Source organism: Paenibacillus sp. FSL L8-0641 (assembly GCF_038006265.1).
Classification (GTDB): Bacteria; Bacillota; Bacilli; order Paenibacillales; family Paenibacillaceae; genus Paenibacillus; species Paenibacillus polymyxa_D.
The window spans coordinates 4,703,640-4,795,000 of the sequence record NZ_JBBOUW010000001.1 but is presented as its reverse complement, the minus strand read 5'-3'; the positions used below and the strand labels follow the sequence as shown (position 1 = coordinate 4,795,000).

The following is a 91,361-nucleotide window of genomic DNA, read 5'->3' as shown; positions in this document are numbered from 1 at the left end:
GGCGACCGATAGTGAAGCAGTACCGTGAGGGAAAGGTGAAAAGCACCCCGGAAGGGGAGTGAAATAGATCCTGAAACCGTGTGCTTACAAGAAGTCAGAGCCCGATCTAGGGGTGATGGCGTGCCTTTTGTAGAATGAACCGGCGAGTTACGTTCCCGTGCAAGGTTAAGGTGAAGAGCTGAAGCCGCAGCGAAAGCGAGTCTGAATAGGGCGATTTGAGTACGTGGACGTAGACCCGAAACCGGGTGATCTACCCCTGTCCAGGGTGAAGGTGCGGTAACACGCACTGGAGGCCCGAACCCACGCATGTTGAAAAATGCGGGGATGAGGTGGGGGTAGCGGAGAAATTCCAATCGAACCCGGAGATAGCTGGTTCTCCCCGAAATAGCTTTAGGGCTAGCCTCGGAAAAAAGAATCGTGGAGGTAGAGCACTGATTGGGTGCGGGGCCCGCAAGGGTTACCAAGCTCAGTCAAACTCCGAATGCCATAGATTTAGTTCCGGGAGTCAGACAGTGAGTGCTAAGATCCATTGTCGAAAGGGAAACAGCCCAGACCATCAGCTAAGGTCCCCAAGTGTGTGTTAAGTGGGAAAGGATGTGGAGTTGCACAGACAACCAGGATGTTGGCTTAGAAGCAGCCACCATTGAAAGAGTGCGTAATAGCTCACTGGTCGAGTGACTCTGCGCCGAAAATGTAACGGGGCTAAACACACCACCGAAGCTATGGCTTGATGCTTGCATCAGGGGTAGGGGAGCGTTGAATGCGGGTTGAAGGTGTACCGTAAGGAGCGCTGGACTGCATTCAAGTGAGAATGCCGGTATGAGTAACGAAAAGATCTGTGAGAATCAGATCCGCCGAAAGCCTAAGGGTTCCTGAGGAAGGTTCGTCCGCTCAGGGTAAGTCGGGACCTAAGGCGAGGCCGATAGGCGTAGTCGAAGGACAACAGGTCGAAATTCCTGTACCACCGTAATCCGCTATGAGCGATGGGGTGACGCAGTAGGGTAGTGACGCGGACGGATGGATGTCCGTCTAAGCAGTGAGGCTGGTGTGTAGGTAAATCCGCACATCGTTAAGGCTGGGCTGTGATGGGGAGCGAAAATTGTAGTAGCGAAGGTCATGATCTCAGACTGCCAAGAAAAGCCTCTAGCCAGGAGAAGGTGCCCGTACCGCAAACCGACACAGGTAGGCGAGAAGAGAATTCTAAGGCGCGCGGAAGAACTCTCGTTAAGGAACTCGGCAAAATGACCCCGTAACTTCGGGAGAAGGGGTGCCTCGGTAGGGTGAATAGCCCGAGGGGGCCGCAGTGAAAAGGCCCAAGCGACTGTTTAGCAAAAACACAGGTCTGTGCGAAGCCGCAAGGCGAAGTATACGGGCTGACGCCTGCCCGGTGCTGGAAGGTTAAGGGGAGTGGTAAGCCTTCGGGCGAAGCTATGAACCGAAGCCCCAGTAAACGGCGGCCGTAACTATAACGGTCCTAAGGTAGCGAAATTCCTTGTCAGGTAAATTCTGACCCGCACGAATGGCGTAACGACTTGGGCGCTGTCTCAACGAGAGATCCGGTGAAATTTTAATACCTGTGAAGATGCAGGTTACCCGCGACAAGACGGAAAGACCCCATGGAGCTTTACTGCAGCTTGATATTGAATTTGGGTACGATCTGTACAGGATAGGTGGGAGCCGTCGAACTTTGAGCGCCAGCTTGAAGGGAGGCATCCTTGGGATACCACCCTGATCGTATCTAGGTTCTAACTTGGTACCGTAAACCGGTGCGAGGACAGTGTCAGGTGGGCAGTTTGACTGGGGCGGTCGCCTCCTAAAGAGTAACGGAGGCGCCCCAAGGTTCCCTCAGAATGGTTGGAAATCATTCGAAGAGTGCAAAGGCAGAAGGGAGCTTGACTGCGAGACCTACAAGTCGAGCAGGGACGAAAGTCGGGCTTAGTGATCCGGTGGTACCGCATGGAAGGGCCATCGCTCAACGGATAAAAGCTACCCTGGGGATAACAGGCTTATCTCCCCCAAGAGTCCACATCGACGGGGAGGTTTGGCACCTCGATGTCGGCTCATCGCATCCTGGGGCTGAAGTAGGTCCCAAGGGTTGGGCTGTTCGCCCATTAAAGCGGTACGCGAGCTGGGTTCAGAACGTCGTGAGACAGTTCGGTCCCTATCTGTCGTGGGCGTAGGAAATTTGAGAGGAGCTGTCCTTAGTACGAGAGGACCGGGATGGACGTACCGCTGGTGTACCAGTTGTTCCGCCAGGAGCACCGCTGGGTAGCTATGTACGGAAGGGATAAGCGCTGAAAGCATCTAAGCGTGAAGCCCCCCTCAAGATGAGATTTCCCAGTATGTAAGACCCCTTGAAGACGACGAGGTAGATAGGTTGGGGGTGGAAGTGCAGTAATGCATGGAGCTGACCAATACTAATCGGTCGAGGGCTTATCCTAAAGATAAAACGCAAATGAGTTTCGGATCCAGTTTTCAGGGTGTAACACCTTGGAAGTATGTACAAGTGACATACGACAAGCGCATGGCTATTCATTCACACGATAAGTAATGAAGCGAATAACCTTACGGAAGAATTTGCATAGCAAATTCATGTTTGGTGGCGATAGCGGAGGGGTTCCACACGTACCCATCCCGAACACGACCGTTAAGCCCTCCAGCGCCGATGGTACTTGGACCGCAGGGTCCTGGGAGAGTAGGACGTCGCCAAGCAGAGCTTTATGCTTAATATTCCCTGATAGCTCAGTTGGTAGAGCACTCGACTGTTAATCGAGTTGTCACAGGTTCGAGTCCTGTTCGGGGAGCCATTTGCTCTCATAGCTCAGCAGGTAGAGTGCATCCATGGTAAGGATGAGGTCACCGGTTCGAACCCGGTTGAGAGCTTGTTATAGGATGGCCCGTTGGTCAAGGGGTTAAGACACCTCCCTTTCACGGAGGTAACAGGGGTTCGAATCCCCTACGGGTCATAGGGTAGTATGGAGGCTTAGCTCAGCTGGGAGAGCATCTGCCTTACAAGCAGAGGGTCGGGGGTTCGATCCCCTCAGCCTCCACCATTTTCATCCTCTTACCTGGATGAATTCTTGGGGAATTGTGAATCATATGCATATTGGGGATTAGCCAAGCGGTAAGGCAACGGACTTTGACTCCGTCATGCATAGGTTCAAATCCTATATCCCCAGCCATTAAGAGCCATTAGCTCAGTTGGTAGAGCACCTGACTTTTAATCAGGGTGTCGAAGGTTCGAGTCCTTCATGGCTCACCATTGTATTACATGCGCGTGTGGCGGAATTGGCAGACGCACTAGACTTAGGATCTAGCGTCTTTGACGTGGGGGTTCAAGTCCCTCCACGCGCATATTGTTTTTGCGGACGTGGCTCAGCGGTAGAGCATCGCCTTGCCAAGGCGAGGGTCGCGGGTTCGATTCCCGTCGTCCGCTCCATATTTGCGCCCTTAGCTCAGCTGGATAGAGCGTTTGACTACGAATCAAAAGGCCGGGAGTTCGAATCTCTCAGGGCGCGCCATATTTAAAAAAGTATAATATCGGGATGTAGCTCAGCTTGGTAGAGCACCTGGTTTGGGACCAGGGGGTCGCATGTTCAAATCGTGTCATCCCGATACTAATTTGCGGGTGTAGTTCAATGGTAGAACTTCAGCCTTCCAAGCTGATAGCGTGGGTTCGATTCCCATCACCCGCTTACCGATTACCTAGAAGCCGAAAGGCTTCTTTTTATTTTGTCCACATTACATTTACTTCTATGTATATAGGCCAATGCAAATATGTCTCCTGTCATGCACAGTTGGGGATGACTTGTGTATATTGTACATAGGCTCTTGTTACTTTTGACACCTAGATCTCGAATTTCCTCCTCTAACGTACCCCTTTCTCCTGCAGTAAGGCTAATTTCGTGATCAAATCCTTTAAATATAGGAATCCTATAGCTATTATGGTGCGAATTTATGGTGATAACTCAACAGTTGCTCTTGGGTTGTGCACATTTCCCTTTATTTATGTGGGTAAAAATCGGAGTGTTAATGAGGAAATACCTTAGAAACACTGAGAAAATGGCTAATTTGTGTATATCTTTGTGGATAGAAGGCTAATGGAGTTGACTTTGTCAACAAATAATAAACATATACACACTACGTTGCATGAATTTGTACCTTTAAAAACACACTCTTTATAAGAGACTGTGCATAATGTTTCACGTATCACTAGTGTATACATTAATTTCTATTTATTAACTTCACATTTATTCATAAGAATCCAATATTTTCTCGAAAGAAGTAATTCAAAAAGATGATTTTTTACTGTAAATTTTGCAGCTTTTCATGCGGTTTTATTGTATGATGTTAAGAAAGTGTCAAATTTCGTGTGTATACGTACCTTTTCTACAACTGTATATGGTGTGGAACAGATCAGATGGGGGGAAAAGCATGACTGAGCTTACGTTAACCGCTAACAAAAACCAATCCAACAATCTGCTGCGGCGGGACGTTCGTTTTCTAGGGAATATTCTTGGTGAGGTATTGGTTCATCAGGGTGGCAACGAACTTTTGGATATCGTGGAGAAAATACGTGAGACAAGTAAATCGTTACGTGCCGGGTATCAGCCGGAGTTGTATGAGAATTTCAAACAAATGGTCAGCGGACTGGATACGGATATTCGTCACCAGGTTATTCGCGCGTTTGCGATTTATTTTCAGTTGGTGAATATCGCTGAGCAAAACCATCGTATTCGTCGTAAGCGGGATTATGAGCATTCGGCTGGTGAAGATGTTCAACCTGGTTCCATTGAAAGTTCCGTTCAGGAGCTTAAACAAGGGGGCTTCTCCGCTGAGGACGTTAGTAACTTGCTGAATGAGCTCTCTTTGGAGCTGGTCATGACCGCACATCCTACAGAAGCGACACGACGAGTAATACTTGATATCCATAAGCGCATTTCCGAGGACGTCATGCTGCTGGATAATCCGATGCTTACCTTGCGTGAGCGGGAACAGGTACGGGAGAATCTGCTAAACGAAGTAATTACGCTGTGGCAGACAGATGAGCTGCGTGATCGCAAGCCAACTGTATTAGATGAAGTAAGAAATGGAATGTATTATTTTCACGAGACCTTGTTTCATGTACTGCCAGATGTATATCAAGAATTGGAACGATGTTTAGACAAATATTATCCCGAACAAAAATGGCACATACCCACTTATCTGAGATTTGGTTCCTGGATCGGTGGAGACCGGGACGGCAATCCGTCTGTGACATCTCATGTGACTTGGGAAACGTTACGTATGCAGCGCAAGTTGGCTTTGAGAGAATATCAGCACACGTTAAAGGAACTCATGGGTTACTTGAGTTTCAGCACCAGCATTGTGCGAGTTTCCGATGCTCTGCTGGCTTCTATTGAAGAAGACCGTACTCACATTACACTTAAAAAGATGGAAGTATGGCATAACGAAAAAGAGCCTTACCGCATTAAACTGGCATATATGATTGCTAAAGTGAACAACATCCTGGATGAAAGCAAACAGGGTACCAATGAGCGTTACAATTCTGCGGAAGAGCTCATTGCAGACCTAAATGTTATTGACCACAGTCTGCGTCATCATTTTGCCGATTATGTGGCAAACACGTATATTCAAAAGATGATTCGCCAGGTAGAGTTGTTTGGATTCCATACAGCTACGCTGGATGTCCGTCAGCATAGTCAGGAACATGAAAATGCGATGACTGAAATTCTTTCTAAAATGAATATTGTGTCGGATTACAGTAAGCTGTCAGAAGAAGAAAAAATTAATCTGCTGGAAAAGCTGCTGAATGAACCTCGTCCGATTACTTCACCTTATTTAAAATATAGCGATAGCACACAGGAATGTCTTGATGTATATCGTACGATTTATTTGGCTCAGGAGGAATTCGGCAAGCAGTCCATTACAAGCTACTTGATCAGTATGACTCAGGGAGCTAGTGACTTACTGGAGGTTATGGTCTTATCCAAAGAGGTAGGCCTGTTCCGCATCGAGAAGGATGGCACTGTTATCTGTACGCTGCAATCTGTCCCTTTGTTCGAAACGATAGATGATCTGCACGCTGCACCTGATATTATGAGAAGATTGATGAACTTGCCTGTATATCGACAATCTGTGGCTGCGATGGACCAGCTTCAGGAGATTATGCTGGGATACTCGGACAGCAATAAAGATGGCGGTGTGGTTACAGCGAACTGGGAACTTCGGGTCGCTATGAACAGCATTACGGAAGTAGTTAATGAGTTTGGCGTAAAAGTGAAGTTTTTCCACGGTCGTGGAGGTGCGCTGGGTCGTGGAGGAATGCCACTTAATCGCAGTATTTTGGCTCAACCTCCTCATACGATTGGAGGCGGAATCAAGATTACGGAGCAAGGTGAAGTACTATCATCCCGATACTCGCTCAGAGGTATCGCGTACCGGAGCTTGGAGCAGGCAACATCGGCGCTGATTACGGCTGTAGCATATCATCGTTCCGGGAAGAAGGAAGTGTTTGAGGAGAGCTGGGAGGAGATTATCGCCCGCATTTCCCAAGTATCACTGGATAAGTATCAGGATTTGATTTTCCGAGATCCAGATTTCTTCAACTTCTTCAAAGAATCTACACCGTTGCCTGAGGTGGGCGAGCTCAACATTGGATCTCGTCCGTCCAAGCGTAAGAACAGCGAACGTTTTGAGGACTTGCGCGCCATTCCATGGGTTTTTGCATGGACACAAAGCCGTTACTTGTTACCTGCATGGTATGCGGCTGGAACAGGTTTGCAAAGCTTCTATCAAAACAATGAGGATAACCTTAAAGTGCTGCAAACGATGTTTAGGGACTCTGCTTTCTTCCGGTCACTTATTGATACACTGCAAATGGCAATCGCTAAAGCGGATTTACTGATTGCAGAAGAGTACGCTGGGATGTCGGATAATGAAGAGGCCCGGCAGCGTATTTTCGGGCAGATTTCAGCGGAGTTTAAGCTGACATCTGAGTTGATTTTGAAAATAACCGGACAATCCGAGATTTTGGACGACGTGCCGGTTATTCAGGAATCTATCCGCTTGCGTAATCCTTATGTCGATCCGTTAAGTTACTTGCAGGTTCAATTGCTAAGTGAGCTACGGGAGTTGCGGGATCAGAACGGTGATGATACGGAGATGCTACGTGAGGTATTGTTGACGATTAACGGAATTGCCGCAGGCTTGAGAAATACGGGCTGATATAGTGCGGTTGTACGAATACAGGCAATCGGGTACTCATGGGGTACCCGATTGTGCTGTTTGTATATTGAAGGCAGGCGTGCTTGCAGTTAGTAACAATACTACAGTTGATTTCCGGATAAAATTAAACTACGATGAATAATCATAAACATATAATAAGTAACCCATCAGCAAGTCTGGGGGAGTATAGAGTGGATAATATGGAAAGCCGCTTGGTAAGGCTGGTACAGAAAGGCGATCAGCGAGCTTTTGCGGAGTTAGTCGAGTTATATAAAGATCGGATTTTTCATCTTTCCTACCGGATGCTAGGTAATCGCCATGAGGCGGAGGATCTGGTGCAGGAAACTTTTTTGCGTGTGTATCGTAATTTGGAAAAATACGATCATGGACAGAAATTCTCAACTTGGATTTATCGAATTGCTACAAATCTGTGCATTGATCGTCTGCGAAGGAGAAAACCTACATACTCACTTGATGCTGAAATGAATGATCAGGAAGGTGTCGATGGGTACGCCATGCTCGCCAGTGAAGAGCTTACCCCTGAGGGGAGCACGCTTCTGTCTGAAACACAGGCCTTGATTCATGACGCCATCGACAGCCTTCCGGATAAATACAGAACGATTATGGTTTTACGGTACTTGCAGGAGCTTTCCTTACAGGAAATCAGCGATGTGCTCAATCTCCCAGTCACCACTATTAAGACAAGAGTACACAGGGGACGGGATTTTCTGCGCAAAAAACTGGAGCACAAGCTATAGATCATGCGCATAGATTCTAGGAAAAGAGTCTGCGTAGATGTTTTTATGAAACATAATGCTCGTTGTAACGTATGTAAGATGAGCAAAGTTTCTAAGCCGGAGCATGTTATGTTGAGAAACACGGAAGAATATTAGAAAGGATTGGCTCATATGGATTGCAAACAAGCCGTCTCTTTTATGCATGACTATCTAGATGGCGACCTGTCTGAGCAGGACAAACATGAGTTGGAACAGCACTTGTTAGACTGCCCGGAATGCCGCATGCGTTTTAAAGAGCTGGAGCGGACGGATGCGATGCTTTACGGTACACGCTATCATCAAGTGCCGTGTGTATCGGATGAGCTGACATTTCGCATTATGAATGCTTTGCCGCCGCATAAAAGACAGACTGCGGTGCCTATGCTGACCTGGGTGAAAAGGCATCCCGCTGTAACAGCCGCCGCCTTCTTCCTTATTGTTATATGCTCAAGCATGGCCAGCTTTTCTGGCACGGACCATCAATTGGTAGTCAAAGGAAGTCATCTGGATCAAGTTGTTATTCAGGGCGATACTGTGATTGTGCCTGAGGGGAAATCCATTGCCGGAGATTTAACAGTGCAAAATGGTGAAGCCCGTGTATACGGTGAAGTGGAAGGAAATGTCACTGTAATTGATGGTTCTTATTATCAAGCGTCCACCGCCCATATTGCAGGACAGGTTAAAAGTATTGATCAAACCTTGGATTGGATTTGGTACAAGGTTACTGATTTATTCGGGGGACCTTCTTCTCCATAAAAGAAGCTTGAAATGGCAAGGACGATATCGAGCGCCTCTTTCCGCTGGAAAAGGCGTTTTTTTGTATATGAAGCTGGCGATTTGTACTGTATTTTACTGATTTTGGCGGTTCTTTTGTCACACAGCTTGCAACGTGAGCCTGATCGTTATAACCTAGATAGAGAGAGCACACTGTGTACATATTACACCCACTCACTACAGAAAATTGCGGGGGCATGCGCATGTTGGATTATTTTGCGGACCTGACTTGGAAAGAGTCCATTAAAGATATTATCGACATTTTGATCGTAACCTATATTATGTATCAGCTTATTTTACTTGTTCGCGGAACGCGTGCAGTTCAATTGTTGAAAGGGATTCTGTTTCTGGTTGTCATTTGGGCGGTTAGCACCTGGTTTGATTTGTATACGCTCAAGTGGTTGATGAATCAGATGTTTACCTTTGGTGTGGTGGCTATCTTTATTATTTTTCAGCCTGAGTTGCGTCGTGCACTGGAGCAATTGGGGCGTGGCAAATTATTTGGGCGTTCGTCTGCGGATGATGAAGAGATTAACAAGTTAATCGGAGAAATGATTAAGGCGCTGAATTATTTATCACGTAGGAAAATAGGAGCTTTGGTCGTATTTGAGCGCGAGACAGGGCTAAACGAATATACGGAGTCTGGTATCAAGACACAGGCCGTAGTCAGTTCTGAACTGCTAATTAACATCTTCATTCCTAATACACCTCTGCATGATGGTGCGGTGATTATTCAAAATAAACAGATTGCTTCTGCGGCCTGTTATTTGCCATTATCGGAAAATCCGTTCATTAGCAAGGAGCTGGGAACCCGTCACCGGGCTGCGATTGGGGTGAGTGAGGTAACGGATGCCGTAACTGTCGTGGTATCGGAGGAAACAGGACAAATTTCTTTGGCCATTAATGGACAGGTCGTGCGCGACATTAAGGAAGAATCCCTAATCTCCAAGCTGTATGAGGAGTTGCGGCCAACACCGTCTTTGAAGGAAAAACGCGGCTCATTCTGGAATCGGAGGGGAGGCCGTGGAAATTCATGATGGACAAATGGATTAACAATAATACGATTTCCAAGATATTGGCGCTTGCGGTTGCTGTCCTGCTGTGGGGAATGGTCCATCTAGATACAGGTACACCTTCATCTACGTTGACCGTTTCTTATAATAATAAAGTGATTGATAATGTAGCCATTCAGGCCAGTGGTCTGGATGATTCAAAATATGTATTGTCAACCATGGATACTGATCATGTTAAGATGGAGGTCAGAGGACAGCGCTCTGTGCTGACTTCTTTTTTCGCGGATAATTATCAGGCAAAGCTCAACTTAAACGGCTTAGGAGCAGGTACTAAAACATTGTCACTTGAACCGGACTTGCCGGATGGAGTGGAGTTGGTATCTATGACTCCTAACCGTGTTACAGTGACGATTGAGGAAAAACAAACGAAATCATTTAATGTATCTATAGTTCCTAAAGGAAATCCAGATGGGGGACTGCAGCTTGGTAAGCCTGTAATTGCTCCTCAAACCGTGAAGGTTACCTTGCCCAAAAGCCAGTTGAGTACCGTCACTGCCGTTCAGGGGGCTGTTAATACGGATGGCATCTCAGAAAAGTTTGAACAGAAGCGTGTAAAACTGAAGGCTTATAATAAAAAGGGACAGGAACTTACGGGAGCGGTTATTGAGCCGTCTACTGTGTCCGTTGAAATTCCGGTAACTCAGCAGGCGAAGTCTGTGCCTGTTAAGATTGTCTATTCCGGAGAGTTGCCAGACGGACTGGTGCTTTCTAAAGTGAATGCAAACGTGAAGGAAGCGGCGGTATATGCATCGCAGGATGTATTGAGCAGCCTTAGCTCTTACGTCACGGCTACATTGGATTTAAGCCAATTTACGGAAGCGGGGACTCGTACAGTTCAAGCTAATTTGGCAGCCCCCTCAGGTTCTGATAAAATCGAGCCAGGGTCCATACAAATTCAGGTGACTGTTGTTCCTTCCAATGAAGTCACAGATACGGAACGGACGCTGTCAGGCATCCCAATCGTTTTACAAGGTGCAGGAGATGGAGCGACTGCGACTGTTACAGCGCCCGCAGGCAAGACGATGGATGTTACTGTGAAGGGCCCGCAGGATCTGGTAAACAATTTAACCAATGATGATATTAGTTTGGTGGCAGATGTAAGTGGCCTCGCGGCTGGTCAACACGAGGTAACTCTGAAAGTAGGCTTGCCTAAATATATTACGCAAGCCGGAAATGCTGGCCAACTAAAGGCAACGATCAACATTGAGAGCCCTTCTACGCCTGCTGTAACGAATCCGAATAGTGAGAATGAATCAAACCCCTCTGGTAGTGGCGAAAAGGGGCAGGAGAGGCCACAGGAGGGGCAAGGCAATCAAAGTGGAAACTCTGACGCTAAGACCGGGGACAACGCAGCTGCGGAGGATAAAACAAATCCTCATAACGGCGCAGATTCTACTGCGAATGGAACCTCGGAGAACAGTCAGCCATAACATGCTTTATCTGTAGTAAATAATCAAGATTTATTAGACAAAAAAAGGGAGTCATTTTACATGGGGAAATATTTTGGTACAGATGGTGTACGAGGCGTTGCTAATCAGGAACTTACAGCCGAACTGGCATATAGCATTGGCCGCTGCGGCGGATATGTTTTAGCAGGTAATGTAGAGAAACCGACAGTTGTTATTGGTATGGATACACGGATATCCGGACTGATGCTGGAATCGGCTCTTGTAGCTGGTTTGCTGTCCATTGGGGCTAATGTGGTTCGTCTAGGTGTTGTTTCGACACCTGGGGTGGCATATCTCACACGTCAATTGAAAGCTGACGCTGGTGTAATGATCTCAGCATCACACAATCCAGTTGAAGACAACGGCATTAAGTTTTTTGGCGGTGACGGTTTTAAATTGACAGACGAAACGGAATTGAAAATTGAAGAGCTCATGGATGCAAAAGAAGACCAACTGCCTCGTCCGATTGGCGGCGGATTGGGAACGGTTGTTGTAGACGAGCATTCTCGTTACGATTATCTGGAGTTCTTGAAAACAACAATTAGCCATTCTTTTGAAGGGTTAAAAATTGTACTGGATTGTGCAAACGGAGCAGCTTATGAGCTGGCGCCGAAGCTTTTTGCAGAACTGGGAGCTGAGGTACACACTATCGGTGCCGAGCCGAACGGTTTGAACATCAATGATCATTGCGGCTCGACTCATCCTGAAAAGCTGAAAGAGGAAGTGCGTCGCTTGAAAGCGGATATTGGTCTGGCCTTTGACGGCGATGCCGACCGTCTGATCGCAATTGATGAGAACGGGGAAGAGGTAGACGGCGACTATATTCTCTGCATTTGCGGAGATGCAATGAACCGCGCTGGAAAACTCAAGGACAGTACTATTGTATCGACAGTGATGAGTAATATCGGTTTTTATAAAGCTACTGAAAAGCTGGCACTCAAGACTGCAAAAACTGCGGTCGGGGACCGTTATGTGATGGAAGAAATGCGTCGGGGTGGATTTAACCTAGGCGGTGAGCAGTCTGGTCATGTTATTTTTCTGGATCACAATACGACAGGCGATGGCATGCTGACTGGGATTCAACTGGTAGATACCTTGAAAGCTTCCGGCAAGAAAATGAGTGAGCTAAAGTCGCTCATGAAACAGTATCCGCAAGTGCTCGTAAATGTGCGTGTGCAGGACAAACGCAATTACGAGGGGAATCCTGCTATTGCAGAAGCAATTGAGCAGGTGGAACAACAATTGGGCGATAATGGGCGTGTACTGGTTCGTGCTTCAGGCACAGAATCGCTCATTCGTGTGATGGCCGAAGGCCCGGATAAAGATGAGCTGGAGCAATTTGTCGGTCAGATCGTAGATGTCGTGAAGAAAGAATTAGTTTAAAATTTTGTAAACGTCGGTTGCCTGTGAAAAAGAAGCAGGCAACGGCGTTTGCGGTTATTTACTAACGATTTATTGCCTTCATGGTGTAATTATGAATAAAGTGTCATTGCCAAATGATACTTAGCTGAATATAATATAGGGATGCTGTGACTCAGATAGAGAAAGCGAGGGTTGTAAGGTAACGTAATACAAGCGCCAGAGCTTGATTTTGTGCGGGGGAACTTGGTGGAGAAGCAACGGATTCAGTTGAAATAAAGTTGCTTGCAGATCTGTTCACGACAAAACAAGCTGACGAGGTGAAGGTGTTCGAAACATTCGGCGGGGACCTTCCGGTGAAGCATCAAGCCGTAAACCGGCAGCGGAAAATGAACAGGCAACTGTTTACACAACGCACCGGTAGATGCCTTTATTATTTTATAACCTAAATTATAAGATTCATTTCATGAATGTGCGGCCATCATCATTGGCGTGCGCGGTTTGGGAATTTCGTTACATTCGTGAAGAGATGCCTGTAAATTCTATAGTTATCATTGACAACTTCATAGATGAATGAACTTTATTCCACAATCTACCGCACACGTTAGTCCTGTGATGAGTCGTCTTGTGAAATGATGATCGGGAGGATAACGAATATGTGTGGCATTGTAGGATATATTGGTAATCAGAATACGCAAGAGGTATTGATTGACGGATTGAAGAAGCTGGAGTATCGCGGTTATGACTCTGCGGGTATTGCCGTGTTTACAGATTCAGGATTGCAAGTAGCCAAGGCTAAAGGTCGTCTGGCGAATCTGGAAGCTAAACTGGATGGTACGCCGTTGGTAGGCCATGCAGGTATCGGGCATACACGTTGGGCAACGCACGGTAAGCCTTCTGATGAAAACTCCCATCCACATTTGGATGAGAGTCAAAAGTTCTCTGTAGTTCACAACGGAATTATTGAGAATTATCTGGAGCTGAAGGAGCAGCTGATCAGCGAAGGTCATACCTTTATTTCCGAAACGGACACCGAAGTTATTTCCCATCTGGTTGCGCGTGAATATAAAGGGGATATCGTTAAAGCAGTACAAAAAGCAATTACCTTTATGCGCGGTGCTTTTGCACTGGGTGTGCTGACAGAGCATGAGCCTAATAAGCTGGTTGCTGTTCGTCAAGCTAGCCCGCTGGTTATTGGTGTGGGAGAAGGCGAGAACTTTATCGGTTCCGACATTCCGGCTATTCTGAAATATACACGCAATGTATTTATTTTGAACGATGGCGAAATGGCTGTTTTGACCAGTGATGCTGTCGAATTAATGACAATCGAAGGCCAATTTATTTCTCGGGAAATGATTCATGTCGAATGGGATGCTGTAACAGCGGAAAAAGGCGGCTATGAGCATTTCATGCTGAAAGAAATTCACGAGCAGCCTAAGGCTTATCGTGACACAATGTTGGGCCGTATCGATAAAGATACTAAAAAAGTTGTTCTTCCTGAACTGAAGCTGACAGAAGAACAAATTAAAAATATCCGCAACATTCAAATTGTTGCGTGTGGTACAGCTTACAATGCAGGTTTGATTGGCCGTACGGTTATTGAAAGTCTGGCTCGTATACCGGTAGAGAATGATGTGGCTTCCGAATATCGTTATCGTTCACCTATCGTAACACCAGAGACATTGGTGATCGTGGTGAGCCAATCCGGTGAAACTGCTGACACGTTGGCAGCACTGCGTGAAGCACAAGCAAACGGCGCTCATGTACTGGCGATTACAAACGTAGTCGGTAGCTCCATCGCTCGTGATGCAGATGATGTGTTGGTTACACTGGCAGGACCGGAAATTGCCGTAGCCTCGACTAAAGCCTATTCTTCGCAGTTGATTGCGTTCTATCTGTTTGGTTTGTATCTCGCTCAAGTGCGTGGCACACAAACGGATGAGCAAGTAGCCCATGTGCTGGCTGCTATGGAATCTCTGCCAGAGCAAGTGGAAGAGATGCTGGGTAAAGCAGATGCGATCAAATCCTATGCTGAGCAAATTGCAAGCCACAAGCACCTGTTCTTTATTGGTCGCGGTCAGGACTATGCTGTAGTACAGGAAGGCTCCCTGAAGCTCAAGGAAATCTCCTACATTCATTCCGAGGCATATGCTGCGGGTGAGCTGAAGCACGGTACACTGGCATTGATCGAAGAGGGAATTCCAGTTATCGCTTTGGTAACACAGGAATCCGTGTTGGAGAAAACCGTGAGCAACATTAAGGAAGTCAAGGCTCGTGGTGCAGATGTTCTTGCGATTACGTACGAAGAGCACGCAGTTGAGTTGTTGAAGTCCGTGGATCAGGTATTTGCCATTCCGAAGACACTTCCAATTCTGTCTGCTGCAATTTCGGTTGTATCTCTCCAACTGTTGGCTTACTACGCTTCTCTTGCGCTGGGTCATGATGTTGATAAACCACGTAACCTGGCGAAAAGCGTTACCGTAGAATAAGCTTTAGTAAAATTCTAAATTAATTGTCTGGTGATAAAAGAGTGTGGAACCAGTAAAAGATGTATGGAACCAATAAAAAAACTGTGGAACCAGTAAAAAAAGTCTGGAACTAGTCATTTTACAAACATCAAGAAAGATCCCGATGATATATCGGGATCTTTTTAGCTTAGGAGGGCAATTATGTCTACAATAGGCCAACGAATTCGAACTATTAGAAAAACAACAACTTAAATTAAATAAAGTTTGCAAATATAATTGGCATTTCTCAAAGAACGTTGAGTGAGCTGGAGCAAGATAAATACAGACCCTCTCTTGATATAATTATAGCAATTAAAGAAAACTTCAATTCCCATATAGAGTGGTTAATCTTTGGAGATACGCCTGTATCAATTGAGCCCACACAGTAGGGAACGTCATTCGATTAGCAATACAAAGTAAATAATCAGTTGTAACGTCAAAAACCTTTGCTAAAGATATTAAATGATTAATTTTAGGCCGTGCTACGTTTCGCTCCCAATTAGAAACAACCTGTTTAGTTACCCCGATTTTATTAGAAATTTCCTTTTGTATCCATTCATGGAGTAGTCTCGAATTTTTACATCGCTGTTCCAAAGTATTCATGAATTCATCTCTATTGAGAAAATCAAATAGCTTTTACCCGACCCATCTGCTTACTAATTATACTTACTTATAGCCCATATTATAGCTTATTCATACCCTACTGTACCCTACGAGTAGCCTATGAATAGGCTACGAAGTAAAATATAGCTAAAAAATATTACTTTGCTATTGTATAAAGCTGTGAGTTGTTATATTCTACATTTGTATTTTGAAGTAAAACTAAAATATATCTTAGGAGTAGAAAAAGATAACTGAACTTTACTCTGATTTAGTAGTTCTAAAAAGAAGGTAAATAATGAGCAAAATTCGATCAAGTAACTCTATAGCATCTATTCAACGGAAAATCAAAGAAGGAAGAGGTCAAGGCCACTTTTCGGAATATAAACCTTGGTTGACGGTACATGATGTACCTTCAATAGGGATAGTTACTCGAATTCTTGGTTGGAAAAGTGGTCGACTTCACCATTATCTGTCTGAACACTTTGAATTGGCACATCATTGCCAAATGGAAGTGGTCAGAGCAAGTGATTGATATTCGCGAACAATTTCCTTTATTACCCCTAGATAAAACCCTCTATATTGCATAAAAGTTAAACATCCAACTGACCCCAAGAATAAGCTTCCCATCATTATGACTACAGATATGTTACTTACAGTAAAACAAGAAAAAAGTATAAAATTTATTGCACATTCTATCAAACCTTCTAACAAGTTGACAAAACGAGTTGTAGAGAAATTACAGATTGAAAAAGAGTTCTTTAAAGACCAAAAGATAGAGTGGGCACTTATTACGGAAAGGCAGATAAACTACAATTTATTCAGGGATGTCGAATGGCTTCATAATGCTAAAAACAACGATAAGTTGTCAAATCACCATATAAATAGTCTCGAAGATAATCTCTATTATGCTATTCAACAAAGTGAAAAACCATTTGCGAAAGTTACAAGAGAACAAGATGAATTATTTGGTTTACCAAGTGGGTACTGGATATGACTCATCTAATACAGCCTACTCTACAATCCATGATTATTTTAGAAAATAGACGCAAGCGCAAGGATTCGGAGCACCAGCAGAGAATGTATACAGGGAAGATCTCCCAAATTGGCCGGCACCCCGCCTCAGTGTCGACACGCGTCGAATTCCCCGATTGATGGCAAGCCATTCCCAGTGTTTCTTCTCCATTCGCTCTTTTTAGGCAAAATATTAACACTTTATGTTGGGAAGACCCAATTTAACTAAAGTTTTACTATACATTATTGGAAATTTTGATATAATTCTACCTAGGTCAACCTTCCAATTATGATAGAAAATAGAATTGGATGGTTTTTATACCTGTCCAAGCTGTGCCGCGAGAGACCAGTCCACTGGCAACCCAGCAAGCTGGCATGCGGAGACCGACAATTGTGGAAAATGACAGTCGAGAATATGTTGCTCCATGACGTCAGAAGGTTCAGAAAGGATGAAGCCAACCTTATCCCAATTCCGATGGAAGATGAAGCGCGTGAGCATTTTTGAAAAGCTGGAATTCACCGCCAATCCAAGGGCTGTCCCGTTCATGCCATACGGAGCATTCTTTGAGCCTCATGCAGCACCATCGTCACATCTAATCGTCAGGAAAAGCTCACTACCCCGCAGCCGGATCTTTACTTATCCACACCAGGCGGGGGAATACACAAATCGTACATAGAGTGTATCAATATCCTTAAACATAGGCTTCGACAAAGGCAGCTCGGGTGCCGAATCCGGAGGTACGGCCGACTTTCTGCTGGCCGGCCGGAACCCTACAGCAAGTCTTACATCGATGGGAGGAACATCCCTTGTCCACCCCCAAATCCAATTCCGAACCCAATGTTAAACCAAAGCCCGTCTTCGGGCGGCTCGTCCGCAGCAAGCATATTGAAGCAGAGGAGCCGGAAGCAGCCGCATCTCTTGCGTAGAACAATGCTCTTTGTTGTCTTTCACGCATGGGAGCCGAGCGGGACAGCTGCTAGGCAGAGGATTGCCGCATGCGATCAACCGGGCAAGCGAAGCGGTGACCTGGCGAAAGCCATTGACATTGTTGTCACATGTTTGAAAAGGCGGGGAGCGAGGCTGGAGCGTTGCTGCGGCATATGCTCCGCCGGATTGCTTTTGCCGATGAAGAGAGGGGAACGATCCAGATGGCTTTTGAAAAAGAAACGTTGTTTTGGAACGAAAAATTCGGTAGCGACGATTATACCTTGACGCGGCTGCCTTACAGCAAAGCTCCAAGCTCCCTGGCGCCCATTATGACAACCGTCGGCGGTTCGCTTTCGGAGGAAGTGGCGCAGCGCGTCCTTCAAATGAGCAAGGGGGCTCCACTGGCCACTTTTATGATTTTGCTCGCCGGTGTTCAGTCGCTCTTGCATAAATATACAGGCGCTTCTGACATTCTGGTCGGCATGCCAGTTGTACGGAAACCGACGGAGACGCGCCGATCCGTTAATCATACGGTCATTTTGAAAAACTCGCTTTCGGTGGGTGCGACTTTTAAAACGCTTCTGAGCGAGCTGAGGACTTCCTTGCCGGAAGCGATTCAGCACCAACATATTCCGTTCTTGAAAATGGCGGAGAAGCTGGACCTGCAATATGCAGACGGGATACCCGTCATCCATACGCTAGTATCCCTTAAGGAGCTGCATCTGGACGAAATCGGGCAAAACGTGGTCACGGATTGTTCCTTTGAATTCAGCTTAACCGGCGGGACGATACAGCTAGCGCTGTCATATAACGAGCACTTATATGACTCCGAGTTCATGACTCGGGTCGTCGGCCATCTGAATCGCCTGCTGGCCGTGGGGCTTCACGAGTTGGAGCTGGACATCGTGCGGGCGGACATGCTGTCGGAGGACGAGAAATTTCAATTGCTGCAAAGCTTTAACGATACCGAGAAGGACTATCCCCGTGATCGGACGATTCATCAGCTCGTGGAGGAGCAGGCGAAGCGGGTGCCCGAAGCGACGGCGGTTGTCTTTGAGGGGCGGCGGCTTTCGTACGCGGAGCTGAATGAACGGGCGAACCGGCTGGCGCGGACGCTGCGATCGGTCGGCGTGCTGCCCAATCAGCTGGTAGGCTTGATGGCCAGGAGATCGCTGGAGACGGTCGTTGGCATTCTGGCGGTTCTGAAAGCTGGCGGTGCCTACGTGCCGATCGACCCGGAATACCCGGAAGAACGCATCCGCTACATTCTGGAGAACTCGAACGCGCAGTTGCTGCTGACTCAAAGGGAGCTGCTGCTGCAGGTGCCGTTCGAAGGGACCGTGGTGGCGCTGGATGACGAGCAGGCCTACAGCGACGATGGCTCGAACCTGGAGCCGGCCAGCGGTCCGAACGATCTGGCTTATGTCATCTATACATCAGGTACGACGGGCAAACCCAAAGGGGTCATGCTGGAGCATCGCGGGCTGGTCAGCCTGAAACTGACGTTTGCCCATACGCTTCACACGACCGAACAGGATCGAGTGCTGCAATTCGCCAGCCTATCGTTCGATGCGTCGTGCTGGGAGATGTTCAACGCCCTGTATTTCGGGGCGACCTTATATATACCGTCAACCGAGACGGTTTTGGATGATCAGCTGTTCGAACGTTTCATGAACGAGCATGCAATTACGATCGCCACTTTGCCGCCAACTTATGCGGCTTATTTGAATTCAGACCGCCTGCCGAGTCTGAGCAGGCTCATCACGGCGGGCTCCGCCGTTTCAGCAGAATTCGTGCAGCAGTGGAAAGACAAGGTACAGTACTATAACGCGTACGGTCCGACGGAAGCCTCGATCGCCACATCCGTGTGGGCGGCGTCTACGTATGACACCGAACGCAGAGCGATACCGATCGGACGTCCGATCTGGAACCATCGCTTGTATATACTGGGCGCACAGAATCAGCTAGCGCCTATCGGAGTGGAGGGAGAATTATGCATCGCGGGCGTCGGCCTCGCCCGGGGATATTGGAACCGGCCGGATCTGACGGCGGAGAAATTCATCGAACACCCGTTTGAGCCCGGAGAGAGACTGTACCGGACGGGCGACTTGGCCCGCTGGCTGCCGGACGGAAATATTGAGTACTTGGGCCGGATTGACCATCAGGTGAAAATCCGTGGATTCCGGATCGAGATCGGCGAGATTGAAGAGCAGCTTCTGAAGATCGACTCCGTGCAGGAGACGATCGTAATCGCGCGGGAAGGCAAAAGCGGGCAAGAACTGTGCGCTTACCTGGTCGCGGGCCGCCCGCTTACGCTCGGCGAGCTGAGAAGCGAGCTGGCGCAAAAGTTGCCGAATTACATGATTCCGGCGCATTTTGTTCAGCTTCCGCGGATGCCGCTCACGCCGAACGACAAAATCGACCGCAAGGCTTTGCCCGCCCCGGAAGGAAACGCACTGACCGGCGGCGCGTACGTAGCTCCCCGCAATGAAGCGGAGCGGACGCTTGCCGATGTGTGGCAGGCGGTATTGAACGCCGATCGCGTTGGGGTAACGGATCATTTCTTCGAGCTGGGCGGAGACTCGATCAAGTCCATTCAAGTATCTTCGCGGCTTCATCAAGCCGGGTACAAGCTGGAAATCCGGGATTTGTTCAAATATCCGACTATCTCACAGCTCAGCCTGCATGTGAAACCGATCGGACGTACCATCGATCAAGGCGAAATAACGGGTGAAACGGCGCTGACGCCGATTCAGCATTGGTTTTTCGAGAGCTCCTTTGCGGACCCGCATCATTTCAACCAGTCGGTGATGCTGTACCGGAAGGAACGCTTCGACGAAGAGACGGTGCGTCAGGTGCTGCAAAAGCTGGCCGAGCATCATGACGCCTTGCGGATGGTGTTCTGCAAGACGGAACAAGGGTTTAGCGCGCGGACCCGCGCGATTCAGGAAGGCGGGCTGTTCACGCTGGACGTGTTCGACTTCAAGGATGCGGAGAATACCGCGCAGGCTGTGGAAGCGAAGGCAACGGACATTCAAGCGGGCATCGATCTGGAGAACGGGCCCCTCGTGAAGGCGGGACTGTTCCGGTGCGCGGACGGCGATCATTTGCTGCTCGCGGTTCATCATGCCGTGGTGGACGGCGTGTCTTGGCGCATTTTGATGGAGGATTTCGCTCTGGGTTACGAGCAGGCCGGCAAAAGCGAGGAAATTCGTTTCCCGGCCAAAACGGATGCGTACCGCACTTGGTCCGAGCAGCTGGCCGCTTACGCGCAAAGCCCGGAGATGGCGAAGGAACGGGCCTATTGGCAGGCCGTGGAACAAATTGCGGTTCCGGCCGTGCCGAAGGATCTGGAGGCGGACGTTACGACGCAGCAGGACAGCGAATCGCTGTTCGTGCGTTTGACTCCCGAAGAAACGGAGCTGCTGCTGAAGCGGGTTCACCGGGCCTACAACACCGAAATGAACGATATTTTGGTAACGGCGCTCGGCATAGCCGTTCGCAAGTGGACGGGACACGAACGGGTGCGGATCAATCTCGAAGGACACGGACGCGAACCGATCGGAACGGATATCGACATCACGCGCACAGTCGGATGGTTTACGACCAAGTTTCCGGTCGTCCTAGAGCCGGAAACTGACCGGGATTTGGCCTATCAGATTAAACAGGTCAAGGAAAGTTTGCGCCGCATTCCGAACAAAGGGCTTGGGTACGGCATATGCCGCTATCTCTCCAAATCGGAGGATGGCTTTGTTTGGGGCGCAGAGCCGGAAATTAATTTTAATTACCTCGGCCAGTTCGACGATGATGTCAACCAGGACGAGATCGGTATATCTTCTTATTCCGGCGGCAGCCCGGCCAGCGACCGGCAGGCCCGCAGCTTTGTGCTGGATATCAACGGCATGGTGCTGGACGGCGCTTTATCGCTTGATCTTAGCTACAGCCGGAAGCAGTATCACAAGGTAACGATGGAAGCCTTCGCTCAGCGGCTTGAGCAAAGTCTACGAGAGCTCATTATCCACTGCGCAGGCAAAGAAAATACCGAATTGACGCCTAGCGACGTGCAATTTAAAGGCTTGACCATCGCCGAACTAGAGCAAATCGCCCAGCGCTCGGGCCATCTCGGGGAAATCGAAAATATTTACTCGCTTACGCCGATGCAGAAGGGCATGTGGTTCCACAGCGCGCTTGACCGGCAAACGGCCGCTTACTTCGAGCAGACGCGATTTACGATGAGGGGAGTACTCGACGTCCAGCTTTTCGAGAGGAGCTGGACGGAACTTGCGAAACGTCATTTGGTGCTGCGGGCGAATTTTGTGCAAGGACCGGCGGGCGAGCCGCTGCAAATCATATACCGCGACAAGCCGGTCGGCTTTGAATATGAAGAGCTGCTTCATTTGCAGGCGGACGAGAAACAAGCGTATTTGGATAAAAAGGCCGAGGATGACAAACTTCGCGGCTTCGACATGGAACATGACGCGCTCGTTCGGGTTACGATCCTGCGCACCGAAGAGCAAAGCTATCATGTGCTGTGGAGTTTCCAGCATATTTTGATGGACGGCTGGTGCCTGCCGCAGCTGACGCAGGAGCTGTTTGAGACGTACTCGGCCTTGGCATCCGGCAAGCAGCCAGCGGGAGATAAGGGATCGGATTATGGCGCTTACATCGAATGGTTGGAGAAACAGGACGATCAGGCGGCATCCGGCTATTGGACGGCATTCCTGGCAGGTTATGAAGGGCAAACCGTACTCCCGGGACAAAAGGAACCGGCGCCGAACGGCAGATTTACGGCTGATCACGTCACCGCCGAGCTGGGCAAGGACTTGAGCGAGCGGATGGACCGGGTGGCGAAACAGCGCCTGGTTACGGTCAATACGCTGCTGCAAGCCGCTTGGGGCGTTATGCTGCAAAAATATAACGGAACAAACGATGCCGTATTCGGCAGCGTCGTGGCCGGAAGACCGGCGGAAATCCCGGGTATCGAGTCCATGATCGGGCTATTCATCAATACGGTGCCGGTCCGCGTCACGAGCGAAGCGGACACCGTGTTCGCCGACCTGATGGCGAAGCTCCAAGAGTGGGCGCTGGAGTCCGGGCGTTATGATTACTATCCGTTGTATGAAATTCAAGCCCGCAGCGTGCAAAAGCAGAACCTGATCAACCATATCATCGCTTTCGAGAACTATCCGGTGGACGAGCAGATGGAGCAGGCGGGCGACCAGCAGCACGGCGACCTGACGATCGCTGACGTTCAGATGGAGGAGCAGACGAACTATAACTTCAACGTGACCGTGGTGCCGGGAGTCGAGATCGAAATTCGGTTTGACTTTAACGCCGAAGTGTTCGATAAAGACAGCATCGAGCGGCTCAAGGGGCATCTCGTCCATCTGCTGGAGCAGGTGACGGATAACCCGGAAATTACAGTGGGCGAGCTGGAACTTGTGACGGAGGCGGAAAAGGCCGACCTTCTCGGACGTTTTAACGACACCACCACGGAATTTCCGCGCGAGAAGACGCTCGTTCAATTGTTCGAAGAACAGGCGGAGCTTTACCCGGACAACGTGGCCGCCGTCATGAACGAGCGACAGCTGGCTTACCGCGAGCTGAACGAGCGATCCAACCGCCTTGCGCGGAAGCTGCGGGAGACGGGAGTAGAAGCGGACCAACTGGTAGCGATTCTGGCCGAACGCTCGCTCGATATGGTCGTCGGCATTCTGGCGATTCTCAAAGCGGGCGGAGCATACGTGCCTGTCGATCCGGACTACCCGGAGGAGCGCATCCGCTTTATGATCGAGGATTCGGGCGCGCCGTTATTGCTGATTCAAAAGCATCTGCACGAGAAGACCGACTTCGCAGGAACGCGCCTCGAATTGGACGATTTCGTTTGGGGCGACAGAGGGGCGGACTCCGAAGGTGCGTTGGACGCTTCGAACCTGGAGCCAATTTCCGGGCCGGGCAACCTGGCATATGTCATCTACACGTCAGGAACGACCGGCAGACCGAAAGGAACGCTGATCGAGCATAAGAACGTCGTGCGCCTCCTGTTCAACGACAAGAACCTGTTCGACTTCGGGCCGTCTGACACGTGGACGCTGTTCCACTCGTTCTGCTTCGATTTCTCCGTCTGGGAAATGTACGGAGCGCTGCTGTACGGAGGCAAGCTGGTCATCGTACCGCCGCTGACGGCGAAAAATCCGGCCGATTTCCTGGCGCTGCTGGGCCGCGAACAGGTCACGATTTTGAACCAGACGCCAACGTACTTCTACCAGCTACTGCGTGAGGTCTTGGCGGACCATCCGTACGATCTGCGGATTCGCAACGTCATCTTCGGGGGCGAAGCGCTGAGTCCGCTGCAGCTCAAGGGCTTCAAGACGAAGTACCCGGAGACGAAGCTGATCAATATGTACGGCATTACCGAGACGACTGTTCACGTTACATATAAGGAAATAACGTGGGTCGAAATGGAGGCGGCGAAGAGTAATATCGGCAAGCCGATCCCGACGCTGAAGGTGTACGTCCTGGATGAAAACCGCCGCCCTGTGCCGATCGGCGTAGCGGGCGAAATGTACGTGGCCGGGGAAGGCCTTGCGAGAGGATACCTGAACCGTCCGGATCTGACGGCGGAGAAGTTCGTCGATTCCCCGTTTGCGGAGGGGGAGAAACTGTACCGCTCGGGTGACTTGGCGGCTTGGCTACCGGACGGCAACATCGAATACCTGGGCCGGATCGATCATCAGGTGAAGATCCGCGGGTACCGGATCGAGCTGGACGAAATCGAGACGCAGCTGCTGAACGTCGAGGGCGTGGAAGAAGCGGTGGTGCTCGCCCGTCAGGACGGCGAGGGCGAGAAGGCGCTTGTTGCCTACTTTGTGGCGGACCGAACGCTGACGGTCAGCGAAATAAGAACCTCGCTGGCCCAGGGAATGCCGGGGTACATGATCCCGTCATACTTCGTGCAGCTGGAGCGCATGCCGCTGACGACCAACGGCAAAGTGGACCGCAAAGCGCTGCCGGAGCCGCAAGGCGGCATACAAACGGGCGTCGAATACGTAGCGCCGCGTAACCGGACGGAGTCCCAGCTTGTGAAGATCTGGGAGGAAGTGCTGGGCTACTCCGGCATTGGAGTCCTGGACAATTTCTTCGAGCTCGGAGGCCACTCCTTGCGGGCGACGAACCTTGTCAGCAAGATTCAGAAGGAAATGAATGCCGATCTGCCTCTGCGCGACGTATTCCGCTACTCGACGATCGAAGAGATGGCTCTGGCCATCTCCCGGATCGGGGAGCAGTCGTTCTCGTCGATTCCGCTGGCAGGCGCAAGAGCATATTATCCGCTTTCCTCAGCTCAGAAGCGGCTGTTTATCCTGAATCAGCTGGAAGGGGCCGATCAGAGCTACAACATGCCGGGCGTGCTGCTGCTGGAAGGATCGATTGACCGGAGCCTGCTAGAGAAGGCTTTCCGGGGACTGATCGCACGGCACGAAACGCTGCGAACTGGCTTTGAGATCGTACAAGGCGAAGCAATACAGCGCATTTACGAGAGCGTCGACTTTGCCGTCGAGTACCGTCATGCGAGCGAGGAAGAAGCGCCTGAAGTCGTGCAGGCCTTCATCCGGCCTTTCGACTTGGCGAAGCCTCCGTTGCTGCGGGCGGAGCTTGTAGAGCTGGCAGCCGAACGTTATTTGCTGATGTTCGACATGCACCATATCGTCTCCGACGGGGTTTCGATGGACGTGTTAGTCGAGGAACTCGTTCGTCTGTACGGCGGCGAGTCATTAGAGCCTTTGCGCATTCAATACAAGGACTATGCGGTATGGCAGCAGTCGGACGAGCAAAAAGTGCAGTTGAAACGCGAGGAAGCTTACTGGCTGGACCGTTACCGGGGTGAACTGCCGGTTCTGGAAATGCCAACGGACTATCCGCGTCCTGCCGTGCAGAGCTTTGAGGGACAAACGCTGACGTCCTTCGTGGACGAGGCAACGAACGAAGGCTTGAAGCAGCTGGCCGCTCAAAGAGGAACGACGCTGTATATGGTGCTGCTTGCGGCATATACCGTGCTTTTGCATAAATACACAGGTCAGGACGATTTGATCGTCGGAACGTCGATTGCGGGCAGAACGCACGGAGACACGCAGCCTTTGATCGGAATGTTCGTCAATACGCTGGCGCTCCGCAATTATCCGGCTTCGGAGAAGACCTTCCTCTCGTATCTGGAAGAAGTGAAAGAAACGACCTTAGGCGCTTACGAGCATCAGAATTATCCGTTCGAAGAGCTCGTCGATAAAGTGCAGGTCAGCCGGGATTTGAGTCGCAACCCGCTGTTTGACACGATGTTCTCCCTGCAAAACTTGGAGGATAAAGAGTTTGAGCTGGAAGGGCTGAAATTGTCCCCGTACCCTAGCGAATACGGCACGGCCAAGTTCGACCTGAGTGTGGATGTTACGGAAGAAAACGGCGGCCTGGAGTGCAGCTTTGAATTCGCAACAGCTCTTTATAAAGAAAGCACGATCCGGCGGCTGTCGACTCATTTCGGACATTTGCTTGCGGCGATCGTAAGCCGTCCGGATGCGAAGATTGCCGAGCTGAACTTGTTGACGGCAGAGGAAAAAGAGCAAATTCTTGGCGCATTTAACCCGGCGCAGCCGGAAGCGGCTCCTGCGGCCGCGTTCCACCAGCTGTTTGAGGAACAGGCAGAGCGCACGCCGGAAGAGGCGGCCGTCGTGTACGAGAATGACCGGCTGACGTATGCGGAGCTGAACGAGCGGGCGAACCGCTTGGCGGCTACGCTGCGCGCAAGCGGCATCGGCCGGGAGACGATCGTCGGCATTCTCGCCGAGCGTTCGGTGGACTTGCTGGTGGCCGTGCTGGCCGTCTGGAAAGCGTGCGGGGCGTATGTGCCGCTCGACCCGGATTATCCGGCGGAGCGCGTGCGGTTCATGCTCGAAGACAGCGGAGCGAAGGTGCTGCTGACGCAAACGCCGCTGCGAGAGCGCGCCGAAGCCTGGCTCGGCGAAGAGGATCTGGCGCTGGCGGCGGTGTTGTACCTCGACGACGAAACCTCGTACAGCGAGGAGCGGACGAATGCCGACAGCTTCCATGAAGCCCGTCCGGAGGATCTGGCGTACGTGATTTATACGTCGGGAACGACGGGCAAGCCGAAGGGCGTGATGATCGAGCACCGCAGCCTGGTGAACACGGCGGCGGGCTACCGGCGGGAATACCGCTTGGATCAGTTCCCGGTGCGGCTGCTGCAGCTCGCAAGCTTCTCGTTCGACGTGTTCGTGGGAGATATCGCGCGGACGCTGTACAACGGAGGCACGATGGTGATTGTGCCGAAGGACGACCGGATCGATCCGTCTCGTCTGCACCACTGGATGGAGCGGGAACGGGTCACCATCTTCGAATCGACGCCGGCGCTGATCGTGCCGTTCCTGGAGTACGTGCACGAGCAGCGGCTGGATATGAGCTGGATGGAGCTGTTGATCACGAGCTCGGACAGCTGCAGCGTGGCGGATTACCGGACCTTGCAGGAACGCTTCGGCTCGTTGTTCCGGATCATCAACGCATACGGCGTGACGGAAGCGGCGATCGACTCCAGTTTCTACGACGAGCCGCTGACGAAGCTGTCGCAGACAGGCCATGTGCCGATCGGCAAGGCGTGGCTGAATGCGAAATTCTACATCGTGGACGCGCATCTGAACCCGGTGCCGGTTGGGGTGCTAGGCGAGCTGGTCATCGGCGGAGTCGGAGTGGCGCGCGGGTACTTGAACCGTCCGGAGCTGACAGAAGAGAAGTTCGTAGACAGCCCGTTCGCCGCGGGCGAGCGGCTGTACCGCACGTGCGACTTGGCGCGGTGGATGGAAGACGGCAACGTGGACTTCATCGGCCGGATCGACAACCAGGCGAAAATCCGGGGCTACCGGATCGAGACGGGCGAGATCGAGTCGCAGCTGCTGCGGGTGGAAGGCGTGCGCGAAGCGGTGGTGCTGGTTCGAAGTGACGCGAACGGGCAGAAAGCGCTGTGCGCGTATTACACGCCGGATACCGGAGCGGAGCTGGCAGTGAACGATCTGCGCGGCGCGCTGGCGCAGGAGCTGCCGGGCTACATGATCCCGTCGTACTTCGTGGAGATGGAGCGCCTGCCTCTGACGCAGAACGGAAAGATTGACCGGAAGGCGCTGCCAGCGCCGGAAGGGGAAGCGGGAAGCGGAACGGAGTACGTCGCACCGCGCAATGAGCTGGAAACGAAGCTGGCGGCGATTTGGCAGGAGGTGCTGGGGCTTGCGAAGGAGATTGGCGTTCACGACAACTTCTTCGACATCGGTGGTCACTCCCTGCGGGCGACGACGCTGGTCAGCAAGATTCATAAAGAATTGAGCGTGGATCTGCCGCTGCGCGACGTGTTCCGCCATTCCACCATTGAGAGCATGGCCGCCGCCATTTCCCGGCTGGATGAGCAGACATTCGTTGCCATTCCGGTGGCGGATGACCGAGAGGTGTACCCGCAATCTTTTGCTCAAAAACGTCTCTTTATCCTGAATCAACTGGAAGGCGCGGAGCTTAGCTACAACATGCCAGAAGCGATGTTGCTGGAGGGTGCTTTGGACCGGGCAAGGTTCGAAGAAGCGTTCCGTAAGCTCGTGGCGCGGCATGAAACGCTGCGCACCGGGTTCGAAATGGTGGACGGCGAAGCATCGCAGCGGATTTACCAGGACGTGAATGTTGCCGTGGAGTTCTATCGAGTGGATGAGCAAGAGGCCGAAGAGATGGTTCGCCGTTTCGTCCGTCCGTTTGACTTGGCGAAGCCTCCGCTGCTGAGGGTAGGCCTTGTCGAGCTGGCTCCGGAACGTCATATTCTAATGTACGACATGCATCATATTATTTCCGATGGCGTCTCGATGGAAATCTTTGTTGAAGAATTCGTCCGCTTGTACGGCGGCGAGCAATTGGAGCCTCTGCGCATTCAGTACAAAGACTACACCGTTTGGCAGCATTCGCAGGAGCAGAAAGAACGGCTTCAGCGTCAGGAGGCGTACTGGCTGGACATGTTCCAAGGCGAGCTGCCGGTGCTGGAAATGCCGGCCGACTATCCGCGTCCGGCCGTGCAGAGCTACGAAGGCCAAACGCTGGAGTTTTCCTTCGACGCTTCGAAAACCGACGGCCTGAAGCAGCTGGCCTCGGAAACGGGCACGACGCTGTTTATGGTGCTGCTTGCGGCGTATAACGTCCTTCTGCATAAATATTCAGGTCAGGAAGACGTGATCGTCGGTACGCCGATTGCCGGAAGGAATCATGGAGATGTGCAGCCGTTGATCGGGATTTTCTTAAACACGCTGGCTATCCGCAGTTATCCGGCTTCGGAAAAGACATTCCTGTCATACCTGAACGAAGTCAAAGAAACGACCCTCCATGCCTTCGAGCATCAAAACTATCCGTTCGAAGAATTGGTGGACAAGGTGCAAGTCACCCGTGATTTAAGCCGCAATCCGCTCTTCGACACGCTGTTTACGATGCAGAATACGGAAAACGAGGAATTTGAGCTGGAAGGGCTTCGCCTGATTCCTTATCCGAGCGTATTAGATACCGCGAAGTTTGATATCAGCTTGGATGTGGGCGAGGAGAACGGCGGCTTGGATTACAGCTTCGAATATGCGACGGCTCTCTACAAAAGGGAGACGATCGAACGGCTGGCGAAACATTACGAGCAGCTGCTCGAAACGATCGTAAGCCGTCCGGATGCGAAGATTGCCGAGCTGAACTTGCTGACGGCAGAGGAAAAAGAACAAATTATCGGCGCGTTCAACCCGGCGCAGCCGGAAGCGGCTCCTGCGGCCGCGTTCCACCGGCTGTTTGAGGAACAGGCGGAGCGCACGCCGGAAGAGGCGGCCGTCGTGTACGAGAACGACCGGCTGACGTATGCGGAGCTGAACGAGCGGGCGAACCGCTTGGCGGCTACGCTGCGCGCAAGCGGCATCGGCCGGGAGACGATCGTCGGCATTCTCGCCGAGCGTTCGGTGGACTTGCTGGTGGCCGTGCTGGCCGTCTGGAAAGCGGGCGGGGCGTATGTGCCGCTCGACCCGGATTATCCGGCGGAGCGCGTGCGGTTCATGCTCGAAGACAGCGGAGCGAAGGTGCTGCTGACGCAAACGGCGCTGCGAGAGCGTGCTGAAGCCTGGCTTGACGAAGAGGAGCTGGCGCTGGCGGCGGTGCTGTACCTGGACGACGAAGCGTCGTACAGCGAGGAGCGGGCGAATGCGCCGATTGGCTCGGGCATAGTCTCCGGCAAGCTGACGGATACTGTGGACGACGGCGATGAGAGCCATCAGAATGTTGGCACCGACAGCTTCCATGAAGCCCGTCCGGAGGATCTGGCGTACGTGATCTATACGTCGGGAACGACGGGCAAGCCGAAGGGCGTGATGATCGAGCACCGCAGCCTGGTGAACACGGCGGCGGGCTACCGGCGGGAATACCGGTTGGATCAGTTCCCGGTGCGGCTGCTGCAGCTCGCAAGCTTCTCGTTCGACGTGTTCGTGGGAGATATCGCGCGGGCGCTGTACAACGGAGGCACGATGGTGATTGTGCCGAAGGACGACCGGATCGATCCGTCTCGTCTGCACTACTGGATCAGCCAGCAGCAAGTGACGATCTTCGAATCGACGCCGGCGCTGATCGTGCCGTTCCTGGAGTACGTGCACGAGCAGCGGCTGGATATGAGCTGGATGGAGCTGTTGATCACGAGCTCGGACAGCTGCAGCGTGGCGGATTACCGGACCTTGCAGGAACGCTTCGGCTCGTTGTTCCGGATCATCAACGCATACGGCGTGACGGAAGCGGCGATCGACTCCAGTTTCTACGACGAGCCGCTGACGAAGCTGCCGCAGACAGGCCATGTGCCGATCGGCAGAGCGTGGCTGAATGCGAAATTCTACATCGTGGATGCGCACCTGAATCCGGTGCCGGTCGGGGTGCTGGGCGAGCTGGTTATCGGCGGAGTCGGGGTAGCTCGCGGGTACTTGAACCGTCCGGGGCTGACAGAAGAGAAGTTCGTAGACAGCCCGTTCGCCGCGGGCGAGCGGTTGTACCGCACGGGAGACTTGGCGCGGTGGATGGAAGACGGCAACGTGGACTTCATCGGCCGGATCGACAACCAGGCGAAAATTCGGGGGTACCGGATCGAGACGGGCGAGATCGAGTCGCAGCTGCTGCGGGTGGAAGGCGTGCGCGAAGCGGTGGTGCTGGTTCGAAGTGACGCGAACGGGCAGAAGGCGCTATGCGCGTATTACACACCGGATACCGGAGCGGAGCTGGCAGTGAACGATCTGCGCGGCGCGCTGGCGCAGGAGCTGCCGGGCTACATGATCCCGTCGTACTTCGTGGAGATGGAGCGCCTGCCTCTGACGCAGAACGGAAAGATTGACCGGAAGGCGCTGCCAGCGCCGGAAGGGGAAGCGGGAAGCGGAACGGAGTACGTCGCACCGCGCAATGAGCTGGAAACGAAGCTGGCGGCGATTTGGCAGGAGGTGCTGGGGCTTGCGAAGGAGATTGGCGTTCACGACAACTTCTTCGACATCGGCGGCCACTCCCTGCGGGCGACGACGCTGGCGGGCAAGGTATTTAAGGAATTAAACGTCAACCTGCCGCTGCGCGACGTATTCCGTCACTCGACGATTGCGGCGATGGCCGAGGCGATCGCCCGGATGGAACGGCGGGAGCATGAGGCCATTCCTCAAGCGGAGGAGAGAGAGTACTACCCTCTGTCCTCCGCGCAGAAACGGCTGTTCATTCAGCACACGCTGGATGGAGCGGATCAGCTTTACAACATGCCGGAGCTGGTGCAGGTGGAAGGCGAGTTTGACTTAGACCGGTTGGAAGCCGCCTTGCGGAAATTGATAACACGGCATGAATCGCTGCGCACCGGTTTTGAAATCGTGAAGGCCGAAGCGGTTCAGCGGATTTACCCGCAGGTCGATTTTGCTATCGAGCATCATCAAGCGGATAAAGAGGATGCGGCTCAAATCGAGCAGATCGTCCGCAGCTTCGTTCGTCCGTTTGATCTCGGCAAGCCGCCGCTGCTGCGCGCCGGGGTCATCGAGCTGGAGCCGAACCTGCATATTCTCCTTTTCGACATGCACCATATGGTGTCCGACGGCGTATCGATGGCGATTGTGATCGATGAGTTCTCGAGTTTCTACGCCGGGGAAGAACTGCCGCCACTGCGCATTCAATACAAGGATTATGCCGTTTGGCAGCAGTCGAAGGCCCACCGAGAGCGGATTGGGCGGCAGGAAGCGTACTGGCTGCAAACCTTCGAAGGCGAGTTGCCGACGGCGGACCTGCCGATGGACTACGAACGGTCTGCGGCTCGCAGCTACGAAGGCGCGCATCTGGAGTTCGACGTCGAAGCTTCTCTCTCTGCGCGGCTGCGCGAATTGGCGGCCGAGCGTGAAAGCACGCTGTTCATGGTGCTGCTTGCGGCTTATACCGTGCTGCTGTCCAAGTACAGCGGGCAGGAGGACTTGGTCGTGGGTACCCCGGTGGCGGGAAGAACGAACGCTGATTTGGAACCGGTCATCGGGATGTTTGTCAATACGCTGGCGATCCGCAATCGTCCGTCGGGCGACAAAACGTTCTTGTCCTACCTGGAAGAAGTGAAGGAAACGGCTTTGGGTGCTTTCGAGAACCAGGATTATCCATTCGAGGAGCTCGTGGAGCGTTTGAATGTGAAGCGGGAGCCGGGTCGCTTCCCGCTGTTCGATGCCGTTTTCGACTTGCAAAATATCGAAGAACGAGACGCCGAGCTGGAAGGGGTCAGCCTGAAGACTTACGAGCTTGACCATTTGGAAGAAGCGAAGTTCGATCTGACGCTGTTTATGTATGAAAACAACGGGGCGCTGAGCGGGGGCTTCTTCTACGCCACCAAGCTGTTCAAAGAAGCGATGATCCGCACCTTGACCGAGGATTACCTGCGGGTACTGTCTCAAATTGCGGAAAATCCACAACTCGAGCTAAGCCGGATTGAATGTCATAAACCGGCGGCAGGCGCAAAGAGTGCCGTCGATACGATCGAATTCGCGTTCTAATCCTACAAGCGCGCCTCCGCCGTCAAGTGAAAGCGGCGCGCATCCCAAGGAAGACGGCGAACAACATCCAAGCCCGTAAACGCGCAGGCCGAAAGCAAGCTTTTTCGGACCTGCGCCGGGGCATGCGGTCACTTCATTTTTAGGGGAGGTACAAATGAAATCTTTGTTTGAAAAGGAAGAACGGTACTGGAGCGGCAAGTTTGACGCCGATGACAGCCTGAGCTTCCTTCCCTACAGTCAATCCTCCAAATTATCCGCCGACGGGGAAGCTGCGGCCGAGCCGGGCTTGCTTCACCGTACTCTGCCGAGTGAACTCTCGGAGAGAATCATTAGCCTCGCCAACGGTTCGGATTTGGCTTTGTACATGATTGTTTTGGCAGGAGTAAAAAGCCTGCTGTTCAAATATACCGGGCGGGACCAAGTGCTGGTCGGCATGCCTTCTTATAGCGCAGACCCCGACGGGACTCCGCCGCCGCATGACATCTTGGTGATCAAGACGTCCGTAAGCCGCCAGACTACGCTGAAAACGCTGCTCGGGGGCATCAAAGCTTCCATCGGCGAGGCGCTGGAGCATCAACACCTGCCTTTTCGGAAAATGGTGGAGCCGCTCCATCTGGACTATACGGGGGACGGCCTCCCGGTCGTCAACACCGTCGCATCCTTCGCCCCGATTCATCCGGAACCGCTGGGTAACCGGGTGGCGGCCGATACAGTTTTTCGCTTCGACCTTCAAAACCACTCCATTGAGCTGGAAATAAGCTTTGACGGGCAGCGGTACGAGCGGGCATTTGTGGACCAGGCGGCCGACCATCTTGTTCGGCTGCTGTCCGTGCTTTTATTTCAGCCGGATCTGGAGCTCGGACAAGCCGATGTGCTGTCCCCAGACGAGAGGGAGACGCTGCTGAAGCGATTTAATGACACCGAAACCGGGTTCGAGCGGGGGAAAACGATTTACGGCTTGTTCGAAGAACAGGCGGAGCTTTACCCGGACAACGTGGCCGCCGTCATGAACGAGCGGCAGCTGACCTACCGCGAGCTGAACGAGCGATCCAACCGCCTTGCGCGGAAGCTGCGAAAGACGGGAGTAGAAGCGGATCAGCTGGTAGCGATTCTGGCCGAACGCTCGCTCGATATGGTTGTCGGCATTCTGGCGATTCTCAAAGCGGGCGGAGCCTACGTGCCTGTCGATCCCGACTACCCGGAGGAGCGCATCCGCTTCATGATCGAGGATTCGGGCGCGCCGTTATTGCTGATTCAGAAGCATCTGCATGAGAAGACCGACTTCGCAGGAACGCGCCTCGAATTGGACGATTTCGTTTGGGGCGACAGAGGGGCGGACTCCGCCGATGCGCTGGACGCTTCGAACCTGGAGCCAATTTCCGGGCCGGGCAACCTGGCATATGTCATCTACACGTCGGGAACGACCGGCAGACCGAAAGGAACGCTGATCGAACATAAGAACGTCGTGCGTCTCCTGTTCAACGACAAGAACCTGTTCGACTTCGGGCCGTCCGACACGTGGACGCTGTTCCACTCGTTCTGCTTCGATTTCTCTGTCTGGGAAATGTACGGAGCGCTGCTGAACGGAGGCAAGCTGGTCATCGTACCGCCGCTCACGGCGAAAAATCCGGCCGATTTCCTGGCGCTGCTGAGCCGCGAACAGGTCACGATTTTGAACCAGACACCAACGTACTTCTATCAGCTGCTGCGTAAGGTCTTGGCGGACCATCCGTACGATCTGCGGATTCGCAACGTCATCTTTGGGGGCGAAGCGCTGAGTCCGCTGCTGCTCAAGGGCTTCAAGGCGAAGTACCCGGAGACGAAGCTGATCAATATGTACGGCATTACCGAGACGACGGTTCACGTGACGTATAAGGAAATCACGTGGGTCGAAATGGAGGCGGCGAAGAGCAATATCGGCAAGCCGATCCCGACGCTGAGGGTGTACATCCTTGATGAAAACCGCCGCCCTGTGCCGATTGGCGTAGCGGGCGAAATGTACGTGGCCGGGGAAGGCCTTGCGAGAGGATACCTGAACCGTCCGGATCTGACGGCGGAGAAGTTCGTCGATTCCCCGTTTGCGGAGGGGGAGAAACTGTACCGCTCGGGTGACTTGGCGGCTTGGCTGCCGGACGGCAACATCGAATACCTGGGCCGGATCGACCACCAGGTGAAAATCCGCGGGTACCGGATCGAGCTGGACGAAATCGAGACGCAGCTGCTGAAGATCGCCGCCGTGCAAGAAGCCAAGGTGCTCGACTGCGACGACGCGAACGGCCATAAGCAACTTGTCGCTTATTACGTCGCAGAAACGAGGCTGGCGGCGAATGAACTCAAAGAGGAGCTCGCCAAGCAGCTTCCGGGTTATATGATTCCTTCGTACCTCGTGCAGCTTTCGCGGATGCCGCTGACCCCGAACGGGAAAATCGACCGCAAAGCGCTGCCCGCGCCGGAGGAAGCCGCGGACGGAGGAACGGAATATGTCGCGCCGAGAACGCTGCTCGAAATGAAGATCGCCCGCGTCTGGCAGGATACGCTTGGCGTTCCGCAGGTCGGCGTAAAGGATAACTTTTTTGAGTTGGGTGGCAATTCGTTAAGTCTGATGAGGCTCGTTCAAGCCGTTTACGATGAAACGGGCATTGAGATACCGCTGAACCGTCAATTCCATAATGTAACAGTTGAAGCCATGGCTTTCGGAGAGGGGGATCAGGGCCTGGATAAAGGAGGAGACTCCTTCATTAAGCTGAATAAAGCAGGAGATCTGAACGTGTTCTGCTTCCCTCCGGGCAGCGGCTTTGGCATCGGTTATCGAGAGCTTGCAAGCAGGCTCGACGGCGGGTTCGTGCTCTACGGCATTGATTTTATCGACGATGCCGTCGATTACGAGGCCATGCTGAACCGTTATGTGGACGAGATCGTCCGCATCCAGCCGGAAGGACCATACGTGCTGCTCGGCTACTGCTTTGGAGGCAACCTGACGTTCGAGGTAGCCAAAACGATGGAGAAAAGAGGCTATTCCGTAACGGACGTGCTCATGGTGGACTCGTGGATTAAGGACACGCTGACGTCTTCCGAAACGTCGGAGAAAGAGCTTGAAGAAATGCTTGCCGATTTCGACGAAGAAGAGAAGGAATTAATGAGCAACCCGCTCGTGCGGGAGCGGGTTCATCGGAAGGTCAAAGCGACCTTGGCGTACGAAGCGCAGCTTATTAATTCCGGCACGATCCCGGCCCGGATTTACGAACTGATTGCGAAGGACAGCGAAGCGTTCCGCCTGAAGCACCAATTGCCTTCCTGGCGGGGGGCAACGACGCAAGCTTACGCCGATTACCGGCTGGAGGGTGCGCACGAGGAATTGCTGGAACTCGCGCGCGTGGAAGAAACGGCCGTCGTCATCCGGGACATCTTAGAGCAAGTCAAGCGGCAGATCGAAGCGGAGGCCGGGGTACTGCATGGAAGCTGACCGCCAGCCGTCTGCTCTAGAACAAGGCACAGCGGCGCCTTCCAAGTCCCAAACCGCTTATGCCGCCTGGAAAGCGTTCCGCTGGTTGATGTCCTATGTAAGCCGTCACAAAGGCTGGATGATCGTCGGTGTCTTGTCTGCGATTGCCGCCGCCGTTATTGAGATATGGACGGGAAGTTTGATCGAGCAGCTGACCACCCAGGCCGAGAAGGGGGCGGGGCCAATCGTTCTGCAAATCGTGTACGCGGTCTTTGTGGTCATCTTGATCGGTGTGCCGGCGAAGTTTTTCATGAGCTTCGGCGTGGAGCGAAGCAGCGCCTCTGCGGTGCAGGATATCCGCAACCATGTCATGCGTCATATCAGTAAACTCCCGGTCTCCTATTTGGAAAAGCAGCACTCCGGCGACGTATTGTCGCGGATCAACAACGACCTGCAGCTCATCCAGCAGTTTATGATTCGGGACCTCGCCCAGTGGTTTTATCATCCGCTGTTGTTCATCGGCTGTTTCGGTTATTTGATCTACCTCCAATGGGAGCTGATGCTGTACAGCCTGCTGTTATTTCCCGTAGCGCTGCTGGTTTCCCAATGGATCGGCAAGCAGTTGGAGCGGTTGACGGAGGAAGCCCAGGCGAACATGGGCCGAATGAACGTCAACCTCCAGGATACGCTTGGGGGTATGCCTATTGTAAAAAGCTACCTGCTATCCGGCATGTTATCTCGCTCCTACCAAGTGCTGCTGCAATTGACGGCCCAAAAAAAGCTGGCCGTGAAAAAGCGGGAAGCCTGGGTCAACCCGCTGCTTTCCACGCTGATGATCAGCCCGATCATTTTCGCCGTCAGTTACGGAAGCTATTTGATCTACAAAGGGCAGCTAGGCGCGGGAGAGCTGATCGCCTTCCTGTACTTGCTGAATCTGTGTCTGGAACCGCTGGAGCATATTCCCGAGCTCATCACGCGGACGTTCGAAATGACCGGTGCCCTGAGAAGGGTCTCCGAAATCGTCGAGCAGCCGACCGAAACGGAAAATGGCCGTTCGCTTCCGAAAGCGAGCGCCGCCCCCATCGAGTTTCAGAACGTAACCTTCGGGTATGAGGAGAGCTCCCCGATTCTGCGGAATGTTAGCTTCTCGGTGCCGGAAGGGAAGACGATCGCGCTTGTCGGAGCGAGCGGCGGAGGGAAGAGCACGGTGTTTAAGCTTGTATACGGCTTTTATCCGCTTCCGGAGGACCAGGGCGAGATCCGCGTGTTTGGCAGCCTGATCCACGGCGCTGATCCGGAGCAGCTTCGGTCGCATTTTTCCGTGGTAACCCAGGATTCATATTTGTTTAGCGGCACGATCGCTGAAAATATCGGCTACGGGCGGGAAGTAGCGTCGATGGACGAGATTATCGAAGCCGCCAAAGCCGCTCAGGCGCATTCCTTCATTATGCAGCTTCCCGACGGCTACCAGACGTATGTTGGAGAGCGAGGAGGCTTTTTGTCCGGCGGACAGCGCCAGCGCATTGCAATGGCCCGGGCTTTCCTGAAGGATGCTCCTGTTCTGCTGCTGGACGAGCCAACGTCGGCTCTTGATCCGGAGTCGGAAAGCGCGGTTCAGGAAGCGCTGGGCGTATTGATGAAGCAGAGAACGACGATGGTTATTGCCCACCGGCTTTCTACAGTACAAAACGCCGACGAAATTTGGGTCATGGAACAGGGGAGTATTGTTGAAAAGGGCACTCATGAACAATTGTTGAAGATGAAGGGACTGTACGCCCAGTCGTACTATCAGGAATTTACTGAGTCTGCCGAACGCAGGGAGGTGGCGTACACATGAAAAAGTGCGGATGGCTCTCGCAAGTGAAAGAACTCGGCTACTTGCTGATGTTTATGAACCGCAAGCGCAAAACCCAGTACGCCATTGGCCTGGCCGTGACGGCGCTCACCCAGACATTGTTCCTGATCGCCTTCAGCTTGGTCGTACATAACTTGGTTGATTTCGCCGTGTCCCGAGATACGTCCCTGATGGTGGAAGCCTTTATTATTTTGGGCGCGGTCTTGTTCCTGGAAAATGTGATTTCTCCCTGGTTCATTTACTTATACCAGCGCAGTGTCGAGCTGACTGTGCTGAATATCCGCGAACGTCTTTATGACAAGCTGTGCCGGGTGCGGCCGAGATTCCTGGAGCAGACGCACCATGGGGACTTGCTGTCGCGGGTGAACAACGACGTAACGACCGTTGAGTTTACATTCTCGCAGGTTTACTTCGTTTTGCTGCTTCAAGTTGTCTTTTGCATCGGCTCCATTGTCTCCATGGTGTTGATCGATTGGCGGTTTGCCGGCGTATCCTTCGTCATTCTGCTGCTGTCCTCCGTGGTCAGTCTGAAATTTGCGCGGGATATTCGCGCCTTGTCCGAACAAGGCTTGCAAACGCTCGGTAAAATGACCGAAAAATTCAAAGATTTTATGGGCGGCATTCAAATTGTGAAGCTGTTCCGCATCCGCACGATTTACGGCCAGTACGAGGCGTTGAACGAACAAATGACGCAGACGCTTCGGCAAACCGCGCAGAAGAACGGCATGCAGGCTGCGGTGAATCATTTTATCAGCTACGTTACGTTCTGCGGCATCATCGTCATCGGCAGTCTTCTTTATGCCTACGGACTGATGGGAATGGGAAGCGTCGCCGCCCTGGCGGTTCTGCAAGTGAATCTGACGCACGCCTTGTTGAACTTGGGGATGGTTCTGTCGATGACCCAAAATTCGCTCGCGGGCGCTCATCGGATTCAAGAGGTACTAAGAGAGGAAGAGGAACCGGAGCGTTTGGGATCTCCTCATAGCGAGCTCGTGTCGGAGGCTGCGGTGGAGTTTCGCGATGTGGAATTTTCCTATCAGGCGGATAAAAAGGTGCTTGTCGACATCTCCATGCAGGTGTTTCCCGGCCAGGTCGCCGCTATCGTGGGGACCAGCGGCAGCGGCAAAAGTACGCTGATCAAGCTGCTGCTCGGCTTTTATCCTGTGGACAGCGGAGAAATCCTGCTCCAAGGCAAACCGTTCGGCCATTACACGCTGGAAGAAATCCGCAGGCAGATTGCATACGTTCCGCAGGAGCCATTCTTGTTTACCGGCACGATTGAGGAAAACATCCGCTACGGCAACCCGGATGCAACGGATGAAGAAGTGATCGAAGCGGCCAAAGCGGCGTACGCTCACCATTTCATTCAGGAACTTCCTGAACAGTATAAAACGCCGGTGGGAGAGAGAGGAGCGTCGTTGTCGGGCGGACAAAGGCAGCGAATTGCGATCGCACGGGCGATTCTCAAAAACGCCCCGATTCTGCTGCTGGACGAAGCGACTTCCGCGCTGGATAACGAATCCCAGCATTGGGTACAGCAGGCCTTGAACGTATTGATGAAGGGGCGCACCACCATTCTGATCGCCCACCGACTCAGCACCGTGGAACATGCGGATTTGATTACCGTCATGAACCAAGGGACGGTCGTCGAGCGGGGCCGCCATCAGGACCTGCTGGCGCTCGGAGGTTTTTACGCCCGGCTGTACGGCTAGATCCGCTTTACGGCGGGCGGCTTCTTGCTCGCGAATGCGACAGAGTCTTTTAGTAATCCAAGGTATGACTTTATAACCGGTAGTTACCAGAAAACGTAGACACGAAAAATGAGGAAGAGTCCGATGGAGCCGTTCCGGGAATGGCCTGCGCGGTTCTTCTAAGAGTGACTAAGTGACATCTAGGTACAAAGCCTATCTATAAAGAATCTCTAAACCGGGAGTGTGTCGATGTGACAGAGAATACCAACGAGCAATATGGATTAACGCAAGCCCAGCGCCGAATATGGTTCATGGAAATTATGAATCCGGGAACGTCCATCACGATGCTTTCCGCGACCTACCAGATTACGGGCGAGATCAACACACAGCTTCTGAAGCAAGCGGCGGTAGAGATCGTCAAAACCTATGACGTTTTCCGAATCCGCATTAGCGGGGATTTGCAAAATCCAACGCAGTGGTTCGAAGAGCCGGAGAATGTCCAAGCTAGGATAAGCCGCCTCGAAATAGGCACAACCGAACAATTCTATGCTTGGGTGAAAGAAGTAAGCGAAAAACCGGCCAGCGTGTTCGACGAACACCTCTACCAATTTACGATTATCCATTTTGCGAACGGCCAAGTATGGCTCAATTTGACGGTAAATCATATTATCGCCGACGGCTTATCCGTCAATGCTTTGCTGCATGCGGTGATGGAAAAATACCTGGAACTGCGCAAAGGCATCTCCAGCAGTTACCAGGTCCCTTCCTACCTGGATTATATTTCCTCGGAGCGTGAATATGAGCAATCGCAGCGTTATCAAAAAGGCAAGGAATACTGGCTGACAAAGTACAACACTTTGCCTGAAACGACCGGCATTAAATCGTATCCGCCATTCTCGATCGGCAGCGATTCCAATAAACTGTCCATCACTTTGGACGGTTCCCGGTATGAACGCATTCTGGCCTTCAGCGAACAATATCAGGTCAGCTTATATACGTTATTTCTGTCCGCCATGTACGTTTTATTGTACAAGCTGACCGACAGCACCGATGTTCCGGTCGGCACGGTTTTTGCCAATCGCACCAGCAAGAAGGAAAAAGAAACGATCGGCATGTTCGTCAGCACCGTGGCTACGCGGATTCGTCTGAATCCAGACAGACACGTGCTTTCCTTGATCCAAACGGTTTCCAAGGAAAATACGGCGGATCTGCGGTATCAGAAATACCCTTATAACCAATTGATCCAGGATTTGCGCGAACAACACGGCCGCAACGATCTTTCGGGGCTGTTCCGCACGTCTCTGGAATATCTGCCTTTGAAAATCGTGGAGTACGAAGAAATCAAGGTACGCCTGGAGGCCCACTTCGCTAGGCACGAGATGGACGATTTGCTGCTGCGCTTCGACCATATGCTGAATGAAGGCCATGTAATTCTCCATGCTTCCTATCGTACCGGCTTGTTCGAGACGGCCGAGATTGATCGGATTATGGAACAGTATGTAACCGTTCTGGACCAGTTTCTTCAGACTCCCGAACTGCCGGTACGCGAGATTTCTCTGCTGAGCGATGAGGAGAGACACCGCATTCTCAACGTTTTTAACCCGCCGGTGGCAGGGCTGAGCGAGGGAGAAGCGTTTCATCGGTATGTTGAAAAATTTGCTCGGGAAATTCCAGATCATCCGGCAGTCGTCTACATGGACAAACAGCTGACCTACGGCGAATTGAACGAACGCGCCGAGCGACTGGCTTCTCTCCTTCGCGAACAGGGCGTGGGAAGGGAGACGATTACGGGGATCTGGGCGGAGCGTTCGGTGGAACTGCTGGTCGGGGTGCTCGCCGTTTGGAAAGCCGGCGGAGCCTATGTACCGCTGGACCCCGATTATCCGGCGGAGCGGATTGAGTACATGCTCAGCGATAGCGATGCAACGGTGCTGCTTACGCAGCGTCATCTGTTGGAGCGGGCCGGAGGTTGGTTGGCCGATGACCGGCTGAAGCTTCAAGCTGTCTATGCCATGGACGATGAACAGATTTATAACGGGGATGCCTTAGCCGTGGAATTTGAATCTGCCGACAGCGCCCCGCAAGACTTGGCTTATGTGATTTACACCTCGGGTACGACGGGACGCCCGAAAGGCGTCATGATCGAGCACGGCAGTCTCGTGAATACGGCGGATGCGTACCGTCGCGAGTACCGGTTGGATCAGTTTCCGGTGCGGCTGCTGCAGCTGGCCAGCTTCTCGTTTGACGTGTTTGTCGGAGACATCGCGCGGACGCTGTATAACGGAGGCACGATGGTGATTGTGCCGAAGGATGACCGGATTGATCCGAACCTCTTATACGGCTGGATTCGGGACCAAAGCATTACGGTATTCGAATCGACGCCTGCGCTCATCCTGCCGTTCATGCAGCATATTTATGAAGAAGGGCTGGACGTTAGCTCCATGCAGTTGCTGATTACCAGCTCGGATGCTTGCAGTGTCACCGATTACCGATTGCTGCAGGAAAGATTCGGCGGACAATTTCGCATCATCAACAGCTATGGCGTTACCGAAGCGGCCATTGACAGCAGCTTTTACGGTGAGCCGCTGGATAAGCTGCCACCGTCGGGTCATGTGCCGATCGGCAAAGCTTGGCTGAACGCCCGGTTTTACATTGTCGATGCCGCATTAAAGCCGGTTCCTGTAGGGGTACCGGGCGAGCTTGTCATCGGCGGCGCCGGGGTGGCGCGCGGGTACTGGAACCGTCCGGATCTAACCGCCGAGAAGTTTGCGGACAGCCCGTTTGTGCCGGGCGAACGTCTGTACCGGACAGGCGATTTGGCCCGCTGGCTGGAAGACGGCAACGTCGACTACATCGGCCGGATCGACTATCAGGTGAAAATTCGCGGGTTCCGGATCGAACTCGGCGAAATTGAAACGGCCCTGCTGCGTTTCCCGGGCGTCAAGCAGGCTGTGGTGACCGACCGTATGGATGAGCAGGGGCAAAAGTATTTGTGCGGCTACGTGGCGGCGGATGCTTCCTTGCAACTGAGCGATCTGCTGTCCCAATTGAAGCAAAAGCTGCCGGCCCATATGGTCCCGGCCCGGCTGGTGTCTCTTGATAAGCTTCCGCTCACGCCGAACGGCAAAATTGACCGTAAAGCGCTGCCTGAACCGACCGGAGAGGTAGAAGCAGGCCGTGAGTATGTGGCTCCTCGCACAACGCTGGAAACAAGACTTGCTCTCATTTGGCAGCAGGTGCTGGGTATTGCGCGAGTTGGAGTCCAAGGCGATTTCTTTGACTTGGGTGGTCATTCCTTGCGGGCCTCCACGCTGGTTTCCAAGATTCGGAAAGAGCTGCAAGTCGAGGTTCCGCTGCGGGAAGTTTTCCGCTACACCACGATCGAACAGCTGGCCCAAAGAATCGGCGGTTTAAGGCAGCAGGAGACGTATGAGATTACAAAGGCGGCTGAGGCCGAGTACTATCCGGTTTCATCCGAGCAAAAGCGCCTGTACGTCTTGCGCCAGCTTGACGGGGCTGAGCGCAGCTATAATATGTCGGCGGCGCTTCTTCTCGAAGGCAAGCTGGACTGCACGCGCGTCGAGCATGCGTTCCGGGCGCTGATTCAGCGCCATGAGACGCTGCGTACCGGGATCGAGCAGGTTCAAGGCGAGCTTGTCCAGCGCATCTATGACGAGGTGGAGTTTGCTGTGGATTATTTCCAAGCGAGCGAGCGGGAAGTAGAGCAAGTGGTGGAAGCTTACTATCACCCGTTTGATCTGACCAAGCCGCCACTTTTCCGCATCGGCCTAATCGAAGTCGCCGAGGATCGCCACATTCTGCTGTTCGATATGCACCATATCGTCTCGGACGGCATTTCGACAGCGCTGCTCTTCGATGAGTTCAGCCGCCTGTATCGGGGCGAGGAGCTGACCCCGCTGCGCATTCAATACAAAGATTATTCCGTTTGGCAGCATTCCGAAGCTTACGGGCAGATGCTCCAGCCGCAGAAGGAGTATTGGCTGGAACAGCTGTCGGGCGAGCTGCCGGTCTTGGAGCTACCGACGGACTTCCCGCGGCCTGCGGTGCAAAGCTTTGACGGCCGAACCGTGAAGTTTTATATCGAGAAAGATCGGACGGAGAAGCTGAAAGAGCTGGCGGCACGGACAGGGACGACCCTGTACATGGTGCTGCTGTCGGCTTACACCATCCTTATGCATAAATATTCGGGTCAGGAAGATCTGATCGTAGGAACGCCGATTGCCGGAAGAACGCAGGAAGAAGTGCAGCCGATCGTAGGGATGTTTATCAACACGCTGGCCATTCGCAGCCGTCCGGAGCGTTCCAAGCCGTACCTTTCGTACCTGGAAGAAATCAAGGACATCACGCTCGGGGCTTTCGAGCACCAAAATTATTTGTTCGAAGACTTGGTAGAAAGTCTTCACATTCCGCGCGCGACTGGCCGGAATCCGCTCTTTGACACGTTCTTCTCCCTGCAAAATACGGAGAACGAGCAAATTGTCATCGAGGGGCTGGAGCAATCGTTTTATCCACTGGAAAACCAAACATCCAAGTTCGAGCTACTCCTGGATATTTCGGAGCTGGACGGTCAGCTCGAATGCCGGTTAGAGTACGCTACGGCTTTGTATAAACAGGAGACCGCAGAGCGGTTCGCCAGACATTATGACAAGCTGCTTGAAACCATCGCAGCAGCGCCGGACGGGGATATTGCCTCGCTGGAAATGCTCAAGGAGGAGGAAATCCGCGAGCTGGTGCGCGGTTTCAACGATTCGGAGGCGGATTACCCGCGGCAGCAGACGATTCACGGCTTGTTCGAAAAACAGGCGGAGCTTTACCCGGATAACGTGGCCGCCGTCATGAACGAGCGGCACCTGACCTACCGTGAGCTGAACGAGCGATCCAACCGCCTTGCGCGGAAGCTGCGGGAGACGGGAGTAGAAGCGGACCAACTGGTAGCGATTCTGGCCGAACGCTCGCTCGATATGGTCGTCGGCATTCTGGCGATTCTCAAAGCGGGCGGAGCATACGTGCCTGTCGATCCCGACTACCCGGAGGAGCGTATCCGCTTCATGATCGAGGATTCGGGCGCGCCGTTATTGCTGATTCAAAAGCATCTGCATGAGAAGACCGACTTCGCAGGAACGCGCCTCGAATTGGACGATTTCGTTTGGGGCGACAGAGGGGCGGACTCCGAAGGTGCGCTGGACGCTTCGAACCTGGAGCCAATTTCCGTGCCGGGCAACCTGGCATATGTCATCTACACGTCGGGAACGACCGGCAGACCGAAAGGAACGCTGATCGAGCATAAGAACGTCGTGCGCCTCCTGTTCAACGACAAGAACCTGTTCGACTTTGGGCCGTCCGACACGTGGACGCTGTTCCACTCGTTCTGCTTCGATTTCTCTGTCTGGGAAATGTACGGAGCGCTGCTGAACGGAGGCAAGCTGGTCATCGTACCGCCGCTGACGGCGAAAAATCCGGCCGATTTCCTGGCGCTGCTGGGCCGCGAACAGGTTACCATTTTGAACCAGACGCCAACGTACTTCTACCAGCTGCTGCGTGAGGTCTTGGCGGACCATCCGTACGATTTGCGGATTCGAAACGTCATCTTTGGGGGCGAAGCGCTCAGTCCGCTGCAGCTCAAGGGCTTCAAGACGAAGTACCCGGAGACGAAGCTGATCAATATGTACGGCATTACCGAGACGACGGTTCACGTGACGTATAAGGAAATCACGTGGGTCGAAATGGAGGCGGCGAAGAGCAATATCGGCAAGCCGATCCCGACGCTGAGGGTGTACGTCCTGGATGAAAACCGCCGCCCTGTGCCGATCGGCGTAGCGGGCGAAATGTACGTGGCCGGGGAAGGCCTTGCGAGAGGATACCTGAACCGTCCGGATCTGACGGCGGAGAAGTTCGTCGATTCCCCGTTTGCGGAGGGGGAGAAACTGTACCGCTCGGGCGACTTGGCGGCTTGGCTACCGGACGGCAACATCGAATACCTGAGCCGGATCGATCATCAGGTGAAAATCCGCGGGTACCGGATCGAGCTGGACGAAATCGAGACGCAGCTTCTGAACGCCCGGGGCGTGGAAGAAGCGGTGGTGCTCGCCCGTCAGGACGGCGGGGGCGAGAAGGCGCTTGTCGCCTACTTTGTGGCGGACCGGATGCTGACGGTCAGCGAAATGAGAACCTCGCTGGCCCAGGAAATTCCGGGATACATGATCCCGTCGTACTTCGTGCAGCTGGAGCGCATGCCGCTGACGACCAACGGTAAAGTGGACCGCAAAGCGCTGCCGGAGCCGCAAGGCGGCATACAAACGGGCGTCGAATACGTAGCGCCGCGTAACCGGACGGAGTCCCAGCTTGTGAAGATCTGGGAGGAAGTACTGGGCTACTCCGGCATTGGAGTCCTGGACAATTTCTTCGAGCTCGGAGGCCACTCCTTGCGGGCGACGAACCTTGTCAGCAAGATTCAGAAGGAAATGAACGTCGAACTTCCGCTGCGCGATGTGTTCCGCTATACGACGGTAGAGTCGATGGCCGGGGCTATTGCCAGCTTGGAAGAAACGCGGCACTGCTCGATTCCGAAAGCGGAAGAGAAAGCGTACTATCCGGTTTCCTCCGCGCAAAAAAGGCTGTACGTCCTGCACCAGCTGGATAGTTCGGAGCTGAATTATAACCTCCCAAGCGCCTTGCAATTGGAAGGGGCTTTGAACGAGGTCAAAGTGGAAAAGGCGCTGACTACTTTGGTGGCCCGGCACGATATGCTGCGCACCGGTTTTGAAATCGTGAATGGGGAGCCGGTTCAGCGTATTCATCCGCTCGTAGCTTTCAAGGTCAAGAAGCTTCAAGCAAGCGAAGATCAGGTTGCGGCCATTCTTGAAGGCTTCATTCAGCCTTTTGACTTGACCCAGCCGCCTTTGCTGCGCGCCCTGCTGATCGAACTGGAGAAAGAGAAATTCCTGCTCGCGCTGGATATTCATCATATTGGTTCCGACGGCCTTTCCATGGACGTGCTGCTGCGCGAATTCGTGCGGCTTTACAATGGGGAAGAATTGCCGGAGCTGCGGATTCAATACAAGGATTACGCCGTTTGGCAGCAATCCGAGGAGCAGCGCCAGCGCATCAAACGGCAGGAGGAATACTGGCGCGGGGTATTCAGCTCCGAGCTTCCGGTTCTTGAGCTGCCTCTCGACTTCTCCCGCCCGGCCGTCCAGCAGTTTGACGGTCAAACGCTCACGTTTACGCTGGATGCGGAGAAAAGTGAAGCTCTCAAACGGCTTGCCGGCGATTCGGGGGCGACGCTATACATGCTTCTGCTGGCTGCGTACTCCGTATTGCTTCATAAATACGCGGGACAGGAAGATATAGTGGTCGGCACTCCGATTGCCGCCCGTTCTCACGCCGACCTGCAGCCGATTATCGGCATGTTCGTCAATACGCTGGCCCTTCGCTTGGGTCCGGCGGCGGAGCGGACGTTCCTGGATTACTTGCAGGAAGTGAAGGAAACGACGCTTGGAGCCTACGAGCACCAGGACTATCCGTTCGAGGAGTTGGTGGAAGCTCTTCAGGTGAGCCGGGATTTAAGCCGGAATCCTCTGTTTGACACCATGTTTTCTTTGCAAAAACACGAAAGCTTGGATTTAACCCTGGAAGGCTTGCAATGGTCGCTGTTCGACATCGAGGAAAAGACGGCAAAGTTTGATCTTAGCTTGGATATCGTGGAAGCCGATAACGAGCTGGTTTGCAAGATCGAGTACGCTACCTCGTTGTTTAGACAGGAAACGATGGAACGGCTGGCGGGTCATTACGAGCAGCTTTTGGCGTCGATCTTGGCTCAGCCGGGTGCGCGGATTTCAGATTTGGATATCTTGCCGGACAGCGAAAAGCATGATTTGCTGGTCGGGTTTGACGTGTCGTCTTCGGCTCTCGCGAAGCAACCCGCCGCAGAGGGTACAGGTTTGGAAGCGGATGAGTCGTGGAGAGAGAGAACGTTCCACGAGCTGTTCGAGGAGCAGGCGGAGCGCACTCCGGGAGCGCTGGCGGTTGTCTACGAAGACAGCAAGCTGACGTATGCGGAGCTGAACGCCAAAGCGAATCGTCTGGCGTATGCACTGCGGGCGCGCGGGGTGAAGCCGGAGCAGGTGGTCGGCATTTTGGCCGGCCGTTCGGCGGAGCTGTTGATCGGGGTGCTCGCCGTATGGAAAGCGGGCGGCGCTTATGTGCCGCTCGACCCGGACTATCCGGCGGAGCGGATCGAGTATATGCTCGCGGACAGCGGGGCGTCGGTGCTGCTCACGCAGACCCGCCTGCTGGAGCAGGCGGAAGCTTGGCGCAGCGACGGAGCTCTAGTGCTGCAAACGGTGCTTGCGCTTGACGACGCCACGACGTACAGCCTCGGAGCGGCTGTGGGCGTACAAGCTTTGGGCGAAGCAGGCGCAGAGGCGGAGGCTTTGGCGCAAGCGGAAACGGCTTCTGCCGAAATGTCCGCCACGGCAGAAGCCGAGAAGAACGTACTAGCGGCGGATCTCGCATCGAATCCGGCGAATGTGAACAAGCCGCGCGATTTGGCTTACGTCATCTACACCTCCGGTACGACGGGCAAGCCGAAGGGCGTGATGATCGAGCACCGCAGCCTGGTGAACACGGCGGCGGGCTACCGGCGGGAATACCGCCTGGATCAGTTCCCGATCCGGCTGCTGCAGCTCGCGAGCTTCTCGTTCGACGTGTTCGTCGGCGATATTGCGCGGACGCTGTACAACGGCGGCACCATGGTCATCGTGCCGAAGGACGACCGGATTGATCCAACCCGCCTCTACGGCTGGATTCGCGACTACGCCGTGACGGTGTTCGAATCGACTCCGGCGCTGATCGTGCCGTTCATGGAGCATGTGCATGCCGAGGGTCTGGACCTCAGCTCGATGCAGCTGCTGATCTCAAGCTCGGATGCGTGCAGCGTAGCGGATTACCGCACCTTGCAGGAGCGCTTCGGCTCGCAGTTCCGTATTATTAACAGCTATGGCGTAACGGAAGCGGCGATTGACTCCAGCTTCTATGACGAGCCGCTGGAGAAGCTGCCGAAGACGGGCAGCGTGCCGATCGGGAAAGCGTGGCTGAACGCCAAGTTCTACATCGTGGATGCGAATCTGAAGCCGGTGCCGATCGGGGTGTTGGGCGAGCTGGTTATCGGCGGAGCGGGTGTGGCCCGCGGTTACTTGAACCGCCAGGATTTGACGGCGGAGAAATTCGTAGACAGCCCGTTCGCCGCTGGGGAGCGGCTGTACCGGACGGGCGACCTGGCGCGCTGGATGCCAGACGGCACCGTGGACTTCATCGGCCGGATCGACAACCAGGTTAAAATTCGCGGCTATCGGATCGAGCTTGGTGAAATTGAAGCGGCCATGAAAAATTTTGCCGGCGTGCGTCAAGCGCTTGTCATCGACCGGACGGACGAGCGGGGGCAGAAATATTTGTGCGGGTATGTCGTAGCGGATTCCAGCTTCGATCTGGAAAGGCTTGTGGCCCATCTGGACGCCGCGTTGCCTTCCCATATGGTGCCTTCGCGCATCATGCGCCTTGATCAAATGCCGCTTACGCCGAACGGGAAGATCGACCGTAAAGCGCTGCCTGTGCCGGAAGGAAGCATTCGTGTCGAGGCTGCATACACGGCGCCTCGTACTCCTGCCGAGCAAGCACTATCGTCGGTCTGGCAGTCGGTGCTGGGCGTGGATCAGGTCGGCACGATGGACAATTTCTTTGCGCTCGGCGGCGATTCGATCAAGGCCTTGCAGGTATCGTCCCGTCTTTTGCAAACGGGGTACAAGCTGGTCATGAAAGATTTGTTCCATTACCCGACGATTTCCGCCCTTAGTTTGCATCTGCAAACGGCGGAGAGAACGGCAAGCCAGGCCGAAGTGACGGGAGAGGTCATCTTGACCCCGATTCAGCGCTGGTTCTTTGAACAAAATCCGGCTGACGTACATCACAGCAACCAGGCGTTCATGCAGTTCTCCAAGCAAGGCTTTGACGAAGAAGCTTTACGCCAAGCGGTGCGTCAGCTTGTCGTGCATCACGATGCTCTCCGTACGGTTTACCGCCAAACCGAGAACGGCTATACCGCCTGGAACCGCGGCGCCGGGGAGAACGAAGCGCTGTTCGATCTGGAAGTTGTCGATTTCAAAGGAGTCGGCGACGTGAAAGAAGCGGTAGAGGCTAAGGCGAATGACATTCAAGCGAGCATCGATCTGGAAAACGGTCCGCTGGTGAAGCTCGGCTTGTTCCGCTGCGACGACGGCGACCACCTGCTCATCGCGATCCATCACTTGGTCGTAGACGGCGTATCCTGGCGGGTTCTGCTTGAGGATTTTGCTGCCGGCTATGAGCAGGCGCTGCAAGGGCAGCCGATCCGTCTGCCGCTCAAAACGGATTCATTCCAAACGTGGGCGAAACAGCTCGCTGATTATGCGAACGGTCCGGCGATGGAAAGCGAGAGAGAGTATTGGCAACATATCGAGCAATTGACCTATGAGCCGCTTCCGAAGGATTTTGAACAAGGCAGATCCAAGCTGAAGGACAGCGGGCTCGTGACCGTTCGCTGGACGGCAGAGGAAACCGAACAGCTGCTGAAGCAGGCACACCGTGCTTACCATACGGAAATGAACGATTTGCTGCTTGCTGCGCTTGGCCTCGCGGTACAAGCTTGGAGCGGCCGGGAACGCGTGCTGGTGAATCTCGAAGGCCACGGCCGGGAAGATATTTTGCCGGATGTGGACATTACACGCACAGTAGGCTGGTTTACAAGCCAATTCCCTGTCGTTCTGGAGCCGGGTCACGCCCAGGCGCTCGGTCATCAGGTGAAACAGGTTAAGGAAAGCTTGCGCCGCATTCCGAACAAAGGAATCGGCTACGGCATCCTGCGTTATTTGTCGGCGTCGCGTGACGGCGAGCGCTTCGCTTTGGAGCCGGAGATCAGCTTTAACTATTTGGGTCAGTTCGACCAGGATTACGAAAGCAGCGACTCGCAGCCGTCTCCGTTCAGCCCGGGCTCCGATTCAAGCCCGAATGCAGTGATGGATTTTGTCCTCGATATTAACGGTATGGTGTCGGAAGGAGTGCTGGAACTCACGATCCGTTATGGGGAAACCCAGTATAAACGGGAAACGGTAGAGCGCCTGGGCACCCTGCTTCAATCGAGCTTGCGTGAAGTCATCAGCCATTGCGTATCGAAAGAGCGGCCGGAGCTTACGCCTAGCGACGTACTGCTTCAAGATGTGACGGTGGAAGAACTGGAGCGGCTGTCCGAACATACGGCGGCGCTCGGCGAACTGGAGAATGTATACACCTTGACTCCGCTGCAAAAAGGGATGTTGTTCCACAGCCTGCTGGATGCCGATTCGGAAGCTTACTTCGAACAGGTGACCTTCGATCTGTACGGAAGCCTGAATGTCGAAGCCTTCACCCAAGGATTGGATACGCTGGTGCAGCGGAATGAGGCGCTGCGGACCAACTTTATTACTGGCTGGAGAGACGAGCCGCTTCAAGTGGTATTCCGCGAGCGGAAGTGTGAAGTGTACTTCAAAGATATTCGCTCGGTAAGCGATGAAGACCCGGAGAAGACGATAGCCGATTTTGTCAGCGCGGATAAAGCGAACAAGTTCGATTTTGCCCGAGGCTCTCTTATGCGCGTGACAGTTTTGCGCACGGGCGACGAGTCCTACCATGTGATCTGGAGTCACCATCACATTTTGATGGACGGCTGGTGCATGTCCTTCATGATCAAGGAAGTGTTCGACACCTACTTCGCGTTCCACGAGAAGCGGACGCTGGAGCTTCCTCCGGTTACCTCGTACTCCCGGTATATCGAATGGCTGGAAGCTCAAGATGCCGCGAAAGCTTCGCGTTACTGGTCCGAGTATTTGGCGGGTTACGATCAGCAGACCAAGCTGCCCCAGGAGAAAACGCAGCTGAAGCAGGGCGCTTTTGAAGCAGCTGAAATCGATGTGGAACTCAGCAAGGAACTGACCGGGCAAATCGGGCGGGTGGCGCGCCAGCAGCAGGTGACGCTCAATACGTTCATGCAGACCGTATGGGGACTGGTTCTGCAGGTATACAACAACAGCGAGGATGTTGTATTCGGCTCCGTCGTATCCGGGCGTCCGGCGGAAATTCCGGGCATCGAAAGCATGATCGGCCTGTTTATTAATACGATCCCGGTCCGTATTCAAGGCAAAGCCGAGGAGACGGTAGCCGATATCTTGAGAAAAACCCAGGACCAAGCGCTGGCATCGGGAGCTTACGAAACGTTCCCGCTGTTCGAGATTCAGTCGCTGAGCGAGCAAAAGCGCGACTTGATCAACCATATCATGGTCTTTGAAAATTATCCGATGGAAGAACAGATTGAGCAGGTCGTCGGCGGAGACAAAGAAGCGCTGAAAATCGCTAATATCCATTCGCCGGAGCAAACGAACTACGACCTGGACATTACCGTCATTCCGGAAGAGCATATTTTGCTGCGGTTTACGTACAATGCGCTGACGTTCAGAGAGGAAGACATCAGGCTGATCCACGGTCATTTTGCCCGGGCACTGGAGATGGTTGCGGCTAACCCGAACATCCGCGTGAATCAGTTGGAGCTTTTGACGGCGGCGGAAAAAGAGCAAATTCTCGGCGCGTTTAACCCGGCGCAGCCGGAAGCGGCTCCTGCGGCGGCGTTCCACCGGCTGTTCGAGGAACAGGCGGAACGCACGCCGGAAGCGGCAGCTGTCGTGTACGAGAACGACCGGCTGACGTATGCGGAGCTGAACGAGCGGGCGAATCGCTTGGCGGCCACGCTGCGCGCAAGCGGCATCGGCCGGGAGACGATCGTCGGCATTCTCGCCGAGCGTTCGGTGGATTTGCTGGTGGCCGTGCTGGCCGTCTGGAAAGCGGGCGGGGCGTATGTGCCGCTCGACCCGGATTATCCGGCGGAGCGCGTGCGGTTCATGCTCGAAGACAGCGGAGCGAAGGTGCTGCTGACGCAAACGGCGCTGCGAGAGCGCGCCGAAGCCTGGCTCGGCGAAGAGGAGCTGGCGCTGGCGGCGGTGCTGTACCTCGACGACGAAACCTCGTACAGCGAGGAGCGGACGAATGCCGACAGCTTCCATGAAGCCCGTCCAGAGGACCTGGCGTACGTGATCTACACGTCGGGAACGACGGGCAAGCCGAAGGGCGTGATGATCGAGCACCGCAGCCTGGTGAACACGGCGGCGGGCTACCGGCGGGAATACCGGTTAGATCAGTTCCCGGTGCGGCTGTTGCAGCTCGCAAGCTTCTCGTTCGACGTGTTCGTGGGAGATATCGCGCGGACGCTGTACAACGGAGGCACGATGGTGATTGTGCCGAAGGACGACCGGATCGATCCGTCTCGTCTGCACCACTGGATGGAGCGGGAACGGGTCACCATCTTCGAATCGACGCCGGCGCTGATCGTGCCGTTCCTGGAGTACGTGCACGAGCAGCAACTGGATATGAGCTGGATGGAGCTGTTGATCACGAGCTCGGACAGTTGCAGTGTGGCGGATTACCGGACCTTGCAGGAACGCTTCGGCTCGTTGTTCCGGATCATCAATGCTTACGGCGTGACGGAAGCGGCGATCGACTCCAGCTTCTACGACGAGGAATTGGCGAAGCTGCCGCAGACAGGCCATGTGCCGATCGGCAAAGCGTGGCTGAATGCGAAATTCTACATCGTGGATGCGCACCTGAATCCGGTGCCGGTCGGGGTGCTGGGCGAGCTGGTCATCGGCGGAGTCGGAGTGGCGCGCGGGTACTTGAACCGTCCGGAGCTGACGGAAGAGAAGTTCGTAGACAGCCCGTTCGCCGCGGGCGAGCGGTTGTACCGCACGGGAGACTTGGCGCGGTGGATGGAAGACGGCAACGTGGACTTCATCGGCCGGATCGATAACCAGGCGAAAATCCGGGGGTACCGGATTGAGACGGGTGAAGTCGAAGCGAAGCTGCTGAGTGTAGGTGGCGTGAAGGAAGCGGTCGTCGTCGTCAGGGAAGATCAAGAAGGTCAGAAAGCTTTGTGCGCTTATTATACAGCGGAAGAAGGCTTGACGGCGGTGGACCTGAAGCGGGCGATTGCCAGCGAGCTGCCGGGGTACATGATCCCGTCGTACTTCGTGGAGCTGGAGCGCCTGCCTCTGACGCCGAACGGAAAGATTGACCGGAAGGCGCTGCCGGCACCGGAAGGGGGAGCAGGCGAAGGTCGCGAATACGTGGCGCCGCGCACCGAACTGGAGGCGAAGCTGGCCGCCATTTGGCAGGATGTGCTTGTTCGGGAGAAGGCGGTAGGCGTAACGGACAACTTCTTCGACCTCGGCGGTCACTCCCTGCGGGCGACGACGCTGGTCAGCAAAATGCATAAGGAGCTAGGTGTTGAATTCCCGCTTCGCGACGTATTCCGCTACTCGACGGTTGAGGAAATGGCCGCGGCTATGGAGCGGCTAGAGATCGGCTCGTTCACGGCTATTCCGGCTGCGGAACCTAGCGAGTATTATCCGCTCTCTTCCGCTCAGAAACGTCTCTATATCTTGAACCAGCTGGAAGGAGCCGAGCTGAGCTATAGCATACCGGGAGCTATGCTGCTCGAAGGAAAGCTCGACCGGCAGCGGTTTGAAGAAGCGTTCCGCGGGCTCGTAGCTCGTCATGAAACGCTGCGTACCGGCTTTGAGATGGTAAAAGGCGAAGCGGTTCAGCGGATTTACGAAGAAGCTGCCTTCCAGGTGGAATATGTGCAGATCAGCGGGGAGCAGGCGGAAGAAACGGTGCGCCAATTCGTTCGTCCGTTTGATCTAGCGAAGCCGCCACTTCTGCGGGTAGGCCTTGCCGAACTGGCGCCGGACCGGCACATTCTAATGTTCGATACGCATCATATCGTATCCGACGGCGTTTCGATTGACGTACTGATCGAAGAGTTCGTCCGCTTGTACAGCGGGGAGCAGTTGGAGCCGCTCCGCATTCAGTACAAAGATTATGCGGTATGGCAGCAATCGGATGAGCAGAAAGCTCAGCTTGCCAAGCAGGAAGCCTACTGGCTCGACATGTTCCGCGGAGAGCTGCCGGTTTTGGAATTGCCGACGGACTATCCGCGCCCGGCTATGCAGAGCTACGAGGGCCGCACGCTGCAATTGTTTATGGATAGCGAGAAAAGCGAGGGTCTGAAACGGCTTGCAGCCGAGAACGGCGCAACGCTTTACATGGTTCTGCTTGCTGGTTATACAATATTATTGCATAAGTATACAGGGCAAGAAGACGTGGTGGTCGGTACGCCGATTGCGGGAAGAAATCACAGCGACGTTCAGCCGCTGATTGGGATGTTCGTCAATACTCTGGCCATCCGCAGTTATCCGGCTGCCGGTAAAACGTTCCTTGACTACTTGAAGGAAATCAAGGAGACGACGCTGGGCGCTTTTGAACATCAGAATTATCCGTTTGAGGAACTGGTGGATAAGGTGAACGTAGCTCGCGATTTAAGCCGCAATCCGCTGTTCGATACGATGTTTGCTTTGCAGAATACAGAGAATTTGGAAATCCAGCTTCCCGGACTCCATTTGTCGACGTATGCCAGCGAAGAAATTGTTTCTAAATTCGATCTCAGCTTGGACGTCACGGAGATCGAGGAAGGCTTGGAATATCTGTTTGAATACGCCACTGCTCTTTATAAAACCGAAACGGTGGAGAAATTGGCCGCTCACTACTTGCAGCTGCTTGAATCCATTCTCCGCAACCCGTCGGCGACTATTGCCGAGATGGGTATTTTGACACCGGCGGAAAAAGAGCAAATTCTCGGCGCGTTTAACCCGGCGCAGCCGGAAGCGACTCCGGCGGCCGCGTTCCACCGGCTGTTTGAGGAACAGGCGGAGCGCACGCCGGAAGAGGCGGCCGTCGTGTACGAGAACGACCGGCTGACGTATGCGGAGCTGAACGAGCGGGCGAACCGCTTGGCGGCTACGCTGCGCACAAGCGGCATCGGCCGGGAGACGATCGTCGGCATTCTCGCCGAGCGTTCGGTGGACTTGCTGGTGGCCGTGCTGGCCGTCTGGAAAGCAGGCGGGGCGTATGTGCCGCTCGACCCGGATTATCCGGCGGAGCGCGTGCGGTTCATGCTTGAAGACAGCGGAGCGAAGGTGCTGTTGACGCAAACGCCGTTGCGAGAGCGCGCCGAAGCCTGGCTCGGCGAAGAGGAGCTAGCGCTGGCGGCGGTGCTGTACCTCGACGACGAAGCGTCGTACAGCGACGAGCGGACGAATGCCGACAGCTTCCATGAAGCCCGTCCGGAGGATCTGGCGTATGTGATCTACACGTCGGGAACGACGGGCAAGCCGAAGGGCGTGATGATCGAGCACCGCAGCCTGGTGAACACGGCGGCGGGCTACCGGCGGGAATACCGGTTGGATCAGTTCCCGGTGCGGCTGCTGCAGCTGGCCAGCTTCTCGTTCGACGTGTTCGTGGGAGATATCGCGCGGACGCTGTACAACGGAGGCACGATGGTGATTGTGCCGAAGGACGACCGGATCGATCCGTCTCGTCTGCACTACTGGATTGAGCGAGAGCGGGTCACCATCTTCGAATCGACGCCAGCGCTGATCGTGCCGTTCCTGGAGTACGTGCACGAGCAGCAACTGGATATAAGCTGGATGGAGCTGTTGATCACGAGCTCGGACAGCTGTAGCGTGGCGGATTACCGAACCTTGCAGGAACGCTTCGGCTCGTTGTTCCGGATCATCAACGCATACGGTGTGACGGAAGCGGCAATCGACTCCAGTTTCTACGACGAGGAGCTGACGAAGCTGCCGCAGACAGGCCATGTGCCGATCGGCAAAGCGTGGCTGAATGCGAAATTCTACATCGTGGACGCGTACCTGAACCCGGTGCCGGTGGGGGTGCTGGGCGAGCTGGTTATCGGCGGAGTCGGAGTGGCGCGCGGGTACTTGAACCGTCCGGAGCTGACAGAAGAGAAGTTCGTAGACAGCCCGTTCGCCGCGGGCGAGCGGTTGTACCGCACGGGCGACTTGGCGCGGTGGATGGAAGACGGGAACGTGGACTTCATCGGCCGGATCGACAACCAGGCGAAAATCCGGGGGTACCGGATTGAGACGGGCGAAGTCGAAGCGAAGCTGCTGAGTGTAGGTGGCGTGAAGGAAGCGGTCGTCGTCGTCAGGGAAGATCAAGAAGGTCAGAAAGCTTTGGGCGCTTATTATACAGCGGAAGAAGGCTTGACGGCGGCGGACCTGAAACGGGCGATTGCCAGCGAGCTGCCGGGTTACATGATCCCGTCGTACTTCGTCGAACTGGAGCACCTGCCTCTGACGCCGAACGGAAAAATCGACCGGAAGGCGCTGCCGGCGCCGGAAGGGGGAGCAAGTGCAGGCCGCGAATACGTGGCGCCGCGCACCGAACTGGAGGCGAAACTGGTCGCCATCTGGCAGGACGTGCTCGGGCCGGTCACGATTGGCGTGACGGACAACTTCTTCGACCTCGGCGGGCACTCCCTGCGGGCGACGACGCTGGTCAGCAAGGTGCACAAGGAGCTGAGCGTGGACCTGCCGCTGCGCGATGTGTTCCGGCACTCGACCATCGAAGCGATGGCCGAAGCGATCAGCCAATTGGAGCGGCAGGAACACCTCTCCATTCCGGTTCTGGAAGAGAGGGATTACTATCCGCTTTCCTCCGTGCAAAAACGGCTGTACATCCAGCAGCAGATGGAAGGCGCCGAGCTTAGCTACAACATGTCCGGCATGACGGTTCTCGTCGGGCGCTTGGAACGGAATCAATTCGAGGCGGCGCTCAAAGGATTGATAGCTCGTCACGAAATTTTGCGAACCGGCTTCGAAATGGTCGACGGCGAACCGGTACAACGGATTTATCCGGACTTGAAGTTTGCCGTCGAGTATACGAAAGCGACGGAAAGTGAAACGAAGAGCATCGTAGACGGCTTTGTACGCGTCTTTGATTTGGAGCGGCCGCCGCTGCTGCGTGTGGGCTTAGTCGAATGGGAAGCGGAACGGCAACTGCTCATGCTGGACATTCATCATATCGTCACGGATGGCATGTCGATGGGCATCTTTGTCGAAGAGCTGCTGCGCCTGTATAACGGCGAGACTCTGGAACCGCTTCGGATTCAATACAAGGAATTCGCCGCTTGGCAGCAGTCCGAACCTGTAAAAGAGCGATTGAAACGTCAGGAAGCCTACTGGCTGGACGTGCTGGAAGGCGAACTGCCGACGCTTGAACTGCCTACGGACTTTGTCAGACCTGCCGCTCGCAGCTTTGAGGGAGATGTGCTGCCTTTCAGCATCGACAAGCAGATGACCGACAGCTTGCAGCGCATCGCCGATGAGAACGGCGCCACCCTTTATATGGTGTTATTGGCGGCCTATTCAATTCTGCTCAGCAAGTACTCGGGACAAGAAGACTTCATTGTAGGCATGCCGGTTTCGGGCCGCACACATGCCGACCTAGAGCCGCTCATCGGAATGTTTGTCAACACTTTGGCGATTCGCCATTATCCGTCCGGGGAGAAGACGTTCCTCGCTTACTTGAATGAAGTCAAAGAAACGATGCTGGGGGCCTACGACCACCAGGATTATCCGTTCGAGGAGCTTGTGAAAAAGCTGCAGGCGCCGCGAGATCAAAGCCGCAATCCTGTATTCGATGTCATGTTTGTTCTGGAAACCAAGGAAGATAACGTTCAAAGCTTCGGGGATATCAAGATCGAATCTTATCCGGAAACTCATACGGTTTCCCAATTTGATCTTACCTTGGTCATTTCGTTGCTGGATGAGGGAATGAACGGGCAGTTTGAATATGCTACCAAGTTGTTTACGCGCAATCTGATCGACAATTTCGCTCAGGACCTGCTCGTGATCATCACCCAAATTTGCGAACAGCCTTCGGTGCTGTTGAAGGATATTTCCCTGAACGGGCAATCCGAACAGGAGCAAGATGTGCTAGAGGCCATTGATATTATTTTCTAATCCCTTACCCGGTTTGGGTGTATGCCGTATTTCTCTCGGTACGCATCCTGCCGGGTGTTTTTTTTCAAATAAAGAGGAAAAATCCACCACATGAATCTGACGTCAAGTGCCGCTGAGTAACTATTTCAATTATTGGAAAATCGACAAAACACAACAGAAATCTTAGTTTACCTTTGGGATACTAAGAATCAAACCATTTAAACAGAGATAATTCCACCATAAAATCCGAATACACGAAAAACGAAAAGAAGTAATTGCCGATCGTTGCAGACGAGTTTAATCTTTTGACTATGACACCAGAAGAACAACAAAAGGCACACGAAGACTACAGGAAGAAATACAGATATCTGAAATAAGAGGTTTAGGAAGCGGAGCTTCTCCGCATTCCATAGAAGGCTTTAGAAGAAGCTTTAACTGACATCGTTAGCTACGGAGTTATTTTCAAAAGGCAAATTCAATTGGAATGTAAATACGTTATGACTATTGAAGAGTTGAATATATTCTTGACTGAATTGTATTCAATTATTGATATTCGGATATTTATTGTTTCACCTGAAATTGCCGGACTCCTTATAATAGAGTCCGGCAATTTCAGGTTCTTCCCAATTTAACATGACTATTAGCCGTCTATCCTTGTAAGTGAGCCCTGGAGGGAGAGATGAAGGATGACGGATATATGGGATTTACATCTTTATTATACTAACGGCGGCTTTCCTGAAATAAGGAGAGCTTTTTTATTCAATAAACGGCTAGTTGAAAATAGCATTACAATAAATACTTGACTCTCCCCATTAGGGGAGACATTAAACTCAATTTGTAAGCTAATCAATTAAAAGGAGGAAGTCAAAATGAACTTAGATATTAGAGACATTAGAAAAGAGGATATAGAACGTATTAAAGCGATTATTGCAGATACCTGGAACGCAAAGGATTTTATAGAGGATGACGGCATAATAAATGCAGCAGTTACAATGAAGTTCATAAGTCCAATATTAAATAAAAGTACTTTTGGAAGAGTAGCTACATTAGATGGAGAAGTTATTGGTGTAATTTTTGGTTCAAGAGTTGGTGAAATAACATCTTATAGATTGCTACAAGAAGATTATACAAGTGAATTGCTACAACTCTTAAATCTAAATGACATAGAACGAAAAGTATTTGTTGAACTCACCTCTATGACTAATGAGGCATACAGCAAGTTAATTAGAGGAAAAGAAGATGAGTTTCAGGGTTGCTTAGAATTCTTTGCTGTTTCTGAAGAAGCTAGAGGAAAAAAAGTAGGGAAAAAATTATTTAATGAGCTCATCTCTTACTTAAGAAATACAAAAGCAAATAAAATTTATGTGTATACAGATACAATGAGTAACTATGGATTCTATGACCATAATGGATTTGTTCGTCTTGATGAAGAAGTAACTGTATTTAATCTACCTAACGGTAAACTCGAAAATACAAATTTTATTTATGAATACAAACTTTAAGCAGCTAAAAGTCAGCCTACCTTATTTATGGGGTGGGCTTTAGACTTATTTGAAATTGGGAGAAGTGATTATATTGATTAAAAACATCTGTCACTAAATAAAACAAATAAACCTTATTACACGTCAAACTGTTTTTCTCCAAATATTCTTTTACCAATTGAAATATTTCAATCTCAGTATCTCCCGTACAATTAACAGTTAAATATTCTCCTTTTGGTAATTCAGATATATTAAAGGTATCTTTAAGCAATCTATAATCATCTGATGTTATTAGACGAAATACATCACTGATTTTCCAATTATCATACTGACATGAATAAATTAATCCACACTGAAACGTATGAGTTGCGAATTCGCCTAATTTTTCATCTAATTTATCGAATGACTTTATCTCATTAAGTTCTCCACCTGATGTAGGTAAACTTAAAAAGTATCTGTCTTCAAATGTCTGAATATTAAATCCATTGTTCATAAGTTCATCTTCAGATGAATGGATAGCTGCCTTTAAAATTTCTATTTGTTTATTAAGTTTCTCTAATTTCTTTATTTCTTTATGAATTTCTTCATTTTTCTGTTCTAAGTAAAGTTTAAGGTAATTAGTATCGGCTTTAGCAAATAAGGCTTTAATTTCTTTAACACTTACATTACTTTGCTTACAAATTTTTATAATATCCAGATAGATAAATTGATTAACTGTATAATAGCGATAACCGTTATCGGGATTAGTGTATGCAGGTATTAATAAACCAATATTATGATAATAACGTAAGGTTTTTATCGTAACATTTTTTAATCTGGAAACTTCCCCAATTGAAAAATACCTTTTATTATCCATAAATTCCTCCAATAATTCTTATGTGTGAAAGTTGTTCTGCTGATACATCAATTCCTACCCTCCTAATAAATCACAAGTTGTGCTCTTATTCAACTAACGGGGCGTTAGAAGAATTAAACGATTACTACCGGATTACGCAACTGGAAGATCGAGTGCTTTAGTGTGGAACAATCTCTTTTCTAATGCCATAAAGTTAGCGAGCCAAGCGTTAAGGTGACTGTTAGACTGAAAATAGAAGAAGGATTTGCAGTAGTGAAGGTTTCGGATACTGGCTGTGGTATCAATCTGGAAGTGAAGCGAGTGGTAGATATTGTGGACTGTGAAATCTCTGTTGAAAGCAAAGCGGGCAAGGGGAGTACCCTCATAATAAAAATGCAGAGAGATTTGGATGGAATGGTTTAGGGATATGTTACTCTGTTTGTGCGAAGATGTTTGCTTTTCTAGCGGATAAAGGTTAACTATGGCGAGTGAATTAGCAGGGTTCAAGCAGAGGAGTCTTGGAAACTCTAAATTTTTAGGTTAATTTTAAAAAGAAAAAGATAGACAACAAACATGAAAGATGTTCACGAAAAAGTGCCTGCTCCATCTATTTTAAAGAGGCAGGCACTTCATTTCCATGAGAGTAAAGCGAAGATTGCAAAAATCCAGGAACGGGCATATGATCAACCTTTTATATCCGCGGAAAGTTAAGGACATCATCCGGCGGTAACGGAAATGACGCTCGAATATAAGTTGTTGGAGCTATTTTTTGATGAACGGGCAACATCCGTTCATGTAGGTTCTTCTTGGATAACGATTTATAAAGTATAGATATAGCTGCTGCGGCTATTTTCTCGGATGGTATATCGATGGCCGTAATGGGCGGTGTAGAATATTGGGTAGCATCCGGTCCGGTCATCCCGATCGATATAATAGCAACTTCCTCAGGGATTCTAATATTCAAACGGTTAAATTCATGGGTCATTCCCAGAACAATGGTATCCGATTCACAGAATATAGTTTTAGGCCTATCCGTCATTTGGAGATATCTCCCGGCCGCTGCAACTCCACCGGCAAGCGTATTTGGTGCCATCATAATATGTGGTTGATCAACCGAAATATGCTGCTTCCTACACTCTTCAAGAAACGCGTTGATACGCTGGTTGGAAGCAACATAAGGACTTTCCACTGCAACCACTCCGATTTGTTGTACCGACTGTTTAGTAAGCAAAGAAACTGCCTCTATTGCAACTTCGCCGGAGTCAACATAAACTGTGGAGAATTTTTTGGATTGGCGATTAATCAAAACGATTGGCATGCGGGGCGACAATGACTCCAAATACGCAAGATCCGCCTCGGAAGTAGCACCTATAATAATTCCATTATACGTATTGTTCATGATCTCTTTAGCGTCTTTTGCGATTTGATCATTCGTATAAATACGTATAACAAGCTCGAAATCAAATTGTTTTTTTTCTATTTCGGATTGAATCCCCGCCAACAGTGCCGTGAGCATGTTCGTCCGGGCATCTAATGTCCAATATAAGGCAATGATCGGCTTGGCCCGATCTAAATTGCGTAAACGTCTTGCACTAACATTCGGCTGATAACCTAATTCATCTATGGCTTTCATGACTTTATTGTAGGTTTTCAAGGGAATATTCCGTTCCTTGGTTTTGCCGTTAATGACAATGGAAACCGTCGAAACGGATACCTCAGCCAATTTAGCAACATCCTTCAGTGTAACCATCTAAAGGTCTCCAATCTAATAAATAATTGGTCATACTTTCCTTAAATATAATCATAATCTAATTTTCAGTAAATGTGAACAATTGTGAAAAGTAGAACATAACCTTGATTTGCTCATTTTATTGATATAAAATGAGTCTGTCAATAAGTACAACGTTATACTAAAACGTTGTACTAAAACTCAATTCTAAAATTCGGCCGAATCCTTAGAAAGGAGAATAGTGAATACCTTGTGTGTATTGAATAGTGATTCATGGTGATTTTTTAGTACAACGTTGTACTAATCGTAATTATTTATATGCTTCAACAAATCCAAGGAATATAACGGTGATTGCTTTGGAGGATTAAAAGTATTATTCCGTAATATCAAAAAGAGAAGATGAGGTAGATGGCATACAATATCTCGGTTATTTATGGAGATGGTATCGGTCAAGAAATCGTTGATCAAGCGATCAAAGTGATGAATGAAGTCGGCAACGTATTTCATCATACGTTTCATTTTGAAAGATGTGAAGCTGGAACCGAGGCCGTTCAAAAGTACGGCGAACCCCTTCCTGATAAGAGCCTAAGACAATGTCAAGAAAGCGACGCGATATTATTAGGCAGCCTTTGGCTAGACCACTATCCAGAATTACCGCAAGAGAAGCGTCCTAGCTATGTTCTTTCTCTACTTAGGAAAAAGCTACAGCTTACAATAAATATTAGACCCATCTCCGTGTATAAATCATTGGCGGATTTGAGCCCTCTGAAGAACGGTATCATTGGCGAGGGGTTTAATATTCTTATGCTTCGTGATCTGGCTGGGGGCATGCTCATGTCCAAAAGATACCGGGGAATCGGGGATCATGGCAAAGAAGCATTCGATACAGAGTACTATAATGAAGAAATTATCAAAGCGAATGCATGCGCCGCGTTTGAAATTGCTCGTGGGCGCAGCAAGAAGGTCACAAGTTTGGATAAGGCGGTCATCTTGGAGAGTTCGAAATTGTGGCGTGAGGTTGTACAGGAGGTTAGCGCAGATTATCGGGATGTCAGTCTGGTGAATCAGTATATTGATGATGCCGCTGCGCAGGTCATTACCAATCCTCATAACTATGACGTCATTCTAACGTCTGGTATGTTCGGAGATATCCTTTCGGATGAAATATCGGCATTGGCAGGAACACCGAATGTACTTCCGTCAGCAGAGCTCAATCACCAAGGCAAAGGTTTGTTTACACCTAACCAAATACACAATAAGGATTATTCCATTATAGGCGGAGATATCGCCAATCCGATCGGTTCTATTTTATCTGGCGCGATGATGTTGCGGTTTGCTTTCGGTTTGGAAAAAGAGAGCCAGACCATTGAGAAAGCAGTTAGACAGGTATTAAATGAAAAATACGCAACAAAGGACATCTGCTTACCAGGAAGTAAACGGATTGGGACAAGCGAAATGGGGTCTATCATATCCGAAAAGATAAGGGAAATAGGGAAGGAGCTGGTTTGATATGACGATGATCGAATCTATTTTGAACGAAAAGTCCGGAGCAACCACAGTAATTGAACCGAACTATATTGTTTTAAGTGACAGTTTACCATTAGAAATTGTAAATGAATTAGAAAATATAAAGCGGCTTGAGGCACCTGAGCGGGTGATCGTAATGCTCTATTTCGATACTCCCGCTGGGAATTTCATATCGGCTGAAATACAGAAGAAACTCATCCAGTTTGCTCGCAAGCACGAACTGAAATTTGTCCAATCCCAAGGTATCGGATATCACATTCTGCTGGATCAATATGTAAATCCTGGTGACATCATTGTTTCGCCAGGCAAACACAACAGCATTTTCGGTGTAGAGCAGGCTCTTGGTTTACATGTGAATCCATCCGAATTGCTTCAAGTGTGTGCCAGCGGCAAGATGAGTCTAGTGGTTCCGGAAACCGTGTACATTGAACTTAAGGGTCAACTCAAACCAGAAGCGTCCATTAAAGATTTCTTAATCTCTTTTTTAGCATCAGAAGAGCTTAAATACGCCGGCAAAGCTATCGAATTTTATGGCAAGGGCTTAAATTCCTTATCCCCGAAAGAAACAACAGATCTTTGCCAATTGGCTTCGAGAAGCGGTGCTGTAACAGCTTTTCTTCAAACAGATTATCAAGGACCGGGCCAAGAAAGCTATGATCTAGGAGATGTGCAGCCGATGGTTGCTCTGCCGGGGGCGATCCATCAATCGCAACCTACGGCTGAATTGAAAGGCACTCCACTGTCGGCTTGTTTCATCGGCGGATGCACAGGAGGCAGTATTGAGGATTTGAGAACAGCCGCAGCGATTCTGAAAGGAAAACGGATTCCAATTAATATGCGGTTATCGATTGGACCACAAACTAATGAAGTTTACAAGCAGGCTATTTCCGAAGGGTTGATTCAAACTTTTATCGATAGCGGTGCGCAAATCTTGAGCACAGGCTGCGCCAGCTGTGTGACAACCTCAAAAGGTGTTATCGCTGAAGGCGAAACGATGCTATCTGCTAGTTGCTGGAATTACAAGGGATGCAACGGCTCAAAGGACTCGCTGGTTTACCTGGCTTCCGCAGAGTCCGTTGCCAACTCCGCGTTGAAGGGCTGTATTACATTAAATTCGAAGGGATGAGAAGTCTTTTATGGAAAAGAAATTTAGTGGTAAGATATGGAAACTACCGGACGATGTCGATACAGATACTATTATTGCAGGTCGGCACGGAGTTATCCTCGATAAAAAGGAAATGGGTTCGCACTGCCTTGAAACACTTCGCTCCGAATTTGCATCTCAGGTACAACCAGGAGACATTATTGTAGCTGGTAAAAATTTTGGCTGCGGATCATCACGGGAAATGGCCGCCGAAGCGATTAATGTACATGGTGTTTACTGCATCATCGCTAAATCCTTTGCCCGCATTTTCTTTAGGAATGCGATCAATAACGGAATGCTGCTGATTGAAAATGCAGAAATACCTGAGCACTGCGAAGAAGGGGACATCCTGACTGTCGAAGTGAACCAGTCAGTTACAGTCAACGGCAAGAGCTTCAGCATTCCCAAGGTGCCCGAGAACTTGTTTGAAATTATTCAAGATGGCGGACTAATCCCCAACATCATTAAACGAATGGAAAAGGCTGAAGTAGAAGGGAGATAACAAGCAATGGGATATACACTGGCTGAAAAACTATTAATGAAAAATACGGGAGAACAAAGTCTGGCCCCAGGCGATATTGTAATCGCTCGGCCTGATCGATATATGATCCATGATATTTATACTTCGTTCCTAAAGCGCGCTTTAAAGGATATGCATGTGACCCAAGCGATCTATCCGGATCGCGGAGTAATTATCTTTGACCATCTGATGCCGACCAACCAAGCTGATACCGATCCTGCTCATTTTGTGGATGGACTTGAGTTGGCCGAAAAATTCCAAATTAAAAACGTTCATAAGGGCGAGGGAATCTGCCATTCTCTGATGCATGAGCTGAGATACGCAAGACCAGGTGAAATCGTCGTAGCGACAGATAGCCACACAACGACCTATGGCGGGGCGGGCTGTTTCTGTACTGGCATTGGACATACCGAAATGGCAGCAGTTATGGCAACGGGCGAGATTTGGCTCAAAGTTCCCTCGGCCATCAAGATTGTGCTTGAAGGTGAATTTCAAGAGGGTGTCGGAGCAAAGGATATTATCCTAAGAATCCTTGGTGACATCAAATCGGACGGCGGACAGTACAAGTCGATGGAATTCACAGGAGCTGCCGTGCGCAGCATGAGTATGCAGTCACGATTCACCATAGCCAACATGGCTTTGGAAGCCGGTGCAAAGGTAGGATTATTCGAAGCAGATGAAAAAACAGCCGAGTATTATGACATGGACTATAATGATATTTCCTGGCTGAAAGTGGACGAAGACGCCGAGTATGAACAAGTTCTTCGTTACGATGTCAGCAAGCTCGAGCCCCAATTGTCATGTCCGCAAGGGGTTGATAATGTCCATCCTATATCCGAAATTGAAGGAACGAAACTGAATCAGGTTTATATCGGTTCTTGCACCAACGGTAGCATTGAAGATATGGAGACGGCAGCGAAAATTCTTGAAGGTAAAAAAATAGCTCCTTTCCTGAAAATGATCGTGATCCCGGCAACCACCAACGTTTACAAAGAAGCGATGGAACGCGGTTTTATTCAAACCTTCATCGATGCTGGTGCCAGTGTCTCGCACCCTTGCTGCGGATTATGCTGCGGTCAACCATATGGTTTAATGAGTGACGACGAGGTGGTACTTGGCACTAACAATCGCAACTTTATCGGTAGAATGGGAACCAAGAAGTCGCTGATTTATTTGTCTTCCCCGGCAGTGGCCGCGGCATCCGCGTTAATGGGGGTCATCACTCATCCAGCTAAACAATTTGCGCTATAACAATAATCAGATGGGAGTTTACTATGGATAAGCAAATTGGGGTTACCGCTATGCCGCCGAAGTCGAATTTCATAACTCAATTAAAAAGAATAAAGATTTCAGGGTTGCCGTTAAAGTACTATATTCCCTTTTCTATTATCATTTTGCTTGCGGTCTATACGGGGAATTTGAATAAAGATATTATCGGTTCGATTGCATTTCTCTTGATGGCTGGTGGTTTGTTCTCATATGTTGGAGGCATCATCCCCATTTTTGGAAGTTGGATGGGAGGGGCAATCCTCCTGCCGTTATTCGCTGGCTCCGCACTCGTGTATTTTGGCCTGATCCCGGATTACGTGCAGACGAATATTTCTGGTTTGATTGGATCGGGCTTTGTCAACTTATTTTTGTCGGCAATCATCATCGGTTCGATCCTCAGTATGGATCGGAAGGTACTCGTCTCCATCTCATTACGGCTATTACCATGCATTATTGGTGCTCTGGCCTTTGTGTTCATCTTCTTATTTCTAGGATCGCTCCTAACAGGTTCAACGCTGCTGGAGGGTCTATTCATGATCGGTTTGCCGAATTATACCGGAGGCTCTTCTGGTGCAATCGCTGTTGTTCCGTCCATTTACAGCCCAATTTTTCACAAGCCGGCAGGAACTTTTTCTGGGCAATTCCTTGTATACATGAACATTTCGAACCTGATTTGCGTCATTTTCGCCGGCTTGCTGCATAAACTTGGCAAGCGCTATCCTTCGCTAACAGGTAATGGCGAATTACTGAAGAATGTGCACAAAAATGCAGACCAACCCGTTGAAGAAAAAGCTAAAGTCTCGAGTGATTTGAAAAAAGATATTACGAAGTTAGGTACAGGCTTGTTTGTTTCGGTTGTTTTTATAATTGCCGGTAACATTTTGCAGACTCTCATACCACAGCTTAACTTTATAGCCTGGGCTGTAATTTTAGTCATTATCGTGAAAGCAACTGGATTCTTGGATGATAGCTTGTGCCAATCTAGTGACTACTGGCAAGGGTTTATGGTTCGAAACTTTTTACCGTTCCTGATCACGGGGATTGGGATTGCATCGCTTGATTTGAGCCAAGTGTCCTCCTATTTTACAGTATCAAATTTTACCATTATCATCTTTGGGGTTATCGGCTCTGTCGTAGGTTCATTAATTGTCGGCAAGCTTATGAAATTCCATCCTATAGATTCGATGATCGCCGTAGGTCTTAATTTAGGAAATCTGGGAGGAACCGGTGCTATCGGGGTATTGTCAACTTCGGAGCGGATGGGGATGATGCCATTTGCAACTATCGCCAACCGGATCGGCGGAGCCATAATGGTTATTGTTATCAGCTTGCTGTTGCCATACTTTTTATAATCCACCACTTTAAAATGTTTCCACTATTCGGCTGACGTTGGACGATATACGGACAGTATAATGTGAAAATGTTCACATTATACTGTCCGGTAACGTATTTCCATTTTCCATGATGAGGCCAATCACCGAAAGGAGTTTTCAACCTTGAATAAAATCGTAGTTTATCAAGCGCGTCCTGACGAAGCGGCATACTTCGAAAAATTTGGGAAGAAGTTTGATTTGGATATCAAATATGTGACTCAAGAGTTAAATGCCGAGACCGCAATTCAAGCGCAAGACGCTGAGGCTGTAACGATACAAGGGAGCAATAAAGCGGACCGAGCAACTTTGCAAGCTTTAAGTAAGGTTGGGGTCAAGTATCTCGCATTAAGAAGCGCTGGATACAATTATGTAGATAGAGCTGCGGCTAAAGAGTATGGCATTCGCTTTTCCAATGTTACCTACTCGCCCAATAGTGTCGCGGATTTTACCACGATGTTAATTCTAATGTGTGAACGCAAAGCACAACAGATTTTAGCACGAGGCACCGTACAGGATTACACTTTGGCAGGTATTCAAGGAAGAGAAATCAGAAACTTAACTGTGGGGATTATAGGTACCGGTCAAATTGGAGCTACTGTTGCCAGAAATCTTTCCGGATTCGGATGTAACCTTATAGGTTACGATATTTACGAAAATGATAATCTAAGAAATTTGATAGAGTATGTTTCGCTGGAAAAGCTATTCTCCACTAGTGATGTGATTACCCTGCATGCACCATTATTCGATAGCAACACCCATATGATCAATCGGGAAAGCATCGCTAAAATGAAGGATGGCGTCTGCATCGTGAATTGTGGGCGGGGACCATTAATCGATACCGAAGCGCTGATTTATGGGATTGAGACGGGAAAAGTAGGGGCTGCAGGACTAGATGTGATTGAAGATGAACTGGGCATCTTTCATGAGGATCACCGTTTGAATGTCCTGAATAATCACCAACTGGCCATCTTAAAGGCATTGCCCAATGTCATTATAACGCCACATACCGCATTTTATACGGATCAAGCAGTGAGTGATATGGTAGAAATTGCGCTAAAATCGCTCATATCTTTTATGAATAATGGAACTAGTCGGTGGGAAATACAATCATAGATCAAAAAATATCCTTTGTGATAATTGAATCGCAAGGAGAATGTATAGATAGAACAACAGTTCAACGGCAACAACATCATTAATGTTCCTGTTTTATTTGAGATTTTCCTTAGTTACTAACTATAATGTAACTGAAAAATGACTGTAAATCCCTTTGAAACATTGTTATTACTGGATTTTGCAGGAACCAACTTAACATTAAAGTTGGTTCCTGAGTTATAAACCGATTGGTGTTTGTGTTCAAAGACATTAATGATGGTAACACACTAAATATTATAGTTAGCAACCGTAATTATTTTCTAGTAAGTATTTAACAAAGGCCCGATGAGCAAGTATCATCGGGCTTTTTTATTAAATTCAAGAGGCGACAGCTTTGGCTCAATCAGAGTGAGTATAGTTACATGAACCCTTTCCTGTATTGGTATCTTTAAAGTAATTGAAGCAGGAAAATGCTAACCACCCGTAAACATATGGGTTAAACTGGGGATTTATTAAATACCTGAAGGGCTGCTTTTATACTATGGGCTAATTGCTCGTGTATTTTACCCAATCATATTCAGCGTATAGCGGATTCGCTCCATTATACGAACCTAGCCAGTCGTCAACGCCAGTGCCATTCCATAAATTCATCATAATCTTGCCTGGCGTGCTTGGTATGTTTGTAGTTGCCGTATGCTTTAGAACCCCGTCAACATACCACTTAATGTATCCTGGCTGCCAATCGAAAGCATAGGTGTGAAAGCCTCTTGATGCATCAAAGCCCAGATCAACAACCTTCTCGTGACCACCGACACCGTTTGTATAATAGTTGAATTGCACTTTTGTCGTGTCTTTGCCTAAAAATTCAATATCTATTTCATCCCATTGCGTGCCATCAGTAGGCCCCGTATACGTAAAAAAGGAAGATACGATCCCTGTATTTTTAGCAGGCTTCATACTGACCTCGTATAAGCCGTATCTGTAAGTGTTCGTCGATCGATACTCTCCGCAGTCAAACTTATTGTACGCAGAACTCGTTAAGCCAAGCTTCATTTTGCCATCGTTCGTAAAATTAACATTATTGGCACGCCAAGTGCAATTAAACATGTTCCCATTGGAATATCCGTCTGCCTTTTGCCATGCCCCCGAATTGAAACCATTAAGTGGTTCCCAAAAAACATTCCCCGCATAAACGCTTACCGAAAAAAACAGAGAGACAATGCCCGTGACCATTAAAGTGAACCAAGATTTCTTCTTCATTTTACACCTCCATAAAAGATTGACCAAACATGAAAGAAATGGATGACGATGATACATTATTTCAAGTATTGACCATCTTACCGAAAAAATAAAGCGCTTCCAAATTTGGTATCTTCATTGTAGTTTGAAATGGAGTCGTCCACAATAGCAAACTTAACACTTGAGGCATAATTTAAAAAAAACTAAATTTTATCAAGTTGTGGTTTAAAAATGTAAGTACTACAATTATATACAAGAAATGAAAATCAGGATTAAAATATTCTATTAAGGGGGGAAATGACGATTTTGAAATGGGATAGACTCAGGAAGCGGAGCCACTACATGTTTATACCATTTTATTCTTTTGGTATAATAGTCAATTAATTTTTGAAGAGGAGGCCTTTCTTTGAAAAAATTAGGTATGGTATGTAAAATAGCTCTGATACTTGTATTCTTATTGCCTTTAACACCGGTCTTTGGCCAACATATAGATGCATGGTCAGGTATGCCTATGGGAAAGCTCCATGTCAGGGGCAATCAATTGGTGAACAGCAGCGGAAAACCTGTTGTTTTAAGTGGCTGGCATCAGCCGTCGGGGGCATACTGGACCTATCAAAATAGTAATTATTATCTCAATTTAAATGGTAACAATCGTCATGCAGCAATTTTGGCTTATTTGAAGGATATCACTGACACCTTTGCAGACACCAGACCGAAGTATGGAAGCAACCACGGCTGGTATATGAATCAGGTCCGATTGTTTATTGACCGCCAGGATATGGGAGATGTGGCCGCAGGGTCATACAATTTCTCAGGTTTACAAGCAGCTACACAAAATGTGATTATTCCATACATCAATTATGCGAAAACAAAGGGCATTTATGTTACCCTTGGTCTTGATTTCACTTTGGCTAACGACCAGGCTACAACACAATCCAATCTGGACAAATTCAATCAAATATGGGGGTATCTTGCCTCGCAGCCGGCTATTAATAGCGCGGATAACGTCATGTTTGAACTGATCAACGAGCCTATTAAGTCATATGCGAATGGGCATTGGGGAGGCTATCCTGGTGAAAATGATTTTGTTGACCATTGGAATGATCTGAGAAGATTCCAAAACTCTATCATTTCCACGATTCGAAGTAAAGGAGCGGATAATGTCATCTGGGCTGCAGGACTTGGATACAACCAATTTTACAGCCCGGCGGCAAAACACCCGCTGATAGATCCATTGAACAACTACGGCTATGCTGTCCACTGGTATCCGGGCTACGGAGCGCATGATAACAAGGACAAGCTACAATCGCAATGGGATTCCAACATTAAGGCGGCAGCTCAAGCCTATCCAATAAATATCACAGAATTTACCTGGTTCAAAACACAGCCCGGCGACTCAGAGTACTGGAACTTGTTTAATGGCTCTAGTGATGGATTTGGGAAAAACACGAAGTCCATTTTTACAGCAGCCGGTAATGTCAGCATGACCGCACACATGAATGGCTTTCTGCTGGAAGCTGGAGCAAGGAGTTCATTTGCGGACCCAACAGCCGGGTTAAAGTGGGATGGCGATAACCGACGTCAGGCGATGGCCCGCTTCTTGTTTGACTGGTACTATGAGCGTGCACGGACCTATCCGAGAGCACTACTCCAGAACAGTGAATCAGCAACGGATAATCTGCCTGCGGATGCACCGACTGATGTGCTTACAGATACATACATTAATGCACCGACGGACGCACAATCAGAATGATGTTAATACTTTCAGCTACCAACAGCCTTTCCAATTGGATAGGCTGTCGTATTATCTTATAGAAATGACTAGTGTAAGATTGACGGCCATTATGAGGCCTTCCGTTATGTAAAGTTGTTGAAATGATGGGGAGAGAGTATAGTTTGTATGTATTTATTTTGTACGGGAAGAGGTTCATATGGCGACAATTCATGATGTAGCATTAAAAGCGGGCGTGTCGGTCACTACCGTATCCCGTGTAATGAATAACCGGGGATATATCAGCGAAACTACACGCAAAAAAGTGTTCGACGCAATGGAGGAACTTAATTATCAACCAAATGAAATAGCACGATCTCTGCTACGTAAGCAGTCCAATATTATTGGCCTTATTATTCCCAATGTCTCGCATCCTTTCTTCAGTGAGCTTGCCAATCAGGTTGAGTATTACGCCTATCAGCATGGCTGCAAGGTCCTGCTGTGCAATTCACATATGGATCCCGTGAAAGAGAAAGTGTATATTGATATGTTGAAGCGGAACCGGGTGGATGGCATCATTATGGGTAGCCATACATTAGAAGTAGAAGAGTACCGACATTTGAATTCACCGATCGTGACGTTTGATAGGCAGATTGACCCGTATATTCCTTACATATCCTCGGATAATTATCGCGGAGGCGAGCTGGCTACGGAGCTGCTCATTCGCAAAGGCTGCCGGAAAATTGCCCATATCTGCGGAAATCTGGAGCTGAACATGCTGTCCAATGAGCGGACCAAAGCATTCCGGGATGTGGTGGGTAAGCATAATGTCCAGCATGTGATTGTTCAAACGGACTTGAATGTGTTCGACCAGAAGGAGTACGAGCGGATCATTTCAAAACTCGTTTATGAACATCCAGATGTGGATGGGGTGTTCGCAACAAGTGATATTATTGCTGCTTTTGCGCTGAAAGAATATATTCGCGCTGGAAGGCATGTGCCAGAGAATGTGCGTATTGTAGGCTTCGATGATGTAAGTGTTGCTTCCTGGCTGACGCCGGAACTTACATCGGTAAGACAGCCGATTGCAGACATCGGCAGACTGGCGGTCGAGCTGATCCGCAGACAGGCGGAAGGGGAGCAGGTGCAACCCGTTAATCTGCTGCCTGTTGAACTGATTGAGCGTGCAACGACCTGAATGAAAATCTGTTCCTCTAACAAGGGGAACAGATTTTTTTTAGTACATGCTAAGGGAATAACATGTCAAACGATTGACACAAGTTAAACCTTTGACATATAATCCGTTTGTAAGCGTTTTATTTAAGTGTTCAGAGCCATTATATAAATAAGGGGATGACAACAGTGAGTAAATTCAAAAGAGTTCAATGGATGGTAATGCTGCTTCTTTTAGTTATGGTGGTGTCTGCATGTGGTGGCTCCGGTGGAGAAGGTAATTCGGCTTCTGGAGGGGGATCAGGGGATTCGAAAAATGTGAAGATTACGCTTTTGAACTCCAAAGGCGAAATCCTTCCACAGCTGGAGGAAGCCGCTAAGGCCTTCCAGAAAGACAATCCGGGTATTACTGTTGAAATCCAGCCGGTTCCGACTGGTGGGTCGCCTTTTGAGCGTGCCTCCGCTTTGTACGCATCCGGAAACCCGCCGACCATGATCATGCTAGATACAGGTGATGTGGAGAAGTTCAAGGACCGTATCCTCGATCTGAGCGGAGAAAAGTGGAATAAGGACACAGTTGAAAACGCTACCACAGCTACGACGGTTGACGGCAAAAATTACGCGTTTCCGCTGGCTGTTGAAGGCTACGGATTCATTTACAACAAAGCCGTTGTAGATAAAGCGGTAGGCGGAAGCTTTGATCCTACCACAATTAAAACCCGAAATGACCTTGAAAAACTGTTTCAGCAAATTGAGGCATCTGGTAAGAAAGCATTGGTGATTTCACCAATGGACTGGTCTCTGGGCGCTCATTATTTGCCTCTTGCTTATGCAGGCCAGAACAAAGACATGGCTGAAGTGGACAAATTCATGGCGTCACTAAAAACGGGCCAGGCTAGCTTGGCTAATAATCCTGTATTTAACGGACTTATGGATACATTCGACCTCATGATGAAATACAACATCGATCAGGCTTCTCCGCTAGCAGGAGCTTATGAACGCGGACCGGAGCTGCTCGGCAAAGGTGAAGTTGGCATTTGGTTCATGGGCAACTGGGCATGGCCGCAAATCAACAGTTTTGATACGGCTAACAAAGAGTATGGTTTCTTGCCTGTACCCATCAGTAACAATGCCGATGACTACGGCAATCAGGAGATTTCGTCCGCTGTATCCAAGCGCATTGTTATTGACAAGGAGAAGACTACTCCGGAACAGCAAGATGCGGCGAAGAAGTTCCTGAACTGGATCGTATATGATGAGAAAGGCCAGGATTTCCTCGTGAACCAAGCGAACATTATCCCGGCGTTCAAAAATATTACACTGCCTGCGGCCGACCCGCTTGGCAAGTCCATCCAGGATTATATTGCAAAAGGCAAGTCAGAGCAGTCGATGAGCATGCTGCCTGCGGACCACTGGTCTAAGACAGGATCTTCCATGCAAAAGTATCTGGCGAAACAGGGAGATCGTGCAACACTGGTTAAAGAAATCGAAAACTACTGGAAAACCGTTAAATAAGGTTGTTTTCAAATTACCTGGAATAGAGAGAGAAACCCGAAACAAAGGAAGGGATCATCATGATTACGGAAAAAGGAGTATGGAACCGGCTGCGGACGCGGCTACTGTTTACGGGCCCAACCTTGTTTGCCTTCATAACGGTAATGATTATTCCATTTTTGTATGGCATCTATCTGACGTTCACAAACTGGGATGGTATTTCCACCACACTATCGCTGGTAGGCATCCAAAACTATCTGGCTGTTTTTAGAGATATCGAGTTTTGGAAGTCATTCGGCTTGACGCTCAAGTATGTGTTTTATACCGTTGTTCTTATCAATGTGATCGCTTTTATGCTGGCTTATGTGCTGACTAAAGGGTTAAAAGGGCAGAGTATTTTCCGGGCAGGATTTTTCCTGCCCAACCTTGTCGGGGGCATTGTACTCGGTTTTATCTGGCAGTTTATATTCAACAACGTGCTTGTCTATTTGGGACAACATGCCAGTATACAGTCGCTCAGCACGACTTGGCTGGCTGATCCCGACAAAGCGTTCTGGGCACTCGTGATTGTAACGGTGTGGCAGAACGCGGGTTACATGATGGTCATTTACATCGCGGGATTGACGGGTGTGCCGAATGATATTATGGAGGCCGCAAGCATTGATGGGGCAAACAGCTGGACCAGACTGCGGAAAATGGTATTGCCCTTGATGGTTCCTTCTTTCATCGTATGTATATTTTTGTCCCTGCAACGCGGATTTATGGTCTATGACGTGAACCTTGCGCTCACGAAAGGTGGGCCGTTCAGCAGTACTCAAATGGTGTCGATGCATGTGTATGAAAAGGCATTCCTTTCCCGTGATTATGGTGTGGGGCAAGCAGAAGCATTCGTGTTGTTCCTGATGGTTGCTCTCATCACTCTGCTTCAGGTTTATTTTAGTAAGAAGTTGGAGGTGGAGGCGTAATGACAAGAAAAAGAGTTGCTTCCTCCGTAATCAAATTCATTGTGCTGACAGTCATACTCATATTGTTCATCGTACCGTTCGTCTTTCTGCTGATCAATTCGTTCAAAGAAAACATGGCCATCACCTCAAATCCGTTATCGCTTCCAGAGAGCTTCAGTATGGTCAATTATATGAATGCATTTGATAAAATGAATTACATCGCTGCCTTCATCAACTCATTGGTCATAACGGTGTTAAGCGTTCTGTTTATATCGCTGTTTGCGGCGATGACGGCTCATTATTTTGTCAGAAACAACACCAAGTTCAACCAATATACATTTATGCTGATGGTTGCATCCATGATCATTCCATTCCAGGCTATCATGATTCCATTGGTGAAAATCTACGGGTCACTTGATCTGCTGAACAGTAAGTGGTCGCTGATTTATATGTATATCGGTTTTGGTAGCTCGCTGGCCGTCTTCATTTATCATGGTTTCGTAAAGAGTATTCCAAAAGAACTGGAGGAAGCGGCGCTAATTGACGGCTGCACGCGGGTTCAAACATTCTTCCGGATCGTGTTTCCGGTACTGATGCCCACGACTGCCACCATTTCCATTCTCAATGTGCTGTGGATCTGGAATGATTTTCTGCTGCCTTCCCTCATTCTGGTCGATCCGGAGCAAAGGACACTTCCGTTGTCCACGTATAACTTTTATGGGACCTATACAGTGGATTATGGTCCATTGATGGCAAGTTTGGTACTGACGATATTTCCGATCATTATCATCTATCTGTTCGCCCAGAAGTATATTATTCAGGGTGTTATGCAAGGTTCGATTAAATAATTGTAGGAGTAGGATGCCTTATCAAACAGACTAGAACGTATACGAGAGAGCGTGCAGATCAATTTATTTCCCAATCGAAGCATATGCTTCGGCCGGATTATCGGCTGAACTACCATTTAATGGCTGAATTCGGCTGGATGAATGATCCGAACGGCTTCATTCAATATAACGGGCAGTATCACTTGTTCTATCAACATTACCCGTATAAATCAGTATGGGGACCGATGCACTGGGGACATGCAGTCAGCCGCGATCTTATGAAGTGGGATTATCTACCGGTCGCTTTGGCACCGGACGGCGAGTTCGACCAGGATGGCTGCTTCTCTGGCAGTGCGATAGAGCAGGACGGGAAGCTTGTCCTGATGTATACCGGACATGTTGTAACCGGGCCTGACAAGGATCAGGATTACAAGCAGTCACAAGGGATTGCAGTATCGGAGGACGGGGTGACATTCGAAAAGTGGGAGGGCAATCCGGTCATCGGTTATGACGCCGTACCGGACACGATCAGCCGTAAAGACTTCCGTGACCCTAAGGTGTTCAGGCACGAAGATCAATATTACGCCGTTCTTGGTTCTAATGATGCCCAAGGGAACGGACTTGTACTGCTTTATCGTTCTGAAGACCTGAAAAGCTGGACGTATGTCAATGTACTAGCCGTGAGTGACGGACGTTTCGGCGATAATTGGGAGTGTCCGGATTTGTTCCCGCTTGGCGGTCGGCACGTATTTATGCTGTCTCCACAGCGCATGCCCCCTCAGGGAGAAGCATACCGCAATCTGCATTCCACCATGTACGGTATAGGTGATTTCAATGCGGAGGCTGGAACATTTACGGCAGAGCGGTATGCTCAGGTAGATCACGGATTCGATTTCTATGCCCCGCAGTCAACCTTGGATGATAAAGGGCGGCGAATCGTCATCGGATGGATGGATATGTGGGAGTCGGAGATGCCGACCCAGCAAGGGCACCATTGGGCGGGTGCAATGAGTCTTCCGCGGGAAGCGGTTATCGACCACGACAGATTGCTGTTCCGTCCGCTTGAAGAGGTGGAAAATTACCGATCCAATCTGTTCGAACAGCGGGATATCTTGCTGACAGGCGAGCAGATCATGGAAACGTTCGGAGATAGCTACGAACTGAAGGCGGTATTTGAGTTCGAAGCCAGTAACACCAATGAATTCGGCTTGAAGCTGCGAGTGGGCGACGAAGAGGAGACTGTACTCTCGTATCGTCCCGATGACGGTCTGTTCCGTTTTAACCGTGAGCGTGCAGGTATAGGCCCGGGCGGAGAGAGAAGAGTGCCTTTAAACTTAAACGAGGGCCGTCTGGAGCTTCGGATTTTTGTCGATAAAAGCTCGGTGGAAATATTCATCGGCGACGGTGAATACGTCCTCACAGGAAGAGTGTATCCGGGAGCAGAATCTACAGGCATTCGAGCGTTCACGAGCGGAAAGTGTACGATGGCTTCGTTTCAGAAGTGGGATATCTCCACATAGAAATGCATGATAAACAGGAACCCGACCCTTGATGGTCAGGGCTCCTGTTTTTTTGTAGAATTGTAATCGTGTGATTTACACAAGCTTATTTTGAAGATAGGCATCAATTTTTGCGAGGGCTTCTTCTGTACCGCCAGATTGCTGGAAGCTATCATTTATTTTTTGTACGCCCTCTTTATACGTTGCGTTCGACAGTACCTCATGTACGGCATCTCTTAACGATTGTACATTGATGTGGTCTTTGGTTATGCGATAGCCAGCTTGAAGTTCTGTTAACCGCTGCGCGACCATAGGCTGATCCTTGTCCTGCGGCAGTACAACCAAGGGTACGTTAAAGTGAATTCCTTCATTTACACTATTCATTCCACCATGAGTAATAAACACATCTGAATGACGTAATACCTCCAATTGGGGAACATAGGGCGAGATGATAAAGTGCTCTGGCGCCGGATTGATTTTCGTAAAGTCAGCTTTCTCGCCAGCTGCAATCACGACGATACCTTCAAAATCGGAAAAAGCTTCAATACAGGTGTTAAAAAAGTCTTCAGTATGGTCCAGAACAGTTCCCATCGAAATATACAAAACCTTTTTATCCTCTAGTCTGTCCAGTGGAAATGAATTTTCCCCTTTACGTTCTGGAAAGCTGGGACCAATAAAGAGATTCTCGTCACCATACTGTTCACCGTCTGGTTGGAAATATCGACTGGTATATACAACATTCAAAGCCCCTGTATTGCTCATAAATTGAACCATATTTTCGGGAGCAACACCGAACCTTTCTTTCATGAGCTGCAGTGAGGTCGTGGCATGTTCATCAAGTTGAAACGGCTCTTTTTCATTAAAGCGAAAGAGATTGGTAGCCATCCGATTCTGTGAAATCAGAAAAGATGGGGAGGAAGCAATACCAGGGATTTTCAAATAGTCTCTAACTAACTCGCCAGCTCCGAATCTATCATAGAATACAAAGTCAAAATCAATGCTTTTAGACAGTTGCTGAGTAATTGCTAATATGTCCAGCGAAGTCTGAATATGAATTTTCATAAATGCACTCAACCCATCCGGAGTATTGGAATCAATAGAAGCGGTCCTGACCAGATCAGAATGCAGGTGAACCTTCGCTCCAACTGCTTCGAGTCTGTCCTTGTATTTCTCAGTTGTAATGTAATGTACTTGGTCCCCTCGTGCTGCAAAGGCTTGCGTCATCCCAATCGTAGGGTTCACATGTCCTTCTGCCGGAAAGTTAACCATTAATATGTTTAACATTCATCATTACTCCTTTTCTCTACAATTAAGATTGCAGTTTTCACTGAATCTCTCAATCCATAATAACAATAATATTTATTTTTTCAAATGATATCCTTTCAAGATCGTGAAACACATGTTGGCATGAAATATGTATAACAAATATTTACCTCGTGCATAGTAAGGGGGAACTCTACTTAGCAAGGGAGGTTTTTTCTAAGTGAATGTTCAAAGAGCGCAAGAAATAGCGTCTTCTTCCATAATGGCGAATGTGTTGTGTGATGGGCTACCCATTTATATTCAGCATGTGAATGAACAGCGTGAGACGGCACGGATCTATGCGCTGAACAACCCGGAAGAAGAACGGGAAGTACCTTTGTACGCGTTAACAGAACGAGATCAGACCCTTGAATAGAAAGGAGCGACGTGAAAAATGAAACCGAACCAACAGAAAGAGATTGAGGCAGATCGTTTGAACTTTCGTGATCAGACGGATGATGTGGTCAGAGAAGTACCGGCCACAACGGATGCCAGCGAAGCTGTTGCAGCAATGACTTCACATATCAATAAATACGATGTACCAGATGAGTTGGAAGAAGAATAGTAAGTGGTCAAGCGCGCACAGGATAACCTGCTGCGTGCTTTTTATATGACGCATAACTTGGATGGTATCAAACAAAAAGTATTCAATGCCCAAACGTACAAGTGAAGCTGCCCATGTGTACGTTTTTTTCTTTTCGTTTTTTTGTAAAATAATATATAAATGATTTCTGTTCAAACTAAATGGACTAGGCCGTCATAGTGCCATTATCTCTATTAAGTCGAAAAGCCGAATTTAGAATTGTAGGAGGGAATTATGAACGATGAATTCAATGTACAGGTCCAGAATGTAGATCCGGAAATAAGTGAAAGTGAAGGTGAATTTGAGAAGAAAGATATTTCAAAAGTATTAACTATAATATGGATTTTTATAATTTATAGTGAGTCTGTCATTCTTCAACATTTGTCTAGTGGTCTAAATCTGCTGCAAAGTGTCTTATTTACTGTAATCGTCATATTACACATCCTCTTGTACTTGTATGCTCAAAGAGTTGCAAAATATTTTTCATGGGCTTATTTTGTTGTGCAAGGGGGATTGATCTTTTCAAGTGCATTTCTTCTACCTGACAGTTTCTCCATTGTGCTGGTTGGGTTAATGCCAATTTTGGTGGGTCAGAGTATAGGTATTTATTACAAGCCGCTTAAGGTCATTCTTGTATTTTTGATTTCCTATGTACTTTTTTGTGTGGCTGTAGTCTGGCATAATGATGGCAGGCAATTTGTATTGTTCATCCCGCTATTTTTTCTCATTGCAGTTGTTATAGTAGCTTATGCCATTCTTTTTCTCAAACAAGTTCAAGCACGAATCCGAACGCAAAACGTTCTTAAAGAACTTGAAATCGCACATCAAAAGGTCGAAGAACTTACAATCGCTAACGAACGACAACGTATGGCCCGTGATCTTCATGATACGCTGGCGCAGGGACTTGCTGGGCTAATCATGCAACTTGAAGCCATTGATGCTCATCTGACAAAAGGAAGTACGCAAAGAGCTCAGGAGATCGTCCAACAATCGATGTCACAAGTGCGAAGAACATTGTCTGATTCAAGGCGAGCTATAGACAATCTGCGTTCAAAAACCATCTCGGAAGTTGATTTTGCAGAAGCCGTGGAGGAAGAAATACAGCGATTCACAATGGCTACGAGCATTCGTGTAATCCGCAACATCAAAATTAAAGCTTCGGTTCCCAGACTGGTGTTCGAACATGGATTGTTTATTATAAGCGAGTGTTTAACCAACGTAGCGAAGCATTCACATGCGAATACTGTATGGATAAGTATTTTGGATAACGAAGGCAAGATTGAAATCGAGATTCGTGATGATGGAAAAGGATTTGATACGGATATTATTGCCAAGCAAACAGGGCATTACGGAATAATAGGTATACATGAACGTGTACGGATGCTGGGTGGAAAAATAAATATCAACAGTATATTTCAAGAAGGTACGGCTATAAAAATAGAGGCGCCTCTTACTAAAGGAGACCTATTATGAAATACAAGATTTTAATCGTCGATGATCATTGGGTAGTTAGAGAAGGATTAAAGCTGGTGCTGGAGACCCATGACAGCTATGAAGTGATTGGTGAGGCTGGAGAAGGTGTAACGGCTCTTAAATTGATCGAAGAACTTCAGCCGGATATCATCCTGTTGGATTTATATATGCCGCAAATGAGTGGTTTGGAAACCATGAAGGCCCTCAGAGAAAAACAAAATGAAACGCCAGTCATTATCCTGACGACCTATAACGAAGATGATTTAATGATTAAAGGACTCTCTTTGGGAGCAAAAGGATATTTGTTGAAAGATACCAGTCGGGAAAACCTATTTCGCACGATTGAGTCTGCGCTAAGGGGTGAAACGCTGCTTCAGCCAGAAATAACAGCAAGGGTATTTGCTGCCACGAATAAGAGAGAAGCTGAGGCAAAGTCACATGAAAGAAACTTAGTTCTGACTGATAAGGAAAGACATATATTAAAGTCTGTTGCACATGGTTTTAAAAGTAAGGAAATTGCGTTTGATATGGGAATTTCCGAGCGTACCGTAAAGGCACATTTAACGAATATTTATAACAAGCTTGGTGTTGATTCCAGATCTGAAGCCGTTGCTGTTTCGTTGGAACGTGGTATTTTACAGCTTTAGAAATAATAACTGAAAATATGTTATTTATTTGCCCAGTCGTACATAAGGTGCTTGCCCCTTTGTACGATTTTTTTGTTTGTTCATTGTTATAACATGAAAAAAGGATGAAAAAGTTTACTTGACCCACGGGTTGCTGATAGCACCTTTAGAAGAGAGAATCAGGGAGGATGACATGAAGTTGAAGAAAAAAGGAATTAGGATAATGATTGCAGGGGTTGCATTAGCTATCGTAGCTTCCGGTTGCTCCAGTGTAACGGAGAACTCTGTAACAGAAGCCAGTCACCCGGTGAAAGTGGAGAAACTTGCAATGAAACCTTTGGCCAATGATTTTAATTTGGCGGGGACATTGCAGGCAAGTAATGAGGCCAATGTTTCCTTTGAAGCGGATGGACGTATATTGAGCACTATGGTTGAGGTTGGGGATTCAGTAGAAAAAGGGAGTGTCCTTGCGAAGCTAGATACATCCAATTACCAGTTGCAGCTGGATCGGGCAAAGGCAACCATGGAAAAGGCAAAGGCTGGTGTTAGCCAAGCGGAGGCTTCTGTCCAATCGGCACAGGCGGGCATTCATAGTTCGCAATCCCAGGTCAATGCGGCCCAATCGAAATTGCAGGAATTGAACAATGGCGCCAAAAAGCAGGAGATAGCACAGTCTCAAAATGCGGTTACTGTAGCAACTAATAATTATAACAAGAAGAAAGCGGATGCCGCACGCTCCCAAAGTCTATTCCAGGCAGGTGCGGTATCTTTAACGGAAAATGAGAATGCGCAGCTGGAATTAGCAAACGCACAAAAAAGCTTAAGTGATGCGCAAGAGAAATTGTCTCTTTTGCTTGCAGGGGCATCCCAGGAACAGCGTGCCCAAGCTTCGGCCGGCGTAGATCAGGCCAGAGCAGGGCTGGAATCGGCTAGGGCTACTATACAACAAGGGCTAGCCAGTAAAGCTCAGGCACAGGCTACCTATGAGGATGCATTGGCTGCTTATGAACAGTCATCCTTGTCACTGAAAAAAGCGACTTTAACCTCCCCGATCACTGGTGTTGTGATTGAAAAAAAGATATCTGATGGTCAACTGGGCTCCAGTGGAAGTGAGGCATTTGTTGTCGGAAATATCAAGACTTTAAAAGTACTCCTCCCCGTACCAGACAGTGAAATCTTATCGTGGAAGAAAAACCAAAAAGTTAATATATCTCTCTACGATGAAATGAGAACAGGAACCGTCACCCAGATCTATCCATCGACGAACTCCAAAACGGGAAGCATCAATGTGGAAGTTAGCATTCCCAATCCCGAACTGAATTGGAAACCTGGTCAAGTCATCAGCGCATCTAAAAGCATAAATCAAAACGAAGCGCTTTTAGTGCCCGTAGAGGCCGTAATTAGTACGGGAAATGATCCTTATGTCTTTAAAGCTGTAAATGGAAAAGCTGTCAAAACACCGATTAAACTGGGGAAAGTGACTAATAATCAGCTCGAAGTGGTCTCTGGGCTACAGGCAGGAGATCAAATCGTTACGCAAGGAGCAGGAACCTTATTTAATGGTGATTTACTTGGGAATGGTGTACCTGGGAAATCGGAGGAGTCGTCCGAATGATTAAATATATCGTTAAAAAGCAAAAAATTACACTCATTTTCTTCGCCATGTGCATTGTGCTAGGGCTCTACAATTTTACATCGTTACCTAAACAGGAGCAGCCTGATGTTATTCCCTTGTCAGCCAGTGTTACAACCATCTATCCAGGCGCTTCACCCGAAAGAATCGAGCAAACCATTACTAAGGTCATGGAACAGAAAATTAAAGCCGTACAAGGTGTCAAAACGATTTCTTCCACTTCATCTAAAGGACAATCTAGTATAATGATAGATGCTTTTGAAGATGCGGACCCGACAAAGGTGTGGGCTGATCTTCGTACAAAGGTACAGGATGCACAGTCTGAGCTTCCAGCAGATGCGATGCAGCCCATTATTAATGATAGCATGACAAGCTCTTTCATTGGTTCATACGCGATTACTTCTGATAAAATTGAGAATTTATACGCGTTAAATGAATTGATGAACAAATGGAAAGATCAATTAAAAACGGTCTCGGGTGTTTCGCAAGTTAATATTCAAGGAATACCAGATCAAGAAGTACGAATTAGTTTAGACACACAAAAGATGCAACAATATAACATCTCCTGGGAGCAGGTTGTTCAAGCAATCAAAAATGAGAATGAGAGAGTTCCTACAGGAAGTATGGATTTCAATGAGCGTACTTATCAGCTGACGGTAAATGCCTCTACGGATCCATCTATCCTAAATAACGTCCAGATTTCAAGCAATGACGATGGATACCCGATATCTCTGAAGGATGTAGGGACAGCCTCACTTGTTTTTAAAAAAGCGACTAGTTATACGTATGTGAATAACAAGCCTGCTATTTCGATCAGTGTGAGCGGAGATACAGGCACAGACGTGCCAACGGTATCTAAGGCGACTACAGCCAAAATCAATGAACTTGTGAGCGGTTTGCCGAAGAATGTACATTTTGAGCTACTTTTTGCGCAAAATGATCGAGTCGATGAAATGTTTGGAAACCTGACCAAAGAGATGATCATCGCTATTATATCGGTCATTGTTATATGTACATTAGGTTTAAATTTGCTGACTTCTGCATTTGTGGCCTTGGCCATTCCTGTTTCCATCGCCATCGGCTTTATTTTCTTACCCACAACAGGAATCACGCTGAATCAAATTTCAGTCATCGGATTAATTATCGTATTAGGGATATTGGTTGATGATGCCGTCGTGGTCAATGACAACATTGAACGCCGACGCTCTGAATTTGGGGAAGATGCTACGGAGGCGGCCATTAAAGGGACGAAAGAGGTATCCTTATCGATCATTACAGCTACGCTAGCTACGGTTGCGGCATTTGCCCCGCTTTTATTCCTGCCGGGCACTATTGGTGACTTTATTAAACCGATACCTACCGTTATTTCGTTAACGATGCTGGCTTCCATGATTATGTCGTTAACAATTATTCCTATTTTCCGTCAATGGTACGATCAACGTCGTAAAGGAAAAGAGAGTAGTAAGACAGTTAAGCCACCTGGACTTCTGGGGAATCAAATACAATCTCTATCCAATGTGTACTCTAAAAACTGGATGCCTAGAATACTGCGACGTCCACTGTTAACAGCGCTTATTGGTCTTATGATGGGTACAGCAGCTTATGGACTACTTGCTGTTGTTCCCATTGAATTATTTCCGGATTCCGATCAAGCGGATGCCACGATTAGTGTAACGATGCCAGAAGGAACGTCGTTGCAGGCAACCAATCAAGTTGTAAACGAGATTGGGAGCTGGGTCAAAAAACAGCCAGAAACAGAGCGGCTGGCGGCAACGGCAGGTGGAGGAGCGCCTCAGCTGTATAGTGATGTTGCAGGCGGTCATGGCTCTGGGGGAGCGGTCAACGGCCAAATTGCTGTCGTTGGAAAAGAGGGGCTATTTGATCTCAAAAAAACAGTAGATAACTGGACCCATACGCTACAAGCTAAATATCCATCTGCATTAATCAGCATTCGTGTTCCCCAATTAGGTATTCCGGTCGGCAGTGCGGTGTCTATCCGTATTAAAGGAGAAGACATTGATAAGCTGCAAAACATGACAACTAAAGTCAAAGAAATGGTTGCGGGGACACCCGGAGCTGTAGATGTGACCGATAATATGGGTATGCAAAGCTATAATCTGAATTTCCAAATCAATCAGCAAGCCTTGGATAAATATCAGGTTAGCTATTCCGATTTAACGCGTACTTTGCTATTAATGGGTGACGGGGTGAATGTAACGGATTTTGATACGGGTAAGGAATTGCTTGATGTCAATATATACATGAACAAACCAAACCAAGATCCTGAGGTATTATTCCAACAATTAAGTGTGAACAATGCGGCACGGGAGCAAATACCTTTATCCCAATTAGCCACGATGAAACCGGACTTTTCCATCCAACAAATCCACCGTTATGATCTGGAACGGACGGTAACGATCTCAGCCAATGGAAATGGGCGTACGGCTACAGAACTCACTAATGATATCCGTAGCAAACTTACAAATACCCAGTTTGAACCAGGCTACACCTGGGAGATGGGAGGGGAAACATCTGCGCAGTCTGATATGTTTAAGGACTTGGGCAAATTAGCTGTTATTGTTATTTTCCTTATTCTCCTCTTGATCACCATGCAGTTTTACTCGGTGTCCACACCGCTCATTATTATGACTACTGTTTATCTGGCAGCGGCAGGGGGAATCCTTGGAAGTTTTATTTCAGGGATGCCCATTGGATTCATGAGTATTATGGGGATCATTTCACTTGCTGGTATCGTCGTGCGTAACGGTATCGTGCTGATAGAGTTTATTGAAGATGCGCGGCGTGAAGGCGCTGATTTAACAGACGCCATTCTAATGGCATGCTCTGCCCGTTTCCGTCCGATCTTGCTTACTTCGCTAACTGCCATTGTGGGTATGATTCCTATTGCCACAATCGGGGAGATCTTGTTCAAACCGTTGGCAACAACCATTATTTTCGGACTGATTTTTTCAACTATTTTAACATTGTTTGTAGTTCCGACGCTGTATATGGTCGTAGCTCATCTGAAGCTGAAACGGAAGCATAAGAAGCAAAAGGCTATAAATAGCGATAGTTCATTGACCTTGTAGGTAAATATATAATACAGGATCGTACATTAGGCGAGAGTCTTAATGTACGGTTTTTTTATTTCATTGACATAGTCCACAAAAATCTTTACTATAATTGTTGCAAAAGTCCACTAAATAGGGGGAGTTATGGTCAATATAGATGCTAATATCATAGCGGATATGAGGCGTTTTAATCGGTTCTATACGAATATACTGGGTGTTTTGGATAGACATGTGCTGGATAGCGGATATTCCTTTACCGAGGCCCGTGTCATTATAGAGATCGGGTTGATCGAGCCATGTATAGCGAATACTCTAGTTGAATCTCTTAAAATTGATCGCAGCTATATGAGTAGGATCATTGCTAAATTTTGCAAAGAGGGCTTTCTTGTTAAGGAAAATTCAACGTTGGATAATAGAACAAATCTGATTCGTTTGACTCCTAAAGGAAAGGCGTTCTATAACCAACTGAATGAAAGGTCTGATGAACAAATTCTAAAATTAGTTCAAGGACTTTCAGAAGAAGAGATACAAGAATTGCATGCTTCTATGTTGTTAATTCAGAAGAAATTGGATAATTTGGAGAGGATACAGAATGATACGATTTGAATGCGACTATACCGAAGGTGCCCATGAGCGCATATTAAAGCGACTACTGGAGACGAATGATGAACAAACTCCAGGTTATGGTGTGGATGATCATTGTGAAAAAGCTAGAGCATATATTAAAGAAGCATGTGACTCCCCAAATGCGGATGTACACTTTTTGGTTGGAGGTACACAGACCAATACCACCGTCATTTCTTCTATTCTGCGTCCGCATCAAGGCGTCGTTGCTGCAGTTTCTGGACATGTGGCCGTTCATGAAACCGGAGCGATTGAAGCTGTTGGACATAAAATACTTACTTTGCCAAGCGGGGATGGGAAGATCCGGGCCGAGCAGGTACAAGATTTGTATGACGCTCACTGGAATGATGCCGCTCCTGAGCATAGTGTACAGCCCGGGATGGTTTATATTTCCCAACCTACTGAGAATGGAACGATCTATAGCAAAGCAGAGCTGGAAGCATTAAGTAGAGTCTGTCAAGAATGTGGTTTACCACTGTTCATAGATGGAGCCCGATTAGGCTATGGCTTGGTGGCCGAAGATAGCGATGCATCTTTAGCGGATATAGCACAGCTTTGCGATGTGTTTTATATTGGCGGGACAAAAATTGGAGCATTGATGGGAGAAGCCGTAGTCATTCTAAATGATACATTGAAAAAAGATTTCCGATATATGATCAAGCAAAAAGGAGGACTGCTGGCTAAGGGAAGAATGTTGGGCATTCAATTCGAAACTTTGTTTGAAGACGGTTTATACGTTGAAATCTCCAAACACGCTATAGATATGGCAATGCTGCTTCAAAGCGGATTATCTGAGCAAGGTTTTTCTTTTCAATACCGTTCTACAACCAATCAGCAGTTTCCGATTTTACCAGATCGTATACTAAAGGCATTGAGTGAAAAATATACTTACTCCTTTTGGGAAAAGGTTGATGATACACATAGTGCAGTTCGATTCTGTACCAGTTGGGCTACGAAGAAAGAAAATGTTGAATTGCTGATTCAGGATATTAAAGCATTGCAATAATGGTCATAGAAAGAGTAATTTATAATTTTAAAGATGTAAAATGACTATGTAATAGCCATACTTCGGTGCACGCATTGCAGCGAAGTATGGTTTTTTTGTGCATTTTACTTATTCCAACGCGGCTTGTATTTAGTTCCATGAAAGAGCAAGTGGATATAAAAATGGAAAAACAAGACAAGAGCGGAGGTATAAAATTGGCGTCTAATTCTTTACACTGAATATCTACCGAACCTGCTTGCGGTACTGAAGAGGAGAGAGCCCAGTTATTTTTTTAAAGATTTTATTAAAGTGGGAAGCATGACCGAACCCGACATCCTCTGCAATATGCTGGATTTTGTCTTTGGTGGTTCGAAGTCTGGTTTGGGCCGCCCTGACCCGCACTACGCGGATGTATTCGCTGAAATGAAAACCAGTCAACTTTAGAAAGATACGGCTTAGGTAAGCTGGACTAATGAAAAAGCAGGCAGCCACTTGTTCGAGAGTTAACGGTTCATTGTAATGATCCTGAATAAAAGAAGAAATTTCCGTGATTTTCTGATGCATGGGATGGGAGGAGACAGGTTCACTACGCTCGATCGCTTCCGATCGGTGCACCAGGATAAGCATTTCCAGCAGTAAATGCTGTACGCAACGGTCATGCAGAGGCTGCTTATTCCTGCATTCGGTATTCATCTGTAGGAATAAACGTTCAACCTCCACTTGCTCTCTCGCAGGTAAGCGAAGTAACGCGGATTGCTGATATGGCGGCAGGTCAAGAATGTCATGATCCTGCTGTGGGAGAAACGTCGGAGAAAAATGAATCAAAATGCGCTCTGTTTCCTGCAATTGCGTACTGGCGGTAGAGTGCAAGTCATGAGGAAGGATGAATATCAGATCCCCCTTGCGAGCGGTGTATACCTTGCCATTCATAAAATAGATGCGTTCGCCTCGCAGTAAGAGATACAGCTCATAGTTCTCGTGGACATGAGGCCGGGGCATAACTGTGAAACCGGTACGATAGATGTGATGAATGGAGAATTGTTGTTCGCCAATGACATATTTATCTTCTTTCATTTCATTCATGTGCTTCTTCCTTTACAAATTAAGATAAGTAAGCGCATTCATACATCAACAGTATATATGACAACCTGCCAATGATAAAAGCAGAAAAGATTGATGAAAGGAGGTGAAGGCGCTTCTGAACGTCTCGGATCGTGTTTTTATAAAAATATGCGCTGATGTGGAAGAAAATCTTAGGGAGGAAACAGAATATGAGCAAGCAGCGTACATGGAAAAAGGTGCTATGTAATATGGTTGTGGGTTCATTGTTGTTGTCCTTGTGCCCGCCGCTGATCCAAGCGGAAACTGCGATAGGAACAGAGAACGCAAAGATGGCAAAAGTGGCGACGGATATTCCGGCGTTTCCGGGGGCTGAGGGTGGCGGTAAATATGTTACCGGTGGACGCGGAGGTGAAGTGTATGAGGTTACCACGCTGGCAGACTACGGCAAAGGGGAGCAGATCATACCCGGATCTCTTCGCGCAGCGGTCAGCTCCGATAATCGGACGGTCGTATTCCGGGTGGGTGGAACGATTCATCTCAAGGAGCCACTTAAAATCTTGGGAAACAACCTGACGGTTGCGGGTCAGACAGCTCCTGGCGACGGTATAACTGTAAGCGATTACACAACAGGGATTGATGCAGATAACGTCATTCTCCGTTACCTGCGTTTCCGATTGACCGACCGTTACCCCAGTGAGGATGACGCGTTAGGAGCCAGATACCATAAAAATATAATGATTGATCACTGTTCCTTTAGCTGGTCGGTGGATGAGGTACTGAGCCTGTATGACAACGTCAATACAACGGTACAATGGTCCATTGCGTCCGAAAGTATGCTAATGACTACGCACCAGAAAGGTCGCCACGGCTATGGCGGCATATGGGGTGGACGAAATTCCACCTATCATCATAACTTGTTGGCTCACAATGCAAGCCGTAATCCGCGTTTTCCAACCGATAAAAAACAAATCGACGCTGTGGAAATGACCAATAATGTCATTTATAACTGGGGATTTTTCTCCTCATACGGCGGTGGTGAAGGATCGTATAATGTGCTAAATAACTATTATAAGTATGGCCTTAACACATATGAGGGCGTTCGCGGTCAAATTTTTGTAGACGTGGGTAGTAAAAAATATAAAACACGCATCTTTATTGGTGGTAACTATATGTACGGCAATGACTCGGTTACGAAAGACAACTGGCAGCTTGGCACATCCATTGGGTCCATTATTGATCCGTCCACCCGTTTGGCGGAGCCGATTGAAGTCAGAGGGGAATACGACAACGGAATCTCACCCGATGCGTACGGTCCATATCAAGCGACAGATGCACAAACCGCATATACGGAGGTGCTTGCCGGCTCAGGAGCC

Annotated in this window: 43 protein-coding genes, 11 tRNA genes and 2 rRNA genes (2 of these 56 cut by a window edge); 49 read left to right on the top strand and 7 right to left on the bottom strand. The window is 49.7% G+C overall.

Features of this window, described 5'->3' with window-relative positions:
* From MKY16_RS21655 to glmS, 20 genes are all read left to right on the top strand, one after another.
* Nucleotides 1-2,441: ribosomal RNA gene (locus MKY16_RS21655) — 23S ribosomal RNA — on the top strand (it extends 486 nt beyond the left edge of the window).
* A gap of 154 nt (nucleotides 2,442-2,595) precedes the next feature.
* Nucleotides 2,596-2,712: ribosomal RNA gene (gene rrf / locus MKY16_RS21650) — 5S ribosomal RNA — on the top strand.
* A 19-nt stretch (nucleotides 2,713-2,731) separates the two neighbouring features.
* A tRNA-Asn gene (locus MKY16_RS21645) sits at nucleotides 2,732-2,807 on the top strand.
* 3 nt (nucleotides 2,808-2,810) lie between these two features.
* A tRNA-Thr gene (locus MKY16_RS21640) sits at nucleotides 2,811-2,883 on the top strand.
* An 11-nt stretch (nucleotides 2,884-2,894) separates the two neighbouring features.
* A tRNA-Glu gene (locus MKY16_RS21635) sits at nucleotides 2,895-2,966 on the top strand.
* Nucleotides 2,967-2,977: 11 nt separating this feature from the next.
* Nucleotides 2,978-3,053, top strand: a tRNA-Val gene (locus MKY16_RS21630).
* 54 nt (nucleotides 3,054-3,107) lie between these two features.
* A tRNA-Gln gene (locus tag MKY16_RS21625) sits at nucleotides 3,108-3,182 on the top strand.
* Between the two features lie 4 nt (nucleotides 3,183-3,186).
* Nucleotides 3,187-3,262, top strand: a tRNA-Lys gene (locus tag MKY16_RS21620).
* An 11-nt stretch (nucleotides 3,263-3,273) separates the two neighbouring features.
* A tRNA-Leu gene (locus MKY16_RS21615) sits at nucleotides 3,274-3,354 on the top strand.
* Between the two features lie 10 nt (nucleotides 3,355-3,364).
* Nucleotides 3,365-3,439, top strand: a tRNA-Gly gene (locus tag MKY16_RS21610).
* A gap of 5 nt (nucleotides 3,440-3,444) precedes the next feature.
* Nucleotides 3,445-3,521, top strand: a tRNA-Arg gene (locus MKY16_RS21605).
* Between the two features lie 20 nt (nucleotides 3,522-3,541).
* A tRNA-Pro gene (locus MKY16_RS21600) sits at nucleotides 3,542-3,615 on the top strand.
* A gap of 9 nt (nucleotides 3,616-3,624) precedes the next feature.
* A tRNA-Gly gene (locus MKY16_RS21595) sits at nucleotides 3,625-3,695 on the top strand.
* Nucleotides 3,696-4,434: 739 nt separating this feature from the next.
* Nucleotides 4,435-7,227 (top strand): phosphoenolpyruvate carboxylase, encoded by a 2,793-nt coding sequence (gene ppc, locus MKY16_RS21590; RefSeq protein ID WP_029516811.1) that lies wholly within the window; start codon nucleotides 4,435-4,437, stop codon nucleotides 7,225-7,227.
* 191 nt (nucleotides 7,228-7,418) lie between these two features.
* A complete protein-coding gene (sigW, locus tag MKY16_RS21585; protein ID WP_016818747.1) occupies nucleotides 7,419-7,985 on the top strand; it encodes an RNA polymerase sigma factor SigW in 567 nt (188 codons plus the stop codon).
* A 150-nt stretch (nucleotides 7,986-8,135) separates the two neighbouring features.
* Nucleotides 8,136-8,759, top strand: a complete 624-nt coding sequence (locus MKY16_RS21580; RefSeq protein WP_069011562.1) for an anti-sigma factor — start codon at nucleotides 8,136-8,138, stop codon at nucleotides 8,757-8,759.
* 221 nt (nucleotides 8,760-8,980) lie between these two features.
* Nucleotides 8,981-9,814: a diadenylate cyclase CdaA gene (gene cdaA / locus MKY16_RS21575; RefSeq protein WP_013312127.1), complete on the top strand. Its 834-nt coding sequence runs from the start codon at nucleotides 8,981-8,983 to the stop codon at nucleotides 9,812-9,814.
* Nucleotides 9,811-11,280 (top strand): CdaR family protein, encoded by a 1,470-nt coding sequence (locus MKY16_RS21570; protein ID WP_340956980.1) that lies wholly within the window; start codon nucleotides 9,811-9,813, stop codon nucleotides 11,278-11,280. Before cdaA ends, MKY16_RS21570 begins: the two co-directional genes overlap by 4 nt.
* Nucleotides 11,281-11,340: 60 nt before the next feature.
* Nucleotides 11,341-12,681 carry a phosphoglucosamine mutase gene (gene glmM, locus MKY16_RS21565; protein ID WP_340956979.1) on the top strand — a complete coding sequence of 447 codons (1,341 nt, stop codon included), beginning with the start codon at nucleotides 11,341-11,343 and terminating at the stop codon, nucleotides 12,679-12,681.
* Nucleotides 12,682-13,313: 632 nt separating this feature from the next.
* Nucleotides 13,314-15,146 (top strand): glutamine--fructose-6-phosphate transaminase (isomerizing), encoded by a 1,833-nt coding sequence (glmS, locus tag MKY16_RS21560; protein ID WP_029516807.1) that lies wholly within the window; start codon nucleotides 13,314-13,316, stop codon nucleotides 15,144-15,146.
* Nucleotides 15,147-15,488: 342 nt separating this feature from the next.
* Here the strand turns inward: glmS and MKY16_RS21555 are convergent, their stop codons facing one another.
* Complete coding sequence (locus MKY16_RS21555) at nucleotides 15,489-15,767, bottom strand: helix-turn-helix domain-containing protein (protein WP_340956978.1); 279 nt, start codon at nucleotides 15,765-15,767, stop codon at nucleotides 15,489-15,491.
* Between the two features lie 631 nt (nucleotides 15,768-16,398).
* Here MKY16_RS21555 and MKY16_RS21550 point away from each other — a divergent pair.
* Nucleotides 16,399-16,761 carry a TnsA endonuclease N-terminal domain-containing protein gene (locus MKY16_RS21550; RefSeq protein WP_340956977.1) on the top strand — a complete coding sequence of 121 codons (363 nt, stop codon included), beginning with the start codon at nucleotides 16,399-16,401 and terminating at the stop codon, nucleotides 16,759-16,761.
* A gap of 333 nt (nucleotides 16,762-17,094) precedes the next feature.
* On the opposite strand, the gene MKY16_RS21545 is transcribed toward MKY16_RS21550, so the two are convergent.
* Nucleotides 17,095-17,325 carry a hypothetical protein gene (locus tag MKY16_RS21545; RefSeq protein WP_340956976.1) on the bottom strand — a complete coding sequence of 77 codons (231 nt, stop codon included), beginning with the start codon at nucleotides 17,323-17,325 and terminating at the stop codon, nucleotides 17,095-17,097.
* Nucleotides 17,326-17,834: 509 nt separating this feature from the next.
* Here MKY16_RS21545 and MKY16_RS21540 point away from each other — a divergent pair.
* The 6 genes from MKY16_RS21540 to MKY16_RS21515 all read left to right on the top strand — a co-directional run bounded on the left by MKY16_RS21540 (nucleotide 17,835) and on the right by MKY16_RS21515 (nucleotide 60,274).
* Entirely contained in the window at nucleotides 17,835-32,786 is a 14,952-nt protein-coding gene (locus MKY16_RS21540) for an amino acid adenylation domain-containing protein (RefSeq protein WP_340956975.1), read from the top strand.
* A 154-nt stretch (nucleotides 32,787-32,940) separates the two neighbouring features.
* Complete coding sequence (locus MKY16_RS21535; RefSeq protein ID WP_340956974.1) at nucleotides 32,941-36,249, top strand: non-ribosomal peptide synthetase; 3,309 nt, start codon at nucleotides 32,941-32,943, stop codon at nucleotides 36,247-36,249.
* Nucleotides 36,239-38,065, top strand: a complete 1,827-nt coding sequence (locus MKY16_RS21530) for an ABC transporter ATP-binding protein (protein ID WP_340956973.1) — start codon at nucleotides 36,239-36,241, stop codon at nucleotides 38,063-38,065. Before MKY16_RS21535 ends, MKY16_RS21530 begins: the two co-directional genes overlap by 11 nt.
* Complete coding sequence (locus MKY16_RS21525) at nucleotides 38,062-39,795, top strand: ABC transporter ATP-binding protein (RefSeq protein WP_340956971.1); 1,734 nt, start codon at nucleotides 38,062-38,064, stop codon at nucleotides 39,793-39,795. Before MKY16_RS21530 ends, MKY16_RS21525 begins: the two co-directional genes overlap by 4 nt.
* A gap of 230 nt (nucleotides 39,796-40,025) precedes the next feature.
* Entirely contained in the window at nucleotides 40,026-58,793 is an 18,768-nt protein-coding gene (locus MKY16_RS21520; RefSeq protein ID WP_340956969.1) for a non-ribosomal peptide synthetase, read from the top strand.
* A gap of 848 nt (nucleotides 58,794-59,641) precedes the next feature.
* Entirely contained in the window at nucleotides 59,642-60,274 is a 633-nt protein-coding gene (locus tag MKY16_RS21515; RefSeq protein ID WP_340933276.1) for a GNAT family N-acetyltransferase, read from the top strand.
* Between the two features lie 25 nt (nucleotides 60,275-60,299).
* Here MKY16_RS21515 and MKY16_RS21510 read toward each other — a convergent pair whose 3' ends face one another.
* On the bottom strand, nucleotides 60,300-61,109 hold the full coding sequence (locus MKY16_RS21510) for a MerR family transcriptional regulator (protein ID WP_340933274.1): 810 nt from the start codon (nucleotides 61,107-61,109) through the stop codon (nucleotides 60,300-60,302).
* Nucleotides 61,110-61,361: 252 nt separating this feature from the next.
* On the opposite strand from MKY16_RS21510, the gene MKY16_RS21505 reads away from it, so the two are divergent.
* Nucleotides 61,362-61,511 carry a hypothetical protein gene (locus MKY16_RS21505; protein ID WP_340956968.1) on the top strand — a complete coding sequence of 50 codons (150 nt, stop codon included), beginning with the start codon at nucleotides 61,362-61,364 and terminating at the stop codon, nucleotides 61,509-61,511.
* Nucleotides 61,512-61,779: 268 nt separating this feature from the next.
* Here MKY16_RS21505 and MKY16_RS21500 read toward each other — a convergent pair whose 3' ends face one another.
* Nucleotides 61,780-62,838 (bottom strand): LacI family DNA-binding transcriptional regulator, encoded by a 1,059-nt coding sequence (locus tag MKY16_RS21500; protein WP_340933270.1) that lies wholly within the window; start codon nucleotides 62,836-62,838, stop codon nucleotides 61,780-61,782.
* Nucleotides 62,839-63,225: 387 nt separating this feature from the next.
* Here MKY16_RS21500 and leuB point away from each other — a divergent pair, with 387 nt between their 5' ends.
* The 6 genes from leuB to MKY16_RS21470 all read left to right on the top strand — a co-directional run bounded on the left by leuB (nucleotide 63,226) and on the right by MKY16_RS21470 (nucleotide 69,763).
* Entirely contained in the window at nucleotides 63,226-64,326 is a 1,101-nt protein-coding gene (leuB, locus tag MKY16_RS21495; RefSeq protein WP_340933268.1) for a 3-isopropylmalate dehydrogenase, read from the top strand.
* 1 nt (nucleotide 64,327) lies between these two features.
* Nucleotides 64,328-65,470, top strand: a complete 1,143-nt coding sequence (locus MKY16_RS21490) for an aconitase family protein (RefSeq protein ID WP_340956965.1) — start codon at nucleotides 64,328-64,330, stop codon at nucleotides 65,468-65,470.
* A 10-nt stretch (nucleotides 65,471-65,480) separates the two neighbouring features.
* On the top strand, nucleotides 65,481-65,990 hold the full coding sequence (locus MKY16_RS21485) for a LeuD/DmdB family oxidoreductase small subunit (RefSeq protein WP_340933264.1): 510 nt from the start codon (nucleotides 65,481-65,483) through the stop codon (nucleotides 65,988-65,990).
* A 6-nt stretch (nucleotides 65,991-65,996) separates the two neighbouring features.
* Nucleotides 65,997-67,259, top strand: a complete 1,263-nt coding sequence (locus MKY16_RS21480; protein ID WP_340933262.1) for an aconitase/3-isopropylmalate dehydratase large subunit family protein — start codon at nucleotides 65,997-65,999, stop codon at nucleotides 67,257-67,259.
* 23 nt (nucleotides 67,260-67,282) lie between these two features.
* Entirely contained in the window at nucleotides 67,283-68,629 is a 1,347-nt protein-coding gene (locus tag MKY16_RS21475; protein WP_340956962.1) for a 2-hydroxycarboxylate transporter family protein, read from the top strand.
* Nucleotides 68,630-68,773: 144 nt separating this feature from the next.
* A complete protein-coding gene (locus tag MKY16_RS21470; RefSeq protein WP_340956961.1) occupies nucleotides 68,774-69,763 on the top strand; it encodes a D-isomer specific 2-hydroxyacid dehydrogenase family protein in 990 nt (329 codons plus the stop codon).
* Between the two features lie 525 nt (nucleotides 69,764-70,288).
* Here MKY16_RS21470 and bglS read toward each other — a convergent pair.
* On the bottom strand, nucleotides 70,289-71,002 hold the full coding sequence (gene bglS / locus MKY16_RS21465; protein ID WP_029519363.1) for a beta-glucanase: 714 nt from the start codon (nucleotides 71,000-71,002) through the stop codon (nucleotides 70,289-70,291).
* Nucleotides 71,003-71,387: 385 nt separating this feature from the next.
* On the opposite strand from bglS, the gene MKY16_RS21460 reads away from it, so the two are divergent.
* The 6 genes from MKY16_RS21460 to MKY16_RS21435 all read left to right on the top strand — a co-directional run bounded on the left by MKY16_RS21460 (nucleotide 71,388) and on the right by MKY16_RS21435 (nucleotide 78,650).
* The gene (locus MKY16_RS21460; RefSeq protein WP_340956959.1) at nucleotides 71,388-72,734 is read left to right on the top strand and encodes a cellulase family glycosylhydrolase; all 1,347 of its coding nucleotides are present in this window, start codon (nucleotides 71,388-71,390) and stop codon (nucleotides 72,732-72,734) included.
* A gap of 178 nt (nucleotides 72,735-72,912) precedes the next feature.
* Nucleotides 72,913-73,890, top strand: a complete 978-nt coding sequence (locus tag MKY16_RS21455) for a LacI family DNA-binding transcriptional regulator (protein ID WP_340956957.1) — start codon at nucleotides 72,913-72,915, stop codon at nucleotides 73,888-73,890.
* A 164-nt stretch (nucleotides 73,891-74,054) separates the two neighbouring features.
* The gene (locus tag MKY16_RS21450; protein ID WP_029519359.1) at nucleotides 74,055-75,380 is read left to right on the top strand and encodes an ABC transporter substrate-binding protein; all 1,326 of its coding nucleotides are present in this window, start codon (nucleotides 74,055-74,057) and stop codon (nucleotides 75,378-75,380) included.
* A gap of 59 nt (nucleotides 75,381-75,439) precedes the next feature.
* Nucleotides 75,440-76,324 (top strand): carbohydrate ABC transporter permease, encoded by an 885-nt coding sequence (locus tag MKY16_RS21445; RefSeq protein WP_029519358.1) that lies wholly within the window; start codon nucleotides 75,440-75,442, stop codon nucleotides 76,322-76,324.
* The gene (locus MKY16_RS21440; RefSeq protein WP_340956955.1) at nucleotides 76,324-77,151 is read left to right on the top strand and encodes a carbohydrate ABC transporter permease; all 828 of its coding nucleotides are present in this window, start codon (nucleotides 76,324-76,326) and stop codon (nucleotides 77,149-77,151) included. Before MKY16_RS21445 ends, MKY16_RS21440 begins: the two co-directional genes overlap by 1 nt.
* An 83-nt stretch (nucleotides 77,152-77,234) precedes the next feature.
* Complete coding sequence (locus tag MKY16_RS21435) at nucleotides 77,235-78,650, top strand: glycoside hydrolase family 32 protein (RefSeq protein WP_029519355.1); 1,416 nt, start codon at nucleotides 77,235-77,237, stop codon at nucleotides 78,648-78,650.
* A gap of 75 nt (nucleotides 78,651-78,725) precedes the next feature.
* On the opposite strand, the gene MKY16_RS21430 is transcribed toward MKY16_RS21435, so the two are convergent.
* Nucleotides 78,726-79,913: a macrolide family glycosyltransferase gene (locus tag MKY16_RS21430; protein ID WP_029519354.1), complete on the bottom strand. Its 1,188-nt coding sequence runs from the start codon at nucleotides 79,911-79,913 to the stop codon at nucleotides 78,726-78,728.
* Between the two features lie 199 nt (nucleotides 79,914-80,112).
* Between MKY16_RS21430 and MKY16_RS21425 the strand changes: the two genes are divergently transcribed.
* From MKY16_RS21425 to MKY16_RS21390, 8 genes are all read left to right on the top strand, one after another.
* Complete coding sequence (locus MKY16_RS21425; protein WP_016820419.1) at nucleotides 80,113-80,307, top strand: H-type small acid-soluble spore protein; 195 nt, start codon at nucleotides 80,113-80,115, stop codon at nucleotides 80,305-80,307.
* A gap of 18 nt (nucleotides 80,308-80,325) precedes the next feature.
* Entirely contained in the window at nucleotides 80,326-80,496 is a 171-nt protein-coding gene (locus MKY16_RS21420; RefSeq protein WP_013373210.1) for a hypothetical protein, read from the top strand.
* 252 nt (nucleotides 80,497-80,748) lie between these two features.
* Nucleotides 80,749-81,987 carry a sensor histidine kinase gene (locus tag MKY16_RS21415; protein WP_340956953.1) on the top strand — a complete coding sequence of 413 codons (1,239 nt, stop codon included), beginning with the start codon at nucleotides 80,749-80,751 and terminating at the stop codon, nucleotides 81,985-81,987.
* Nucleotides 81,984-82,634 carry a response regulator transcription factor gene (locus tag MKY16_RS21410; RefSeq protein WP_340956951.1) on the top strand — a complete coding sequence of 217 codons (651 nt, stop codon included), beginning with the start codon at nucleotides 81,984-81,986 and terminating at the stop codon, nucleotides 82,632-82,634. Before MKY16_RS21415 ends, MKY16_RS21410 begins: the two co-directional genes overlap by 4 nt.
* 172 nt (nucleotides 82,635-82,806) lie before the next feature.
* Nucleotides 82,807-84,228, top strand: coding sequence for an efflux RND transporter periplasmic adaptor subunit (locus MKY16_RS21405; protein WP_340956950.1), 1,422 nt, complete (start codon nucleotides 82,807-82,809; stop codon nucleotides 84,226-84,228).
* Complete coding sequence (locus MKY16_RS21400) at nucleotides 84,225-87,335, top strand: efflux RND transporter permease subunit (protein ID WP_340956949.1); 3,111 nt, start codon at nucleotides 84,225-84,227, stop codon at nucleotides 87,333-87,335. The genes MKY16_RS21405 and MKY16_RS21400 overlap by 4 nt, the downstream gene beginning before the upstream one ends.
* A 126-nt stretch (nucleotides 87,336-87,461) precedes the next feature.
* Nucleotides 87,462-87,923 (top strand): MarR family winged helix-turn-helix transcriptional regulator, encoded by a 462-nt coding sequence (locus MKY16_RS21395; RefSeq protein ID WP_340956947.1) that lies wholly within the window; start codon nucleotides 87,462-87,464, stop codon nucleotides 87,921-87,923.
* The gene (locus MKY16_RS21390) at nucleotides 87,910-88,947 is read left to right on the top strand and encodes a threonine aldolase family protein (protein WP_340956946.1); all 1,038 of its coding nucleotides are present in this window, start codon (nucleotides 87,910-87,912) and stop codon (nucleotides 88,945-88,947) included. The genes MKY16_RS21395 and MKY16_RS21390 overlap by 14 nt, the downstream gene beginning before the upstream one ends.
* A 222-nt stretch (nucleotides 88,948-89,169) precedes the next feature.
* Here the strand turns inward: MKY16_RS21390 and MKY16_RS21385 are convergent, their stop codons facing one another.
* Nucleotides 89,170-90,009 (bottom strand): helix-turn-helix transcriptional regulator, encoded by an 840-nt coding sequence (locus MKY16_RS21385; RefSeq protein WP_023990412.1) that lies wholly within the window; start codon nucleotides 90,007-90,009, stop codon nucleotides 89,170-89,172.
* A gap of 188 nt (nucleotides 90,010-90,197) precedes the next feature.
* Between MKY16_RS21385 and MKY16_RS21380 the strand changes: the two genes are divergently transcribed.
* Nucleotides 90,198-91,361: the start of a pectinesterase family protein gene (locus tag MKY16_RS21380; RefSeq protein ID WP_340956945.1), read on the top strand. The gene runs 2,145 nt beyond the window's last position; 1,164 of the gene's 3,309 nt are visible here — the first part of the coding sequence; the start codon lies at nucleotides 90,198-90,200; the stop codon falls past the right edge of the window.

Excerpts from the sequence above, each read along its gene's own strand:
- MKY16_RS21440 (WP_340956955.1), top strand. The coding sequence starts at position 76,324 with ATGACAAGAAAAAGAGTTGCTTCCTCCGTAATCAAATTCATTGTGCTG.
- MKY16_RS21420 (WP_013373210.1), top strand. The coding sequence starts at position 80,326 with ATGAAACCGAACCAACAGAAAGAGATTGAGGCAGATCGTTTGAACTTT.
- MKY16_RS21485 (WP_340933264.1), top strand. The coding sequence starts at position 65,481 with ATGGAAAAGAAATTTAGTGGTAAGATATGGAAACTACCGGACGATGTC.
- cdaA (WP_013312127.1), top strand. The coding sequence starts at position 8,981 with ATGTTGGATTATTTTGCGGACCTGACTTGGAAAGAGTCCATTAAAGAT.
- MKY16_RS21525 (WP_340956971.1), top strand. The coding sequence starts at position 38,062 with ATGAAAAAGTGCGGATGGCTCTCGCAAGTGAAAGAACTCGGCTACTTG.
- MKY16_RS21515 (WP_340933276.1), top strand. The coding sequence starts at position 59,642 with ATGAACTTAGATATTAGAGACATTAGAAAAGAGGATATAGAACGTATT.
- MKY16_RS21400 (WP_340956949.1), top strand. The coding sequence starts at position 84,225 with ATGATTAAATATATCGTTAAAAAGCAAAAAATTACACTCATTTTCTTC.
- MKY16_RS21480 (WP_340933262.1), top strand. The coding sequence starts at position 65,997 with ATGGGATATACACTGGCTGAAAAACTATTAATGAAAAATACGGGAGAA.
- MKY16_RS21580 (WP_069011562.1), top strand. The coding sequence starts at position 8,136 with ATGGATTGCAAACAAGCCGTCTCTTTTATGCATGACTATCTAGATGGC.
- MKY16_RS21545 (WP_340956976.1), bottom strand. The coding sequence starts at position 17,325 with ATGAACGGGACAGCCCTTGGATTGGCGGTGAATTCCAGCTTTTCAAAA.
- MKY16_RS21540 (WP_340956975.1), top strand. The coding sequence starts at position 17,835 with ATGTTTGAAAAGGCGGGGAGCGAGGCTGGAGCGTTGCTGCGGCATATG.
- bglS (WP_029519363.1), bottom strand. The coding sequence starts at position 71,002 with ATGAAGAAGAAATCTTGGTTCACTTTAATGGTCACGGGCATTGTCTCT.
- leuB (WP_340933268.1), top strand. The coding sequence starts at position 63,226 with ATGGCATACAATATCTCGGTTATTTATGGAGATGGTATCGGTCAAGAA.
- MKY16_RS21390 (WP_340956946.1), top strand. The coding sequence starts at position 87,910 with ATGATACGATTTGAATGCGACTATACCGAAGGTGCCCATGAGCGCATA.
- MKY16_RS21395 (WP_340956947.1), top strand. The coding sequence starts at position 87,462 with ATGGTCAATATAGATGCTAATATCATAGCGGATATGAGGCGTTTTAAT.
- MKY16_RS21475 (WP_340956962.1), top strand. The coding sequence starts at position 67,283 with ATGGATAAGCAAATTGGGGTTACCGCTATGCCGCCGAAGTCGAATTTC.
- MKY16_RS21570 (WP_340956980.1), top strand. The coding sequence starts at position 9,811 with ATGATGGACAAATGGATTAACAATAATACGATTTCCAAGATATTGGCG.
- MKY16_RS21435 (WP_029519355.1), top strand. The coding sequence starts at position 77,235 with ATGCTTCGGCCGGATTATCGGCTGAACTACCATTTAATGGCTGAATTC.
- MKY16_RS21530 (WP_340956973.1), top strand. The coding sequence starts at position 36,239 with ATGGAAGCTGACCGCCAGCCGTCTGCTCTAGAACAAGGCACAGCGGCG.
- MKY16_RS21510 (WP_340933274.1), bottom strand. The coding sequence starts at position 61,109 with ATGGATAATAAAAGGTATTTTTCAATTGGGGAAGTTTCCAGATTAAAA.
- MKY16_RS21430 (WP_029519354.1), bottom strand. The coding sequence starts at position 79,913 with ATGTTAAACATATTAATGGTTAACTTTCCGGCAGAAGGACATGTGAAC.
- MKY16_RS21385 (WP_023990412.1), bottom strand. The coding sequence starts at position 90,009 with ATGAATGAAATGAAAGAAGATAAATATGTCATTGGCGAACAACAATTC.
- MKY16_RS21410 (WP_340956951.1), top strand. The coding sequence starts at position 81,984 with ATGAAATACAAGATTTTAATCGTCGATGATCATTGGGTAGTTAGAGAA.
- MKY16_RS21405 (WP_340956950.1), top strand. The coding sequence starts at position 82,807 with ATGAAGTTGAAGAAAAAAGGAATTAGGATAATGATTGCAGGGGTTGCA.
- MKY16_RS21415 (WP_340956953.1), top strand. The coding sequence starts at position 80,749 with ATGAACGATGAATTCAATGTACAGGTCCAGAATGTAGATCCGGAAATA.
- MKY16_RS21535 (WP_340956974.1), top strand. The coding sequence starts at position 32,941 with ATGAAATCTTTGTTTGAAAAGGAAGAACGGTACTGGAGCGGCAAGTTT.
- MKY16_RS21445 (WP_029519358.1), top strand. The coding sequence starts at position 75,440 with ATGATTACGGAAAAAGGAGTATGGAACCGGCTGCGGACGCGGCTACTG.
- ppc (WP_029516811.1), top strand. The coding sequence starts at position 4,435 with ATGACTGAGCTTACGTTAACCGCTAACAAAAACCAATCCAACAATCTG.
- MKY16_RS21555 (WP_340956978.1), bottom strand. The coding sequence starts at position 15,767 with ATGAATACTTTGGAACAGCGATGTAAAAATTCGAGACTACTCCATGAA.
- MKY16_RS21455 (WP_340956957.1), top strand. The coding sequence starts at position 72,913 with ATGGCGACAATTCATGATGTAGCATTAAAAGCGGGCGTGTCGGTCACT.
- glmM (WP_340956979.1), top strand. The coding sequence starts at position 11,341 with ATGGGGAAATATTTTGGTACAGATGGTGTACGAGGCGTTGCTAATCAG.
- MKY16_RS21490 (WP_340956965.1), top strand. The coding sequence starts at position 64,328 with ATGACGATGATCGAATCTATTTTGAACGAAAAGTCCGGAGCAACCACA.
- MKY16_RS21550 (WP_340956977.1), top strand. The coding sequence starts at position 16,399 with ATGACTACAGATATGTTACTTACAGTAAAACAAGAAAAAAGTATAAAA.
- glmS (WP_029516807.1), top strand. The coding sequence starts at position 13,314 with ATGTGTGGCATTGTAGGATATATTGGTAATCAGAATACGCAAGAGGTA.
- MKY16_RS21500 (WP_340933270.1), bottom strand. The coding sequence starts at position 62,838 with ATGGTTACACTGAAGGATGTTGCTAAATTGGCTGAGGTATCCGTTTCG.